Annotated in this window: 105 protein-coding genes and 1 tRNA gene (1 of these 106 only partly in view); 49 read left to right on the top strand and 57 right to left on the bottom strand. The window is 36.8% G+C overall.

Going from position 1 to position 115,343, the window contains the following annotated elements:
• Positions 1 to 93 precede the first annotated feature (93 nt).
• The 8 genes from M0D58_RS09500 (at position 94) to M0D58_RS09465 (ending at position 8,550) form a co-directional block, all read left to right on the top strand.
• Positions 94 to 345 (top strand): type B 50S ribosomal protein L31, encoded by a 252-nt coding sequence (locus M0D58_RS09500; protein WP_002976190.1) that lies wholly within the window; start codon positions 94 to 96, stop codon positions 343 to 345.
• Between the two features lie 157 nt (positions 346 to 502).
• Positions 503 to 1,663: a GlmU family protein gene (locus M0D58_RS09495; protein ID WP_248388701.1), complete on the top strand. Its 1,161-nt coding sequence runs from the start codon at positions 503 to 505 to the stop codon at positions 1,661 to 1,663.
• 99 nt (positions 1,664 to 1,762) lie between these two features.
• Positions 1,763 to 2,272 (top strand): RNA polymerase sigma factor, encoded by a 510-nt coding sequence (locus tag M0D58_RS09490; protein ID WP_248388698.1) that lies wholly within the window; start codon positions 1,763 to 1,765, stop codon positions 2,270 to 2,272.
• Complete coding sequence (locus M0D58_RS09485) at positions 2,247 to 2,924, top strand: hypothetical protein (RefSeq protein WP_248388696.1); 678 nt, start codon at positions 2,247 to 2,249, stop codon at positions 2,922 to 2,924. The genes M0D58_RS09490 and M0D58_RS09485 overlap by 26 nt, the downstream gene beginning before the upstream one ends.
• Before the next feature lie 64 nt (positions 2,925 to 2,988).
• On the top strand, positions 2,989 to 4,251 hold the full coding sequence (locus tag M0D58_RS09480) for a DUF4252 domain-containing protein (protein ID WP_248388694.1): 1,263 nt from the start codon (positions 2,989 to 2,991) through the stop codon (positions 4,249 to 4,251).
• A 12-nt stretch (positions 4,252 to 4,263) separates the two neighbouring features.
• Positions 4,264 to 4,764 carry a DUF4252 domain-containing protein gene (locus M0D58_RS09475; protein WP_248388692.1) on the top strand — a complete coding sequence of 167 codons (501 nt, stop codon included), beginning with the start codon at positions 4,264 to 4,266 and terminating at the stop codon, positions 4,762 to 4,764.
• Positions 4,765 to 4,923: 159 nt separating this feature from the next.
• Positions 4,924 to 6,384, top strand: a complete 1,461-nt coding sequence (gene guaB / locus M0D58_RS09470) for an IMP dehydrogenase (RefSeq protein WP_169232006.1) — start codon at positions 4,924 to 4,926, stop codon at positions 6,382 to 6,384.
• A gap of 291 nt (positions 6,385 to 6,675) precedes the next feature.
• A complete protein-coding gene (locus M0D58_RS09465) occupies positions 6,676 to 8,550 on the top strand; it encodes a GEVED domain-containing protein (protein ID WP_248388690.1) in 1,875 nt (624 codons plus the stop codon).
• Between the two features lie 50 nt (positions 8,551 to 8,600).
• Here M0D58_RS09465 and M0D58_RS09460 read toward each other — a convergent pair whose 3' ends face one another.
• Entirely contained in the window at positions 8,601 to 8,798 is a 198-nt protein-coding gene (locus M0D58_RS09460; RefSeq protein WP_248388688.1) for a KTSC domain-containing protein, read from the bottom strand.
• Positions 8,799 to 8,888: 90 nt separating this feature from the next.
• Positions 8,889 to 9,959 (bottom strand): DUF4407 domain-containing protein, encoded by a 1,071-nt coding sequence (locus M0D58_RS09455; RefSeq protein WP_248388686.1) that lies wholly within the window; start codon positions 9,957 to 9,959, stop codon positions 8,889 to 8,891.
• Positions 9,960 to 10,126: 167 nt separating this feature from the next.
• On the opposite strand from M0D58_RS09455, the gene M0D58_RS09450 reads away from it, so the two are divergent.
• Positions 10,127 to 10,537 (top strand): hypothetical protein, encoded by a 411-nt coding sequence (locus M0D58_RS09450; RefSeq protein WP_248388684.1) that lies wholly within the window; start codon positions 10,127 to 10,129, stop codon positions 10,535 to 10,537.
• A gap of 38 nt (positions 10,538 to 10,575) precedes the next feature.
• Here the strand turns inward: M0D58_RS09450 and ruvC are convergent, their stop codons facing one another.
• The 4 genes from ruvC to M0D58_RS09430 all read right to left on the bottom strand — a co-directional run bounded on the left by ruvC (position 10,576) and on the right by M0D58_RS09430 (position 16,164).
• Positions 10,576 to 11,130 carry a crossover junction endodeoxyribonuclease RuvC gene (gene ruvC / locus M0D58_RS09445; RefSeq protein WP_248388681.1) on the bottom strand — a complete coding sequence of 185 codons (555 nt, stop codon included), beginning with the start codon at positions 11,128 to 11,130 and terminating at the stop codon, positions 10,576 to 10,578.
• A 55-nt stretch (positions 11,131 to 11,185) separates the two neighbouring features.
• Positions 11,186 to 11,713, bottom strand: coding sequence for a 2'-5' RNA ligase family protein (locus M0D58_RS09440; protein WP_248388679.1), 528 nt, complete (start codon positions 11,711 to 11,713; stop codon positions 11,186 to 11,188).
• A 28-nt stretch (positions 11,714 to 11,741) separates the two neighbouring features.
• Positions 11,742 to 12,452, bottom strand: coding sequence for a Dph6-related ATP pyrophosphatase (locus M0D58_RS09435; RefSeq protein WP_248394971.1), 711 nt, complete (start codon positions 12,450 to 12,452; stop codon positions 11,742 to 11,744).
• Between the two features lie 364 nt (positions 12,453 to 12,816).
• Positions 12,817 to 16,164 (bottom strand): methylmalonyl-CoA mutase family protein, encoded by a 3,348-nt coding sequence (locus M0D58_RS09430; protein WP_248388677.1) that lies wholly within the window; start codon positions 16,162 to 16,164, stop codon positions 12,817 to 12,819.
• A 203-nt stretch (positions 16,165 to 16,367) separates the two neighbouring features.
• On the opposite strand from M0D58_RS09430, the gene M0D58_RS09425 reads away from it, so the two are divergent.
• Positions 16,368 to 16,700, top strand: a complete 333-nt coding sequence (locus M0D58_RS09425) for a hypothetical protein (protein ID WP_248388675.1) — start codon at positions 16,368 to 16,370, stop codon at positions 16,698 to 16,700.
• Here M0D58_RS09425 and M0D58_RS09420 read toward each other — a convergent pair.
• Positions 16,697 to 17,797: a DUF3667 domain-containing protein gene (locus M0D58_RS09420; RefSeq protein WP_248388673.1), complete on the bottom strand. Its 1,101-nt coding sequence runs from the start codon at positions 17,795 to 17,797 to the stop codon at positions 16,697 to 16,699. The genes M0D58_RS09425 and M0D58_RS09420 overlap by 4 nt on opposite strands.
• Before the next feature lie 163 nt (positions 17,798 to 17,960).
• Positions 17,961 to 19,214, bottom strand: coding sequence for a PKD domain-containing protein (locus M0D58_RS09415; RefSeq protein WP_248388671.1), 1,254 nt, complete (start codon positions 19,212 to 19,214; stop codon positions 17,961 to 17,963).
• Between the two features lie 214 nt (positions 19,215 to 19,428).
• Between M0D58_RS09415 and rplM the strand changes: the two genes are divergently transcribed.
• The 3 genes from rplM to rpsB all read left to right on the top strand — a co-directional run bounded on the left by rplM (position 19,429) and on the right by rpsB (position 21,246).
• On the top strand, positions 19,429 to 19,884 hold the full coding sequence (gene rplM, locus M0D58_RS09410; RefSeq protein ID WP_027381190.1) for a 50S ribosomal protein L13: 456 nt from the start codon (positions 19,429 to 19,431) through the stop codon (positions 19,882 to 19,884).
• A 5-nt stretch (positions 19,885 to 19,889) separates the two neighbouring features.
• On the top strand, positions 19,890 to 20,276 hold the full coding sequence (rpsI, locus tag M0D58_RS09405; RefSeq protein WP_072883409.1) for a 30S ribosomal protein S9: 387 nt from the start codon (positions 19,890 to 19,892) through the stop codon (positions 20,274 to 20,276).
• Positions 20,277 to 20,484: 208 nt separating this feature from the next.
• Positions 20,485 to 21,246 (top strand): 30S ribosomal protein S2, encoded by a 762-nt coding sequence (gene rpsB / locus M0D58_RS09400; protein ID WP_029295347.1) that lies wholly within the window; start codon positions 20,485 to 20,487, stop codon positions 21,244 to 21,246.
• Between the two features lie 70 nt (positions 21,247 to 21,316).
• Here the strand turns inward: rpsB and M0D58_RS09395 are convergent, their stop codons facing one another.
• The 11 genes from M0D58_RS09395 to tsf all read right to left on the bottom strand — a co-directional run bounded on the left by M0D58_RS09395 (position 21,317) and on the right by tsf (position 42,469).
• Positions 21,317 to 21,769, bottom strand: a complete 453-nt coding sequence (locus M0D58_RS09395) for a DUF6759 domain-containing protein (protein WP_248388669.1) — start codon at positions 21,767 to 21,769, stop codon at positions 21,317 to 21,319.
• 33 nt (positions 21,770 to 21,802) lie between these two features.
• Entirely contained in the window at positions 21,803 to 22,441 is a 639-nt protein-coding gene (locus M0D58_RS09390; protein ID WP_248388667.1) for a DUF6759 domain-containing protein, read from the bottom strand.
• A 137-nt stretch (positions 22,442 to 22,578) separates the two neighbouring features.
• Positions 22,579 to 23,256 (bottom strand): tRNA (guanosine(46)-N7)-methyltransferase TrmB, encoded by a 678-nt coding sequence (trmB, locus tag M0D58_RS09385; RefSeq protein WP_072883412.1) that lies wholly within the window; start codon positions 23,254 to 23,256, stop codon positions 22,579 to 22,581.
• 65 nt (positions 23,257 to 23,321) lie between these two features.
• On the bottom strand, positions 23,322 to 24,107 hold the full coding sequence (locus M0D58_RS09380; RefSeq protein ID WP_248388665.1) for a DUF6759 domain-containing protein: 786 nt from the start codon (positions 24,105 to 24,107) through the stop codon (positions 23,322 to 23,324).
• A gap of 158 nt (positions 24,108 to 24,265) precedes the next feature.
• Positions 24,266 to 25,054: a hypothetical protein gene (locus M0D58_RS09375; protein ID WP_248388664.1), complete on the bottom strand. Its 789-nt coding sequence runs from the start codon at positions 25,052 to 25,054 to the stop codon at positions 24,266 to 24,268.
• Positions 25,055 to 25,217: 163 nt separating this feature from the next.
• Positions 25,218 to 28,628, bottom strand: a complete 3,411-nt coding sequence (locus M0D58_RS09370) for a T9SS type B sorting domain-containing protein (RefSeq protein WP_248388662.1) — start codon at positions 28,626 to 28,628, stop codon at positions 25,218 to 25,220.
• 164 nt (positions 28,629 to 28,792) lie between these two features.
• Complete coding sequence (locus M0D58_RS09365; RefSeq protein WP_248388660.1) at positions 28,793 to 31,603, bottom strand: T9SS type B sorting domain-containing protein; 2,811 nt, start codon at positions 31,601 to 31,603, stop codon at positions 28,793 to 28,795.
• A gap of 169 nt (positions 31,604 to 31,772) precedes the next feature.
• Positions 31,773 to 34,583, bottom strand: coding sequence for a T9SS type B sorting domain-containing protein (locus tag M0D58_RS09360; protein ID WP_248388657.1), 2,811 nt, complete (start codon positions 34,581 to 34,583; stop codon positions 31,773 to 31,775).
• 285 nt (positions 34,584 to 34,868) lie between these two features.
• Positions 34,869 to 38,009 (bottom strand): T9SS type B sorting domain-containing protein, encoded by a 3,141-nt coding sequence (locus M0D58_RS09355; RefSeq protein WP_248388655.1) that lies wholly within the window; start codon positions 38,007 to 38,009, stop codon positions 34,869 to 34,871.
• Positions 38,010 to 38,084: 75 nt separating this feature from the next.
• Entirely contained in the window at positions 38,085 to 41,453 is a 3,369-nt protein-coding gene (locus M0D58_RS09350) for a T9SS type B sorting domain-containing protein (protein ID WP_248388653.1), read from the bottom strand.
• Between the two features lie 191 nt (positions 41,454 to 41,644).
• A complete protein-coding gene (gene tsf / locus M0D58_RS09345) occupies positions 41,645 to 42,469 on the bottom strand; it encodes a translation elongation factor Ts (protein WP_248388651.1) in 825 nt (274 codons plus the stop codon).
• A 144-nt stretch (positions 42,470 to 42,613) separates the two neighbouring features.
• On the opposite strand from tsf, the gene M0D58_RS09340 reads away from it, so the two are divergent.
• Positions 42,614 to 43,321 (top strand): DUF6759 domain-containing protein, encoded by a 708-nt coding sequence (locus tag M0D58_RS09340; protein WP_248388649.1) that lies wholly within the window; start codon positions 42,614 to 42,616, stop codon positions 43,319 to 43,321.
• 53 nt (positions 43,322 to 43,374) lie between these two features.
• Here M0D58_RS09340 and M0D58_RS09335 read toward each other — a convergent pair whose 3' ends face one another.
• Both M0D58_RS09335 and gltX read right to left on the bottom strand, forming a co-directional pair.
• Entirely contained in the window at positions 43,375 to 44,331 is a 957-nt protein-coding gene (locus tag M0D58_RS09335) for an acetyl-CoA carboxylase carboxyltransferase subunit alpha (protein WP_248388647.1), read from the bottom strand.
• 48 nt (positions 44,332 to 44,379) lie between these two features.
• Positions 44,380 to 45,894: a glutamate--tRNA ligase gene (gltX, locus tag M0D58_RS09330; RefSeq protein ID WP_248388645.1), complete on the bottom strand. Its 1,515-nt coding sequence runs from the start codon at positions 45,892 to 45,894 to the stop codon at positions 44,380 to 44,382.
• Positions 45,895 to 46,016: 122 nt separating this feature from the next.
• Between gltX and M0D58_RS09325 the strand changes: the two genes are divergently transcribed.
• A complete protein-coding gene (locus M0D58_RS09325) occupies positions 46,017 to 46,361 on the top strand; it encodes a phosphomannose isomerase type II C-terminal cupin domain (RefSeq protein WP_248388643.1) in 345 nt (114 codons plus the stop codon).
• A 47-nt stretch (positions 46,362 to 46,408) separates the two neighbouring features.
• Here M0D58_RS09325 and M0D58_RS09320 read toward each other — a convergent pair whose 3' ends face one another.
• Complete coding sequence (locus tag M0D58_RS09320; protein ID WP_248388641.1) at positions 46,409 to 47,293, bottom strand: hypothetical protein; 885 nt, start codon at positions 47,291 to 47,293, stop codon at positions 46,409 to 46,411.
• 55 nt (positions 47,294 to 47,348) lie between these two features.
• Between M0D58_RS09320 and M0D58_RS09315 the strand changes: the two genes are divergently transcribed.
• Entirely contained in the window at positions 47,349 to 49,412 is a 2,064-nt protein-coding gene (locus M0D58_RS09315) for a glycosyltransferase (RefSeq protein WP_248388639.1), read from the top strand.
• Positions 49,413 to 49,420: 8 nt separating this feature from the next.
• On the opposite strand, the gene M0D58_RS09310 is transcribed toward M0D58_RS09315, so the two are convergent.
• The 13 genes from M0D58_RS09310 to pdxA all read right to left on the bottom strand — a co-directional run bounded on the left by M0D58_RS09310 (position 49,421) and on the right by pdxA (position 61,519).
• Positions 49,421 to 50,398 (bottom strand): WaaS/CpsH family glycosyltransferase, encoded by a 978-nt coding sequence (locus tag M0D58_RS09310; RefSeq protein WP_486864953.1) that lies wholly within the window; start codon positions 50,396 to 50,398, stop codon positions 49,421 to 49,423.
• Positions 50,398 to 51,438, bottom strand: coding sequence for a glycosyltransferase family 2 protein (locus M0D58_RS09305; RefSeq protein ID WP_248388635.1), 1,041 nt, complete (start codon positions 51,436 to 51,438; stop codon positions 50,398 to 50,400). Before M0D58_RS09305 ends, M0D58_RS09310 begins: the two co-directional genes overlap by 1 nt.
• A 1-nt stretch (position 51,439) precedes the next feature.
• Positions 51,440 to 52,630 carry a glycosyltransferase gene (locus M0D58_RS09300; protein ID WP_248388633.1) on the bottom strand — a complete coding sequence of 397 codons (1,191 nt, stop codon included), beginning with the start codon at positions 52,628 to 52,630 and terminating at the stop codon, positions 51,440 to 51,442.
• 2 nt (positions 52,631 to 52,632) lie between these two features.
• Complete coding sequence (locus M0D58_RS09295) at positions 52,633 to 53,622, bottom strand: WaaS/CpsH family glycosyltransferase (RefSeq protein WP_248388631.1); 990 nt, start codon at positions 53,620 to 53,622, stop codon at positions 52,633 to 52,635.
• On the bottom strand, positions 53,623 to 54,390 hold the full coding sequence (locus tag M0D58_RS09290) for a glycosyltransferase family 2 protein (protein ID WP_248388629.1): 768 nt from the start codon (positions 54,388 to 54,390) through the stop codon (positions 53,623 to 53,625).
• 19 nt (positions 54,391 to 54,409) lie between these two features.
• On the bottom strand, positions 54,410 to 55,177 hold the full coding sequence (locus M0D58_RS09285) for a polysaccharide deacetylase family protein (protein ID WP_248388627.1): 768 nt from the start codon (positions 55,175 to 55,177) through the stop codon (positions 54,410 to 54,412).
• Complete coding sequence (locus tag M0D58_RS09280) at positions 55,174 to 55,956, bottom strand: glycosyltransferase family 2 protein (protein ID WP_248388625.1); 783 nt, start codon at positions 55,954 to 55,956, stop codon at positions 55,174 to 55,176. Before M0D58_RS09280 ends, M0D58_RS09285 begins: the two co-directional genes overlap by 4 nt.
• A 2-nt stretch (positions 55,957 to 55,958) precedes the next feature.
• Positions 55,959 to 57,206, bottom strand: a complete 1,248-nt coding sequence (rocD, locus tag M0D58_RS09275) for an ornithine--oxo-acid transaminase (protein ID WP_248388623.1) — start codon at positions 57,204 to 57,206, stop codon at positions 55,959 to 55,961.
• Positions 57,207 to 57,485: 279 nt separating this feature from the next.
• Positions 57,486 to 58,841: an acetyl-CoA carboxylase biotin carboxylase subunit gene (gene accC, locus M0D58_RS09270; RefSeq protein WP_066440746.1), complete on the bottom strand. Its 1,356-nt coding sequence runs from the start codon at positions 58,839 to 58,841 to the stop codon at positions 57,486 to 57,488.
• Between the two features lie 104 nt (positions 58,842 to 58,945).
• Positions 58,946 to 59,431, bottom strand: coding sequence for an acetyl-CoA carboxylase biotin carboxyl carrier protein (gene accB, locus M0D58_RS09265; protein ID WP_248388621.1), 486 nt, complete (start codon positions 59,429 to 59,431; stop codon positions 58,946 to 58,948).
• Positions 59,432 to 59,558: 127 nt separating this feature from the next.
• The gene (gene rpmF, locus M0D58_RS09260; protein ID WP_007843326.1) at positions 59,559 to 59,762 is read right to left on the bottom strand and encodes a 50S ribosomal protein L32; all 204 of its coding nucleotides are present in this window, start codon (positions 59,760 to 59,762) and stop codon (positions 59,559 to 59,561) included.
• 59 nt (positions 59,763 to 59,821) lie between these two features.
• Positions 59,822 to 60,343, bottom strand: a complete 522-nt coding sequence (locus M0D58_RS09255; RefSeq protein ID WP_248388619.1) for a YceD family protein — start codon at positions 60,341 to 60,343, stop codon at positions 59,822 to 59,824.
• Between the two features lie 84 nt (positions 60,344 to 60,427).
• Positions 60,428 to 61,519: a 4-hydroxythreonine-4-phosphate dehydrogenase PdxA gene (gene pdxA / locus M0D58_RS09250; RefSeq protein ID WP_248388618.1), complete on the bottom strand. Its 1,092-nt coding sequence runs from the start codon at positions 61,517 to 61,519 to the stop codon at positions 60,428 to 60,430.
• A 49-nt stretch (positions 61,520 to 61,568) separates the two neighbouring features.
• Here pdxA and M0D58_RS09245 point away from each other — a divergent pair, with 49 nt between their 5' ends.
• From M0D58_RS09245 to M0D58_RS09235, 3 genes are read left to right on the top strand one after another with little or no spacing between them, the layout of a single operon-like run.
• Positions 61,569 to 62,183 (top strand): riboflavin synthase, encoded by a 615-nt coding sequence (locus M0D58_RS09245; RefSeq protein WP_248388617.1) that lies wholly within the window; start codon positions 61,569 to 61,571, stop codon positions 62,181 to 62,183.
• A complete protein-coding gene (locus tag M0D58_RS09240) occupies positions 62,155 to 63,609 on the top strand; it encodes a sensor histidine kinase (protein ID WP_248388616.1) in 1,455 nt (484 codons plus the stop codon). The genes M0D58_RS09245 and M0D58_RS09240 overlap by 29 nt, the downstream gene beginning before the upstream one ends.
• Positions 63,609 to 64,313, top strand: a complete 705-nt coding sequence (locus tag M0D58_RS09235) for a tRNA1(Val) (adenine(37)-N6)-methyltransferase (protein WP_248388615.1) — start codon at positions 63,609 to 63,611, stop codon at positions 64,311 to 64,313. The genes M0D58_RS09240 and M0D58_RS09235 overlap by 1 nt, the downstream gene beginning before the upstream one ends.
• A gap of 28 nt (positions 64,314 to 64,341) precedes the next feature.
• On the opposite strand, the gene M0D58_RS09230 is transcribed toward M0D58_RS09235, so the two are convergent.
• Both M0D58_RS09230 and rpmH read right to left on the bottom strand, forming a co-directional pair.
• Positions 64,342 to 65,052, bottom strand: a complete 711-nt coding sequence (locus M0D58_RS09230) for a cell division ATP-binding protein FtsE (protein ID WP_089998417.1) — start codon at positions 65,050 to 65,052, stop codon at positions 64,342 to 64,344.
• 153 nt (positions 65,053 to 65,205) lie between these two features.
• A complete protein-coding gene (rpmH, locus tag M0D58_RS09225) occupies positions 65,206 to 65,364 on the bottom strand; it encodes a 50S ribosomal protein L34 (protein WP_007843334.1) in 159 nt (52 codons plus the stop codon).
• A gap of 236 nt (positions 65,365 to 65,600) precedes the next feature.
• On the opposite strand from rpmH, the gene M0D58_RS09220 reads away from it, so the two are divergent.
• Complete coding sequence (locus tag M0D58_RS09220; RefSeq protein WP_248388614.1) at positions 65,601 to 66,608, top strand: DHH family phosphoesterase; 1,008 nt, start codon at positions 65,601 to 65,603, stop codon at positions 66,606 to 66,608.
• A 151-nt stretch (positions 66,609 to 66,759) separates the two neighbouring features.
• Here the strand turns inward: M0D58_RS09220 and M0D58_RS09215 are convergent, their stop codons facing one another.
• The 6 genes from M0D58_RS09215 to tilS form a co-directional block, all read right to left on the bottom strand.
• A complete protein-coding gene (locus M0D58_RS09215; protein WP_248388612.1) occupies positions 66,760 to 67,557 on the bottom strand; it encodes a patatin-like phospholipase family protein in 798 nt (265 codons plus the stop codon).
• 1 nt (position 67,558) lies between these two features.
• Positions 67,559 to 68,341 (bottom strand): alpha/beta fold hydrolase, encoded by a 783-nt coding sequence (locus tag M0D58_RS09210; protein WP_248388610.1) that lies wholly within the window; start codon positions 68,339 to 68,341, stop codon positions 67,559 to 67,561.
• Positions 68,342 to 68,352: 11 nt separating this feature from the next.
• On the bottom strand, positions 68,353 to 68,862 hold the full coding sequence (locus M0D58_RS09205) for a hypothetical protein (protein ID WP_248388608.1): 510 nt from the start codon (positions 68,860 to 68,862) through the stop codon (positions 68,353 to 68,355).
• A gap of 61 nt (positions 68,863 to 68,923) precedes the next feature.
• Complete coding sequence (locus tag M0D58_RS09200) at positions 68,924 to 69,442, bottom strand: ExbD/TolR family protein (RefSeq protein WP_248388606.1); 519 nt, start codon at positions 69,440 to 69,442, stop codon at positions 68,924 to 68,926.
• 212 nt (positions 69,443 to 69,654) lie between these two features.
• Positions 69,655 to 71,718, bottom strand: a complete 2,064-nt coding sequence (locus tag M0D58_RS09195; protein WP_248388604.1) for a protein-disulfide reductase DsbD family protein — start codon at positions 71,716 to 71,718, stop codon at positions 69,655 to 69,657.
• A 1-nt stretch (position 71,719) separates the two neighbouring features.
• Positions 71,720 to 73,045 (bottom strand): tRNA lysidine(34) synthetase TilS, encoded by a 1,326-nt coding sequence (gene tilS, locus M0D58_RS09190; protein WP_428037173.1) that lies wholly within the window; start codon positions 73,043 to 73,045, stop codon positions 71,720 to 71,722.
• 85 nt (positions 73,046 to 73,130) lie between these two features.
• Between tilS and M0D58_RS09185 the strand changes: the two genes are divergently transcribed.
• The 5 genes from M0D58_RS09185 to M0D58_RS09165 all read left to right on the top strand — a co-directional run bounded on the left by M0D58_RS09185 (position 73,131) and on the right by M0D58_RS09165 (position 77,513).
• Entirely contained in the window at positions 73,131 to 73,964 is an 834-nt protein-coding gene (locus M0D58_RS09185; RefSeq protein WP_072883444.1) for an OmpA family protein, read from the top strand.
• Between the two features lie 384 nt (positions 73,965 to 74,348).
• Complete coding sequence (locus M0D58_RS09180; RefSeq protein WP_248388600.1) at positions 74,349 to 74,996, top strand: O-methyltransferase; 648 nt, start codon at positions 74,349 to 74,351, stop codon at positions 74,994 to 74,996.
• Positions 74,997 to 75,074: 78 nt separating this feature from the next.
• Positions 75,075 to 75,791, top strand: coding sequence for a C40 family peptidase (locus tag M0D58_RS09175; protein ID WP_248388599.1), 717 nt, complete (start codon positions 75,075 to 75,077; stop codon positions 75,789 to 75,791).
• 15 nt (positions 75,792 to 75,806) lie between these two features.
• Positions 75,807 to 76,271 carry a DUF1648 domain-containing protein gene (locus tag M0D58_RS09170; protein ID WP_248388598.1) on the top strand — a complete coding sequence of 155 codons (465 nt, stop codon included), beginning with the start codon at positions 75,807 to 75,809 and terminating at the stop codon, positions 76,269 to 76,271.
• Positions 76,272 to 76,283: 12 nt separating this feature from the next.
• Positions 76,284 to 77,513 (top strand): 3-deoxy-D-manno-octulosonic acid transferase, encoded by a 1,230-nt coding sequence (locus M0D58_RS09165; RefSeq protein WP_248388596.1) that lies wholly within the window; start codon positions 76,284 to 76,286, stop codon positions 77,511 to 77,513.
• Here the strand turns inward: M0D58_RS09165 and M0D58_RS09160 are convergent.
• From M0D58_RS09160 to M0D58_RS09150, 3 genes are read right to left on the bottom strand one after another with little or no spacing between them, the layout of a single operon-like run.
• Positions 77,505 to 78,131 (bottom strand): deoxyuridine 5'-triphosphate nucleotidohydrolase, encoded by a 627-nt coding sequence (locus M0D58_RS09160; protein ID WP_248388594.1) that lies wholly within the window; start codon positions 78,129 to 78,131, stop codon positions 77,505 to 77,507. The two genes, M0D58_RS09165 and M0D58_RS09160, sit on opposite strands and share 9 nt — an antisense overlap.
• An 8-nt stretch (positions 78,132 to 78,139) precedes the next feature.
• The gene (locus tag M0D58_RS09155; RefSeq protein ID WP_248388592.1) at positions 78,140 to 78,898 is read right to left on the bottom strand and encodes a glycosyltransferase family 2 protein; all 759 of its coding nucleotides are present in this window, start codon (positions 78,896 to 78,898) and stop codon (positions 78,140 to 78,142) included.
• A 12-nt stretch (positions 78,899 to 78,910) separates the two neighbouring features.
• Positions 78,911 to 79,882 carry an acyltransferase family protein gene (locus tag M0D58_RS09150; RefSeq protein WP_248388590.1) on the bottom strand — a complete coding sequence of 324 codons (972 nt, stop codon included), beginning with the start codon at positions 79,880 to 79,882 and terminating at the stop codon, positions 78,911 to 78,913.
• A 155-nt stretch (positions 79,883 to 80,037) separates the two neighbouring features.
• Here M0D58_RS09150 and M0D58_RS09145 point away from each other — a divergent pair, with 155 nt between their 5' ends.
• From M0D58_RS09145 to M0D58_RS09095, 11 genes are all read left to right on the top strand, one after another.
• Entirely contained in the window at positions 80,038 to 80,511 is a 474-nt protein-coding gene (locus M0D58_RS09145) for a lipocalin-like domain-containing protein (protein ID WP_248388588.1), read from the top strand.
• Between the two features lie 183 nt (positions 80,512 to 80,694).
• Positions 80,695 to 83,514 carry a leucine--tRNA ligase gene (gene leuS, locus M0D58_RS09140; RefSeq protein ID WP_248388585.1) on the top strand — a complete coding sequence of 940 codons (2,820 nt, stop codon included), beginning with the start codon at positions 80,695 to 80,697 and terminating at the stop codon, positions 83,512 to 83,514.
• 240 nt (positions 83,515 to 83,754) lie between these two features.
• Complete coding sequence (locus M0D58_RS09135) at positions 83,755 to 84,618, top strand: MotA/TolQ/ExbB proton channel family protein (RefSeq protein ID WP_248388582.1); 864 nt, start codon at positions 83,755 to 83,757, stop codon at positions 84,616 to 84,618.
• A gap of 62 nt (positions 84,619 to 84,680) precedes the next feature.
• Positions 84,681 to 85,289, top strand: coding sequence for an ExbD/TolR family protein (locus M0D58_RS09130; RefSeq protein WP_066440721.1), 609 nt, complete (start codon positions 84,681 to 84,683; stop codon positions 85,287 to 85,289).
• 12 nt (positions 85,290 to 85,301) lie between these two features.
• The gene (locus M0D58_RS09125) at positions 85,302 to 85,874 is read left to right on the top strand and encodes an ExbD/TolR family protein (RefSeq protein WP_248388579.1); all 573 of its coding nucleotides are present in this window, start codon (positions 85,302 to 85,304) and stop codon (positions 85,872 to 85,874) included.
• A gap of 24 nt (positions 85,875 to 85,898) precedes the next feature.
• Complete coding sequence (locus tag M0D58_RS09120; RefSeq protein ID WP_248388576.1) at positions 85,899 to 86,738, top strand: energy transducer TonB; 840 nt, start codon at positions 85,899 to 85,901, stop codon at positions 86,736 to 86,738.
• 72 nt (positions 86,739 to 86,810) lie between these two features.
• A complete protein-coding gene (locus M0D58_RS09115; protein ID WP_248388573.1) occupies positions 86,811 to 87,008 on the top strand; it encodes a DUF308 domain-containing protein in 198 nt (65 codons plus the stop codon).
• Entirely contained in the window at positions 86,998 to 87,870 is an 873-nt protein-coding gene (locus tag M0D58_RS09110) for a PstS family phosphate ABC transporter substrate-binding protein (protein WP_248388570.1), read from the top strand. The genes M0D58_RS09115 and M0D58_RS09110 overlap by 11 nt, the downstream gene beginning before the upstream one ends.
• A 93-nt stretch (positions 87,871 to 87,963) precedes the next feature.
• The gene (locus tag M0D58_RS09105; RefSeq protein WP_248388567.1) at positions 87,964 to 89,613 is read left to right on the top strand and encodes a tetratricopeptide repeat protein; all 1,650 of its coding nucleotides are present in this window, start codon (positions 87,964 to 87,966) and stop codon (positions 89,611 to 89,613) included.
• 75 nt (positions 89,614 to 89,688) lie between these two features.
• Entirely contained in the window at positions 89,689 to 90,408 is a 720-nt protein-coding gene (bshB1, locus tag M0D58_RS09100) for a bacillithiol biosynthesis deacetylase BshB1 (protein WP_248388564.1), read from the top strand.
• Between the two features lie 35 nt (positions 90,409 to 90,443).
• Positions 90,444 to 90,519: transfer RNA gene (locus tag M0D58_RS09095), tRNA-His, on the top strand.
• 68 nt (positions 90,520 to 90,587) lie between these two features.
• Here the strand turns inward: M0D58_RS09095 and M0D58_RS09090 are convergent.
• From M0D58_RS09090 to M0D58_RS09075, 4 genes are all read right to left on the bottom strand, one after another.
• A complete protein-coding gene (locus M0D58_RS09090) occupies positions 90,588 to 91,511 on the bottom strand; it encodes a hypothetical protein (RefSeq protein WP_248388561.1) in 924 nt (307 codons plus the stop codon).
• 257 nt (positions 91,512 to 91,768) lie between these two features.
• On the bottom strand, positions 91,769 to 93,148 hold the full coding sequence (locus tag M0D58_RS09085) for a T9SS type A sorting domain-containing protein (RefSeq protein WP_248388559.1): 1,380 nt from the start codon (positions 93,146 to 93,148) through the stop codon (positions 91,769 to 91,771).
• Positions 93,149 to 93,464: 316 nt separating this feature from the next.
• A complete protein-coding gene (locus M0D58_RS09080) occupies positions 93,465 to 93,800 on the bottom strand; it encodes a DUF3276 family protein (RefSeq protein WP_029295477.1) in 336 nt (111 codons plus the stop codon).
• A gap of 99 nt (positions 93,801 to 93,899) precedes the next feature.
• Positions 93,900 to 95,561, bottom strand: a complete 1,662-nt coding sequence (locus tag M0D58_RS09075) for an ABC transporter ATP-binding protein (RefSeq protein ID WP_248388557.1) — start codon at positions 95,559 to 95,561, stop codon at positions 93,900 to 93,902.
• A 90-nt stretch (positions 95,562 to 95,651) separates the two neighbouring features.
• Here M0D58_RS09075 and M0D58_RS09070 point away from each other — a divergent pair, with 90 nt between their 5' ends.
• From M0D58_RS09070 to M0D58_RS09050, 5 genes are all read left to right on the top strand, one after another.
• Positions 95,652 to 96,557: a transcription antitermination protein NusB gene (locus tag M0D58_RS09070; protein WP_248388555.1), complete on the top strand. Its 906-nt coding sequence runs from the start codon at positions 95,652 to 95,654 to the stop codon at positions 96,555 to 96,557.
• A gap of 10 nt (positions 96,558 to 96,567) precedes the next feature.
• A complete protein-coding gene (locus M0D58_RS09065) occupies positions 96,568 to 97,077 on the top strand; it encodes a DUF1573 domain-containing protein (protein WP_248388553.1) in 510 nt (169 codons plus the stop codon).
• 4 nt (positions 97,078 to 97,081) lie between these two features.
• Complete coding sequence (gene yajC, locus M0D58_RS09060; protein WP_248388551.1) at positions 97,082 to 97,453, top strand: preprotein translocase subunit YajC; 372 nt, start codon at positions 97,082 to 97,084, stop codon at positions 97,451 to 97,453.
• A gap of 144 nt (positions 97,454 to 97,597) precedes the next feature.
• Positions 97,598 to 97,795, top strand: a complete 198-nt coding sequence (locus M0D58_RS09055; protein WP_248388549.1) for a hypothetical protein — start codon at positions 97,598 to 97,600, stop codon at positions 97,793 to 97,795.
• Entirely contained in the window at positions 97,792 to 98,523 is a 732-nt protein-coding gene (locus M0D58_RS09050) for an SDR family NAD(P)-dependent oxidoreductase (RefSeq protein ID WP_248388547.1), read from the top strand. The genes M0D58_RS09055 and M0D58_RS09050 overlap by 4 nt, the downstream gene beginning before the upstream one ends.
• Here the strand turns inward: M0D58_RS09050 and M0D58_RS09045 are convergent, their stop codons facing one another.
• The 5 genes from M0D58_RS09045 to aspS form a co-directional block, all read right to left on the bottom strand.
• On the bottom strand, positions 98,524 to 99,054 hold the full coding sequence (locus M0D58_RS09045) for a hypothetical protein (protein ID WP_248388544.1): 531 nt from the start codon (positions 99,052 to 99,054) through the stop codon (positions 98,524 to 98,526).
• A 29-nt stretch (positions 99,055 to 99,083) separates the two neighbouring features.
• Positions 99,084 to 100,964, bottom strand: a complete 1,881-nt coding sequence (gene ligD, locus M0D58_RS09040; RefSeq protein WP_248388541.1) for a DNA ligase D — start codon at positions 100,962 to 100,964, stop codon at positions 99,084 to 99,086.
• 77 nt (positions 100,965 to 101,041) lie between these two features.
• Positions 101,042 to 101,644: a DNA polymerase ligase N-terminal domain-containing protein gene (locus tag M0D58_RS09035; protein ID WP_248388538.1), complete on the bottom strand. Its 603-nt coding sequence runs from the start codon at positions 101,642 to 101,644 to the stop codon at positions 101,042 to 101,044.
• Positions 101,644 to 102,429, bottom strand: coding sequence for a non-homologous end joining protein Ku (ku, locus tag M0D58_RS09030; protein ID WP_248388535.1), 786 nt, complete (start codon positions 102,427 to 102,429; stop codon positions 101,644 to 101,646). The genes M0D58_RS09035 and ku overlap by 1 nt, the downstream gene beginning before the upstream one ends.
• A gap of 527 nt (positions 102,430 to 102,956) precedes the next feature.
• Entirely contained in the window at positions 102,957 to 104,711 is a 1,755-nt protein-coding gene (aspS, locus tag M0D58_RS09025; protein WP_248388532.1) for an aspartate--tRNA ligase, read from the bottom strand.
• 247 nt (positions 104,712 to 104,958) lie between these two features.
• On the opposite strand from aspS, the gene M0D58_RS09020 reads away from it, so the two are divergent.
• Complete coding sequence (locus tag M0D58_RS09020; protein ID WP_248388530.1) at positions 104,959 to 106,353, top strand: MATE family efflux transporter; 1,395 nt, start codon at positions 104,959 to 104,961, stop codon at positions 106,351 to 106,353.
• A gap of 206 nt (positions 106,354 to 106,559) precedes the next feature.
• The gene (locus tag M0D58_RS09015) at positions 106,560 to 106,679 is read left to right on the top strand and encodes a 30S ribosomal protein THX (protein ID WP_248388528.1); all 120 of its coding nucleotides are present in this window, start codon (positions 106,560 to 106,562) and stop codon (positions 106,677 to 106,679) included.
• A gap of 47 nt (positions 106,680 to 106,726) precedes the next feature.
• Here M0D58_RS09015 and M0D58_RS09010 read toward each other — a convergent pair whose 3' ends face one another.
• Positions 106,727 to 107,386: a DUF937 domain-containing protein gene (locus tag M0D58_RS09010; protein WP_248388526.1), complete on the bottom strand. Its 660-nt coding sequence runs from the start codon at positions 107,384 to 107,386 to the stop codon at positions 106,727 to 106,729.
• A 93-nt stretch (positions 107,387 to 107,479) separates the two neighbouring features.
• Positions 107,480 to 107,989, bottom strand: a complete 510-nt coding sequence (locus M0D58_RS09005; RefSeq protein ID WP_248388524.1) for a DUF2480 family protein — start codon at positions 107,987 to 107,989, stop codon at positions 107,480 to 107,482.
• A gap of 152 nt (positions 107,990 to 108,141) precedes the next feature.
• Here M0D58_RS09005 and lpxB point away from each other — a divergent pair, with 152 nt between their 5' ends.
• From lpxB to M0D58_RS08975, 6 genes are all read left to right on the top strand, one after another.
• Entirely contained in the window at positions 108,142 to 109,245 is a 1,104-nt protein-coding gene (lpxB, locus tag M0D58_RS09000) for a lipid-A-disaccharide synthase (RefSeq protein ID WP_248388522.1), read from the top strand.
• Positions 109,246 to 109,388: 143 nt separating this feature from the next.
• A complete protein-coding gene (locus M0D58_RS08995; protein WP_248388520.1) occupies positions 109,389 to 111,155 on the top strand; it encodes a ComEC/Rec2 family competence protein in 1,767 nt (588 codons plus the stop codon).
• 141 nt (positions 111,156 to 111,296) lie between these two features.
• Positions 111,297 to 111,959 (top strand): succinate dehydrogenase cytochrome b subunit, encoded by a 663-nt coding sequence (locus M0D58_RS08990; protein WP_248388519.1) that lies wholly within the window; start codon positions 111,297 to 111,299, stop codon positions 111,957 to 111,959.
• Between the two features lie 15 nt (positions 111,960 to 111,974).
• Entirely contained in the window at positions 111,975 to 113,987 is a 2,013-nt protein-coding gene (locus M0D58_RS08985) for a fumarate reductase/succinate dehydrogenase flavoprotein subunit (protein ID WP_248388517.1), read from the top strand.
• A 5-nt stretch (positions 113,988 to 113,992) separates the two neighbouring features.
• A complete protein-coding gene (locus tag M0D58_RS08980) occupies positions 113,993 to 114,565 on the top strand; it encodes a hypothetical protein (protein ID WP_248388515.1) in 573 nt (190 codons plus the stop codon).
• Between the two features lie 24 nt (positions 114,566 to 114,589).
• Positions 114,590 to 115,343 carry the 5' portion of a succinate dehydrogenase/fumarate reductase iron-sulfur subunit gene (locus M0D58_RS08975; protein ID WP_072883500.1) on the top strand. Its footprint extends 14 nt past the window's final position, so the window shows 754 of its 768 coding nt (coding positions 1-754); its start codon is at positions 114,590 to 114,592; its stop codon lies beyond the right edge, outside the window.

The following is a 115,343-nucleotide window of genomic DNA, read 5'->3' as shown; positions in this document are numbered from 1 at the left end:
CCATTACTATTTCGAAAGCAAACTTTAATTTTTAACATTGTATTATGAAACCGCAAGGTTACATGTGACATTAACAAAAAAAGAAATTTACACATGAAAAACGGAATCCACCCAGAAAATTATAGACTTGTTGTTTTCAAAGATATGAGTAACGACGAAGTATTTCTTTGCAAGTCTACAGCAGAAACAAAAGACACGATCGAGTACGAAGGACAAGAGTATCCTTTGATCAAAATGGAAATCTCTTCAACTTCTCACCCTTTCTACACTGGTAAAGTGAAATTGGTTGACACTGCAGGTAGAGTTGATAAGTTCATGAACAAATACAAAAAATTCGCTAAGTAATTTTTTGACATTACAATATTTTAAAGTCTTTCGATTTTCGGGAGACTTTTTTTATTGTAATTTTGTTGGAACTAGAAATTAGGCGTTAGTTTAGATAATAAAATCTAAGAACTTCCGGCCTCTAACTTCTAGGTTCTAACCCCTAACTTCTATCAAAATGCAATTAGTATTTTCAGATGCGCAATACTGGGAAGATTTTCTTCCGCTTACTTTTACCCGTCCCATTGCAGAAATGCGGTGCGGAATTCTCAAGTTTTCCGAAAGATGGCAGAAAATTTTAGAAAATACTGAGATCTCCTTTTTTACGGAATCTTATTTACAAAAAAAATTTCCTGAACCTGAAAAGAAGGAAAGTCTTTTTCTGGTAACGAACTTCCTGCCGACTGAAAATGTCATCCAGCAAATCAAAGACCTTAAACAAGGAGAAGCTTTGGTGTATGAGGATGAATTAATTGCGGCTAAAATTAATATGGACGGTTTCTCTCTCAACCAGATTGAGAAAATGACGGATATTAAAGAAGAACTTGTGTTCTTTAAAAAGCCATCGGATCTTTTTACCTATAATCAGAAAGCGATAGATTTTGATTTCGAATTATTAACCCGAGGAAAAACCTCGCAGGAACTTTCTTCTACCAATGGATTTTTAGGAGATAAAAAAGATCTTTTCATTGAAGAGGGGGCACAGATTGAATTCTCAACTCTTAATACGAAAACAGGAAAGATTTATATAGGAAAGAATGCTGAAGTAATGGAAGGTTGTCATCTGCGTGGGCCGATTGCACTGTGTGAGGAATCCAAATTTAATTTAGGAGCAAAAATCTACGGAGCTACAACCATCGGTCCGTATTCCAAAGTGGGAGGTGAGGTCAGCAATATTATTATTTTCGGGTATTCCAATAAAGGGCATGATGGTTTTATCGGAAATTCGGTAATTGGTGAATGGTGTAATTTCGGGGCAGATTCCAATTCTTCCAATATGAAGAATAATTACGGAAATGTAAGATTATGGAATTACAGAAGAAAGGCTTTTGAAGATACGGGGCTTCAGTTTGCCGGTCTGATTATGGGAGATCATTCTAAAACTGCCATCAATACACAGCTCAATACAGGAACGGTTGTGGGTGTGGCATCCAATATTTTTAAAGAAGGCTTTCCGCCTAACCTTGTTGAAAATTTTTCTTGGGGCGGATTTAAAGATGATGAAAAATTTAAATTGGATAAAGCCTATGAAGTTGCAGAACGTGCCATGGCAAGAAGAAAAGTGGCCTTAAAAGATGAGGATAAGGCTATTTTAAAACATATTTTTGATCATTATTAGTATGATGAATAAAGGAAACTTCAAATTTTTTTGAAGTTTTTTTCTTTTAGATGTAATAAAATGTAAAATCTGACTGTCTTATCTATAGAAACAAAACTTATGACCCAAGAAACTTTTAGAAGTACGGTATTCATTCTCAAAAATGAGATGTATCGCTTTGCGAAGAGATTCGTCATGAGTAGTGATGAGGCAGAAGACGTGGTGCAGGATCTGATGATCAGATTCTGGCAGAAAAAAGATGAGCTGGAACAGTTCGGAAATTTAAAATCGTATGCATTAAAGGCAGTCCGAAACGAATGTCTGAACAGGCTAAAGCACCACGATGTAAAAACCGGATTTGCAGATATGCAACTTCACAGATCGGAGCTTTACAGTATGGAAGTGAATAATCTGAAAGAACATATCATTGGTTTCATTAATCAGCTTCCGGAAAAACAAAAGATGGTTATCCATTTGAAAGATGTTGAAGAGTATGAAGTATCGGAAATCGCAGAAATGCTGGAAATGGAGGAAAACGCAGTAAGAGTAAATCTTATGAGAGCAAGACAAAAAGTAAAAGAACAAATTTCACAATTGATGAGCTATGAGCAAAGACAAATTTCAAGATAAATACGATGAAGTCTTCCGGAATTTAAAGGAAGAAAAAATGGAGTGGGACTTTGAGGATTTCCTGAAACAGGCAGAAGGTAAAGAACATGCAAAAGACAATAGTGAAGCTCCTGTTATCCCGATCACCAGTAAAAATAAACCGGCTTTTCCGAAATGGTTCTGGATGGCAGCATGTACTGTGGTGTTGCTTAGTATAGGATTTATTTTTAATTATAATACTCATCAGAGTGTACAAGACCAGGCGCTGATGGTTGAAAATCAGATTAAAAGAGAGAAAAATAATTTCATCGAAGAAAATAATGAGCAGCAGGCACAGGTTGCTGTAAACCATGTATCGGATTCTGTTGCCGGGATCAAACAAGATTCGGTATTTCAGGGAAATACCTTAGCAGAAAAAGATTATTTAGATGAAATATTGCCGAAAAGAGGCAGGCTTAAAAAAGAAAGAAAGCCAAGGTATGTTGATAATTCCTCTTATCGTAAAGCGGCAAAAGATTCTACAGGCTATAAAGATTCTTACGTTATTGTAAACGGTAAAAGAATTGAAAATGTAGAAGAAGCCATTAATGTGACTAAGTATTCATTCCAAATATTTGCAAATAACGTCAGTGAAAAATTAGCAAAACCAACAGTCGTAGACGACGATTATTAATTAACCCTTAAAAAGATTATGCTCCTGATCAGGCACTAATAATCAAAAAAAATAAAATTGACTCATGAAAAAAATATTCATCATATTCGCATTCGCCTTTTCACAGTTCTTTAATGTGTACGGGCAGGATAAGCTGGACCAGCTTTTTGATAAATACCAGGAAGTGGAAGGTGTAACTTCCATAAAAATCGCAAAACCGATGTTCGGAATGCTCAGCAATCTGAATTTGGGCGATGCCGAACTCGATCAGATCAAACCTTTATTATCAAAAATAAATGGATTGAAGGTTTTCATAGCTGAAAAACCTGAAAATGCAGGTTCTGTGAACGGACAAAAACTGTCGCAGATTAACAGGGATATCAAATCTTATTTAAGCAATCTCAATTATAGTGAGATCATGACCATGAACAGCAACGGAGCAAAAATAAAATTTCTGTCTGCTGAAGAGAAAAATGGAATTCTTGATGATCTGCTGTTGAGTATTGACAGCGGAGGTGAAGAAAGCATCCTTATAAAACTGGACGGAAGGCTTTCAATGGATGATATCAATAAAATCATCAATTCTACCGAAACCAAAACAAACCCCGTAACGAATACCAAAAACAGTTTTGTTTCCCAAAATACAGCGTCTTATCTGAACGGAGAATCCAGAAATGTGGGAGATTTCTCAGGCGTGCAGGTGAGTACAGGCGTGATTGTTAATTTTAAACAGGAAAATCCTACCTCTGTAAAGGTCATAGCAGATGCTGATAAGCTTCAGTATATTGTAACAAAAGTTGATAACGGGGTCCTGAAAGTGTATGTAGATAACAAAGGACAAAAGAATCTGAAATTCAAAAATATCAGCGTAAATGTTTCTTCGCCCAGGATAGATAATATTAAAACTTCTTCGGGAGCAATATTCAATGCTATCAATACAATAAATGAAAAGACCGTTTCAGTTGATCTTTCATCAGGATCTGTAATCAATGGTGATTTTAATTCGGATAATACAAAAATGGAGCTGAGTTCCGGAGCTGTTATCAATTCTACCATCAATACAAAACAAATTGCTATTAAAGCATCGAGCGGATCGGTTGCCAATCTTAACGGAAGAGTAAATGCGGGTTCAATAGACGTAAGTAGTGGTGCGGTTTGCAATTCGGAGAAATTTCAGTTCAATGAACTTGAGGCTGAAGCAACATCGGGAGGCGTTGTTACCGGTAATGTAGCGGAGCGTTTAAAAGCAACGGCATCTTCGGGAGGAAGTATTAAATATAAAGGAAATCCAAGAGTAGATGCCAATATCAGCAAAACATCCGGAGGAAGCTTAAAACAAATCAACTAAAAAATACCAGCCATGAAAATATTTAAAACCATTTTTCTGATTATTTCCGTCATGTTTGTAATGCAGTCCTGTGTCGTTTCAGAAAAACCGAATATTGCGTATTTTTCAGATTCGGGAAGGGAATTTAAAGGAGCTAAATTTGTAAGCATCAATGTTCCGCTGTTTTTGGCTAAGCCTTATATCAAAAAAGCATTAAGAGAAGACGGAGAAGATGAAGATCTTATCAGGCTCGTAAAAAAGGTTTCGAAAATAAAAGTATTAACTGTTGAAAACGGAGACCGTAATATGCTGAGAGATTTCGCAAATTATCTGAATAATAATAATTATGAAGAATGGGCTATGATAAAACATAATGGCGACAATGTCAACATTCGGGTGAAACAAAAAGGTGACGCAATTAAAAATATGATGATCACTGTAAATTCAGATAAAGAACTTGTTTTTGTTGATATTAAAGGAAACTTTACAGCAGATGATATTTCAAGACTTATTGCTTCTGCAAAAGATAAGTAGACATTCATATTCAATCATATATTAAATTTCATTTGTACAAACCATTTCTTATCGGAGATGGTTTTTTAATTTAAGTTATTGATTATTAAGTTTTATTTAAACTATTAAAATCGATTTTCGTATTTCATCAAAATACCTTAATTTTGCAAGAAAGTAAAGATGTCTATTCATAACAAAATTGTAGAGACAGCCATCACTTTCGATGACGTGCTTCTAGTTCCTTCTTATTCTGAAGTTTTACCTAATCAGGTTTCATTAAAATCAAGACTTACCGACAAAATTACGCTGAATGTTCCAATCGTTTCTGCTGCAATGGATACAGTAACCGAAGCTGAATTGGCAATTGCATTGGCAAGAGTGGGCGGTTTGGGTTTTATTCATAAAAATATGACGATTGCAGAACAGGCCGCTCAGGTAAACCGTGTAAAACGTTCCGAAAACGGAATGATTTCCGATCCTGTTACGCTTTCAAAAGACCATACGTTGGCTCAGGCTAAAGATACAATGGCGAAATATAAAATCTCCGGGCTTCCGGTGGTAGATGCCGAAAACACATTAATAGGAATTATCACCAACAGAGATGTAAAATATCAGGAAAATCTTGATATGAAAGTGGAGGAGATTATGACAAAAAATAATCTGATCACCTCCGATAAAAATACCAATCTTGAAAAAGCTAAAGAAATCCTTCTTAAAAACAGGGTAGAAAAGCTTCCGATCGTTGATGCTGAAAATAAACTGGTTGGTTTAATCACCATTAAAGATATTGATAATCAACTCGAATATCCGAATGCGAATAAAGATCAGAACGGCAGGTTAATCGTTGGAGCAGGTGTAGGCGTAGGAGAAGATACGCTGGAAAGAATTGAAGCATTGGTGAAAGCCGGTGTTGATATCATTGGTATTGATTCTGCACACGGACATTCTAAGGGTGTTCTGGATAAAATTTCGGAAATCAGAAAGGCATATCCGGACCTTGATATCGTTGGTGGAAATATTGTAACGGCTGAAGCAGCCGAGGATTTGATCAAAGCTGGAGCAAATGTTCTTAAAGTAGGAGTAGGTCCTGGTTCTATCTGTACAACGAGAGTAGTTGCAGGTGTTGGAGTTCCTCAGTTGTCCGCTATTTACAACGTTTACGAATATGCGAAGACTAAGAATGTTGCCGTTATTGCAGATGGGGGAATCAAACTTTCCGGAGATATTGTAAAAGCAATCGCAAGCGGGGCAGGAGCTGTAATGTTAGGATCACTTCTGGCAGGAACAGATGAAGCACCGGGTGAAGAAATTATCTTCCAGGGAAGAAAATTCAAAACGTATCAGGGAATGGGAAGTCTTTCTGCTATGAAGAGAGGCGGAAAGGAAAGATATTTCCAGAGTGAAGCTAAAAAATTCGTTCCGGAAGGAATTGAAGGAAGGGTTCCAAGCAAAGGGAAGCTGGAAGACGTTATTTTCCAGTTAACAGGAGGCTTAAGAGCCGGAATGGGATATTGCGGTGCAAAAGATATTGAAGCACTACAAACAGAAACCAAAATGGTAATGATCACAGGAAGTGGATTGAAAGAATCGCATCCTCATGATGTAATTATTACTCAGGAAGCTCCGAATTATTCACTTTAAAAAATAATTTTAAATTATATTAGAAAGCCATGCAACTGTGTATGGCTTTCGTTTTTTTATGTGATGAGGTTAAATTAAAATTTAATCAATGAAATGACTAATAAATTATTTTAGGTAAAACTTTCTTTTTACAGAGAATTTTCAAGGATAAACACAATATGAGAGAAAAAAAAATAATTATTTAATATTTGTTAATTAATTTAATTTTTGTTGTGTAATTATGGGTATTTTAATTGTTTTTATTGATTTATTCGTAATAAAATATTAAATTTACGACGAAAATAATATGCGATGAAAAAATTAATTTTATTAGGCTTATGTTGGTTTAGTGTTAGTTTATATGCTCAACAAAGACAATGGGTATGTGGTTTTGACGATACTCAAAAGCAGTTTAGCAAAGAAAATAAGGAAATTGGGGATATAATTCGCGGTAAAATTCGCAACCAGATCATCAGTCAGCAAAAAAATTCAGGCAAGCAGGGGGCTGCTTTCAAAACGGTGAATGGAGTTTATGAAATTCCTGTAGTTGTTCATGTAATCGTTCCTACCGGCTCTGCTCTGGGTTCTGCTTATAACAAAACGGATGCCCAGATCCAGGCCTGGCTGGATAACTGTAACCAAATGTACGCAGGAACCTACCAGTGGTCACAGGGAGTTCCCGCTGATTTTGGCAATGCAGCTGTAATGCCTATAAAACTGGTGCTGGCAAAAAGAGATCCTAGCTGTAATGCAACTACCGGGATCATACGATACAATGGCGGCACTATTACCGGATACGATACAAATGGCGTAAGAAAGGCTACTAATACGGGTGTTACTACAGCGCAGGTTAAAGCAATTGCACCCCACTGGCCGGAATCTTCATATTTTAATATTTATATTATTAATAAAGTTGATGGAGGTGGGCAATATGGAATTATGGGTTGGGCAGGTCTACCAACAAACCCTGACTCCTCATTTGAATCTTTTATGAAATCATTTGTAGTCACCTTACAGGATGATATTACACTGGCTCATGAATTCGGTCACAGTATGGGGCTTCTGCATACTTTTGGAAGCGCAAATTCCAATCCGCCGGCAGGAACCACCTCTACAAGTTTTTGTCCTAGTCAGGCTTCTAACGACTGTACTGTAGATGATGACGGAATCTGTGACACAGAATGGTCAAGAAGTTTATTAAATGACTTTCCGGCTCCAACAAATAGTGATATGAATTACTGTACAGGAACCAATTACCAAGGTGTTCAATATAATATGATGAACTATACAAATCCTACGGCATTCAAATTTACTGATGGACAGCACGACAGATCCGCGCTTTACTTTTTTGCATTTCGGGCATCGCTAAGTACTTCACTCGGGGCAACTGTTCCTGCATCGGCATCTTCCATAGGAATTCCTGTTGCAGCTTGTTCGCCAAGTGGTTTAACCAATGCAGCGACAAACAATTATCTGATAGGGCCGACATTAGTAAAGCTTGGAACGATCAATAATGGTTCTTCCGGCGTTTGGACATATGCTCCTAATTATTACGAAGATTATACTTCCTCAAGTTGTCTTAAAGCAACATCTACGGATTTGCAAGTGGGTCAGCTTCAAAACCTTCAGGTGAATGTGACTGATTCCGGGAACTCAATGCGCACATGGATTGATTACAACAATAATGGTACTTTTGAAGCTTCGGAATTGGTAGCTTCGCAAGATAATATTTCTGCCGATCCGGTTACTCTTATTGGTATTTCTAATACAACATTTACTCCCCCGGCTACAGCAGTCCTAAACACTCCGTTGAGAATGAGAGTTATAGTAGATTACCAGAATTCGAATATTACGCCATGTGGTCAATTAGTCTGGGGACAGGCTGAAGATTATACAGTTAGATTACTTAATACTTTAGCAACAAATGACGTGAAAACGGAAGGTGATGATTGGGTAATCTATCCTAACCCAATTACACAAGGAGGTGATGTTTTCGTTAGAGTTAAAAATGATAAAAATCTTAAAGTTACCATTTCTGATATGTCAGGAAGACTGGTGGCAACACCATCTTTAATAAAAGAAAGTAATGATACTTACAGAGTAAAACACAATCTTGAAAAAGGAGTATATGTGGTTCAGGTTTCTAATGGAATGGATACAAAGACTTCTAAGCTTATTGTTAAATAATTATGTTTGATTAGAACATATATATTGCCTCTGCTGAATGCAGAGGCATTTTATTTTACTTTTTTATATTTAAATTTTGGCTTAATCACGTAATTTAAAAACCTTCCTTTCGACTGTACTGTTTTAAATCGTTCAAAAATTTCTGCGGGAACATCAATATAATCATATACGGCACCGGACTGGTAGATTATTCTCAAAACCTCAGTCTCCTGAAAATAGTGGTATTTGTTGATTACTGAAGAAGGCATGCGAAATACCGAACAAAAAATGTTCCTTTGGAAACGGTTAAGGTCAAAAAAAGCCTCCCGGAACCCGAAAGGCAATGATGGTTTATATTTTTATTGGTTTAATTTGTCTTTAAAATCATCAATTCTGAAATCCGTTAATGCATTTCCTTTTTCAATTTTTTCTTTTGAATAAAGCCGGAAATCATTTTCAGTTTTTTCCAATAGATAATCGTAAGGGCCAACATGAGATATTAATTTAACCAAAACCGGGGAAATTTCAAGGCAGATAAAAAGTCCCATGATAAAGGCGGCTGCGAGTCCGATGACGGCCGAATTTTTTCCCAATTCATCCAAAGCCTGAAGCCTTGCCGCAAAACCGTTGAATTTGTCTTCAAAAGTTTCTGTAGATTTTCTTTCCGTTTCAAGATTGGTGTAGACTTTGGAGATTTCCTTATCAAGATATTCAAGTCGGGGAGCAACCTGTTTCTGGTAATTTTCCAGATCCTGGCGTCTTTGTTCCTTGAGTTCCTGTTTACGTTTGGCATTTGGCCCGAATCCTTCTTTCCCGCTGGTTAATCCGGACTGTTTTCCGAGGATTTCTTTTTCCAGTTCTACAGAAGCAGAATCATAGGATTTTTGATAACTGGCAATTTTTTCGGTAATCTGTTTTTTTTCAGTTTCAAAAGGTCCGCTTTGCTGAAGAATTCTACCGTTCATCTCGCCCTGAAGCTGTTTTTTATTTCTTTGAATGATGGTGTTCAGCTGTTTGTTGACTTCTTTTTCAAAAATTTTAAGTTCCAGGGGTTTTGAAATGATAATTCCCAGAAATGTTGCTAAGATTAATCTCGGAACAGCCATTAAAACCTGATTCCACCAGGTTCCGGTTTTTTTAATCGAAGAAACAATGTACCGGTCCAGATTGAAAATCATTAATCCCCACAAAACACCGAACCCAATAGATGCCCAGATATTATCAAATACAGTATACATGGCATATCCTGCAGAAAGTGTCGCGAAAACAGCGGTAAATAAAACGATTCCGCCGATTCCGGCAAATTTGTTCCATTCGCTGGGGGTTTTTCTTAAAATATGAATGTTTCCTCCGGAGCAGACCATCAGAAACTTCTGGAACCAATTTATTTTATGATTCGCCTGATTTATAGTTTGTTGGTTATTTTTCATAACAGAAAATTTATACAAATGTACTACTAAAAACTATACCAATGTAAAAGATAGTATTATGTTTTACCAAGTATAACGGTTTCATTGTTTATTTTATTGCAAATCATTGAATTAAATTTATTCGTAAAAAATTCTTATCTTTAATTATCAATCACAAAACAACTATTATGAAAAATGTAATCAATCTTTCAGCAGTATGCCTTGCAATGGTCTTTACTTCATGCAGTAAAGAAAAAACCATTGACGATGACCTGAAAGAAGTTGCAGAAAATATCAACAAGACAACCCCGCAAAATTTAGCAGATGGTGTACGTCTTGACAGTGTTTCTGCCCAACCGGGAAAAATTTTCAGATATAATTATACATTGCTGGATGATGTAAAAGAAAGTGTAACACCGGAACAGATCGAAATGTTTAAAACAAGTGCTAAAGAAGGAGCTTTGCGCGTTGTAAAAGCTTCCCCGGACATTAAGCAATTTCGTGATAATGATGTGACCATGGTATATACTTATTACGATAAAAACGGAAAGCTGACGGCAGATTTTAAAATTACCCCTGCAGAATACAAGTCAAAATAAAAAATATCCCACAGATTGATAAGAGCTGTGGGATATTTTTATTTTAAACGATCGGGATTTTGTTTAAGAAAACTTTCCCAGCCGGTGTAAGATTTTGTATCGGTAATGGTGCCGGAATTGAAATGGTGGCAAACGGCTACGGCCAGACCATCTGAAGCGTCAAGATATTTTGTGGGAAATTCTTTTAAATTCAGTAAACTTTTTAGCATTCCTGCAACCTGCTCTTTACTCGCATTTCCGTTTCCCGTGATCGCCATTTTTATTTTTTTCGGGGAATATTCTGTGATGGGAATATTCCGGTGAAGGCTTGCTGCCATGGCAACCCCCTGCGCGCGGCCCAACTTCAGCATACTCTGTACATTTTTTCCGTAAAAAGGTGCTTCAAGTGCGACTTCATCCGGATGAAATTCATCAATAAGCGCCAATGTTTTATCAAAAATATATTTTAGTTTGGTTTCGTGGTTGGGATATTTCTTGAGCAGCAATTCATGAATGGATATCATTTCCATTTTACCTTTTTTTACGGAAATAATACCAAAACCCATTACGGTAGTTCCCGGGTCAATTCCTAAAATTATTTTCTCTGCAATCATCGGTTCAAAGATATGATTTTATATGATGTTATCTTGTAAATCATCAAACATCCTGTCAGAATATCAGCTTTTTTTCTGCTATCGGAACCCACTGTTGATCATGTCGAAGTAAAATTATTTTATCAACTAAGAAATTAGTTTTATATGGTTTTTCGTTGTAAACTTCCCAGGCCTTGAGATAATTTTCCCATGTCAGATCTCTATAGGCTACCGTCATATGAGGATTGAAAGAATAATTATTAAAATTAAATTTTGCTTTTACTCTTTGGTAGAGTATCCGTAATGGCTCACTGTCTTCCGGTTGTATGTATATCACCGGATTTTTAGGATTTGCAAAACTTCCGAAACCATTAAGCACGATTTCGAAAGGAGCAATATGCGTGTCAATATCATAGAATGCCCTAAAGATATCTTCTTCCCAATCTGCTTCTCTTGAAAAAGGCGGGCAAAGGGTAATATGGGCCTCGTTTTTTAATGCTTTTGAGTTTTCATAATGGAGGGCCAGATCTCTTTTGAAAATTTGTACCTCATCGATAATTTCTTGAGGTGGAAATATTGCAATAAAGTAAAGCTTTTTTGTCATTAAACTAAAGGCATATATTTAAAAAGTACTATTTTGAAATCAGGTCGCAGAACCAGAAAACATATTCGCCGCTATGAGTGTTTTCATCAGTTTTTGGTTTTGGATAGCCTTTCTTTATTGTTTCTCCGATATCAAATGAAATAGGATTTTTAAAAATCGGGCCATCAAAAGTAAAGGTGTGGAATTCTCCGTTTTCACCACAAGGATCTACATTTTCAGGTAAATCCTTTATGAAATCTTTATCAATGATTCTTCCAGCAAAACTTTTATCAAGATACATTTCATTGACACAGGTTACAATGGTTTTAAAGCCTAAATCAAGGAATTCATGGATGAGGTTCGCAGTATTCTCTTTCCATAACGGGAAAACAGCTTTCATTCCGATTTCCGACAATTGTTCTTCCCGGTATTTTTTTAGGTCTTCCAGAAAAATATCTCCGAAAATCGAATGGGTAACACCAACGGATTTAATTTCGTTCATGGTTTTTGCCATCATTTTGCGGTATTCTTCCATGGTTGGCTCTTTCGGAAGTTCCATTTTAATCAACGGAAATCCCAAACTTTCAGACTGTTTTTCCAATAGAGAAACAGGAACACCATGCATGGAGATTCTCTGGAATTCTTTATTAATGCTTGTCAGTAAAGAAGAGATTTCATATTGGTCTTCTTTTAAAATCTTATACAGAGCCAAAGCAGAATCTTTTCCGCTGCTCCAGTTGAAGATGGCTTTGGGTTTCATTGCTGATATGAACTTCAGGATTAAGACTATCAATAATAATTTTATTTATTATCTGGTCTTCCGAAATTATTTAGTTCGTTAGGTTCGATTTTACTTTTTTCGGCTTCTTGCCTTTTCTGTAATTCTTCAGTATTTTTAGTCATGTTACTTTTATGCGTGTTGTCCATCGGATATGAGTTACAGCTTTTTAAAAATATTAAAGCAGAAATTATTATTGTGATTGAGAAAAATCTTTTCATAAAATTTTTTAAAGATGTTAAAAATAAAGAAATTCAAAAATACAAAACCTCAAAGAATTTCCTTGAGGTTTTAATTTATAATTATTAATAAGTTTAGTTGTCAAAATTGCCTGTCCGGCTACGGACTACATATTTCTTCGGTACTTCCCGCCCACTTCAAACAAAGCATTGGTAATTTGTCCCAAAGAACAGTACTTCACGGCATCCATCATTACTTCAAATAAATTTTGCTGATTGATTGCTGCGTGTTGTAAAGTTTTTAAGGCTTCTTCGGACTTTTCGTCATTAGACTTTTGGAAATTATGAAGCATTTCGATCTGGAACTGCTTTTCTTCCTCCGTTGAACGAATAACTTCTCCCGGACGCACCGTTGGCGAACCGTCTTTACCTAAGAACGTATTTACTCCGATAATCGGATATTCTCCGGTATGTTTCAGCCACTCATAATGCATTGATTCCTCCTGGATTTTTGAACGCTGATACATGGTTTCCATTGCGCCAAGAACACCTCCTCTTTCCGTAATTCTGTCAAATTCCGCATAAACGGCTTCTTCCACCAAATCCGTTAATTCTTCAATAATAAATGAACCCTGAAGCGGATTTTCATTTTTTGCTAAACCTAATTCTTTGTTGATAATCAGCTGAATCGCCATTGCTCTTCTTACCGATTGCTCAGTCGGAGTAGTAATTGCTTCATCATAAGCATTCGTGTGCAGTGAATTACAGTTATCATAAATTGCATACAACGCCTGTAAAGTAGTTCTGATATCGTTAAAATCAATTTCCTGAGCGTGCAGCGAACGTCCCGAAGTCTGAATGTGGTATTTCAGCATTTGGCTTCTTTCGTCGGCACCATATTTTAATTTCATTGCTTTTGCCCAGATTCTTCTGGCGACACGTCCGATTACTGAATATTCAGGATCGATCCCGTTGGAGAAGAAGAATGATAAGTTCGGTGCAAAATCGTTGATATCCATTCCTCTCGACAGATAATATTCCACATAGGTGAAACCGTTTGCCAAAGTAAATGCCAGCTGAGAAACCGGATTTGCTCCCGCTTCTGCAATGTGATACCCTGAAATGGAAACCGAATAGAAGTTTCTTACTTTTTCTTTAATGAAGTATTCCTGAACGTCACCCATTAATCTCAATGCAAACTCTGTAGAGAAAATACACGTATTCTGAGCCTGGTCTTCTTTTAAGATATCTGCCTGAACGGTTCCACGAACAGTTGCAATGGTTTTAGCCTTAATTTCAGCATAAATTTCAGCAGGAATGACTTCATCACCGGTGATTCCTAATAATTTCAGTCCTAAGCCATTATTGGAAGGTGGCAGTTCTCCGTTGTATTTTGGTCTTGCCAAACCTTTATCGTCAAATTTTGCTTTTAAAACTTCCTCAACCTTAGCCTCAAGCTTATTTTCAATAATATATTTTTCTACATTCTGATCGATGGCTGCATTCATAAAGAAAGCCAACAGCATAGGAGCCGGTCCGTTGATCGTCATTGAAACTGAAGTCAATGCATTCACCAGATCAAAACCTGAGTATAGTTTTTTGGCATCATCTAAAGTCGCAATAGAAACTCCCGCATTTCCGATTTTTCCATAAATGTCTGGCGGTAAAGCTGGATCTTGCCCATAAAGAGTTACCGAGTCGAAAGCTGTAGACAAACGTTTTGCAGGCATTTCTGCAGAAACATAATGGAATCTTCTGTTGGTTCTTTCAGGACCTCCTTCTCCTGCGAACATTCTCGTCGGATCTTCTCCTGTTCTTTTGAAAGGATAAATTCCCGCAGTATAAGGAAAGCTTCCCGGTAGATTTTCCTGGCCTTTCCATTTGATCAGATCACCCCAGTCGTTGTACTTTGGTAAAGCAATTTTCGGAATTCTTAAATGAGATAAAGATTCTGTTGAGGTTTCAACTTTAATTTCTTTCCCTCTTACATAATATGAATAAAACTCTGCATGGAAAGCTTTTTTCGTATCATCCCAGGTTTTCAGGAAATCGATATTTTCCTGTTGGAGCTCTTTTTCAGCCTTCTGATATTCAGTGTCTAAAGTTTCATTTGAAAGGAAATTTTTAACACCTTCAATATGATACATTTTTCTTGCTAGTTCAGCCTGTTTTTCAACATTGGCGTCGTATTGCCTGTTGTTTTCAACGATTTCAGATAGATAACGAACTCTTTTTGGAGGAATAATCGTTACTTCATCTGTAATTTCCTGTTCAACAAAGGCCTGTAATTTTAAATCAGCAAATTTGTTATTTACTTTAGAAACCAATCTGTTGTATAATTCTGTCGTTCCGTGATCATTGAACTGAGACGCTTTTGTTGCGTAAACCGGCATTTCATCCAAAGGCTGTTCCCAAAGCAAATGGTTTCTCTGAAATTGTTTTCTAACCGCCTGAAGCGCATCTAAAGCACCTCTTTTATCGGATTTGTTTAAAGCAACCAGATCCGCATAATCAAGCATGTCTATTTTTTCCAACTGGGTTGACGCTCCATATTCAGGAGTCATTACATACATGGAAACATCTGCAAAATCAGATACTTCCGAACCGGATTGCCCGATTCCTGATGTTTCGAGAATAATTACATCTGGATGAGCCAGCTTTAATACATTCAAGGCAGACTGGATAAACGGGGAAACGGAAACATTGTTTTCCCGAGTAGCCATTGAACGCATGTAAACTCTCGGATCGTTGATCGCGTTCATACGGATTCTGTCACCCAAAAGTGCCCCGCCGGTTTTCTTTTTGGAAGGGTCAATGGAGATAATGGCTATTTTTTTATCGGTATTGGAACGTAAGAAACGTCTTACTAACTCATCTGTTAACGAAGATTTTCCGGCGCCACCGGTTCCTGTAATCCCGATGATCGGAATGTGGAGATCTTTTGACTTCTCGTCGATGGCTTTTACAAGATCGGGTTTTTCCTCTGAAAAGTTTTCAACGGCAGAGATCACCTTTGCAATGCTCGTAGGATTTTCAAATTGAATTGAATCTAAATCATGAACATCAACCTCTTTTCCGGTGGCAAAGTCGGATTTTTGTACCAGATCATCAATCATTCCCTGAAGTCCAAGCTCACGGCCGTCATCCGGAGAATAAATCCTGTCGATTCCGTAATCCATTAAATCTTTAATTTCCTCAGGCAGGATAACACCGCCGCCGCCGCCGAAAATTTTAATCTGCGGTGAGTTTTTTTCTCTTAAAAGATCGTAGATATATTTAAAATATTCGTTGTGTCCGCCCTGATAAGACGTTAGCGCAATGGCATTGGCATCTTCCTGAATAGCCGTGTTTACGACTTCCTCTGCAGATTTGTCATGTCCAAGGTGAATGACTTCGCATCCTGTTCCCTGAATGACACGGCGCATGATATTAATTGCAGCATCGTGGCCGTCAAATAATGAAGCAGCCGTTACAATTCTTACTTTGTTTTTAGGAGTATATTTTTGGGTTTCCATAAAAAATCTAGAAAATTTCTGAATTTCCAAATATAATAATAAAATAACAACCTTTTGTTTGACGGTAATATTTTGATTTTTAAATATTTAGGTTATGGTGCTGTTTTTTTTACTTCCTTATACCAAACATTTGTTAGTCTGTGGAGGCGGGTTTTTAGAATCTCAGATTAATTTCTCTACTTTTGCATATTATTATATATAGTATGAAAAAGGCATTGCTTTATTTTTTATTAGGAACGGTTTTAAGTTTTTTAATTAATTATTTTTTTTACAGCTCGGAAAACATCGGACTTGATGTTTACTATGCTGTTGCTTTTGGTTTCGCTTGGGGAATTGCTTATTATTTAGATACACCGGATTTTACTTTAGCCCAAAAATTAGGACTGTCTTTTGTAGCTATGGGAATTTTAGTTCTTGTTGGAACTTTAATTTTTAATCTTGAGCTGGCGATTCCTTCCATATTGAAATTCTCTACGGTTTTTGTGGCATATTACCTGATTGCCAGTTTCAGGGCCAATAAAACACTTCGTAATTAATGCATCATTCGGAAGCTTATATATACAAGTAAAAGGAGCATGCACAGCAGCGCAAAGAAATTGATGATAAATAAAGACATTCCTTTTACCACGCTTATACTTCTGGAATTTTCGTAGACTCTGTGATGGGCTATGAAAAAATAGATCAGCATATAAACGATAACAATGGTGTATACAAGAAAACTAATCACATTAAAAATGGTATAATCCGGAAGTAAGGATAAGAGTTCAGATAAAGAAATGAGGATAAGGATGCCCAGCAGTAAGAAGGAGAAATAGTGAAGTGTAAAAATTCCATTATCAAAAAACCACCATTTCTTTTTATTATGGAAAAGCCATAGGAAAAAAGCAAAAACAGGAAGATAAATAAATAGCGCTTTAGGTAATGTATGCACAACTGTTTCACTAAACTTATCAAAAATCTGTTCTTTATTAAGTCCCTGTTCCTGTAAATGAAATACTTTTTTTGCAAAAGGCCTCATGAAATCAAAAACAGATCGGTTATTGGCGTCTTTTGCGTATAACGAATCAAACTGCTTCATATTTGCAGCACCCAAAATACTTAGTTTGCCGTCTTTAGTTTCTCCTAAAGCATCTGTTTCAATATTATTTCCGTTGACTTCTGTTACTTTAAGATCATTAATTGCTCCCTGTGGGATCAACATGTTTTTATTTTCTTTGTTGACGCTGTCCAGTATTTTTGCAATTCTTTCCTTATTTGCTTTTTGCCTTTGAATTGTATTTATATTGTATACATTTTTTTCTTCCTGTTGCTCACCTGAAGAAGAAAATAGCGATGGCACAAAAAAAGTAATAAAACTTACAAAAATATACAGTTTTACAGGGGCAACATAGGCCTGTCTTTTTCCGGCAAGATATTCTTTGGTAAGTTTTCCGGGACGAAACAGCAGGTACTTAATTGTTTTCCAGAACTGCCCGTCGTAATGCGTAAAATCTTCAATAAAATGGGTGAAAAGATAATGAAACGGTTGTTTTGTCTCCGTATTTTCCTGTCCGCAGTGAGGGCAGAATCTTTCCCCAACAATGTGTCCGCAGTTCAGGCAGGTTTTATCTTCCCGGATTTTTCCGTGGCTCATAGTTTATTATGTTTATCGCAAATATAAATATTTCGTTAATATTATTTTTATATTGATAAGTTTTAAAGCAAATGTTTAAATAAAATTTAATAAATACAAATTAAATAAATAAGGAATTTATTCGGTTGTGTTCTGTTTTATATCTCAATAAAAATTATAATCATTATTCTTTGATGAACTTTTCTGACGATAGCCGATCATCATCTTGATAAGTAATAATATAGTTTCCCTGGCTTAAATTCTGTACAAAAACTTTATATTCATCACCGGTTGATAATATTTTGCAGCTCATTTTTCTTCCACTGGCATCTTTAATTTCCAGGTTCGATATTTTTTTAAATGTTTTAATGACCAGGATGTCTTTTACAGGATTAGGATAAATTTTAAGAACGGATTTCTGAGTTTCTAAGGTTGCCAGCGTAGTAATGCTGATTTTTTCTGTTTTTGTAGTCAGTCTTCCACATGCGTCGGTAGTAAGTTTTACATTGTAATCACCGGTATTTCCATATGTATGGGAAGGGTTTTCCATATTGGAAGTGCTGCCGTCTCCAAAATCCCATTGAAACATGGTAGCGTTACCGGATTGGTTATTAAACTGTACTGTATTTGAATTTAATAACTGGTAATCGAACCTTGAATTTGTGTCATGGAGATTAATATACCAGGTATCCATATGGTCAAAAACAATAGTCTTTACAGCATTTCTTACAATATTTGCCTCTGTTTGCAACAGATTACCGTCATAAGTTGATAAAGTAGGATCTTTTTTAAATATTGTTGTATAAAAAGTGTACGCAGCAATCATAGAACCGAGATAATTGGGATGAGACCCGTCGGCTTCATATAATTCTAGCGTAGGATGTTGCGTGCGGATATATCTCCAAACGCGGCCTACCGGTGATACAAGGCTCTCGGTTTCCAGCGCAGCCTGCATGTAGCGCTCGTAAATCTTGTCATCCATGCCTTCGTAAGTGCAAAGGTAAGAGATTGCGGTACAGTTTGGTGTATCTCCGTTTTTTCGTCCCCATGTCATATAGAAGATGGGATTGCCACAGGCATTTCTGCTCTTTATATTATTGGCAAGCTGAGTAGCAAACGGGAAAAATTCTGTCTGGACAAATGAAGTGGAAAATGCAGGTATTTGACTTTGCTCCTGTAATACCACGTAGTCCCAGTTTCCCTGGTTTATCGTATTTAAAACAGCATTGTCATTGGCGTGATCCTGTAAAGTAGATCCACCCGGAGTATAGCTTTGGTAATTAAGATAATCACCTGTGCTTCCTGCAATTTCACTAATGAGCTGGGGTAAATTATTTTGGGCGGTGTAACTGTTGCCGATAAAAAAAACATTTTTATTTATTTGGGCACAATAGGGTATAGTAATAAACAGAAAAAGGCATAATAATTTTTTCATCATGTAATCATTTGTTCTGTAAATATATTAAGTTTCATTTAATTTCAAAAAAAAATAACTTTAAGAATTTTCCCAGTTGATAATCTAATTCATTAAGAGCCTATAATTTATGGTTAAATGTTAAGTAATTTGGTTATATGTTTTTTGGATAAAAAAATAATTTGTACCTTTGCACACCCTTTTAGGGGAAATTATGTTTAATCTTTAACTAAAACGTGTGAATACATTAAGTTACAAAACTGTTTCAGCGAATAAAGCTACTGCTAATAAAGAATGGGTTGTGGTAGACGCTGAAGGACAGCCGTTAGGAAGACTAGCTTCTACGGTTGCAAAGATTTTGAGAGGTAAGCACAAAACAAATTATACACCTCACGTAGATTGTGGTGATAACGTAATTGTTTTGAACGCTGGGAAAGTAACTCTTTCCGGAAACAAGTGGAACGACAAGACTTATATCTGGCATACAGGTTATCCTGGTGGACAGAAGTCTATGACTGCGGCTGAACTTCAAAAGAAAGATTCTTTAAAAGTATTGGAAAAATCAGTAAAAGGGATGTTACCTAAAAACAGACTTGGAGCTGCAATTCTTAAGAACCTTTACTTATATGAAGGAACTGAGCACAAGCATGAAGCTCAACAGCCTAAAACAATTAATGTTAACGAATTTAAATAATTAATATGTCTACAGTTCACAAAATCGGAAGAAGAAAAACTTCTGTAGCAAGAGTTTACGTAAAGCCAGGAACTGGTAACATTACGGTAAACGGTAAAGATGCTAAAGAATACTTCTCTACAGATGTAATGGTTTACAAATTAAACCAACCATTTATCCTTTCTGAAACTGTTGGTCAGTACGACGTTACCGTAAACGTATTCGGTGGTGGAAATACAGGACAGGCAGAGGCTATCAGATTAGGTATTTCAAGAGCTTTATGCGAAATCAATGCTGAGTTCAGATTAGCTTTGAAACCAGCTGGTTTACTTACAAGAGACGCAAGAATGGTGGAAAGAAAGAAGCCAGGTCAGAAAAAAGCAAGAAAGAGATTCCAATTCTCAAAACGTTAAAAAAGCGTATGGCTATTGGCTTATGGCGGATAGCTTTAGAAAAATTTTTAAAAAATTATTTTTTAACCCAAAGCTGGGAAGCCAGTTGCCACAAGCAATAAGCCAACAGCAACTTTGCCCGTTACGTTTAGCATCCAAACGCTTCTCCCATCTAAAGAAGTTGTTGATTGTTTAAAAGACGGAAAGTAAACTAACAAAAACAGAAAACATGGCAAAAGCAAATGTAAAAGACCTTCTAGAGGCTGGCGTACACTTTGGTCACATGACCAGAAAGTGGAACCCAAATATGGCTCCATACATTTTTATGGAGAAAAATGGTATTCACATTGTAGACTTACATAAAACAGCAGTTAAATTGGATGAAGCTTGTAGTGCTTTGGAAAAATTAACTTCTGCAGGTAAAAAAGTTCTTTTCGTAGCTACTAAAAAGCAAGCGAAAGAAGTTGTTGCAAAACACGCTTCTGAACTTAATATGCCTTATATTACAGAAAGATGGCCGGGAGGTATGTTAACGAACTTCGTTACGATCAGAAAGGCTGTTAAAAAAATGAACTCCATCGACAAAATGAAAAAAGATGGTACGTTCGAAACTTTATCTAAAAAAGAAAGATTACAGGTAGACAGACAAAGAGCTAACCTTGAGAAGAACTTAGGTTCTATCGCTGACATGGTGAGACTTCCATCTGCTGTATTTGTAGTTGATATCTTGAGAGAGCATATCGCTGTAACTGAAGCTAAAAAATTAGGTATCCCAGTTTTCGGTATCGTTGATACCAACTCTGATCCTAGAAAAGTAGACTTCGTAATCCCAGGAAACGATGATGCTTCTAAATCTATCGACATGATCCTTAGCGTAGTTTCTGAAGCTATCAAAGAAGGTCAGTCTCAGAGAAAAGCTGATAAAGAAAAATCTAAAGAAGAAGGAGAAGTGGTATCTGCTGATAAAGATGCTGACTTTGACGGAGAATAATTAAGATTTTCTTACCATACAAAACCGCTGAATTCAAAGAATTCAGCGGTTTTTATTTTCAGCGTTTTCATTAGTTTGAAAGCTTTACTTCATAAGGGCCTGTTATAAATTTTGTTTTCTGGTAAACGGCATCACAGATCATCCCTGAAAGATTGTAATTCTGATTTTTAGGAACCAATACGGCTCCAATTTTATTTGCAGCTATAGGAACTTTTTTAAAGTAATTGTTTCCGCTTATTGTAAGAACCATATTGCAGCGGGAGTTATTTTCTACGGTAATAGCTGTTCTGGAATCATTGGAGGAATCATTAAGTAAATAAGTGAGTACTTCCGAGGTTTCAGATTTGTATGTTTTAATCAGAGCCTGGTATTCTCTTTCGGCCTGTGCCGCAGAAGTTGTGCTGCTTCCGGTAACGGATGGCTTTAAAACAGGTTTTCTTACTGGATAATTTGTATTTCCGCTACTTCCACAACTGTTCACCAGTAAAATGACCGCTGCTGAAACTGAAACGTACTTCTTCATAAAAATAAGGTTTGTAAGTACAAATGTAATCTTTTACTTTTTTTTATTATTTCCTCCGGCAGGTTCAGGGTTACTGATGGTTAAAAATATACTCTTGTTCAGGTCTTTTTGAGAGGAATAGACTACGTCACAGACATTTCCTTTTAATGTATAAAACCCTTTGTTGATTACAATAAAATTTTCACCTTTTGCGGGAACAGCCAGGTTATAAAAATCTTTTCCCTGAATTTTCAGAACCAGGTTACAATCTGATAGATTTTTAAACAACAGAATCACTTCTTTGCTGTTCACGTCTTCATTGAACATTGCATCAAGCAGCTTTACCGTCTTTTCTTTATGTTCTTTTGAAGTGGCGGAAATAAGGCGTTTAAACTCTTCAGCTTCTTCAGAATTAGGATTCTTGAGTGCAGCACTCGGTATTTCGCTGATAACAGGCCTTGCTTCCATGGGTTTGGCGTCCTTTTTTCCTTTAGTCCATTCAGCGTTTTTCAGTGCAATAAGTTTGGGTTTCAGAACACTTCTCTTAGGATCGTCCGGATGCGTTGTGGCCAGATAATTTTCAATTTCTTTGATATCGTTACTTTCTAAAATATTTTGTGAAGGTTTTGCGATACCGGTACTCTTACAGGATAGCAGGATACATAGCACAATGTAAATAATATTTTTTTTCATAACAGTTTTTGTGTTTTAAATACAAGTAAATATAAGGATATAAAATATATATCCTTAAAGCAGACCGTAAAAAATTTCAGCTATAGTCTTAGATTTCGATTGTTTTGTACGTCATTCTTTTCATCATCCTTTTGCTTTTAATTAATTTTAAATTTAATATATGTAATGGTTTTTCCTTTAGCAGAAAAAAGCTCTTCATAATAGGTTCTGATGTCTCTAAGGTGTAGAGTGCCAGGATCATACTCGGGAGCTCCATAAATATCATGATGAGCCGTAATGATTTCATATCCTGCCCCCTGCAAAAAGCCGAGTGTGTAGCCGTGAAGAAATTCGGAGTCTGTTTTTAAATGGATAATGCCACCGGGCTTCAGGAACTTTTTATATCTGTTTAAAAAATCCGGGTGGGTAAGCCTGTGCTTGGTACGCTTGTATTTAATCTGTGGATCCGGGAATGTAATCCATATTTCATCTACTTCATTTTCAGCGAAAAAATAATCTACAAGTTCAATCTGAGTTCTCAGAAATGCAACATTCTGCATGCCGTTTTCGTGTGCTTCTTTAGCACCAAACCAGAATCTTGCTCCTTTCACATCAATACCGATGAAGTTTTTTTCAGGAAATGCTTTTGCCAGTCCTACGGTATATTCTCCTTTACCACAGCCTAATTCAAGAACAATGGGATTTTCATTCTTGAAAAATTCTGTTCTCCACTTTCCTTTAAGGTTAAAGCCGTTCAGCGCTTCTTCTCTTGTCGGCTGAACGACATTCGGTAATATTTTGTTTTCCGCGAATCTTGCTAATTTATTCTTACCCATGAAATATTTATAAAATCCTGCAAAAATAGCAAAATTTATAAAAGCTTTCTTTAAATCCCATGAAATTATTTCTTGGCAGAACTTCCAAGAGCCACCATTAAAGGCTTCTGTATGGTTTTTTGTGATGCATACTGCGCTCCGCAGACGATACTTGTAAAAAGATAATCTCCTTTCTGTACAACAATGGAATTGTCTCCATGAGCAGGAACCGGAAGCCTGTATTTGGTAATACCTACTCCTTCCATTCTTACAATGATATTACAGTCGGATTTATTTTCAATCATAACAATGCATTCTTTAGCATTAGGATCATTATCAAAAAGTGAATTTAAAATTTTCACGGTTTTATTTTTATGTTCCACGGGATTTTCTCCCATCAGCATATTAAATTCCGAAGCTTCTGTATCGGGGATTGCAGCGGCAGATGGTGCAGAAGTAACGGAAGGCGCAATATAAACATTTTGAGGATTGCTAGGAGTGTATACAACCGCAGCCTGGCCTACCTGCAATTCTTTCTGGTATTTTGCAATCTGTTTTTTCTTTATATTGGCATTCATCTCTTCAAAAGATATTTTGGTAGAAGGCCGTCTTTTCAGCATTGCCAGCCAGTCCTGCATTTGCTTTACTTTAGTATCTCCGGGTTTTGCATTCTTAATGTAATCTTTCATCATTTCCATGACCCGCGGCTTGAGTACTGATCTTCTGGGATCATCAGGATGGGCATCTCGCAGAAAAGCATTGATTTCATAAATATTTTTGCTCTTTAAAATTTCACTGTAATCTTTTCCTTTCTTCTGAGCAGAAAAATTCACAAAAAAAATAGCGGCGAAAATTAAAAAAATCTTTTTCATTCATTAATATTAAAATTATTATTTGATATAGTGTCAGTTCATATAACGTAAAAAATTGTATTTTATATATAGCACTTACAGGTGATAAAATTAGAAAATAATCTGGCTAACACAAAAAAATGCATACTGAATCACAATATGCATTAGAATGTTGTATGTTATTTTACAATTTCCTGGAGATGCGAATTTCTGAGTCTTCGCTGGTAGATTGGCAGGTATTTTTCAATAGGGATTTTTATAGCCTCGAAATTTCCGGCCATAATATATGGTTCGATATTTTCTGAAGTATAGACGAACTGAAGGAAATTATCAATAAGATTTTCAGGAATTTTGAACTTTACAAAATAATCTTTCCCAAGGTAATTTTTAATTTGTGTTACAGAATTATTCATTCTTTCATATGCCAGATAGCGTTGCTTTTTCTTTCGCTCTCCGGAAAGGATATCGTATATACTTTCCAGGCTGAAGGTAAGTCCGCCATCTCTCAGCCCGGCAACCGGAAGCTGTGGAGGCGTACCGTCTCCTTTAGGTTCCGGAAGCCCAATTACTTTCTTTATAGCAAGCGCTTTGTCCTCTTTTCTTAAAGCATTTACATCATATCTGAGATTACCGGTTGGTTTGAATCTGTTGATTACCACTTCCTGAATGTCATAGTAAGCAATTCGTAACTCGATCAGGTTTTTCTGGGCAATCATTTGTGGTGTTAATCTGATGTCTTTTCTTTCCGTAACAATGGATGTAAAACGAATAACATCTCCTGCATTTGCTGAAATGATGAAATCCCCGTTATAATTACTGAGGACGGTTTTCTGAGTAGTAAGGTTGGTTACATATACCTGGTTGAGATATAGAACGGAGTTGTCTCTAAGAAAAACTTCGCCTGAAAACGACTGGGCGTTAATTTTTACCAGAAAAACCAACAGCAATAAGGTAAATAAATTCTTCATATAACTGAAGCAAAATTACGCAGAATTGTATCAATTTATACCTATTTTAGTAGTGAAACTGGTTAAAATTATATTAAACTTTAATGTGAAACTGTTAATAAATGTTATAAATAATTCTTATTTAGCTAAAATCAAATAAAAGTATTCTTTATTACTTCTAAAATTAATAATTTTTGACCAATAGCCAGCTTGTATATTTTACCGTGGTTGCACCTTTAGATTCGGTCCAGCTTAACAGATACCAGTAAGTTGCTGTGTTTATAGGTCTTCCGCCCTGAATTTTGCCATCCCAAATGAATCTGTTGGATTTGTCTCCCCTGAAAATTTCAGCACCATACCGGTCGAATATTCTGAAAACAATGTTTTCTTTATCCATTAATGCTGAATAATCAATAGAGTCATTATAACCATCCAGGTTTGGCGTAATGGTATTGATAAGATTAATCATGACAAAGGATTTTATCACGTCATCGCATCGGTTGGAATCACGAACATGGACAATCTGATTTCCACGCGGTACATTGGTAAAAACATTAGAGCTCTGCCAGTTTATTCCGTCTAAGGAATATTCATAAGGGGGAGTTCCTCCGCTCACACCGATGGTGACGGTGCTTCCATTTATCTCAATGCTGCCGATTACCGGAAGAACAGATTCTGTTACGGTTACATTCTGTCTGTAAGTACAGCCGTCAAAAGTAAGATCCACCCAATAATTACCCGGTCCTACATTGCTGATAGAAGGTGTTGTAGCGCCGGTACTCCATACATAACTGGTAAAGCCCGGTCCGGCATCCAAGATGGTTTTTGTTTGCGGACAAATCTCTTTACTCACTAAAATATCGGAATGCTTCGGTGTTTTTAGATTAATAGTAATTGAGGCTATGTTAGGACATATCCCAGGTTTTTCAAAACGTATATAGATGGTTTGTACCCCGGTAATATTAACCGGATTTGCAAGCGGCGAAGTATTATTCTGTGCATTCAATTGTGTTGCAAAAAAAGTAGGCGTTACTGCAGGATCTGGGGTAAATTGGCTAATGTAAGGCAATAAATCAATTAATTTGGAACCATCCAGATTATCATCACATATAGTTTCCAATAGAGTTGCATTTGTCAACGGGATTTTAGGTCCGATAATAAAATTAAGGGGTTTTACTACGGGTGCGCATCCGTCTGGTGAGTCTACTCTTATGTAAATCGTTGTTGGAGCTGTGTAAGACCAGTTATTCGGGAGGGTATTATTATTTCCGATATTGGCATCTGTTATATTTGCATAATATCTTACTAATGGAAAATAGGTAGGATTTGATAAAACAATAGGAGTGATGTTGGATAAAATAACCTCAACCGTACCATCAAGATTGCCATCACAGAATGTTCCTGTATAATTGTTAATGATGGTGGCATAAGTATATAGATTAAGGGTAATCTGCGCAATGTTTTTACATCCGAGATTATTTTTTACTACAGCATATATAACGGTTCCGTTTGCAGCAGTATAATTGGTTGGTGCTGTTATCTGAGCTGCCGGTGTTTCATTTTGGGCATCCGTCAGTGATGGATAGTATGTAATTGTTACCGGCGAATTACTGGTGACATTGGCAGATGTTAAATTAAATATTCCCTGTCCCGAGCCATTATTACAAGCAGTGATCGTAGCATTATTTACAATCACGGACTGAATATTCATCGTAACGGTTACGGTTTCACAGTCGGTGAATACCGGATCATTTCCGCAGAAAGTATAGGTAAAAGTATCTGTTGCTGCGGTTCCGGGATTCGTTGCCGTGTAGGTTATGACTCCGGTCGCCGGGTTTACGGTTGCTGTTCCCAGCGTTGGTGCGGTAAGGATAGATACGGTGGAAGCAACAGGTGCTTGGGATGAACTTGTGAAGGCGGGAGTAATTGTTTTGGAAGTACAAAGATCATAGGCTGCTGATGAAAGTTTTGTACAGTTTAATACCTTGAATTGTTCTGTTATCAGCGGAGCACAGCTTCCCATTGTAACGGAGCAGGTGTAGTATCCCGATTGGGTGGGAGATATTGACGGGCCAGTAGCGCCAGGGATTATATTTCCGTTGTTATACCATTGGTACGTATCATAAATAACAGGGTCCACCGTAAGAACAATACCGGGCGCACAGTCTCCTCCTGTTTTTAGGATAACCGGCTGTGTAGGGAATCCTGCAAAGAAACCACCGTACCCTACGGCATCACTCCCGGCGGTAATTCCTGCCGTAATCGCTTTGGAAGATACAATTGTTATAGTTCCTGTGGTGTTGGGAATTCCGTACGTAACCCAGTTATTGGTTCCCGTCATATTAAAAGGGCCTGTTGTAGCAGGCGGCGTAGCACCATTTACAGTAACTACGGCACCGCGTTCCGTGATAAGATTCAGCTTTGTGGGAACATTTAGAATTCCGGCTGGATTTCCGTTTGAAAACACAAAGTTTTCATCAATAAGACCAAGCTCGTTGATTTGTTTAGGTAAGTAGCAGTTGAGCGCGGGAATAAAGTTGAACCCTCCTGTTGCAACCTCGTTCCCTGCATTGCTTGCCCCGGCAAGAACCTGGTAGATATATGCATTCTTTGAAGTTCTGATGTAGAGATTATAATGTCCGTTTCCCTGTAGCTGATATTTTGAACCGGGAATCATGAAATACTGTCCGATGTTTAATGTAGCAATCGGGACTGTTTCATCATTAACGCGTACTTCAGTATTATCTTCAGTAGCAATTACAAGGGCTCCCTCCATATTCGAAGTAAGGCTTCCGTTACCCTTTACCAAAGCAAATTCGTTTCCGAGTCTTTCTACAGGAACAGCCTGATCCATAAGTATATCAGAGCTGGTGTCAAAATTTCCGGCATATTGTCCGTTAAAGTTACCGTTTGTAACATTTACAGGCTTGTTGGATACAATTTTAGCACCAATGAAACCATCAGAATTTCCATTTCCGGGAACATTTGCTATTCCATCGATAATGTATGATTGCCCTTTATTTAAAGTAAAACTTATTGTAGGATTGGTAATGCCGGTAGTTACATTAGAAAACTGTACACCGGGCTTATATCCTGATACGGTAACCGTTGTATTATCTTCTGTTGCAAGAATACTCGCCATGAAATTCAGGATGTTGTTATTTACCGTAATGGGAGCGCTCGCTGCATAAAATAGTTTCCCGGTAGAAGGTATGCCTTTAGAGGTTATAATTTCGGCATGATTAAACACCGAAAATCTGAGGTTGGCATAAAAGGGAAATTCTGCTTTTACATATAGGCCTTTTGTAGTAGTTGTAAAAAGATCAGTCTGTTGAGTCGTAATAATCATATCCCTCGGAATGTCAATTTTCTGGGGATTCCCTTTGCTGATTGTTACAGTGGCAATTATTGTATTGTTATTATATATATTTACGGGGAAAGGTGTGGTGCGGTTAGTGGAAAGATAAAGCCTCTGGAAAGGATTGGGATTTGCAGTTCTATCTACCATAGGGGCAAACCAGTGCTCTCTGTCCAATTGACCAAACAAAGAGCTTAAGAAATAAAATATAAATAAAATAGATAAAACTTTTTTCATTAAGTTGTTGCTTTTATTACAAATTTAATAATAAAATATAATTGTTTTATTTAAAATAGCAAAATAAACTGCTCAGGATCATGTTTTTTTAGTTATACATATATATTAAACAAAAGAGACCATCTCGAAAGACGGTCTCTTATTGAATTGTAATTGATAAATATCTATTCTCTGTTTTTTACCATAATCCATCCGGAATACTTAATTGGCGTATTCTTGCTATTAGGTTCATTCCAGCTTATATCAAACCAATAATTGCCTGTTGATACTTTTTTGCCTCCGATTGCACCATCCCATTGATAGCTGTTTGCTTTATTTCCTTCATGGATTTTACTTCCGTAACGGTCAAAAATATTAAACTTAAAATTCGGTTTGTAAGCCAGTGCCGAATAATCAAGAATATCATTTATCCCGTCTCCGTTAGGCGTGATGACGTTAATTAAATTCGGAACGGTAACTTCCACTGTAATGGGATCACAGCCATAATCATCCTTTACATAAAATACGGTATTACCTCGCGGAACATTTGTAAATACATTAGAATCCTGCCAGTTGATATTGTCTGATGAATAGCTGTAAGGTGCCGTTCCACCGATTGTGTTTACAGTAACAGTATTATTTGAAATTTCAATATTCGAAATAACCGGCTGTTCAGAAGGATATATTTTTACCTGTTGTCTTGTTACGCAGTCTCCGGTCTTCAGATCTACCCAATAGGTACCTACTGTCATATTATTGATTGACTGTGTTGTCGCTCCGTTGCTCCATTGATATCCGTCAAAGCCTGCTCCTGCATCTAATGTTGTCGTATCTTCCATACAAATGATTTTATCTTCAAGTACAGCTGAGTAGACAGGCGGAAGTACAACCAAGGTAACTTTCGCGATTCTGAAACATCCGTTAACATTGCTGACTTTTATGAAAACAACTCCGTTTGGCGCAATATAGTTATCTGGATTGAGGATTTCATTGGTTCCGTTCTGTGCATCGGTAGGGGATGGATAGTATTGTTTTACAACACCGGTAGTTCCTGTTACGGGAGCGGTTGTAAGGTTGAATAAGGCTGTTGCAGGATTTGATTCTATAAAGCACGATCTTAAAGTAGCATCGTTTACCGTCGGACTTTCAGAAACCGTTAAAGTTAAAGTAACTTGCTCGCAGTCTGTAAATTCGGGATCATTGCCACAGAATTTATAGACAATGGTATCTGTACCTGCAAATCCGAAATTCGGAGTATAGATAATCACTCCGTTCGGATCAATAACAGCTGTTCCGTTTGCCGGAGGTGTTACAATTGTTACCGTGCTGGCGACATATGTCTGTGCAGAGCTTGTGAATTCAGGAATAATAGCCTGGAATCCTTCACAAACAGTAATGCTTTTATTAGTTTCCTGAAGGCAGGTAAATACTTTATATATCGGTGTAGTAGCAGGCGCACAAGATCCCACCGTAATTCTTACGGTATAGTTTCCGGCGACTGTTGGTGTATAGCTGTTAGAGTTAGCACCTGGAATAGGGTTTCCGTTTAAAAACCACTGGTATGTTTCGTAGCTGTCATCAACTTCAAGAACAAGCCCTGGAATACAGTCTCCCGTTTGTTTTGCAATTAAAGGAATGGAAGAGAAGCCTGCAAAATAGCCCCCATATCCTGCTGTGCTGTATCCTCCGTTTACTCCTGCAGTTACTGCTTTTGTTGAGGTAACGGTTACGTTTCCTGTAATCCCGGTAATGGCGTAGGTAACCCATTGAGAGTTTCCAGTAAGGGAATAAGGTCCCTGCGCGGCAGTAGGAGTTACACCATTCACTGTTACGGCAGCTCCTGCTTCTGTTAAAATATTAAGTTTTAAATTGATGGCAGAAGTGATACCCGGCATCAGATTGATATTTCCGATTTCATCAATTTTTCTTGGAAGGAAACAGTTTAACGGCGGGATATAATTATATCCTCCGGTATTATTGGCAGAGCCTGCTCCTACCAACTGATACAGGTATACATTTTTTGTTGTTCTTACATACAGGTTAGAATGGCCTCCTCCCTGATCTTTATATTGATTGGCAAGAATCCTGTAATATTCTCCTTCATCAATCGTGGCAACAGGTGTTGTGGAATCATTCAAATAGATATCTGTGTCATTTTCGGTACCGATTATAATTCCGCCTTCCATATTGTTTGGGCTGGTAGAAATACTTTTTACCATCGCAAATTCATTGCCTAGACGATCTGTTGGAACAGACTGGTCCATAATAAGATCGGAGCCATCATTGCTACCTGTTGCATAGAAGCCATTCGAATTTCCGTTTGTTACGGAAATAGGTTTTGTTGCTTCTATTTTTGCTCCGATAAATCCTTCTCTGTTGGCTACTACGCCGCCGTTTCCGGTAAGAATATAAGACTGCCCTTTATTTAATGTAACGGTGAGTGTAAGTGGTGTAGGCGTCGGAATGTTGGCAAACTGTACATTCGGATCATATCCGGATATGGTAACGGTTGTGTTGTCTTCTGTTGCCATGATCCCTGTGGTGAAATTATACTGCGAGCCGGTAGTTGTAATAGGAGTGGCGGCAGCATAAAATTTTGTTCCGATTCCGGCCTTCCCTTTAGAGGTAATGATTTCTCCATGCGAACTTACTGCAGCCCTCAGGGAAACAAAATACGGACGGTCTCCCTTTGTATATACTCCCATATTATTAGGAACGCCTGCAGCAGAAATACTGGTGGTTCTTATGGTATTGGTATTGAGATTAAAAACCTGAGGTGCGCCTTTACTGATGGTAACAGTCCCGATAACAGCATTGTTATTGTAAATTTTAACTTCAAATGGAGTCGTGGAATCTGTTGACAAATATAACCCGTGGTTATAGGTGGAACTTGATACATCAAAATAAGGGGCAAACCAATGGTCTGTGTCTCTTTGCGCAAAAATTGTATTAATGCCAAAAAACATTAATACGAAAGATAATAGAAATCTTTTCATAGATAGGAATTAGGATTATTGCAAAAATAACAGAATATTTTAAAAATTAATTATATTATATTGAAAAACACTTTTAAAATCAATATTTATAAGCTGTAAAAAGCAGCTGGTATTTAAATAAAAAAGGACTGTCTTAAGACGGTCCCTTTTTTAATTATAATCATTTATATTAATCAATGTTTTTTACAAGTATCCAACCTGTATATTTTATCGGAGTTTTTTCTTTATTAGGTTCATTCCAGCTGATGTCAAACCAATAACTTCCAGTAGGTACTTTTCGGCCTACCATGGTTCCGTCCCATTTGTAGCTGTTTGTTTTATTTCCTTCATGGATCTTACTTCCGTAACGGTCAAAAATACTGAATTTAAAATCCGGTTTGTAAGCCAGTGCCGAATAATCAAGAATATCATTTATCCCATCTCCGTTAGGCGTGATGACATTCACTAAATTCGGAATGGTAACTTCTGTGGAAATAGGCGTGCATCCGTAATCGTCTTTTATATAAAAAACCAGACCTCCCCTCGGTATATTTGTGAATACATTAGAATCCTGCCAGTTGATGTTGTCGGTTGAGTATTTGTATGGTTCCGTTCCTCCGATGGCGTGTATGGTAACGGTATTATTTGATAGTTCGATATTTGAGATAACCGGCTGTTCGGACGGGTATACTTTTACGTTTTGTCTTGTGACGCATTCTCCGGTCTTCAGGTCTACCCAATACGTACCCACTGTCACATTATTGATCGATTGCGTTGTCGCTCCTGTGCTCCATTGATACCCGTCAAATCCTGGTCCTGCGTCGAGTGTTGTAGTCTTTTCCATGCAAATAATTTTGTCTTTCAAAATATCAGAATGCGCAGGAGGAAGTACAACCAGCGTTATTTTCGCAATTCTGAAACATAAGCTCGTTATACTTACTTTTACAAAGACAACTCCGTTTGGAGCAATGTATGCAGCGGGATTAAGAATTTCATTCGTTCCGTTTTGTGCATCGGTAATAGATGGGTAATATTTTTTTGTAACTCCCTGGCTTGAAGTTACAGGAGCCGTCGCCAGGTTGAATGAAGCCGTCGAAGGATTGGAGATTAATGAACATGATCTTAAAATAACATCGTTTGCCGTTGGACTTGCTGAAACTGTTAAGTTTAGAGTTACCTGTTCACAGTCTGGAAATTCCGGATCATTTCCGCAGAATTTATAAACAATGGTGTCGTTTCCTAAAAATCCTGGGTTTGGTGTATAAATAATTGCTCCGTTAGGATTAATCACTGCCGTTCCGTTTACAGGCGGTGTTATAATGATTACCGTATTGGGAACATAAGTCTGTGTAGAATTGGTAAATTCAGGGATAATGGTGTGGAAGGCTTCACACAGGATCATGCTTTTTGTTGTTTGCTGTAAGCACTTATACGCCTTATATACCGGTGTTATTGCCGGAGTACAAGAGCCCATCGTAACTTTTACGGTATAGTTTCCGGAAACTGTAGGTGTATAGCTGTAGGAATTGGCTCCCGAAACAGGAACTCCGTTTCGGTACCACTGATAGGTGTTATAGCTGTCCGCAACTTCCAGTATTAGTCCGGGAATACAGTCTCCCGTTTTTTTTGTAATTAACGGAATAGAAGAGAAGCCTGCAAAATATCCTCCATATCCTGCGGTACTATATCCCCCGTTTACTCCTGCAGTTACGGCTTTTGTTGAGGTAACGGTTACGTTTCCTGTAATTCCTGGAATGGCGTAGGTGACCCATTGAGAATTTCCGGTAAGGGGATAAGGTCCCTGTGCGGCAGTAGGTGTCACACCGTTTACAGTAACAGCAGCTCCTGCTTCTGTCAAAATATTAAGTTTCAGATTGATGGCAGATGTGATATATGGCATCTGATTGATATTTCCAATTTCATCAATTTTTCTTGGAAGAAAACAGTTCAACGGTGGTATATAATTATATCCGCCGGTATTATTAGCTGCTCCTGCTCCCACCAACTGATACAGATACACATTCTTTGTCGTTCTTACATACAGATTAAAATGTCCTCCTCCCTGATTTTTATATTGATTGGCAAGAATCCTGTAATAGTCTCCTTCATTAATGGTAGCAACAGGTGTCGTAGAATCATTCAGATAGATATCGGTGCCATTTTCGGTGCCAATTATAATTCCTCCTTCCATGTTTGCAGTGCTGGTAGAAATACTTTTTACCATGGCAAATTCATTGCCGAGGCGTTCTGTAGGAACGGACTGATCCATAATAAGATCAGAGCCGTCAACGGTTCCCGTGGCATAGAAACCATTCGCATTTCCATTTGTTACACATACTGGTTTGGTTGATTCTATCTTCGCTCCGATAAATCCTTCTTTATTAGCGGGCACATCGGTATTCCCGGTAAGAATATAAGATTGTCCTTTATTTAATGTAACAGTGAGTGTAGAGGGTGTGGGAGTAGGGATGTTTGTAAATTGTACGTTAGGATCGTACCCGGATACGGTAACAACCGTGTTGTTCTCTGTAGCCATGATCCCTGTTGTAAAATTATATAAGCTACCAGTTGCTGTAAGAGGAGCGGCTGCTGCATAGAATTTAGTGCCAATCCCTGCCTTGCCCTTAGAGGTAATGATTTCGCCATGCGAAATTATAGCGACTCTTAATGATACAAAATAGGGTTTGTCGCCTTTTGTGTAAAGTCCCACATTAATAGGAACTCCGGCATTGGATGTTCCTACGACTCTTATTTTACTAAAATGTAAATTGAAAACCTGTGGCGACCCTTTGCTGATCGTTACTGTGCCGATAATGTCATTATGACTATAAATCTTTACTTCGAATGGAACTACGGAGTCTGTAGAGAAATATAATGCATGTTTATAGCTCGAACCTGTTTTATCAAAATACGGTGCAAACCAATGCTCAGTATCTTTTTGAGCAAAGGTAATATTAATGCCAAAGAGCAATAATAAAAAGGCAAATAAATTTTTTTTCATAACAAGTAAATTAAGACTAATGCAAAAATAAAACATTATTTTAATATAATCCTTATAAAAAATAGAAAAAAACTATATAATTGATACCACAATATTGATATAATTGTTAAATTCGTTATTGCAATTGATTGATAATAAATAGTACTACATCAAAGTCATTAATATTTTTGTATATTGCAAAATTTTTTTGGAAATAAGTGGGATCTTTCACCGTTAATTAGCAGTTAATTTTAAATAAAAAAGGCTGTCTCAAGGACAGCCAATAATATATGTATTTGGTATTTATCAGTCTATATTTTTCACTAATATCCAACCTGTATATTTAACTGGAGTTTTTTCTTTATTAGGTTCATTCCAATTAATATGATACCAGTATGTTCCGGTTATCAATTTTTTATCATAATGCTTCCCGTCCCATTTGTAATTATTGAATTTATCTCCTGTGAATATCTTATTTCCATATCTGTCGTAAACAACAAATGAAAGATTGTCTTTGTAAGAAAGTTCGCTATAATCGATAAAGTCATTTTTATTATCGCCGTTAGGGGTAATGGCATTAATAAGGTTTGGTACGGTTATCTCAACAGAAACCGGTGTACAGTTGTATGCATCTTTTACATAGAACACATGCTGTCCTCTTGTAAGTCCGGTGAATACATTGGAATCCTGCCAGTTGGTTGGCGAATCCACGGCATATTGATAAGGCCCTTTACCTCCTGTTACATGAACAGTTACCGTATTATTTGATATTTCAATTTCACTAATAACCGGAGTATCTGCTTTTTTCACGTATACCATCTGTTTTACAAAGCATCCGTTATCTTCAAGGATTACCCAGTATTCACCTACGGAAACACCTTCCAGTACCTGTGTGGTTGCTCCGGTATTCCATTCATAAGAAGCATATCCCGGTCCGGCGTCAAGATTGGTTCTTCCGTCGATACAAATAATTTTATCAGTAAGAATCGCAGATCTTTTCGGAGGAATAACTTTCAGATTAACCTTAGCAATAGAATAACACTGATTACTATTGTAAACTCTCACATAGGCAGTCCCGTTTCCGGAGATATAAGTGTCTGCGTTCAGGATTTCGTTGGTTCCGTTACTTGCATCCACAAATGTAGGATAATACTTTTTCGTAACCGGACTTTCTGTTGTTACGCTGGCAATAGTAAGATCAAATTTTGCCTTACCTTCATCAGTTTCAAGGAAACACTCACTTAAAGTTGCTTCTGTTACTACAGGCGAAGGGAAGAATGCTAGTGTTATTTTGGCATTTCCAACACAACCTTCATTAGTAGTTACCTGTACGTATACAAATCCTTCCGCCGAAAAATAATTGGTTGGATTAGTGATCAGGTTGGTTCCTGCATTAAGATCTGCCAGCGTAGGGTAGAATTTCTTGGTGACAGGATTGTATAATGTTACAATAGCTGTTGTCAGATCAAAGAATCCTTTTCCGTTATATTGGCATGCTTTAATGGTGGTATCGGTTAAAATGAAAGGAACAACATTTAGATTTAAAGTTACATGTTCACAATCAATAAATTCAGTAGCGTTACCGCAGAACTGATAAACAATAGTGTCCGCACCTAAATAGCCTGGATTCGGAATGTAGGTGATTTGCCCTGTTGAAGGGTTCAGTGTTGCTGTTCCGTGTGAAGGATAAGTAAGAATAGTTACAGTGCTTGCCACAGGAGTCTGTGTTGTGTTGAATGAAAATGCAGGTGTAATTACTTTAGTAGCACATACATTGAGGCTGGTTGTCGTATTGGTTACACATGAGAACACCTTGTAAATAGGAGTGGTTACGGGAGGACAAGTTCCCATTGTCACTTTTACCGTATAATTTCCTGCCTGAGTCGGAGTATATACATTTTGCGTAGCACCCGGAATTGCGACATCATTTAAAAACCACTGATAGGTCTCAAAACTATCATCAACTTCAAGAACAATTCCCGGAACACAGTCTCCGGTTTGTTTGGCAATTACCGGAACAGATGAAAACCCTGCAAAATATCCTCCATATCCAACAACTCCGCTTCCTCCTGCAATACCTGCTGTTACTGCTTTTGTAGAGTTTACCGTAATATTACCGGATAGTCCTGCAATGGAGTAGGATACCCATGCTGAAGTTCCCTGCACAGGATATGGACCCTGTGCCGCAGTTGGTGTAACCGGAGCTCCGGCTCCGACGGTATAGGTAACAGTAGCTCCTGCTTCTGTAAGTATATTTAATTTAATATCATTTGAAACGCCATTCAGGTCATTGATTAAAGCAATCTCATCAATCTTTCGCGGTAAGAAGCAGTTCAAAGGCGGAATATAATTATATCCTAAAGTTGCAATACTGGTTGCTAAACCTGCAAGAAGCTGGTAAACATATACATTTTTAGAAGTTTTAATGTACATGTTATAATGTTCGTTACCCTGATTGATATAATTAACGTTGTTGGCGGGAGCTCCGGCATTGGGACCGTTTACTCTGTAAAATTGTCCCTCATTAAGGGTTGCTACTACCGGGCCGCCGTTGATGCGTACTTCTGTGTTGTTTTCAGTAGCAATGATCAGGGCGTCTTCCATCTGGGCGGAAACGTTACCATTTCCCTTTACCAAAACAAATTCATTTCCTAATCGTTCTACCGGAACGGATTGGTCCATAATGATATCCGAGCTTCCTCCTACAGCTCCCCATGCAAACTGGCCGTTAAAGTTACCATTGGTTACGGATACAGGCTTGTCGGCTTCAATTTTTGCCCCAATGAATCCGGTGGCATTTCCGGACTGGTTTCCTACTCCTTCGATAATATAAGATTGTCCTTTATTAAGGGTAAAAGACATAGATGGAGTGGTAGCTCCCGTAGTGCCGTTTGAAAATACAACACTTGGAGAATATCCTGAAACGGTAACAACCGTATTGTTTTCTGTTGCAAGGATTCCCGTCGTGAAGTTGTAAATACCTCCTCCGCTGATATCCGTGATCGGTGCAGCTGCTGCATAAAACTTTTTACCGATTCCGGCTTTTCCTTTAGAGGTTATAACTTCGCCGTGACTTGGAACCGAAATTCTAAAATTGGCATAATAAGGTTTGGAGCCTTTTGTGTAAATGCCCTTAGTGATCGGTGTGAAGGCATCGGCCTGGAGTGATGTAACGATATTCGAGTTTCCGGCGGTTATAGGAAGATTGTATATTACAGGACTTCCTTTAACAATATTCACGGTAGCAATTACGGTGTTGTTATTGTAAATATCCACATCAAAAGGAACCGTGGAATCGGTAGAGAAATAAATGGATTGGCTGTTTGCACCACCGGTTAAACCTGTTTTGTTTTTCATCGGTGCAAACCAATGTTCCGTATCTCTCTGTGCAAAAAAAGTATTAACTGCAAAAAGCATTAATACGAAAGATAATAGAAATCTTTTCATATGGTATGGATTATGATTTCTACAAAAATAAACTATTATTCAATATATTGTTAAAAAAACATTAAAAAGTTGTTTTTATTCACGATTTTTAATTAAAAGCCATCCGGAATAGGAAACCGGTAATTTTGTGTCAGGCTCCGTCCATTTCAGCACGTACCAATAAGTTCCCGTAGACAATGGTCTCCCGTTCACCTTTCCATCCCAGATATAATTTTTATCAGAAGACTTGTAGACAGGAGCTCCATAGCGGTCTACAACTTCTATGGAAACATTTTGTTTAATTTTAAGATCTGAATAATTCAGAACATCATTAATCCCGTCTCCATTTGGGGTAATTGCATTGATCAGGTTTAAAACTAAAAACTCTTTTATAACGGGAGAGCATTGGTCTGCACCCAGAACATAAGCGGTGTGTAAGCCTCTTGATAAGCCTGTAAATATATTAGAAGTCTGATAATCAATTCCGTTTAAAGAATATTCATAGGGAGGTGTTCCGCCGGAAACGGAAACTGTTGCATTGTAACCTGATACTTCAATTTTAGTAATTGTTGGAGAGGCTGAAGTGGTCACATTTACCGTCTGACGGTATATACACCCGTTGAATTCGAGATCTACATAGTAGCTTCCCGTGCCCACATTTACGGTTTGTGTTGTTGCACCTGTACTCCATTTGTAAGAGGTAAAGCCGGGACCCGCATCTAAGATAACTTTTTCTCCATCACAGACAATTTGATCTTTCAGAACATCAGATTTTTTCGGAGCTTTTAAAAGTATTGTTAAAACACCTGTGATTGGGCACTCTGTTGCGCTCGTAAATCTTATATAAAAGATAGTTGAAGATGCGGTAATAACCTGTGCTGGAGATATAGAATTAGTTCCGGCCTGTGCATTGGCTAACGTAGTGTGGAATGTTAGGGTTACACCTGCATTATTGGTAAACAGGTTTTTATAATCATTTAAATTTACACTTTCGGAGCCATTAATGTCATTATCACAGATGTCTGTGTTTGCTGAAGTAGCCAGTAATGTAATTCTGTTGCCTATTTTAAAATTTATCTGTCCGAAAGCAGGCGGGCAGTTTCCTGTAACTGCATCTACACGAACATATACTGTTGTATTGGCCGTATAACTCCAGTTGGCTGGTAAATTATTGGTATTTCCTGCATTGGCGTCTGTCTGCTGAAGATAATATCTTACGTTAATGACAGCAGGATTGGTTACAATTGCGGAGGTAACTGTTGTAAAATTTACATTCACAATTCCGTCAAAATTATCATCACATAGTGTTGCATTGAAATTTCCAGTATTTACAGAAGGTGAAGGATTAGTTGTTAACGTGATTTGTGCAGTTTTTGTGCATCCGTACTGAGAGGTAACGTTGGCATAAACTGTTCCTGCGGGGCTGTTATAATTTGCAGGATTAGCTATCGGGGTGCCGGTTAATGCTGCATTGGTAAAATACTGAACTGTAGTTCCGGAATCCGGAGTAACGTTTACTGAGGTAAGATCAAATATTCCGTTTCCGTTTGAATCAGTACACGATGTTAATAATCCGTTTGACGTTTGTAAAACATCTATATTGATAATAATTTTAAAATATTCAAAATCAGCAGGATTTCCGTTGCCTTCAGCATAGTAAATAAAGCTATCTGTGGTGTCTGCCGTAAGACCTGGATTAGGTGTATAGGTGATTTGCCCTGTTACAGGATTTACGGTTGCTGTTCCTGAAGTTGGTGCCAGAATAATACTTGTATTGGCAGGCACTATCGTCTGAGCCGATGTTGTAAAAGCAGGAGAAATAACTTTGGTATTGCATGAACCGATATTATAGGTTGTTGTCGTAATGGGTGGACACAGCGTGTAATTGTAGCCGGTAGTTAATTTTGACTCACAGTTATTTTTAGTAACGAGGCAGGTGTATGTTCCTGCTCCATATAATTCTGGGTTAATAGAATATGAGGTTGCACCCGGAATAGGATTTCCGTTGAGGTACCATTGATAAGCATCATAGGTGTTGTCTACCTGCAAAAGAATTCCCAGATAGCAGTCGCCGGTTTTTGAAATAACGGGCACTGAAGAAAATCCGGCAAAATAACCACCATATCCTACGGCGCCACTACCGGCAGCAATTCCTGCTGTAACAGATTTAGTGGAATTTACCGTAATGGTTCCTGAAACGCTTGGAATAGAATAGGTTACCCAGTTTGGGTTACCGTTCACAGGAACAGGACCGTATATCGCATTGATGGCGTTTCCGTTTAAAGTGACATTGGCGCCGGTTTGGGTAATGATGTTGAGCCTTGTGCTGTATGCCTGGTTTCCGATTTTATTAATAAAACCGATCTCATCAATTTTATTGGGAAGGAAACAGCTTAAAGGCGGAATAAAATTCATTCCTCCGGTAGGAAACTCGTTTCCGCCGGAAACTCCTGCCAAAAATTGATATACATAAGCATTTTTACTGGTGGAAATTCCCATATTATATATTCCGTTTCCCTGATTGATGTAATTGCTGCTCGGGATCATGTAATATTGTCCTTCATTTAGAGTGATCCCTAAATTGACTCCATTAACCGTAATTTGGGTGTTGTTTTCTGTGGCAATTACCATTGCCGACTCCATTGGTGAGTTTCCGGAGCCGTTACCTTTTACTACTACGAAATCTTTTCCAAGCCTGTCTACCGGCACTGCCTGGTCCATCAGGATGTCATTATTGGTAAGGCCGTTCGCGGGATAATGCATTCCGTTAAAATTTCCATTCGTCACGGAAATTGGTTTTGTGGCTACTATTTTGGCACCAATCAGTCCGTCAAGATTAAAAGGGCTGTCTGCGGCACGTACATCCATAATATAGGATTGTCCCTTATTTAGTGTGAAAGTCTTTGTGGGGGTGGAAGAACCATCGGAAAAAATAACGTTTGGATTATATCCGGAAACGATTACTGCTGTATTGTCTTCGGTGGCTGTAATACCTATTGTCGAACTGATGATGGGCACGCTTATATTCGGAGAATCACTGTTATTCGGAGCCATCCCTGCATAAAAAGTAGTTCCCAGTCCAGCCAATCCTTTGGATGTGATAATTTCTGCGTGATTCTGAAGAGAAAATCTGTAATTCGCAAAAAACTTTTTAGGTCCTTTCACATACATTCCCATAGAGTTAGGGATGAAAAGGTCCTGCTGATCAGTGGTGATGAGAAAAGAATCCGGAATTGTTACTTCCACAGGGTTACCTTTGCTTACCTGTACTGTTGTATATAATGTATTGTCATTGAAAATCTGAACATTAAAGGGAGTTGTCTCGTTTGTAGAAAGATATAGGTAACCTTGCAGTGCGCTGTTTCCGACTTTTGATGCCATAGGAGCAAACCAGTGGTCCGTATCAAGCTGTGCATTGCATAATAAACAAAAAAAAGTACAAATAGTTAGTAGAAGTTTTTTCATTTTTGTCAATAAGGGATGCAAATGTAAGTATTAAAAATCAATTATTTATATAAATTTAGCGGGTGTGATGTATAAAATGCAAGATTGCTGAATATTTAATATATTTTTAATGTATCAAAAGATCTTATAATTGGGAAATAAAAAATCCCGGTGACCAGCACCGGGATTATATGTTCTAAATCTGGATAGAATTATAAGCTTACTCTTACGAATCCTGTTACTTTAAGATCTGCATTTACAGATTTTACATAATCAGCAACAGTGATGCTTCCATCTTTAATGAAAGCCTGGTGTACTAATGTGTTGTCTTTGTAAAATCTCTGCATTTTACCTTTAAGGATGTTTTCGATAATGTTTTCCGGTTTCCCTTCTTTAATAAGAAGTTCTCTTTCGATTTCCAATTCCTTATCGATAGTTGCCTGAGAAACAGAAGTTTCGTCAAGAGCGATTGGGTTCATAGCAGCTACCTGCATAGAAACAGCTTTAGCCGCTTCGGAAGCTCCTTCTACATTAGCAGAAAGAGAAGTGATAGCAGCGATTTTGTTTCCAGCGTGGATGTAAGCTCCTAAGAAAGGCCCTTCAATTCTTTCGAATGCACCGATTTCGATTTTTTCACCGATTACACCTGTCTGCTCAACTAATTTTTCAGCAACAGTAATTCCGTGGAAATCTGTAGCCAAAAGTTCTTCTTTTGTAGCAGCAAAGATCGCCATTTCAGCAAGTTCGTAAGCCAGTTCAATAAAAGCTTCGTTTTTACCAACGAAGTCAGTTTCGCAGTTTAAAGAAATAACAGCACCTAGCGTGTTGTCTTCGTTCACTCTTGCGATCACTGCCCCTTCAGTAGATTCTCTGTCTGCTCTGTTTGCAGCTACTTTCTGTCCTTTTTTTCTAAGGATATCTACTGCTTTTTCGAAATCTCCTTCAGCTTCTACTAAAGCTTTTTTGCAGTCCATCATACCTGCACCTGTTTGGTTTCTCAATTTTGCTACGTCTGCAGCAGCTGGTGTATAAGACATAATATCTATTTTTTTTTATTTAAGATTCGTATTAATTTTTAGCTTACTTTTAAAGCTGCGCAAAGATAATGATTTTAATGATAAACTAAAAAATGACTTTTTGCGTTATTTATATTATTTAATAAATTTTTAAATGTCTCTTTAATGAAAAAAATATTTCTCCTCATATTTTTATGCATATTTACCTTCGGTTTTTCACAGAAAAAGAAAAAGGCAAAATCGAAAGCCATTGTTGAAAAGGAAACGGTTATCATTTATACTGAAAGTGATGCGGAAAGTACTGCTGAAGCCAGAGTTGTTGCAGGATTCCTGAAGCAGAATCCCGGACACGCCAAAACGGATTATTTCAAAAGAAAACTTATGCAGATCGTCATGGCAAATAATTCTCCGGAGGCTAAGCCAACGATAAAAACGTTAAGTGAAGATAAGATCAAGCAGATGGTGATTGATAACAATAATCTTAACAAAGGGAAAGCCATAGCTGCTAATACGGGTGCGGCAACGCCTGAAAGAACCGTGAATTATGCCAGTGTTACGGGAGCTACCAGTAAAAAATCGGGGGCAAGTGAGCAGCACAAAAAAACGGCAGCAATGCTTACCCATATGTTTAATAATGATCCCATGGATAAAGAAGCATACATCAATATAAAAAATAGATCGAAGTGCAATCTTATCGTAAAAATCAACGGAAAAAAATATTATAATCTTGATGTTCCGGCAAACGGGCAGAATTTTCTGCTGGTTGAAAAAGGAGAATACATTCTTACAACAATGGTTTGCGATGCAAAGTACTCATCCTTAAAAAAGATCAATAAAGATATTGAAATCGAGTTGAACCTCAGAGAAGATTAAAAGCATATCATAAAAAAAGCCGGTTAAGAAATTTCTTAGCCGGCTTTTTTATGTTATCCTTTAAATTGCCCCATGGCAATGAATTTATCCTGTCTTTGGGTTTCAAGTTCCTGTCCTGTGAATTTTGAGAAGGCTTTGATATTCTGTAAAATCGAAGTCTTCAGATTCTGGAAAGTGCCTGCCGGATCATAATGTGCTCCTCCAAGAGGTTCTTCAATAATACCGTCAATGAATTTTTCTCTTAAAGCATCTTTCGGGGTAAGGTTCAAAGCATTGGCTGCATCTTCCTTGTGATCCCAGTTTCTCCAAAGGATGGATGAACAGCTTTCCGGTGCAATTACCGTATACCAGGTGTTTTCCAGCATGTATACTTTATTTCCTACACCAATTCCTAGTGCTCCGCCACTGGCACCTTCGCCGATGATATAAGTAAAGATTGGCGTTTTAAGCTGAACCATTTCAAAAATGTTTCTTGCAATGGCTTCACCCTGGCCTCTTTCTTCAGCTTCCAGTCCGGGATAAGCTCCCGGTGTGTCTACCAAAGTTACCACCGGAATCTGAAACTTTTCAGCAAGTTTCATCAGTCGAAGCGCTTTTCTGTATCCTTCAGGATTCGGCATTCCGAACCTTCTGTGTTGTCTTTCTTTTGTAGTTCTTCCTTTCTGAGTACCGATGACCATCACTTTCTGTCCGTCCAGTGTAAGTAAGCCACCTACCATTGCCGGGTCATCAGCGAAATTTCTGTCTCCGTGAAGTTCAAGGAAGCTGCCTTTATCCGCCATTCCGTTGATATAATCTAATGCGTAAGGACGATCCGGGTGACGGGACAGTTGTACTCTCTGCCAAGGCGTAAGATTACTGTAGATTTCTTTTTTCTTTTCTAAAATCTTATCCTCGATTTGGCTACATGCTAATTTTACATCAACACCACTTTCTTCTCCTACTAAAGAACAGGTCTGAAGTTGATCCATTAGCTCTTTTATAGGAAGTTCGAAACTTAAATATTCCATTTCTTGAAGTAAATTAAATCTTTCAAATTTATGAAAAATTATATGAATCTATTTAAAATTATTAATTGCATTGTTTATTCTGGAGATAGTTTCCTCTTTTCCAAGAAGTTCCATGATATCCGGAACGTCCGGGCCTTTTAGTTCTCCTACTAAAGACAGACGCAGAGGCATCATCACTTTACCCATTCCCAGACCTTTGTTTTCCGCGAAATCATGCATGGCCTGCTTCAGGTTTTCAGCATTAAATTCCGTGCTTTCCAAATGAGAAGCCAATTCCCCTAAAATAGCAGAAGTTTGATCATTCCATGCTTTTTTTGAGGCTTTTTCATCATAAGAAACAGGTGCTTCAAAGAAAAATTTTCCTTTTTCGTTATCAAGGGTAAGATCTTCTGCAAAAGTTAACCTTTCTTTCATTAAGGAAATTATTTTCAGTAATTTTTCATCTGAAAGCGTTGTACTAAAACCTGATTTTTTTAAAATTTCAAGCAATTCCTGATCAGATTTTTGCTGAATATACTGATGGTTGAACCATTCCGCTTTTTCTTTGCTGAATCTCGCACCGGCTTTATGAACTTTATTTAAATCAAATTCTTTTGCCATTTCGTCCAGGGATAAAATTTCTTTATCATCTGCAGGCGACCACCCTAAAAGAGCCACCATATTGATAAATGCTTCCGGAAGATATCCGCTTTCCCGGTATCCTTTAGAAATATGCCCTGTAACAGGATCCGTAAAATTTAACGGAAATACGGGAAACCCGAATTTATCGCCGTCTCTTTTGCTCAGTTTACCCTTGCCTTCAGGTTTTAATATCAAAGAAAGGTGTGCGAACTGTGGAGCTTCCCAACCCATTGCTTCATATAATAAAGTATGCAGACCTAAAGATGGCAGCCATTCTTCACCACGGATCACATGGGAAATTTCCATTTCGTGGTCATCGATGATGTTGGCAAAATGATAGGTTGGCATTCCGTCATTTTTTACCAGAACTTTATCATCTAAAGTATTGGTATTAACAGAGAACTTTCCACGGATAATGTCTTCAAGGTTCAGCGTTCTGTCTACCGGCATTTTGAATCTTACCACATACGGTGTTTTTTCGTCGAGCAGCCTCTTTACTTCTTCTTCAGAAAGAGCCAGGCTGTTTCTTAGCTGGTTTCTTGTTCTGTTGTCATAAGAGAAGACATCACCTCTGGTTTCGTATTCTGCACGGATGGCATCCAGTTCTTCCGCAGTGTCGAAAGCGATATAGGCATAATCCGTTTTCAGGATCTGTTCCGTATACCGGTCATAAATATCTCTTCTTTCAGACTGTCGGTACGGAGCAAATTTTCCTCCTTTTTTAGGGCTTTCATCGGCTATAATCCCGCACCATTCCAAAGCTTCTTCGATATATTCTTCTGCACCTTCAACATATCTGGCGGTGTCGGTATCTTCAATTCTCAATACAAATTCACCACCCTGGTTTTTAGCAAAAAGATAATCATATAATGCGGTTCTTACGCCCCCCAAATGTAATGGTCCCGTAGGACTTGGAGCAAAACGTACTCTTACTTTCTCCATTTTCAATTTAATTTTATGCAAATTTACTTAAAAATATACGGTTTTAAGAATGTTTAATAGATGGTTTGCTTGCTTTTTTGATCCGAATATTTACTTTTGTATAATAAAAAAAGCCTTAAATTATGTTAGAAATAGGGGAGAGACCTTGGGGAAAATATTATGTATTGGCAGATGAACCGAATTACAAACTGAAAAGAATTGAAGTGAATCCGGGGCAGAAGCTTTCTTACCAGTACCATCATAAAAGACAGGAGCAGTGGACCATTATCGAAGGTGATGCTACGGTGGTTCTGGATGATAAAGAGATCAGTTTAAAATATGGAGAAAGTATTTTCATCCCTCTTGGTGCAAAACACAGAATGATGAATCTGTCCGATAAGCCTGTTGTATTTATTGAAGTGCAGACCGGGACTTATTTCGGGGAAGATGATATTGTGAGGATTGAGGATGAATATGACAGAAATTAATCTTTAGTAAATAAAAAATGGCTGTCCGGAATTGTGACAGCCTTTTTTTAAAACAGACTTTTCAGCCAAAGTTTCATTTTCTTGGTAGCTGAAAGGTTAAGCTTAATTTCCGGTTGCGGAAACTTCTTTTCAAATGCTTTTATAAAATCATCAATATTTTCTGCAGGAAAAAAGGAAAGCTGATGCCAGTCTGAAGGAGAAAGCGGATGGAAATCAATGAATTCAGTATGGTTTTCTGAACGGATGCTTTTCCAGAATTCAAAAAAATTCATAGTGTCAAAATCATTTTTGTGTCCCCAGTTCATTATTTTTTCAAGGATTTCATTTTCATCTCTTGCCCATGACTGATGAATGAGACGATATTCGAGTGACAATGTTCGTCCGGTATTGGTTCTTCTGGCATAATTGTATTTTGGATAGTTGGTGATAAGAAAGCATTTTTCTTCAAATGGTTCAATAATATAAAAACCACTTTCATCATGCCGGAATAAGGTTACCCAATCTACCTGAAAATTGATAGGATTTTTTTCCGGATGTGCTAAAAGATATTGGTGTTTTCTTAAAAATTGAGAGAGTTTTTTAAAGTCATAAGCATATTCATCACCGTCAATTTGCATATGCCATCCGCCATTACCCATTTTTTCGGCCATCATATTTCTTTGCCTTGTTTCGAGATCCATCGGAGCAGTACCTTCAATGTAGAATTTATCTTTGTACAATATGATTTTATGCTGCGTATCGAGACTTTTTATTTCTGAAAAAAAGCTTTCCGGAATATATACATCATTGCCTGCCCATGTTTTATTGTTTTCGTCATAGCTGATAACAATACGGTCTACGTGATCATAAATTTGTTTTACAGAAGTAAAAATATAAGAGTAATCATAAGATAGGAGATAGCCTGCTTTGATAATGTTTTTTTTGTCTCTCATAATAAATGCTTATTTTCGTTAGCCGGAAAAGGCGGGACAAAATAATAAATTAAAAATGGGAATTAAAAGATTTTTTAAAAATAAAATCAAGGATCGTAATTTTATTAAGAATAAGAGAAAACTTAAGATTAATCATTATGATTTAGATTTTTTTGAGAACTATGTTTTTAATTTTACCAAATGCGAAAATCCTGAAGTTTCCATTATTATCCCCGTTTACAACCAGATAAGATACACCTTAAACTGCCTTTACACCATCGATCAGTTTGACCGTGATATTCAAAAGGAAATTATCATCATCAATGATAAAAGTACAGATCATACTTTAGAATATTTAAAAAAGATTAACGGAATAACCGTTATTGATAACCCGGAAAACCTTGGTTTCCTCAGAAATGTTAATAAGGGCATTCATGCGGCAAAAGGAGAATATGTCTACCTTCTGAACAACGACGTTGAAGTTCAGGAAAATTATTTGTCCAGCCTTCTGAATGTTTTCAGTAATAAAGATAACGTTGGAGCCGTAGGTTCTAAAATGATTTTCGCGGATAATACGCTGCAGGAAGCAGGCTGTCTTATTTTTGAAAATACAGAAATTGTAAACCTGGGAAGATGTGAGGCGATTGATACTCCAAAATATAATTTTTTAAGAAAGGTAGATTATTGTTCCGGATGCAGTTTATTGTTTAAAAGAGTAGACGGTAGCGGAAATCTTAATCTTCTGGATGAGGCTTTTCTGCCTGCTTATTATGAAGAAACCGATCTTTGCCAGCGTTTGAAGTATGAGCAGGGTCTGGATATTTATTATCAGCCGGGTTCCGAAATTATTCATTTTGAAAATATATCTTACACAGGCAAAGACAATGGTAAAGAACTGCTGCTTCAGAAGAACAGGGAAATCTTTATGAGCAGATGGAATCAATATTTTACCAATACAAGATTTCTTGATAAAGGAAATACCAATAATCTCAATGCTTTTTATAAAAAGCCAAACGTTCTGATTCTTGAAGAACTTATTCCGAAGCCGGATAAAGATTCCGGTTCCAGGAGATTTTTGGAAATCATAAAAATTCTTCAGAAAAATCAACACAGAATAATTTTAGCGGTAAAACAGCTTAACGAAGAAGATGATGTATATGTGGATTTTTTCAGAGGCATCGGTGTTGAAGTCTGTAAAGATTTTGTCAATGCACAGGATAGAATAGTAAAAGTTAAAGATCAGGTGCAGGAAGCGCTTCAATTTGTAGATATTGTATGGATCTTCAGACCGACGGGTTTTGACTTTTGGTATAAAATGATTCAGGAAAAACTTGCCGGACAGAAAATAATTTATGATATGGTAGACCTTCATTATCTGAGAATGGAGAGGGAAAATGAATATATCGCCATCACAAAAGACCGTAAAAAAGAAATGAAATTCTTTCGGGAAACTGAATATGCTGCCATGAAGACAGCAGATGTTGTCGTTTCCATCAGTGATGAGGAAAAGAGAATTGTTTCCGGCCAGGGTATTCAGAATGAGAAAATATTTACTGTAAGTAATATTCATGAGCCGGTGAAGACTCAGGAAGTAGCATATTCTCAAAGAGAAGGCCTTTTATTTATAGGCGGTTTTTACCATATGCCTAATATGGATGCCGTAAAATTCTTATATGAAAACATAATGCCTTTAGTTTGGGCTAAAGATGCTTCAATTAAAATTAATATACTCGGACCGGATTTTCCTGAGGAAATAAAACAACAATATAATTCAGACCGCTTCTGTATTCTGGGATATCAGAAAAGTGTTGATTACTGGTTTGAAAACTCAAGAATTTTTGTAGCACCGCTGAGGTACGGAGCTGGTGTTAAAGGTAAAATAGGCCAGGCTCTGGAATTTTCCCTGCCCGTAGTAACAACGGAGATAGGTGCAGAAGGAATGGGTCTTGTGGATGGAGTGAGCGCTTTGGTATCGGGAAATAATGCAGAACATTTTGCAGATAAAATCCTGGAACTTTACCACAATGAAAAACTCTGGAATGCGCTTCACCAAAACAGCACCCAGCCTCTCGAAAAATTTTCTGTAAAACAGCAGGAGCAAAATATTAAAAGTATGTTCGAATATTTAGGATTCAAATAAAGCTGTGATTATTTTATAATTTCCCGGATCCAATTGCTAAAGCCATACTTTTCCACAATTTCCTCAGGGAGTTTATGATAAGGTTTTTTCAAAAACAGCTCAATGTTTTTATAATTGTTGTTTTCAACGATAAAGATATTATCAGGATGATAAAAGTCGTAGTTTTTTACCATAACATTATCGGTAATTACCTTTTTTTGATAATAAAGCCCTTCGAAAAACCTTATGGAAAGCCCGTTATGTAAAGGATCAACAAAATCCAGGAGAATGTCTGAATTTTTCACATGCTCCAGGTTTTTCTCAAAAGTGATCCTGTCTTTAATGTAAGTGATTTTGCTGTTTTTACGTTCAGGTTCTTTAAAATACTGAATGAATATTGAAAGATGTACGTTAGAACCGGAAACCTCATCAATAAATCTGTCGATTTTTTCTTCCCTGCTTTTCCAATACAGTCCAACGAAATAAAGATTGGGATTTTCAGTATTGTATGGTTTGTAAAACGGAGGAAGATGATCAAAGTAAAAATTAGTGATCTGCTTGATATTGTGCTGGTTTTTTACTTCTTCAAAACAGAAGAAAGTATCAAATAAATTGAAATATTTTTTTACCTCAGGAAACTTTTCAATCCCGTCCCACTGGTAGGCGATCAGTTTCGACGTTCTTTCTTTCAGTTTTTTTATGAATGAAACCGGAAAATTATCAGGACGTATCACCAGAATATAATCCAGTTTTCCTTCTATTGCGGAAAGCTGGTGACCCAGTTCTTCCTTAAAATGACGATTGATGAGGTTTTGCTTATAGCTCTTATCCCTGAAAATATTTTTGATAAAAAAGTTTTTAATACTTTCGAGTCCTCTGTATTTAAATTCCGAAACCTTATCTGTAATAAGAAAAGGTTCAAAGCCTGCTTTTTTAAGATTATCAACAAAAAGCTGTGGAAAATCTGAATAATCAGGCATTATCAAAAGAAATTTTTCCTTTTTTATCATTTTAAATTTGAATTGAAAAGACGGAACATGATGATTCTGAAATGTTTTCTAAGGCTGTTGACCGGACTGTTGAAATATTCTTTTTTTATCGTGTCAGGATCTTTTAAACTGATTGTATTCAGATATTTAAAATAAAATTTCTCAATGTTTTTCAGGTTAATTGTATCATTGAACTCGGGATTTACTTCCTTAAATGTCTTTTCCATTTCCCGCACTGCAGCATCGGAATAGTTGGAATCATTTTTAAAGTTTCCGATAATTATTTTTTTCAGATAAGCAATATAATAGGCACTGATATTATTATTCGGATATTTAATATAGTAATTATTATAAATGGTCTTAATAACACTCAGATAGCCCAGGAGGTTTTTATCGCTTTTCTTTTTGGTGATCGACTGCGCATTGTCAACGGTATACAGATAAGTGATTTCAGGAATGAATGTTATGTTTTTTGCCCTGAACATGGTTTCGAAAAACCACAATTCATCTTCATGATAGATCCCGCTCAAAAACTTCAGATGATTTTCCCGGATAAATGATTTTCTGTATAGCTTGTTCTGTGCGATAGGGCTTAAACCTTCGGTCATATTTTTGATAAGAACTTCAGAGTGCTCATTAGCAATCAATTGCTTTTCGGATGGATGGGGCAACGATGAGATGTTTTCTTTTCTGTCCCATGAATAGGTTGCTGTTTTTCCAACGATAATATCTTCTTTACCGGTATAAACCGAAACGAGGGTTTCGATAGCTTTTGGAGGAAGGAGATCGTCACTGTCACAGAAAAAAATAAAATCCCCTTTAGCTTTTTCCAGCCCGAAATTCCTTGTATCAGAAAGCCCTTTATTCTGCTGATCATATATTTCAAATCTTTCATCAGGAAAATTTTTAATAATTTCCAGCGTATTGTCCGTGCTTCCGTCATTGATCAGAATGCACTGAATGTTTTTATAAGTCTGATTCTGAATGCTTAAAAGTACTTCATGCATGTAATGCGAAGCATTGTAACAAGGAACAATAATGCTTACTGAAAGGTTCATGTTAAATAATTTTTTTCAGGGTTTCGTTTACCGCTTCGGTTGAAAAAGGACGAAGGCTGTCCACCGAGTTTTCACTAAGGGTATTCCACAGGGTTTCATCATTATTCAGTTGGATGATGGCTTCTGCAAATGATTTTTCGTCATTGGCTATCAGAACATTTTTTTTGTTGACCAGCTGCATGCCTTCAGCACCGATATCAGTAGTTACAACAGGTAAAAAATATTCAAAGGCCTGGCCTATTTTGCCCTTAACACCTGCCCCGAATCTTAGTGGTGCTACCATCAATTTAGATGTCATGAAATGCTGCTCAATACTTTCCACAAATCCTAAGAATTTGAATTTCGGGTATAGCTTCAGATCAAGCTTATCTGCCACATTTCCGATAACGTTTACTTCAAGCTCCGGATTTTCTTTCCAGACCAGAGGCATTATTTTTTCATATAAAAATTTTACCGAATCAATATTGGGTTCGTGAATCGAACCGATGAATACAATCCCTTTGCTTGACGCAAAATTATTCCTTTCCGAAACATCAATTTTAGGATAATGTATATTTGAAATGGTAAGGATTTTCCTTTCATCAGCATACTTTCGCATGATCTCTTTTTCTTTATCGGAAATAGCAATTATGTAATCCAGCTGCGGCGCAACAACCGTTTCCAGACGATAAAAGTGCTTGTAATTTTTCTTTAATGAAATACGGTTCGGTTCAATCTCGATCGCTCTCTTATATCGTAAAAAATGAATATCCACCATATCATAAATGAATTTTGCAGCAGGCAGGATATTTTTTATTTTCCAGTAAAACAGATTCAGTGCCAATGGCCCGTTGAACCATATAAAGTCTACTTTTTTAAAGTCATTAAGAAATTCATAGAGGGTTTTGTATTTGTTGTTTTCCGTGAATACAATCACACCATGCTCCTTATAAAATTTCACATAAGGATCGTCTTCAAAAATGTGAGGTGAGAAAAGAATACAATTGAAACCGATCTTTTTATAAATCAGGATAATTTCTTTGAGCCTGTTGGATCCGGAATCCTTATCATGGGAAGGAATATCTCTGGATGCAAATAAAATGGTTTTTTTTGAGGGGTCAAAAGAGGTTATGTTAATAATCTCCTGTGTATTTAGAATTTTGAGTTTTTCTTTTCTTTTAAAGTGTTTTTTAATTCTCTTTATAATTCCCATGATTAAGTTTTTTTGTTGAGCCCGAACACTTTATCCGTCCAATGTTCCAGGGTGTAGCTGTAATAAATTTCTTCCGGAACTTTTTCGTAAGGTGTCTCAAAAAAAGATTTTTCCAGATTACTGCATGTTTCGTTTAAAACCAGAATATTCTGAGGGTTATAAAAATCATACCTTTTGATCAGTTCATTATCCGTAATGATTTTCTTTTCTAAAGCCAATGCTTCAAACACCCTGAAACTCAGTCCATATTGATTTTCACGGGTAAGATCAAGCAAAGCTCGCGAATTTTTATAATATTCGGGAAGTTTTTTATGACTTATTTTTTTAATGCTGAATAGGATGTGCAGATTTTCCGGTATTTTAATGAATGCGTTTTTCAGCTGATGTTTCCAGCCCTTTTTCCCGATAACAATAATCTGAAATTTAGATTGCAGCTGAAACAGCCTTTTGGTAAGCTGTTTAATGAATTCTACTCTTTTATTATCGTAAGAAGTGATGTAAAAAAGATCCATCTCAGGATGCTGGTTTTCACAGGGACAAAATGGAAGGTATATATAATTGGTGAGTTTTTCAAAGCCATATTTTTCCACATCGGCAATATCAAATGAAAAAATTTTATCGAAAAGATCCAATTTTTCCTTATCAACGACTACGCGGTCCAGGCTGTCATAAAGATAGGTAATAAGGCGGCTGGTATATTTTCTGATTTCCTGAAGAGTAGACAGATCAAAAGTATCCGGATTCATTACAAGGATCTGGTCCTGATGCCCCAGCTGCTGAAGAGAATCGGTGACAAACCGTTGTCTTTTTTCCGTTTTCAGATTTTTGTTGAGAAAAATTTTGCTTACGGCATTCTTCGCCCGCTCACTAAAATTAGAATGGGTTACATCGGCAATTTTAATGTGATGGGCATCTATATTTTTAGAACGTAAAGCATCAACTATATAGTGGTCATATCCCCAGAAATCGAAACTAATTACACAGATTTTCATTCAGTCAGTTTGCTCCTTTTTTAATGATTCATAAGTTTCAAAAACACTTAAGGACTGTAGATAGGAAAGCTGGTAGCCTTCTTTTCCGTCAAGAATACCTAAACGCAAAATGTATGCCTTAAAAAATTTAAAAGCTGTTTTTGAATACTGTGCTGCGAGACTGTATTTTCTTCCCTTTGCTGCCAGTTCCTGTCCTTTCAGAATTCCGTAATGAATCATTTTTGATTTATAGGATTCATAATCACTAACGGAAAAGTGGAGAAGTTTATTCTTCATTGTTCCTGTCGTTCCGTTAACGTGCAGTGTTTCATGAACTTTTTTTCCGCTTATATATCGGGCTTTTGACTTTCTGAAAAGCCTGAAATTCTTATCGGTTTGTGTTCCTGAATAATGGATGGGTTTGCCTGCAAAATAGAATTTTCTGTAAAAATAATAGGCATCCTTCTGCACCGGTTTTTTTAATTCCTTCAAAATTTCTTTTTTTAAAGGCGCAGTGATTCTCTCATCTCCGTCCAGAAACAATACCCAATCATTTTTTGCGGCATCCAAAGCAATATTTCTTTGCTTTGTAAAATCCTCAAACGCATTTTGAATTATTTTTACTTTAGAAAATTGCTGTGCGATTTCTATCGTTTTGTCTGTGCTGAAAGAATCTACTACAATAATTTCATCACAGAAATCAAAGCACTCCAGCACTTCCTGAATGTTTTTTTCTTCGTTATACGTTATGATTAAACCGCTTACATTCATCATAACCTGTTCTGCCATTCCAATTAATTTATCTTTCCTAAAACATTTTTAATCTTCCAAAGATAAGTTTTAATTTGAAATGTATCAGTGTGTCTGTTCCCTTTATGTCTATTCTGCACAATTCATAAGGTTTCTGGGTGGGGAAGTAATTGATTTTGTTACCGATTCTTACGGCATAAAGAATGTTCAGATGTTTCAAAACTGAAAATAGAGCCTGTTTTCCGGGATTTTTCTTAGGATATTTTCCGTATGGGTACGCCAGAACTTTTGAATATTCTATTTTTTCTTCGTCGAGAATCTGCATGTTTTTTTCAAGATCTTTTTCTATGAAATCGGCAGAAATATTTCTGAAGTTTTGATGAGAATGGCTGTGAAGAGCTATATCAAAATACTTGCTGTTCAGTTGGCGGATCTCTTCAAAAGTCATCATCACATTATTTTTATACCCTTTCTGAATAAATTCTGTAGGAATAAATATGGTTGCTTTCAGCTTATATTTTTCTAACAAAGAAGGAAGGTATATTTCATTGTTTTTGTAACCGTCATCAAAAGTAATAATGATGCTTTTTGGCGAAGGGATGTTCAGCTCACTGAAAAATTTTGAGGTGTATTTTTTCCTGTTTAGATATTCAAATTGTTTCTCAAGGTTTTTCAGGCTTACTATCAGATCTTCAGTGCTTTCTTCCGCGATCTGGTGATACATCAGAATGATCAGGCGGTTTTTAGGAAAAAGAAAAAGATACAACCGAAAATAAAATACGACACAAAGAAGTACTGGAAAAATCAAATACAGAATCTTCATCATTCGCCATATTTTTTTCTGATTTCAATGAGCCTGATTTTCTCACGCAGTTTTATGTATTTTAAAAATGTATAATATGACATTGTTTTGGCTACATAGAAACCTGCAAAGCCGTCCAAAAAACCAAATTTAAATAGATAAACTTTTATAAATTCGTAAACAGGACTGACGATAATTTTAAAGTTCTGATACTTTTTACCACGTTCAAACATCTTTTCTGCCATCATATCAGAGTAGATATTGATTTTAGAAATGTGATGATGAATACTTTTGTAAGTGTAATGATTTAATTTTCCTTCTAAAATTCCCGCTTTTTTAGCGGTAATCAGAAATTCATGTACTTTATCGTCAGAATATTTTGCACAATCTCTTTTGAATAACCTTTCCTTACATACATTTCCCCAGCCTCCGAATCTGATCAGATTAATGCTTATATAATTTAAAAATTTAGCCTTATAAACACAATATTCCGTATTTCCGGAAGAGACAATGTTTCGTATAGATTGGAGCATCTTTTCATCAGGGACTTCATCTGCATCCAGAAAAAGTACCCATGGTTTAGAACAAAGACTGAGGGCATAATTTTTCTGTTCCCCATATCCGCTAAATTTTCTTTCATGAAATTTGATATCCGGATAATCATGAAGACAAATTTCTTTTGTTCTGTCCGTTGAATAGCTGTCTACGATAACAATTTCGTCAACTGTATCTTTAACGGCATTAAGCAATCTTACAATATTATCTTCTTCATTGTAAGTAATGACTGCAAGGGTAAGTGCCATTTCTACTGAAATGAAAGGATGGTTTTTTCAATGATTTTCACACAGTCTAAAAGTTGTTCTTCAGTAATGACTAAAGGTGGCGCAAGCCTGATGATATTTCCGTGGGTCGGCTTGGCGAGTAATCCGTTTTCTTTCAATTGTAAACAGATATTCCAGGCTGTAGAACTTTCCGGAGTATCGTTGATTAAAATAGCATTCAGAAGACCTTTTCCTCTTACTTTGGTAATGAGACCGGTTTTTTCTATTAGTTTTTCAATTTCAGAACGGAATAATTTACCAAGCTCTTCCGCTCTCTCGGAGAGTTTTTCTTCCTGTACAACGTCCAGTGCCGCGACTGCTACTGCACAGGCAATAGGATTTCCGCCAAATGTAGAACCGTGCTGGCCGGGTTTGATGACATTCATAATTTCATTATTAGCCAATACCGCTGAAACAGGATACATTCCGCCGGAAAGAGCCTTGCCTAAAATAAGAATGTCCGGCTGAACATCTTCATGATGGCATGCAATCAATTTTCCTGTTCTTGCAATTCCCGTCTGAACTTCATCTGCAATAAAGAGAACATTATATTTTTTACACAATTCAGAGGCGTCTTTCAGAAAACCGCTATCCGGAACATAAACCCCCGCTTCCCCCTGGATAGGCTCTACAAGAAATGCCGCAATCGTATCTGATTCTCGGCTGAGAACTTCTTCTAATGCAGAAAGATCATTATATGGAATTTTAATAAAGCCTGGTGTAAAAGGTCCATAATTCTGATTGGCATCCGGATCATTTGAAAAAGAAACAATGGTAGTGGTTCTTCCGTGAAAATTATTTTCGCAAACAATAATTTTTGCAGCGTTTTCAGCAATGCCTTTTATTTCATAACTCCATTTTCTGGCTAATTTTACTGCCGTTTCCACAGCTTCTGCCCCGGAGTTCATGGGTAATACTTTATCAAAACCAAAAAGATCAGTAATCTTCTGTTCGTATTCTCCCAATCTGGAATTATAAAATGCTCTTGATGTTAAAGCCAGTTTTTTAGCCTGCTCTACTAAAGCTTCTACAATTTTTGGATGAGAATGTCCTTGATTGACAGCAGAATAAGCGGATAAGAAATCATAATACTTTTTACCGTCCACATCCCAGACAAAAACACCTTCTCCGTTTTCCAGTACCACGGGAAGAGGGTGGTAGTTGTGAGCGCCGTGTTTGTCTTCAAGGTCGATAAAATATTGGGAATCTTTTACAATTTCTGCTGTTGACATATATTTGATTTTGCGCAAATGTAAACATTATTAATGAGATGACTAAACAGAAATCTCATGCTGAAAAAGAAAGGATTTTAAGAACTTTTAATCCTCTAAGAAAACCGAATCAGAAAATATTGCTACTGCAAATAATCCGTTACAGTTATTCTATCTTTAAAAATATGAATTTTAATATTTGTTAATTTAAAAGATTGTGGTGACAACTTTGACAAAGTTTTTTTAATGCTGAAAAAAAACCGCCTTCATGAGGCGGTTACAAATTATATACAAATCAGATTAATGATTGTCGTATTTTTTATCCATTACAAAATCTTCCATGAATTTTGTAGTGTAATTTCCTGAAAGATAATCTTCATTATCCATCAGCTGTCTGTGGAAAGGAATCGTTGTTTTCACTCCTTCAATATAAAATTCTTCCAGAGCTCTTCTCATTTTGGCAATAGCTTCCTCACGGGTCTGTGCCGTAGTGATCAGTTTCGCGATCATGGAATCATAATTGGAAGGAATGGTATATCCCGAATATACATGCGTGTCTACTCTTACCCCGTGTCCGCCAGGAATATTTAATCCTGTAATTTTCCCCGGAGAAGGTCTGAAATCAGCATAAGGATCTTCCGCATTGATTCTACATTCGATGGAATGTAATTTTGGATAATAATTAATTCCTGAAATCGGAGTTCCCGCAGCCAGAAGAATCTGTTCTCTGATCAGGTCATAGTCAATAACCTGTTCAGTGATCGGGTGTTCTACCTGGATTCTTGTGTTCATTTCCATGAAATAGAAATTTCTGTGTTTGTCCACAAGGAATTCAATAGTTCCCACTCCTTCATAGCCGATGAATTCCGCAGCCTTTACAGCAGCTTCACCCATTTTCTCACGAAGTTCGTCTGTCATAAAAGGAGAAGGTGTTTCTTCAGTAAGTTTTTGGTTTCTTCTCTGAACAGAACAGTCTCTCTCAGAAAGATGACAGGCTTTACCAAATTGGTCACCAGCAACCTGGATTTCAATATGTCTGGGCTCTTCGATCAGCTTTTCCATGTACATGCCTCCGTTTCCAAATGCTGCTACAGCTTCCTGAATCGCAGATTCCCAGTGGTCTTTCAGATCTTCAGCTTTCCATACTGCTCTCATTCCTTTTCCACCACCACCGGCAGTTGCTTTGATCATTACAGGATAACCTGTTTCTTCAGCAATCTTTACAGCATGTTCATAAGATTCGATCAGGCCGTCAGAACCCGGTACACAAGGTACACCGGCAGCTTTCATGGTTGCCTTAGCATTTGCTTTATCTCCCATTTTCTCAATCTGTTCAGGAGTGGCACCAATAAATTTAATACCGTTTTTCTGGCAGATTCTGGAGAAGTTGGCGTTTTCGGATAAGAAACCGTAACCCGGGTGAATGGCGTCTGCATTGGTAATTTCAGCAGCAGCAATAATATTAGGAATTTTAAGGTATGAGTCTTTGCTCATTGCGGGGCCGATACAAACCGCTTCGTCTGCAAATCTTACGTGAAGACTGTCTTTGTCTGCAGTTGAATAAACCGCTACCGTTTTAATCCCCATTTCTTTACAAGTACGTAAAATACGCATTGCAATTTCGCCACGATTGGCTATTAATATTTTTTTGAACATCTTCTTTAATTTGAAAATTAGATAATTTGAAAATTAGACATGAGTACGAAACTTAAAAGTTAGTTATCTAACTTCTATCTTCTAACTTCTAACTTCTAACTAAATTATGATGGATCTACTAAGAATAAAGGTTGATCATATTCTACAGGAGAAGAATCATCTACCAAAATCTTAACGATTTTTCCGCTTACTTCAGATTCAATCTGGTTGAATAATTTCATTGCTTCGATTACACAAACCGTTTTACCAATAGAAACTTCGTCGCCAACGTTCACAAATACATCTTTATCCGGAGATGGTTTTCTGTAGAAAGTTCCGATCATTGGAGACTTGATAGTCACATATTTACTTTCATCAGATGATGCTTCGGCTTTTTCGGCCGGTGCAGCTGCAGGAGTAGCAGCCGGTGCAGGTGCAGCAGCTACCTGTTGAGGAGCAGTGTGATACACTGCAGGTTGAGCATAAGCAACTTCGCTACCCGCTAATGGAGTTTTAATAGTGATTTCGAAATCTTTGGTTTTGTATTTTACTTCAGAAACTTCTGCTTTAGACACAAACTTAATAAGATTTTGTATGTCTTTAATGTCCATAAAATTGATATTTGATTTTGAGCCAAAGATACCAAAAAATAGTAAAAAACAACAAAAAACCGCCAAATTTTATAAAAATCGGGCGGTTTTTGTATTAAATCGAGTGTTTTCCGGAGGAAAGCGACTCTTAGTTTTCTTCAGTAGTTGCTACTTCTTTTTCCAATACTACTTTACCTCTGTAGTATAATTTTCCTTCATGCCAGTGAGCTCTGTGGTATAAATGAAGCTCTCCTGTTGTTGCATCTTTAGCTAATTGAGGAACTACAGCTTTGTAGTGAGTTCTTCTCTTATCTCTTCTTGTAGACGATTGTCTTCTCTTTGGATGTGCCATTTTCTAATAACTTTTTTAATTGATGAGCGATGAGATTCATCATCTCATCATTAAACTATTTAATTTTTATTCTTCAAATTTTTTAATGCGTCCCATCTCGGGTCGCTTTCATGTTCTTCTTCTTCACTTTCTTTGGGACTGAACTTCTCAAGGATTGCGAGATCTTCATCACTTACATTCGGTGATATTTTTTTCATAGGAATGGAAAGCGCAACGTTTTCATAAATTAATTGTGCCACGTTAAACGCATGATCACTGGAAGGAATTGTAATAACATCTTCCTCGCTGTCATCATATTCTTCCCCGAATTTTACCAATACCTTGATCTCATTTTCAATAGGATGATCGAAATTCTCGTTTGTAATGTCGCAAACAAGCTCTACCGTACCATTTACTTTGATCTCAAACTCCAGAAACGTAGAATGTTTGTCGAGTAGAACATCTACTGAAATCCTGGGATTTGTAAATTCCTGTTCAGTATCAAATAATTGAAAGAACTCTTTATTTATCTCAAACCTGAACTCGTGCTTGCCGGTTTTTAGTCCGGAAAAGCTTACGTCATAGTTTCTTAACTTGTCCATAAAATGAGTGTGCAAAAATATGCAATTTTTTTATAATAACAAATAAATTCTAAAACAAATTAACTTAAAATTCCAATTGAAGATTTACGCTTCGGTTTCATCAGGTAAATCTTCATCTATTCCGTTATCTACAACCATTTTTCTCGGCTGCAGTCGGTTACTCATCAGATCATTGTATTCGCTTCTGTTCCTAAAAATTTTAATAGCAGTAAAGATGGCTTCGCTAAAACTACGCTCATCCGCAATGTTTTTTCCTGCAATATCGTAGGCTGTGCCATGGTCCGGTGATGTTCTGATAAAAGGAAGCCCGGCAGTATAATTTACACCTTCTTCGTAAGCTAAGGTTTTAAATGGAGCTAAACCCTGATCGTGATACATCGCTAAAACCGCGTCAAAACTTTTATATTTTTCCGGTTGAAAAAAGCTGTCGGCAGGGAAGGGTCCAAATGCAAGAACTCCATTATCTGAAAGCTCTTTGATAGCCGGAGCAATGATTTCAATTTCTTCTTTTCCAATCACACCGCCGTCACCTGCATGTGGATTTAAGCCTAAAACAGCAATTTTTGGTTTTGAAATATTAAAATCTTCAATTAAAGTCTGGTTTAAAACCCGGATCTGTTTTTTAATTTTTTCCTTGGAAATATTTTCAGCCACCTGTGCAATTGGAATATGGTGTGTCAGTACAGCTACCTTTAAGTCTTCCGTTACCAGGAACATTAAGCCTTTCTTATTGAATTTCTCTTCAAAATATCCGGTATGTCCGGCATGTTTAAAGCCCATTTTTACCATTTCATCCTTGTTGATCGGTGCGGTTACCAGAACATCAATCTCTCCTTTTAGTAAGGCTTCAGTTGCTGCCTCAAGAGAATCAATAGCCATTTTGGTGGATTCTTCTGTTGGTGTGCCTAGTTCTACCACAGAGTTTTCCTTCACAAGATTCACCATATTCAGTTTTCCTGCCTGCGCCTGAGATGCTTCATTGATATAGTTGAAATTCAGATTCAGCTTGAAAATGTTTTTCTGAAAAGTGAATAATTTTCCCGAGCCAAAAATCACAGGGGTGAAAAAATCCGTAATGGTTTTGTCTGCTAGGGACTTCATGATGATTTCCGGACCGATGCCATTGAAATCTCCTATTGAAATTCCTACTCGTACTTTATGGTTTTTTGGGCTCATTTTGATTATCTTTGAAGATTAATAAACTACAAATTTAGCAAAAAATAATATGTTTACAGGAATAATTGAAGCGGTAGGGGTAATTGAGAAGATAGAAGAAAACGGAAGCAATATTGATTTTACATTAACCTGTCCTTTTACGAGTGAACTGAAAATCGATCAGAGCTTAGCGCATAACGGTTGTTGTCTTACGGTTGTAAAGATCGAAGGAGATCAATATGTGGTAACGGCAATCCATGAAACCTTAGAAAAAACAAATCTGGGGAAATGGGAGCAAGGCACTGTAGTAAATCTTGAACGGTGCATGAAAATGGACGAACGTCTGGACGGTCACATCGTACAGGGCCACGTTGATAAAACCGGAGAAGTTGTAAATATCGAAAATAAAGACGGAAGTTATTTTATTACCATTTCGTATGATAATACCGGCGGTTTTGTAACGGTTCCTCAGGGTTCTATTACGGTAAACGGAATCAGTCTTACCGTTGCTAAAAGTGAAGATCATCAATTTTCCGTTGCTATTATTCCTTATACCTGGGAATTTACCAATATGCAGTATTTAAGAAAAGGAGATAAAGTTAATTTAGAATTCGACATAATTGGTAAGTATATTGCTAGGTTAATTAATAAACAGAATGTCAATGGGTATGTACAAAGGATATAGCCTTAGGAACCGTGTCTTTTTCGGATTCTTATTGGTGTGTCTTTTAAGTGTAGTTGCTTCTTCGCTGGTCCCTTATTTCGTTTTAAGGGAAAATTCAATTACGAAAAGCAGAATTGACATGCAGGAAAAAACGGGAGCGGTGATCCGGTATCTGGATTATGCCGTAAGCATGAAACATACGGAGACACAAGATCTTCCAAGTCTTCTCGAAAACAAAATCTTCGAGATTGCAGACATCAATCAGCACGACATTATTTTATACGACTTAAAGGGAAATTATTTACTTTCAAATAAAGAAGAGAGCCTGGTAGAACAGAAAAAGATTCCGATCAATATTGTTAACAGGATTCTTTCAACCAAAACCAGAGTGGATATCAAAGGATATGATGCCTCTAAAGATGCTGTGCTTACTTCATCTTATCTTTTGTTGAAAAATAATGATCTTGAACCGATCGCTATTGTGTATATTCCTCTGTATCACAATGAATCAGCTTATCTTGATGTTCTTAATATCTACGTAAAATACATTATTCTTGTTGATGTCTTTTTAATCCTTTTCAGTGTATGGTTCAGCTGGGTGATGTCTAACAATTTAGCTAAAAATATTACCAAATTTTCAGATATGATTACAAGGATCACCCTGTTTGAAAATGAAATGCGGCCGATCCGATATTATAAAAACGATGAGCTAAATGCTTTGGCTAGAGCTTATAACAGAATGATTCTTCAGATTCAGGATCAGAAAGAAAGACTTCGTTTTAAAGCATCTGAAGAAGCCTGGAGGGAAATGGCAAAACAAGTAGCGCACGAAGTGAAAAATCCACTGACGCCAATGAAACTGACCATTCAGAATTTTGAAAGAAAATTTGACCCGGAAGATCCGAATATCAGGGAAAAGGTAAAACAAATGAGCAAGACCATGGTTGATCAGATTGATCTTATTGCTACGGTTGCCTCTGCGTTTTCCGAATTTGCCAAACTTCCGGAGAAAAACAATGAAATCATCAACCTGAATAATGAAGTAGAAGATATTCTCCGGGTTTTTAATGATGACAGCATATTTATGCATTCCAATAAAAGTAATATTATGATCAATATGGACAGGATTTATCTGTCCAGAATTATTACCAATCTTGTTACTAATGCAAAGCAGGCAGAAAGCGATGAGAGAAAATTAATTATTAATGTTGATGTAGAACAGCATCAGAGGAGAGTCATGATTTCTGTTCAGGATAACGGAATCGGAATTCCCGAAAATATTTACGAAAGAATCTTTGAACCGAATTTTACTTCTAAAAATAGCGGGATGGGCTTAGGTTTGTCCATGGTCAGAAAAATGGTTGAAGATTATAAAGGAGAAATTATCGTAAAATCCGAGGTAGGAAAAGGTTCTACGTTCACCATTACTTTGCCTACGAATTTATAGTGAAATCATTTACGTTTAAACAATTTGTTATTCAGCAGTCAAAAGAGGTCTTCCGGGTAGGAACAGACGGTGTTTTGCTTGGCGCTTTGGCAAATAGTAACCATGCGCTCAATGTTCTCGAAATCGGAACAGGAACGGGCCTGATTTCCTTAATGCTGGCCCAGAGGAATCCTGAAGCCAAGTTCTTTGGGATTGATATTAATAAACAAGCGGCAGATCTTACTAAAATTAATTTTGAAAACTCACCATTTTCTTCCAGATTGGAAAATGTGCATCAGGATTTTAAAGAATTTGAAACGCATGAAAGGTTTGATTTAATTGTTTCTAATCCGCCTTATTTTGAAGCATCAGATTCTGAAAAAGATAAAATCGCAAGACAAACTGTAGAATTAAACTTTCGTCAGCTAATTTCAAAATCTTCAACACTTCTTTCAAAAAATGGAATTTTTTCAGTCATCATCCCTGTTGAAGCGGGGCGCGACTTTGTGGCTATAGCTGAAGAAAATCATTTGTTTTTAGTGCGTAAAATTAATATTTTAGGTATTGTAAATTCAAATGTTAAAAGGATTATTCTCGAGTTTTCTTTAACGGAAAAATCACTGGAAGAATCAGAGTTTATTATAGAAAAAAGTCCGAGACAATACTCGGACCAATATCTTGAACTCACCCAAGAGTTTCATGTTTTTAAAGAGGTTAAAAAGTGAAAATAATAACTTATTCGCTAAATTATCTTTATTCAAACAATTCCGCTGTATCCAGTACAGAAACTTTCCCATCTTCACATCTAATCGCTTCTCCGGGGAAATTCTGAATCATGTGATAATCATGGGTTGCCATTACCACGGCAGCTCCGTTTTCCAAAGCTACTTGCTTTAAAAGCGTCATAATTTCGTTGGATGTTTCGGGGTCCAGGTTTCCTGTAGGCTCATCTGCAAGAATAAGATCCGGATGGTTAAGAAGAGCTCTCGCAATGGCAACACGCTGCTGTTCTCCACCGGAAAGCTCATGAGGCATTTTGTGTTTTTTGCTCTTCATGTTTACACTTCCCAAAACCTCATTGATGCGGTCTTCCATTTTTACTTTGTCGCTCCATCCTGTTGCTTCCAGTACAAATTTCAGGTTTTTTTCGACCGTTCTGTCAGAAAGCAGCTGAAAATCCTGGAAAACAATTCCCAGTTTTCTTCTCAGATTCGGAACATCGGAAGCTCTCAGCTTCGCCAGGTCAAAGCCTACTACGGCTCCATGCCCTGAAGCTAAAGGAATATGCCCGTACAATGTTTTCAGCAGTGAACTTTTTCCTGAGCCTGTCTTTCCGATAAGATAGCAGAAACGTCCTTTCTTAATGTTCAGATTCACATCAGAAAGCACTGTGAAATTTTTCTGTGCAATCTTGGCGTGCTGCAGGCTGATGATGTTGTCTCCGGCAATATGTGTATGTGGCATAATTCAGTTTTAAAAATACTTTTTCTAAAATTTTTTCAGATTTTAAAAATAGGAAAAAGAAGGGTAAAAAACCTAAATTTTAGGAAATTTTAACAACAAAAAATGCCTGAAAAACTTCTTTTCAAGCATGATTTGTATATGATAATAAAAAGATTATCTCTTAGCGCGTGATGCACTTACAGTTAAACTCTTTCTGCCTTTAGCTCTTCTCGCAGCCAAAACTCTTCTTCCATTTGGCGTAGACATTCTTTCTCTGAAACCGTGTTTGTTTCTTCTTTTTCTTTCTGATGGCTGGAATGTTCTTTTACTCATTACTATATGTTTAAATCGTAATTATCTATTAATTTTCAGGTTGCAAAGATATGTAATTTTTTAAAAGTTACAAACTTTACCAATCTTTTTTTTAAAATTTTGCATTCATTTTTTATTGAATTATTTTGAAGCCTTGCCATGTGCGAATTTGTGGAAGAAAAAATAATCCTTATGATTTATTTAAAAGCTCTATCTTTGGAAACTTAAATTTAAAGAAAAAAAATAAAAAACATCTCATGTTTACACCCGCGGAACTTTTAGAAATCAATACGTTACTCACTCCGGAAAATAAAATCGTAATTCTTACCCATTATAATCCTGATGGAGATGCTATTGGTTCCAGCCTGGGTTTAAAACATTATCTTAAAGCTAAAGGGATTTTCGCGGAAGTAATTGTTCCCAACGATTTTCCTAAGTTCCTGAAGTGGATGCCGGAAGCCAAAAAAGTTCTGATAGGGGAATATAAAAGGAAGGTAGCATCTGATCTTATCAGTGAAGCAGATGTTATTTTTTGTCTTGATTTCAATGCGCCTTCCAGAATTGGGATTCTGGGAGACTGGCTTACCAATTCCAGGGCAAAAAAAATTCTTATCGATCATCATCAGCAGCCTGAAAAATTTGATTTTGTTTATTCGGATACGGTCATTCCTGCAACCTGCCAGATGGTTTATCATTTTATTGAAGCACTTGATGACGAAAATCTGGTTAATAAAGATATTGCTGAATGCCTATATACGGGAATCATGACGGATACTGGAGGTTTTCGTTTCCGCTCTACCAGCGCAACAACGCACAGAATTATCGCAAATCTTATTGAGCATGGCGCAGATCCTGCTTTAATTACATCAAATACCTGGGATACCAATACCGTTTCGCGTCTTCATTTATTGGCTTTAATTTTAGGACGAATTGAAGTGGTAAAAGACGGAAAAGTTGCCGTTCTTAATTTAACAAGAGAAGAATTAAAAACGTATGGCTTCCAGAAAGGCGATACGGAAGGTTTTGTTAATTACGGGCTAAGTATTATGGGGGTAAAAATGGCGGCTTTCTTTATGGAAGATTTATATGAAGATTTTATAAAGATTTCTTTCAGAAGCAAGGATGATATGGATGTTAATCAGTTTTCCCGAAAATATTTCAACGGAGGAGGCCATATCAACGCTGCCGGAGGAAAATCTTACGAATCTCTTCATGATACCATTGAAACGTTCAAAAGTAAAATTGAGGCTGAGGAAAGTTTGTAATTGAGATTTAGGTTAAAATTTAATCTAAGGAAATTTTGTTTAATGATTATTCGAATCTGAATAATTATTAGATTTTAGAGATTGCTTTGTCATTCACTTCTCGCAATGACATGCTCGAACTCTAATACACTAAAACGCTCAAATGTTCAGTTTAACTCTGAAACCGTGAATATCCTTTTTCCTCAAACTCTTTACAGGTGTATTCATATACTTCCTTAAACATAATATCGAGGAATTTCTTGTTAAACAGACTGAATTTTGTCATCTTAGGCGGATCCAGAAAAATATCACAGGATTTTGCTTTTGAGTAAACTGATTTTGCAATGGCTAAATGTAAAATTCTGTCGAATTCCTTCATCAGACTCATTTTTTCAAGGCTGTCATAGCTGATGGAATTAACATGTGAGGCAATCAGAAAATCACATTTGTCAATAATAGGTTCAATGGGAAGGTTGTCCAGAACACCGCCGTCTACATAGATTTTTTCACCGATTTTAACTGGCGGCAAAATAAATGGTACACTTGATGAAGCAAGAAGAGGCCCGAAAAGTTCACCTTCAGAAAAAAAATCTACAATTCCATGAGTCATTTCGGTTGCAGCAACATACACCGGAATTTTTAAAATTTTGAAATCATCTTCCGGAAAATGATCCATGAATAATTTAAGGATAAACTTTGAGCTGAAAATCCCGTTCTTGGAAAGCTTTAAATAAGACCTCGAAAAAAAAGTAGTCTGTTTTACAATCTCCATCATTTCATCCGGTGATTTTCCGAGAGCATAAAAGGCTCCTACAATAGATCCGGCACTGGTTCCTGAGATAATATCCGGCTTAAGATTATATTCTTCCAGTGCTTTCAGCACAGCGATGTGTGCAATGCCGCGCATTCCTCCTCCGGAAAGAGTAAGTCCGATGACCGGTTTCTTTTTTTTGAATAAGAAATCCAGCATATTAAAAAACTAAATGTTTCGGTAAATGATGGAGAAGTTCCGTATTGATGATTGCTGCACATATTTCAGGTTTCTCCCAATGTCCGTTGTGGCCACAGTCAAGGATATACGATTTGATATTCGTTCTGTCGGGAAGGTTTTTAATCATAGCTTCCGTTTTTACCGCATTGTCATGTTTTCCGGCCAAAACTAAAATTTTACAGTCGAGATTTTCAAGAACATGAGTTTTATCGGTTCTTTCTACCATTCCTTTTACGGATGCCAAGGCACCCAGATTGTTTGTGGAAAGAGCAACTTCCAGGGCCGTTTCTATTTTGCCCTCGAGGACATCTCTTTCATTAGGGTTGAAAAGATTGGGAACTCCGGCTCTGGCGTAGTGCGCAAAAGCATCTTCTATGATCCGGTAGCTCTTTATACGCTGTTCTTTTTTTTCGGGATCATCCGGAAGATAAGATGAAAAGAACAAGGTTAAACTTTTTAGATATTCAGGGTATTTTTCGGCAAAGCCTAACGAGATATAGCCGCCCATTGAATGTCCTAACAAGTGAACTTTTTCCAGGTTTTGATCATCCAGTACTTTTTTTACTTCTTCGGCCATAAGCTCCATCGTCTGAACTTCAGCAATGATTTCGGATTGCCCATGTCCCGGAAGATCGATTTTCAATAATGAAAAATTTTCGGAGAGATAAGGCTCCATATCGCTCCATATAGAAATATTCTCCATAAACCCATGAAGCAAAACTAACATTTCTTTTCCGTTTCCTTTTCTTTCAAAGTTCAGCATAATTTCAGGCATTAAAAATGGATATCAATATAATCAACAAATCCCGAACCATTTACCATATTCTGAAGACGATATGTTTTCCCGCCGTCTTTGGACATAAAAGTTTTAGTACCTTTTCTAAGGTCGGTCTTTCCATTTTCGTTTCCGGAAATGCTTTGTGAAATCGTTCCTGTAAAATTCATATGTTTATCTGAAACAACGGCCATAAAACCTTTAATTTTAAGAAAATTTTTCCCGGACTTCAGCTCGCCGGAGATATTATAATGGTCTCTTTCGCCATCAATTTTTTCGAATGAAATGGTTCCGGAGCCTTTTATGGAATTGTGGGTAAGTTTGTGAGGTCCGCTGAAATCTTTAAAATGGTTGGTAGATCTGATGCTGTCATTGATCTTCGTTCTCGCAGCATTAATGGAATCCACGATTTTTGTACTGTCGGTTGCTCCTGAAACAGAAGTTGCTTCTTTTTTAGAGCAGGAAATAATTAAAGCGGTTACAGCAAAAGCGGTTAAAAAGTTTTTCATTAAATAAAATTAGATCCAAAAATAAACAAAAAAGAGCATCCTGAAAATGCCCTTTAGTTTTTTATTTGGTTAATTCGTCATAAACTTTCTTTTCCCAAGGTTTAATATCGGTAACGCCGTAACGTTCTTTTTTGGAGATCGCGATATTGTCCAGAATATCTACAAAGTTTTTGTAATTGGCATCATCGGTAGGTTCAATGATAATGGTAAAATTTTCTTTTTTAGGAGCGTTATTATAAGCTTTGGAAATGATTTTAGTGATATTGATTCCGCTGAAATCGGTTTCCTTTAAATTGCTTTTGTCTAAATCTTCCTTCGTTTTCTGATGATAAAATACCCGGTTGTCTTTACCCAAAATAAATGTAATTTGATTATTAACATCTACAACATTTGTAGGGGGATTTGGTGATTTCCCAGGCAGTCCCAGATCCATCACATTAGGTTTTGTAAAATTAGTGGTAAACATAAAGAAGGTAATTAAGAGAAATCCTAAATCTACCATTGGAGTCATATCCACGCGGATCATTTTTTTTCTCTGTTTGCTGCCTCCCTGCTTTTCTTGTGCGATTACTTCAGCCATAGTTAATAGTTTTTAAATGTTAAACGGTTTTCAAATAAGCGTGTCGATTTTATAATTATTTTTAAATTTTAATACAAATTATGTACCTAAAAAATAGGTTTAATAATAATTTTATATTCTATAAATAGGATGTTTTTTATTTCTCTAAAAATCAATACAATAAAAAAGCCTTTCCGGATGAAGGAAAGGCTTTACTTATGTAATCGTAGTGATTATTTATTGTTTTTATAATAATTAACTCCGCATTCCAGGAACTTTTTAAAATCCTCTTTAGGCATATATCCGGAAACAGGAGTATTGATAACTTTTCCGTCCGGAGTGAGTAAAACATAGTGCGGCTGCGAATTATTATTAAAATTCACCTGTTGAAACAGGCTCCATCGGTCACCGATTGTCTTTACTTTTTTTACCTGTCCGTCACCCAGATCAATTTTTGTTTTCTGATCTTCAGGCAATTCTTCTTTATCATCTACATACAGAGAAGCCAGTACAACATCGTTCTGAAGGATCGGTAGAATATAACTTTCACTCCACACGAATTCTTCCATTTTCCGGCAGTTCTCACAGCCATAGCCTGTGAAGTCAATTAAAATCGGTTTGCCTTCTTTCTTCGCTAATTCTACGGCGTTGAAGAAATCGTGTTCAGGATGCATTCCTAAAATTCCGTCTTTTTCATCATGGAAGTAACTTACATTTAACGGGGGTAAAATTCCACTTAATAATTGAAGCTTAGGGCGTTCTGAAGTAATTAATCCCTGAACCAGATAAATCACAAATCCCAGTCCAAGAACCCCAAGGATTTTTCGGGTAATGGAGATTTTCGGTTTTTTATCATCATGAGGAAATCTTATCAGCCCAAATAAATAGAGAGCTAATCCAAGTGCCACAAGAATCCAGATCACAATGAAAAGTTCTCTTTTTAATAGGAAGGTCTTGGAAACCAAATCAGCTTTTGATAAAAATTTCAATGCTAAAGCCAATTCTACGAAACCTAAAACAACTTTTACGGTATTCATCCACCCTCCGGATTTAGGCAGACTTTGCAATGCCTGCGGAAATAAGGCCAGCAATCCGAAAATAATTGCCCAGGCCAGTCCGAAGCCTGCCAGAGCAAATGTCAACAGCATAGGTACGTTTGCAGAACCGGTTACTGCACTTCCTAATAAGCTTCCTAAAATAGGACCGGTACAAGAGAAAGAAACGATCACTAAAGTTAACGCCATAAAGAAAATTCCTACAATTCCGCCTGCTTCTTCCGCTTTTGAGGATTTGTTGGCAATAGCACTTGGTAAAGTGATGTCATAATATCCGAAGAAACTTCCTGCAAAGAAAATGAATATGATAAAAAATGCGATATTCAGCCATACGCTGGTAGATATTTCATTGAAAATATTTCCCGCAATTCCGTCGATAATATGAAAAGGAACACTGAGCAGGACAAAAATCAGGAAAATGAAAAATCCATAAATGAAAGCATCTCTTTTTCCTTTGGCTTTATTCAGGCTTCCTTTGGTAAAGAATGAAACCGTAAGCGGAATCATCGGGAAGACACATGGAGTAAGCAATGCAATAAGTCCACCGATAAATCCGAGAAGAAGGTATGTCCAGTAATTTTCGGCTACTTTTTCAGATGCGACTCCACAATCAGTAAGCGGTTTCTCAAAATTGATTGATTCTATTTTTAACTGTTTAGGATCCAGTTTTGATGTTTCTGTATTGGCAACAGGACCTTTCGCCGGATTTACTATTGCAGTTTCTGTTTTCGCAGAATCTTTTGAAGGTTCGGCAGTTGCAGGTTCGGTTTCTTCTACAGAGCCTTTTGGTGTTACCTGTTTGTTGAATTCCAGAGTGTTCGGTGCGAGACAAACTCTGTCGTCACAGGTCTGATACGTGATTTCAGCAACAACATCTCCCGGTTTTGTACCGTCTTTAAGCCTGAACTTTTGTTTAAAGCCCGCAGAATTGGAATAGTAGACAATGTTCCCCCCGAAAGCTTCTGAAAATTCTTCATGTTTTTTTCCGACTTCGGTAAATTTGCCGATCAGTTCAATGTTTTTTCCCGAAACTTTATATTCAGTCGGGATTCCCGTATCTTCCGGAATGTCTTTGGAATAAATATGCCAGCCGCTTTCCATTGTGGCGTTCAGCACGGCTTCATATTGGTTGTCTCCTAATTCGTTGATTGTAAATTTAAATTTTACAGGATTTTTGATTTGTGCATTAATTCCTGTTACCAAAAACAGCATAACTAATAAAAACCAGCTTTTAAATTTCATTTTACTTCGTATTAAAAATTCTGAGAATGTATCCGGACTTCTCACTCCCTGCATATCTCCGGTCCTGTCTGTAGGGGATGACCCCGAGTACAGTATTTTCACTGTCCGTCAGAATCCAGATTTTTTGCCTCGCTAAATTAGATATTTTTTCGTCCCTAAAAAACTTAGAAACTTTCTTTTTCCCTGAAAATCCCGAAGGATAAAATTCGTCTCCGGTTTTTTGCCTTCTCAATTGCAGTGGAAACCGGATTTTTTCGGCATCGAAGTGCCAGTTGAACTCAATATCGATTTCTTCAATGCTTTCCATTATATTTTCGAGATTAATTGCTTTTTGGTTTTCGGAAAAGTCAAATTTTTCAAGTAAAACAATTTCTTCTTCAGTACTGTTTAAATGAAACTTTTCATCAAGCTTTTGTAAAACCAATTCTCCATAATTAACGAGCAACTGATAATCTTTTGAAAAAAACACACTTCCGTTTTCCGCCGTAAAAATTTTTGCAATTTCTCCTTCCTGATTAAAACCGTATTTTTTTAAAATCTCAAATTTTACAAAAGTACTTTCTCTGGCAAGCTGTTCTTTTGATAAGACTTTGTGGTACTTGTTAAAAATGCTTATGCGGTTTTCGATTTCCTGAATCTGTTGCTGGACAAAATCTTTTGTCTGGTTGAGGTATACCGAACTTTTTTTAAAATTTTCCAGGAAATGTGAATTGGTTTCCCGTAACTTCGGCACAATCTCATGGCGTATCTTGTTTCTCAGGTAATCATTTTTCTGATTGGAAAGATCTTCACGGTATTCAATATGATGTTCTTTTGCGAAAGCATAAATTTCTTCTTTGCTAAAAGGTAAAAGCGGCCGTAAAATATTATTATCATTGGCTGGGATTCCTGCCAATCCGTTTATTCCTGCTGCTTTAGAAAGATTAATAATGAACGTTTCAAGCTGGTCATTAAGATGGTGGGCAGTCACTAGAAAATCAAGGTTTTCTTTTTCACGGATTTCTTTAAAAAAATCATACCTGAGTTCCCGTGCCCATAGCTGAATGGAGTTGACCGGTTTATTATCCTTCTGGGAAACCTCGTATACATTAAATTTAATATTCTTTTTTTTACAAAAATCCTGCACTACTTTTTGATCAAGATCAGAGTCTTCGCCGCGGAGTTTATAATTGATATGTGCTACCTGAAACTGGAATCCCAAATCATTAAAAATGTGTGCTAAAACCATAGAATCTGCACCACCGCTTACCGCCAGAAGATAGGTGCTTGTTTCGGGATTCGGGACAAGATTTTGCAATTGATTTTTAAGGTCTGGCGTTTTCAAGATGTATGCTGAGAATTTCTTTGTGCAAAGATAATCCATATTATTAAAATGAATTTTGTTACCTTTGATCGTCTAAAAATGATTATTTATGAAAATTTTTAAAATCTTAGCAGTATCTGCAATGGTGTTGGGAATGACATCTTGTATCAGCAAAAAACAGTATGATGCACTGAGCTCAAATTACAAACAATGTATTGAAAACGTGGGAGAAAGACAGAGAGAAATTCAGGATCTGAAGTCTCAGAACTCTGCTTTGACAAGCGAAAACAACCTGTTGAAAAGTCAGCATGATGCTTTGAAATCATCATTGGATGCGTGTCTTTCCAATACAGGAAAAAGCTCTGCCAATATCGACAAGCTGGTAGGAGAAATCAATTCTTCAAATTCTTACATCAAACAGCTGATCTCAAGCAATGCTAAAAATGACAGCTTAAATTTAGCATTATCAAACAAACTGAAAAGATCTTTGGATAATGTAGCTGACAGTGATGTTCAGGTAAAAGTATTAAAAGGAGTAGTAATGATCTCTCTTTCTGATAAAATGCTTTATAAAACAGGAGATTACAATGTATTGCCTGCAGCACAGGAAGTGTTAGGAAAAGTAGCCAAAGTAATCAATGATTATGACAAATATTCTGTATTAATCGAAGGAAACACGGATAATGCTCCGTTAAACTCTCCGAATTTACCGAGAGACAACTGGGATCTTTCTGCTTTGAGAGGTACTGCTGTAGCTAAAGTATTACAGACTCAGTTTGGAGTAGATCCTGCAAGAATCACTGCGGGTGGTAGATCAGAATACAATCCTAAGGCAACCAACATGAGCGTTTCCGGAAGAGCTGAAAACAGAAGAACGGAAATTATCATCATGCCGAAGCTTGATGAATTCATGAAACTAATGGACATAGCGCCGAAGAAATAACAAGAACAGACATTCAATCAATAAAAAATAAATCCCGAAGCAATTCGGGATTTATTTTTTTAATCAAATTAATTCTTCTTTTTTCAATAATGAAATAATTCGCTGTAAAAATGAAGTGGATATTTCCGGCTTAGTTTTCTTCAGAGAATCAGTCCTGCTTTTTTGCAGTTGATTGCTCTTTTTCTCTTGGTTAATTTGTTTGATTCCCGCATCCATTTTGGTTAGTGTTTTTACCCTGAACCAAAGGTATGGCGATTATAAAAAATAGGGTATCCGTATTTTCACGGTAATTTTTATGTGCATTTACCCGCGATACCGAATATTCGGGCTTTTTTTGTGCTTTTGCTTATATTTAAGTAAATTTGAATCAACAAAATTTGTAGAATGAGCTTTTTTGAAGAAAAGAATCCGGAAATGGACAGGTATCTGGAAACCCATGCTTCGTCTGAACCTGAAATCCTGAAAAAGCTGAGGAGAGAAACTTACCAGAAAACAACTCAGCCCCACATGATCTCAGGATATCAGCAGGGAAGACTGCTGACAATCATTTCCCAAATGATGCAGCCGGAAAATATCCTTGAAATAGGAACTTTTACAGGATACGCAACACTCTGTCTTACAGCCGGACTTTCAGAAAACGGCCGGATTACTACACTGGATGTGAATGAAGACCTGGCCTATTTGCCTAAAAAGTATTTTGCAGAAAGCGAATATTCCTCCCAAATTGACTTCAGGCTTCAGGATGCAAAAGAATTTTTAAAAGAGACTGACCAATTCTTCGATCTTGTTTTTATCGATGCAGACAAAGAAAATTATGCTGAATATTTCAGACTGATAAAACCGCGCACAAAATCGGGATCAGTAATAATGTTCGACAATGTACTCTGGTACGGGAAAGTGCTGGAAGAAAACCCGAAGCAGAGGTCTACACAGGCTATTAAAGAACTCAATGATCTGATCGCAAAAGATGATGATTTTGAAAATCTTATTTTACCTTTGCGCGATGGTGTAAACTTTTTACGCAGAAAATAGAATAAGGCAGAGTATAAGGTTAAGATTTCTTTGGATTTCTCAACTATTATCCTCAATCTAAACCTTTAATATTAAAATATGAATAAAGGAATTTGTATTGTGACGGTGGCACCTGTACGTGCGGAAAATTCAGACAAAGCTGAAATTGTGACGGAAATCCTGTTTGGCGAAAGTGCTGATATCCTTGAAGTGAATAAAAACTGGACCCGGATAAAAATGCATTATGATAACTATGAAGGATGGATGGATACTAAACAGCTGAAACCTGTAACCGATGAAGAGCTGGCTGCCCGCAAAGTAACAATTGTAACCGAAGATTTCGCTTCCGTTATGATGAATGACGGAAAAACGCTGCTTTCTATGGGTTCTGAAGTAGAATTTCCGGTAGTGGCATCCAGAAGAAGTCATAATATGCGGGAAAGTATAGCATTAACGGCAAAAGAATTTCTTAATGTCCCATATTTGTGGGGTGGCAAAAGTTTTTTTGCAGTAGACTGTTCGGGATTTACGCAGCTCGTGTATAAAGTTCACAATATAAAATTACCAAGAGATACCTCGCAACAGGTGGATGTGGGAGAGTCTTTAACCTTTGTGGAAGAAAGTCAGCCGGGAGATCTTGCTTTTTTTGAAAATCCTGAAGGAAAAATTATTCATGTGGGAATCATGCTGGATAATCAGAAAATTATTCATGCTTCCGGAAAAGTAAGAATCGATACATTAGATTCTACCGGGATTTTTAATAAAGAAATGAATAAACACACCCATAAATTGAGAGTGATCAAAAGCATACTGTAATTTTAAAGAATTAAAATGGAAAATATTCTCCTGATTTTTGATATGTTAAACTTTGGACTGCTTGCTTTTCTATGGTGGTTCAGCATTAAAAATTATAGAGTATTATCAGAGACTATACCTATTCATTTTGATCTTGACGGAAAGGCAGATCGTTTTGGAAATAAAAAATATTTTTACCTGATGCCTGCTGTGCTCACGATTATCTATTTTTTATTTATGTTTCTTATCAGAAGCCCGGAGTCAGCCAATTATCCTGTACCGATTACTGAAGAAAATGAAAATGCCCAGTTTCTCATCATGGGAATTTTCATGCGATGGCTGTTTGTTTTGATATCATTGATATTTTTAAACAGCCAGGATTATATGCTGAGGTATTCATTCAGCGATACTGCAAAACCGCGGGTAGCATTTTCTACATTGTTGTTTTCAATCATCGGAAGCTTGGTTGTTCTGTTTATTTTTGTGGGTATTTTTAAATGATATTTAAATTCAATGGGTTTTTTTTATAACATATTTATCAGCTTAATGATTTTCGGGATGAAGATCTTTTCATTATTTAATGATAAAGCGAAAAAAGGCGTTCTCGGAAGAAAAGAATCTTTACAAAAAATACAATCAGGATTTTCTGCAGGCGATCAAGTGATCTGGATGCATGCAGCCAGTCTGGGAGAATATGAGCAGGGACTTCCGGTTTTGGAAAAGCTGAAAGAAAAATTTCCGGCTCATAAAATCCTTATCACATTCTTTTCGCCTTCAGGATATGAAAATGTTGTAAAAAAGAAAAATATTGCGGACGTAATCTGCTATCTCCCTTTTGATGAAAAAAACAAGGTAAAAGAATTTGTATCTCACCTCAATATTACTTTGTTCTTTACCGTAAAATATGATTACTGGTACAATCTTTTGGAAGAGCTTAGACAAAAGGGTACAAAAATTTATGTAATTTCTGCACTTTTTTATGATACACAGTCATTTTTTACTTCTCATGGAAAATGGTTTGTAAAACAGTTGCAGAAAAATATTGACTGGTTCTTTCATCAAACGGAAATGTCTTATGCTTTGGCTAAAAATATAGGCCTTACACAATCTTCCGTAACAGGCGATACACGTTTTGACCGTGTAAAGCAGCTGCAAAGCCGGAACAATCATGTGGAATTTATTAAAGATTTCATCGGGCAGGATAAAGCGGTTGTTTTTGGCAGTTCCTGGCAGGCTGAAGAAAAGGTAGCCGAAGAAGTGTTGCTGGGAAGTCCTTATGCAAAACTGATTATTGCGCCTCATGATCTTAAAAGAGTTCAGCATCTGAAACAGACTTTTCCGGATGCTATTCTGTACAGTACGATTAAAGAAAATAAGATGGATTTTAAATCACGGGTTTTGATCATTGACAGTATTGGCCTGCTTTCGAAATTATATTCTTATGCAGATATTGCCGTGGTGGGAGGCGGCTTTCATAATGCCGGATTGCATAATATTCTTGAAGCTGCAACTTTCGGAGTGCCTGTCATTTTCGGGAACCATTACCGGAAAAACCCGGAAGCAGATGAACTAATCTCCGCAGATGGCGGAAAATCTTTTGAAAATGCCGGCTTAGCCGCAGATTTTGTAATGTTCCTCATCAATAATGAAGAAATACTCGGCAGAATGTCTGAAAATGCAAAAAAATTCGTTGCTGAAAAACCGGAGTCCACAACATTGATTATGCAAAAAATCTTATCGTAAAAAGCCCTGGCTCTTAATTTCTTTAATAATCTGGTCGAAATTTTCAGGAATTTTATCGCTCGTAAGCCAGTTTAAATCTATTCCGTTGTTAATAAAAAGCTTTGAAAGATAATGGTTCTTGATGATTTTACTTTTCAATTCGTCCAGATGTTCATCAATTTCCATCCAGTAGTCCACATCAAGTTTTCTGGTAAGAGTCAATGCTTTTACGGTTTTATTAATGATATAAAGGTAAAGTTTATACACATTATCAAATCTTTGCCTGCCAAGATCTTCATTGTAATCAAGAATTTTATTAATCAGCAAAAGATTGAGACTTACTTCTCCGAATTTATCGGTAGTAATTTTTACATGTTCCGTGATTTCGGCGCTTATTTTACGGATGATGCCCATAAAGTATTTTTGATTGCTGATATATTTGGACGCGAGTACTACTTTTTCTTCCACAATTTCTTCCATGGCATCTCTCTTATTGTCAGTAGTTTCAGGGTCAATCAGTTCAAAATATAATTTTTTAGACAGAAGTTTATCTTTTTTTAATAATCTGAAAATAAGCTTGTCTTTTTCTGCTGGAGAAAAATTACTGAGAGCAGCCTTGAATTCTTTTGAATATTCCATTTTTAAATTTAATTAAAAATTTTCGAATATTTTAAAAATCCGTTCAATGCCCAGTTTGCAGTATAGTATAAAGACCTTATCGTAGAAAACCCCATGAAATCTTTGTAAACCAGGTATTGATCTTTAATTATATTCTTTTTCTTTCGGGAAACACTGTTCTGGCGCATTCTGTATTTGGCAAGTGTTTTCTGTAGAGGATAGCCTTTCGGAATTTCTTTCAGCAGATTCAGCCACATGACATGATCTTCGCGTTTACTTTTTACCGGGAAGAAAAATTTACCCACTCTTTTAGTGTCATACATGGTAGAAACCGGGGCTAGCCTGCAGGTTTTCAGTAAATTTGAAAATGTTACAATTTTATCTGCTTCAAAATCTTTGAGAACAGGCTGCATGGTATGTTCGTCACATCTCGAATAATTACAGTAGACGAGTTCTGCGTTGTAAGTTGTCATATAATCAACCATGGTTTCAAGATATTCGGGATGCCAAAGATCATCGGAATCAAGGAATGCGATATACCTTCCGCAGGCTCTCTCAAGACTTTTATTTCTTGCATTGCCGGCTCCGCCATTTTGCTCCAGAACCTGAAGTTTTATTCGGGGATCGTAATATTTTTGTACAATTGTAACAGTATTGTCCCCGGAGAGATCATCAGTAATCAGCCATTCCCAGTTTTCGTAAGTCTGGCCAAGTACACATTGTATTGTTTCCTCAATGAATTCTTCCGAATTGTATGAGGGTGTGATAATGGAAACAAGTTCTTTCATCTGTGTAGATAATTATAAAAATTTTTTTTCAAAAAAGTGCCATGAACATATCCCTACTGCAACAACAAGCAGCATACAAACTACTGCCATCATATAAGGGTTGTAATCCTGAAAAAATCCAAGTGTGGTAAAAACCCGGATGATAGGAAAATGGAAAATGTAAATTCCGTAAGTGAAGTCTCCGTACTTGCCGAAATTATTTAAAAATGAAAAAGAGTAAGCAATATACAATACGATAATGCCGATCATCATTGGTGAAAATAATTTAATGCTGAAAACAAGATCAATCCATACTGTGAAGATGGCAATACTAAAAAGCATGTTTTTATATTGAATGAACCGGTCGAAATTAAAATAGATCAGCATTCCCGGAATGAAATAGGAGAGCGATCCCGGAAGCTGTTTTGCGGCAGACATTTTATCTAATGATTCGAAATAATTAAGATAAATAAGAGACAGAAAATACATAATCACGAGGCTGAGGTTTCTGTACTTGTTTTTCTTTCCGAACAATAAAAAAAGTAAAGGAACGCAGAAGTAATAGGACATTTCAACTTTCAGGGTCCATAATGCTCCGTTTACCGCCTGATTCCCAAAGACTCCGGGCAGCCATGGTGCTTTAAAATTCAGAAATAAAGAATTCCAGAAAAGATATTTATAAACCTGGGGATTGCTGAAGTATTCAGCGAAAGAATAAGTGCTTACAAGGCTTAATAAAATGGCACACAGAAAAACCACCAGCAGATAAGCAGGAACAATTCTCCTGATTCTTTTATTCAGGTAACTTTTTAATCCTGAAGAGCGCTCGTAGCTTCTCGCAATAAGAAATCCGCTTACTACAAAAAAACCGAAAACCGCTATTTCAATGGGACTGTAATGGAGAATCTCCAGCTCTTTGGAAGCGCTTAATGTTCCAAGATGCCCCACAAAGACAATGAAGGCCAGGAGAACGCGGATAAAGTCGAAATTATTTTTCGTTATCATTTGTGTTGTTTTATACAAAAATAACTTTTTCCTGCAATATAGATCGCTTTAAGCCTCAATATTTTTAAAAATAACTAAGTTTACAATTATTTTTTGCAAAATATTATTAAATAAATCAAAAAAATTATAATTTTAGCACTTGAAAAATTTGATACATGAAGAAATTAGCATTACTATTTGCAGGTCTATCTTTATTCGTAGCGACAGGATGTAATAACGACGACGATAACACAATAGAATATCCGATTGTGGGAACATGGCAGCCCATGAAAGTGGTTGTTACCAGTGTCCCTATAGGAGATGATCCTGTTTCAGATGCCATTACTTTTGATTCTGACTGCCAAAAGACATCAAGATGGGTTTTTGCAGCGGCGGGCACGGGGAAAAGAACCGAAAACGGAGATGGAGCTACACCGGGAACCTGTCAGCCTACTTTCGATAGAACTTTTACCTATACCTATGATAAAGACAGTAAAGCTATTCAGGTAAAATACCAGGGAATCGTGGAGCCGGATAAAGGAAGTGTGGTTACCCTTAATGAAACGACCATGAATATTAAATTTGAAGATACTTCAGATCCTACTGAATACCAGTCCATGACCTATACTTTAAAGAGAATTCCTCAATAATAAAAGTTTTTACTTCATTAAAGCTTAAGATCTCATCTTCGGATGAGATTTTGTTTTTTTATATTTAATTCAAAATTAATTCTATTTCTCCTAAAATCATTATTTTTGTGATTCTTGATTTTTTAGAGTTAAAACAATTAACCTAATGTATCTAAGTCTAACATCTAACATCTAATTATAAAAGTGTTTTACGATCATCAGCAGATAGAAAAAAAGTGGCAGAAATACTGGGAAGAAAATCAAACCTATAAAACTTCCGACAGCACTGATAAACCTAAATTTTATGTTCTCGATATGTTTCCTTATCCATCGGGCGCCGGACTACATGTGGGGCATCCTCTCGGATATATTGCATCGGATATTTATGCCAGATATAAAAGACATCAGGGATTCAATGTGCTGCATCCGGTAGGCTACGACAGCTTCGGGCTTCCTGCTGAGCAGTATGCAATCCAGACCGGGCAACATCCTGCCATAACTACAGAACAGAATATTACCAGGTATGAAGAGCAGCTTAGAAAAATTGGCTTTTCTTTTGACTGGAGCAGGGAAGTAAGAACATCAGATCCTTCTTATTATAAATGGACGCAATGGATTTTTATTGAATTGTTTCATTCATGGTACAATAAAAATACGGACAAAGCGGAGCCGATTTCCACTTTAATTAAACATTTTGAAAGCAAAGGAACACAGGATCTAAATGCCAATGAAACCGAAGAACTTCATTTTACGGCAGAAGAGTGGAATACTGCTTCCGAAATGGATAAAGAAGATATTCTTTTAAATTACCGTTTAGCCTACAGAGCGGAAACTACCGTAAACTGGTGCCCTGCTCTGGGAACCGTATTGGCAAACGATGAGGTGAAGGACGGAAAATCCGAAAGAGGAGGTTTTCCGGTGTTTCAAAAGAAAATGATGCAGTGGAGCATGAGAATTTCCGCATACTCTGAGAGATTATTGCAGGGTCTGAAAGGCCTTGACTGGCCACAGCCATTAAAAGATTCTCAGGAATACTGGATCGGAAAATCCCAGGGAGCTCAGGTGAAATTTGAAATTGAAAGTCATCCTGATGAAGTTATTGAAGTATTTACAACAAGACCGGACACTATTTTCGGGGCAACTTTTATGGTGCTGGCTCCGGAAAATCCTTTGGTAGAAGCCATCACCACACCGGAACAGAAAGCTGAGATTGATAGCTATATCGAAGAAACTTCCAAAAAAACGGAAAGAGACCGTATGGCGGATGTGAAAAATGTTTCGGGAGCTTTCACGGGTAGTTATGCTCTCAACCCTTTCAGCAATGAAAGAATGCCGGTCTATATTTCAGATTACGTATTAATAGGATATGGAACAGGAGCTGTAATGGCCGTTCCGGCTCACGATGAGCGTGATCACAGATTTGCAAAGAAATTTAATTTAGAAATTAAAAAGGTTGTAGAAACCGATGAAGATATTCAGGAGAAATCTTTCGATTCTAAAGATTCCGTATGTGTAAACTCGGATTTTTTAAATGGTTTAAAATATGACGAAGCAAAAGCACTGATTATTTCTGCGATCGAAAAAAGAGGAATCGGTCATGGAACAACCAACTACAGACAGCGTGATGCCATTTTCTCCAGACAAAGATATTGGGGTGAGCCGGTTCCTATATATTATAAGGATGGAATGCCTTACACTTTGCCAACTTCAGCATTACCATTGGAACTTCCTGAAGTTGAAAAATATTTACCGACAGAAGACGGAGATCCGCCATTGGGAAATGCAAAAACTTTTGCGTGGGATGAAGTCAATCAAAAAGTGGTTGATACGGATCTGATTGATGAAAAAACAATTTTTCCTTTAGAACTATCGACAATGCCGGGTTGGGCAGGAAGCTCATGGTATTTCTTACGATACATGGATCCGCATGACGAAAATGTTTTTGTTAAAAAAGACCTTGCCGATTATTGGGGACAGGTTGATCTGTATATTGGAGGAAGCGAGCACGCAACCGGGCATTTGTTGTATTCAAGATTCTGGAATATGTTTTTAAAGGACAGAGGATATATTAATCATAATGAACCTTTCCAGAAGCTGATTAATCAGGGAATGATTTTGGGGATGAGTGCATTTGTTTATAGAATTGAAGGAACGAACAAATATGTATCTAAAAATTTAGCCAAAGAATATGAAACTCAGCAAATCCACGTTGATGTATCTTTATTAAAGGGAACATCAGACGAATTGGATACGGAAGCATTTAAAGCTTGGCGGCCGGATTTTGCAGATGCAGAATTTATTTTTGAAGAGGATGGAAAATTTATCACTGAACGCGAAGTAGAAAAAATGTCCAAGTCAAAATACAATGTCGTAAACCCGGATGATATCTGTGAAGAATACGGTGCAGACGGTTTAAGATTGTATGAAATGTTCCTAGGACCATTGGAACAATCCAAGCCCTGGAACACGCAGGGACTGAGCGGAGTTTACGGTTTCCTTAAAAAATTCTGGAATTTATATTTTAATGGCGAAGTTTTTGAAGTGTCAGATGAAGAGCCGACAAAAGCGGAATACAAAGTTTTGCATACCTTAATAAAGAAAGTGGTATACGATATTGAAAATTTTTCTTTCAATACGTCTGTTTCTTCATTTATGATTGCGGTAAACGAATTGCAAAAAATAAAATGCAACAAACGCAATATTTTGGAACCTTTGTCCGTTATCATTTCTCCGTATGCGCCACACATATGTGAGGAACTTTGGAGTCTGCTCGGCCATACAACTTCAATTGAGTTTGAAAAATTCCCTGTATTGAACGAGGATTACCTGGTAGAAGACGAAATTGAATATCCGATTAGTATTAACGGGAAAACAAAACATAAACTGGCATTATCTGCACAGCTTTCAGCTAAAGAAGTGGAAGATTCTGTAATGAAAGATGAGAAAGTTCAGCAGTTTCTGGAAGGTAAGACACCAAAGAAAATTATTGTGGTGCCGGGAAGAATTGTGAACATTGTAATTTAAATAAAAATTAACATTGGCAAATTAAAAAAAATGAAGGCTTATATTTTTTAAATTTTTAATGTAATGATTAAATTTAAAGATTATTGCCAAAAAAAGAGAAAATAATTATAATATCGAAATCGTATTAAATTTTTATTATCAAAAAAAACAGAAATGTTTATTTGAGACTCTTGCATTTTAATTAATTTTGCCTTTAATTTACACCTTGTAAAATTTTAAAACAATATAATTTAGTTAAATATGGAAATGAATGTTTCAAAAAATGATGAGCAAGTAGTTGCTAGAAAAGCGGGAGGTTTAAACCCAGCTGTTATTATTCCTATTATCTTAGCTATAGGAATTTGTATTTATTTATTCGTTTTGGGTAGCCCTGGAAATTTTAAAGATGCTGACAAATTAGGTGCAGGATCTGTAGCGTTTTCAGATGTTGAAGGAAAAGACATTCACCCAGATTCTTTCTTAGGTATTATCTACAAAGGAGGAGTTATCGTACCAATCTTGATTACTTTCATGCTAACCGTAATCGTATTCTCAATTGAAAGAGCTTTAGTTCTAGGGAGAGCAGCTGGAAAAGGGAACTTAGATAACTTCGTAATTCAGGTAAGAAGCTTATTGAATCAAAACAAAATTGATGAAGCTTTAGAAGAGTGTGACAGACAACAAGGTTCTGTTGGAAACGTAGTGAAAGAAGGTCTTACTACTTACAAAGCTTTATCTCACGATACTACGCTTAACAAAGAGCAAAAAATGGTAGCGCTTAACAAAGCAATCGAAGAAGCTACTACTCTTGAGATGCCAATGCTTGAGAAAAACATGATGATCCTTTCTACTTTAGGTACTGTTGCAACGTTAGTAGCACTTTTAGGTACGGTAATCGGGATGATCAAGGCATTCTTCGCATTAGGTTCTGGAGGAGGTACTCCGGATGCTGCTGCACTTTCAACAGGTATCTCTGAAGCTTTGATTAACACAGCTTTAGGTATTGGTACTTCAGCAATCGCTATCATCCTTTATAACTTCTTTACTTCTAAAATTGACGGATTAACTTATAAGATCGATGAGATTGCTATGAGTATCCAGCAGTCTTTCGCTGAATTCAACTAAGAATTCAAGCAAAGAATTGTACACTAAGTAAAAAGAAGTCTAATTAAAAATTATTAATAATAATGGCGAGAGTCAAACCAAAAAGACATGGAGTAGTGACGGATATGACGGCAATGTGTGACGTTGCATTCCTACTGCTTACATTCTTTATCTTGACCACTCAGTTTAAAAAACCTGACGTGGAGCAGATCAAACCGCCATCTTCAATATCAGAGAAGTTACTTCCTGATGCAAGTTTGATGACTATCAACGCTACACCGGACGGAAAATTCTATTTCCAGCCTGTAGAAAATGCAACAGAGAGATTAAAGCTTTTGGACAACATGGGTAAAAAGTACGGTGTTACTTTTGACAACAAAGAAAAAGCTGCATTCCAGAAAGTACAGGCTATCGGGGTTCCTATGAACCAACTGAAAAGCTATCTTGATTTGCCAGATGACGCGCAGAAAAATTTCAAGAGTCCAACAGGGATTCCTATGGATAGTACAAATAAGCAATTGGTAGACTGGGTAAAAGAAAGTCTTGCTGTTAATCCTGATTATAAATTGGCGATTAAAGGAGACGTTACTACAGAATATCCTAAAGTTAAAAGCTTATTTGAGGGTTTAAGAGATATCGATTTTCTTAAATTTTGGTTGATTACATCACAAGAAGGTAAACCTAACGAATAATATCGATTAGAAATGGCAGAAGTACAAGTACAGGAAAAAGGCGCCAAAGGCGGCAAGGTACGTTCCAAGAAACAGAGTACCAGAGTCGATATGACTCCGATGGTGGACTTGGGTTTTCTATTGATTACCTTCTTTATGTTCACAACCACATTCTCTAAACCGAATGTAATGGATTTGGGTCTTCCGGCAAAACCGAAGGATGAAACAAAAAAACCACCTCCAACAGAAATCAAACTTTCAAATTCTATCTCTTTATTATTAGGGAAGGACAATAAGGTTTTCTGGCATCAGCAGGATAATACATCCTTAACAGACCAGAACCTTAATGAAACCACTTTTGATAGAGAAGGAATCAGAAAGGTTATCAAGCAAGCAGAAGCAAATGCGGCAGATAAATCCAAATTTACCGTGATTATCAAGCCTACTGACGATGCTGTATATAAAAACTTTGTAGATATTCTTGACGAAATGGCAATTACTAAGATTGAGCGATACGGGGTTACCGATCTTAAGCCTTGGGAAGAAGCCATTTACAACAAAAAGGTTGGGAATTCCGGAGCTGCAGCAGCACCGGCTACTAAGTAATTTAAACCATAAAATTGTAAATCTATGGCAAATGAAAATGTATACGATCCAAATCTTACTTTAGATGAGATTGTATTTGAAAATAGAAACAAAGAATATGGTGCATACGATCTAAGACATCAGTATCCTAGGCTTCTGACAAAATCTTTTATCGTTGGAACAGCAATATTCCTTGTATTGGCATTGTCTCCTTTTATTTATCTTACCATTAAAAGATTAACTGAACCACCTAAGCAGGAAGTAAAGGCGGATTTAGTGGAAATCCTTCAGGAAGATAAAATTATTGAGCAGCCGAAAGAAGAAGAACCACCACCACCTCCGCCACCACCAAAAGAGGAAGAGAAAATTGAAATTATTCAGAACGTGGTTCCGGAGCCTGTAAAAGCTCCAAAAATTGAAACTCCACCGCCGCCAATTTCTAAACAGTTAGAAACAACGACAGGTCTGGTAAATCAGGAGGGGGTAAAAGCTCCGGCTTACACGCCACCGCCACCACCGCCATCAACAGGTACAAAAGCTTCAACAGCTGAGGTTAAGCCTCAGGTATCTAATGATGTTTACGAGTCCGTTGATCAACCGGCAGATTTTAGTGCAGGAGGACTTAACGGGTTCAGATCTAAGTTTACGAATAATTTTGATAGTTCTTCATTGGAAGGTGAAGGTACTTTGAATACGGAAATTACTTTTGTTGTTGAAAGAGACGGAACATTAAGCCAGGTTAAGGCGACAGGTCCTAATTCAGATTTCAACAGAGAAGCTGAAAGAACGGTTAAAAGTATAAAAATCAAGTGGAATCCAGGTAAAGTGAATGGACAGCCAGTTCGTTCTCGTTTCAGATTCCCTGTTAAGATGAATTTTGAATAATTCTATCTTTAAATAATAATTAAAAAGAGAAGCACATGCTTCTCTTTTTATTTTTTTTGGTATTTTTGTTATATGATGTTCAATTGGTTATCCCTCGTTACGGGATTGTTTTATATCGTTTTAGGAATTGTAGTTATTCTTTACAAATTCTTTTTCACTGTTTTGGAACCCGGTGTGGCGTATGCATTAGGAATATTGCTTATCCTGTACGGTATTTTCAGAATTTACAGAGCGATTACAAAAATTAAAAGTTCAGGAAATGAAGAATAGTATTAAACTTATAATGCTGCTTTTCATTAGCATAATAGCGATAAGTTGTAAAAAAGAAGAAAAATCCCCATCTTATAATAAAGGGGAAATGACGATTCTTACCGATGAGTCATTTAGAAGTGTTACGGAAGCTTTGGCAGAAGGATATATGATTAACTATCCTGAAACAAAAATAAAAGTTGTTACAAAAAAAGAAGATCTTGGTTTCCTTGATCTCTTACATGATAAAGCAAGAATTGTAGTCATGTCAAGAGATTTGTCTCCCGAAGAGATTAAAACCTACGAAGAACAGGTTGAGCTTAAATTTTTACCTTCAAAATTTGCAGCAGATGCTGTTGTTTTTGTTGTTCCCAAAGATTCTCCGAAAGAAAGTATTTCCATGAAAGAAATTGAAAAGGGGATGCAGTCTGAGGACAAAAAATTTATATTCGACGGAACAAATTCCAGTAATTTGAATTTCGTTGCCCAAAAGATCAGGAAAGAGCCTAAAAATTTAAAATTCTCTGTAATTCCGGGGAATAAAAATATTATTGAAGAACTAAGTAAATATCCTGATAAAATTGGTGTGATTGGCCTCAATACTTTTAGTCGTCCCTATGATAAAGAATCGGAGGAGCTTAGAAGCATGGTCAAAATACTTCCTGTTGAATATCAGGGTAAACAATACAATACAGACTTTGAAAACCTTCGCAAAATGAATTATCCTTTCACCAGAATTTTGTATTTCTTAACAAATGAGGGTAATTTTAATATTGCTAATGGTTTTATAAGGTATTCCTGTACACAGCTCGGGCAGATGATTGTTCAGAAGGAAGGTTTACAGCCTTATAATCTGTATAGAAGGGAAGTACAGATGCGTTAAAATATATTAAATTAACTTCTTACCCAAAAATAAATCCTTATTTTGGTCTGAAAATTGTGTACAATATAAATTGAATTAGATTAGAAATTTAAAATGAGAGATATAATGAATATGAATGTAAAGAAGATTGCTTTTGGAGCAGCAGTGGTATTTTTCACTAATTTTGCTTTTGCGCAAACCGTACAGGATGGTATCAATAGTATGGATAGTGATAAATATGCTCAGGCAAAAGCTAATTTCACAAGCATGATTACATCGGCACCTACTGCTGAAAACTATTTTTACCTTGGAAATACATATCTAAAACAGGGAGAGCCTGATTTTGCAGCAGCTACAGACAATTTCAACAAAGGTCTTGCTGCTGATAAAAAAAGTTATTTAAACAAAATCGGTTTAGCAGCCATTAAACTCGGTAAAGGCGACAAAAATGCAATTGCAGAAATTCAGAGTATTGTTTCTGATTCTAGAGAAAAAGATGCAGAAGTGTTATTCAGAGCTGCAGAAGCATTAACTTTATTTGAAAAAAATAACTCTCCGGATTTAGCAATTCAATACCTAAACAAAGCGATTGAAAGAGCGTCTAAAAAAGATGTTCCCGCACACTATTATTATACTTTAGGTGACGCCTACAGATTAAAAAGAATGCCGGGTGATGCGATGACAGCCTATGATAAAGCGCTTCCTTTAGCTAAAAATAAGGCTTCCGTTTATACGAGAATGGGAACATTATGGATGGCCGCACAACAATGGCAACAGGCTAAGACAAGCATCGATAAAGCTATCGCAACAGATCCTACATATGCTCCGGCTTATAAAGCTTTAGCAGCCTATGATATCAGATATCAGCAAAATGCAAAAGCAACACAAGATCTTATCAATTATACCAAATATGCGGATGAAGATCCATATACACAACTGGAAATTGCAAAACTTTATTTTACAAATGAAGATTATGCAAACTCAAAACAGGTTTTAGATAAGATTTTCGATAAAATTAATGATCCTATTAAATTTAAATTAAGAGCGTATCAATTATATGCAGATGGGAAATATGCAGAAGCAAAACAAAATATGGATAATTTTGTTTCTCAGGCTGATAAATCAAGAGTACAGCCTGCAGATCAGGGACTGATGGGATTAATTGCTGCCGGATTAGCTAAAACCGAAACGGATGCTGCTAAAAAAACAGCTTTAACAACAGAAGCACAACAAAAAATTGCTATCGCAAAAGCAGCGAAAGACGAAACAATGAAGTGGGATATGGAGCTTGTTAAAATTGCAGGCGGAGGAGCTTCACAGTCTGATGTTGATGCAGGACCAACAAACCCTGTTATTGAAGGATTGAAGCAAAAAGTTGCAGCAAATGCACAGGATTCAGATTCTTTGTTTAAGTTAGCAACCGCTTATCAGGATGCAAAAAACTGGAATGGAGCTATTCAAACTTGGCAGAAAATGAATGCACTTCTCCCTGATTGGGCACCTGGTTATTACAGCTTGGGATATTCATACCAACAGGCTGGAAATAATGACGCAGCAAAAATCGCTTATGAAAAATTCATTAATACAGTGAAGCCTGCAGATCAGGAAGCTAATAAGCAGACGCTTGCTTATGCTTACTTTGCTGTAGCCTATATGAGTAAAGATTCTGATCTTGCGAAAGCTAAAGATTACGTTTCAAAATCTGTTCAATTGGATCCTACGTATCAGGATGCTATAAAATTGAATGCAGAAATCAATAAATAATTATTCTTAAATAATTATAGGACTTCCCAATCGTAATGTTTGGGAAGTTTTTATTTAAATCATATCTTTGAATATATGAAAACAGATATATTAGCTTTTGGTGCACATCCTGATGACGTAGAACTTGGCTGCGGCGGAACAATCGTTAAAATGGTCTCCGAAGGTAAAAAATGCGTTATCGTAGATCTTACCCGCGGGGAGCTTGGTACGAGAGGTACTGAAGAAACCCGAAAAGCGGAAGCCTCTGATTCAGCAAAGATCCTGGGGGTGGTTGCAAGAGAAAATCTGGGCATGAAAGACGGTTTTCTGGAAAACTCTGAAGACTATCAGATGAGAATTGTAAAAATGATTCGCAAATACAGGCCTGAAATCGTTTTAGCAAATGCAATTGATGACAGACACCCGGATCATGCAAAAGGAGCGAAATTAGTCTCGGATGCATGCTTTTTAGCAGGATTAAGAAAGATCGAAACTGTTCTTGAAGGAGAAAATCAAGAGATCTGGAGGCCAAAACATATATTTCACTACATACAATGGAAAAATATTGAGCCTGAGTTTGTAATTGATATTTCAGATCATCTGGAAAAAAAGATTCAAGCTTGTATGGCTTTTAAAACTCAGTTTTATGACCCGGCTTCCAAGGAACCGGAGACGCCAATTACTTCAAAAGACTTTTATGAAAGCTTAACATATCGTGCTCAGGATCTTGGGCGGTTATCGGGAGTGACTTATGCTGAGGGATTTACGTCTGAGAAGCTTATTGCAATGAAAAATTTTGACGGAATTGTTTGGTAATTAAAAAATCTTCCCTATATTTGCACTCACAAAACGGTGATTGTAGCTCAGTTGGTTAGAGCGTCGGATTGTGGTTCCGAAGGTCGTGGGTTCGAGACCCATCATTCACCCAAAATTCAGCATCCTGCTTACATTAAGCAGGATGTTTTTTTATTGTACATTTAATATTTATTGGGCAATTATTTTTCATTTAACTTTATGTTTATCTTCTTAGCAATCTGCTTATTGTAAGATTTTTTTACAACAGTGGCTTCAAATGGCTTATTAAGACTATTTCCTGAAGGATCGGAAATGTATTTATTAAGAATTAGTGTATATTTTTTTTCTGTCCATGGTTGATCAGGCATAAAGTACCATTCAGTGTCGTCAGATCCGGCAATAATCTTTCCTTCAACTATTTTATCAGATTTATAATCATATACTAAAATTCCGATTTGTGCAGAAAAAATGTCAATGGGTCTGTCGAAAACAATTTTCAGTTTATCCGAAGTATTTTTTTTAGGAATTTGTAATTTATCCTCTAGAAATTTTGGACATATATTAATAGGATTGGTGATTTCGAATTCTTTTGTAAAAGATATTAATTTGGATTTGCTATTCAGTGGTTTGATTTTATCGGTAATTTCCAGGTAATATTTTTTACCTACTGTAAATATTTCACCAAGATTGTCATAATATGAGATGTCTTTTTTTACTCTTCCGGGATGGATCATTAGCATCATAACTTTATCACTAATCCATCTGGCTTTATTATACCAAACATGCGGTATTACTTTCTTGTTTTCGTCAAGTAAATTAACGTATCTGTAAGCAGACTCATCCTCTGTCATCGGTGCAGAAAACTCAACATAAAAAATCAGAATATTTTTTGGAATTTTATTATTACGTGGATATATTTCTTGTATATCGGTTTTTTGGTTTATCGAATTGTCAACAGATTTAGTTTTATATGTTTTTTTTATGGTATTATTCTTATAGGAAAAGTTGACATTAAACGTTAGTCCTTCGCCCAGCTCAAACTGTGGCTCAAAGAAGATTGTATCTTTTACATAAGAATATGAGCCTAATAAAGGCGTTTGTGATTCAATACTATCCTGGATCATGAAAATTTTAAAAATAGCTGAAAGCTGCTCAATATTTTCTTCAATGGGAAAAACTTTGAATACCGGCTTGTTCGGATTGCTTGAGGTAATAGATATTTCTTGGGAAAAACAGAAATTGCATAAAAACAGAAAAAGAAGAATATAAAAATTCTTTATTTTTTTTGTCTGAGTTATTTTTTTCATATAATCTAATGAATTTAAAAAAGAATAATGTGCGGACTTTCGATCCGCACATATCACATAGAATTTATTGCTTTTTATTTCTTTATGAAAGATTTAGAGTGTAAATAAACTCCTTTATGAAAGACTTTCAGAATATAGTTTCCTGTATGCAGATCTGAGATTGAAATTTTCTTATTTTGAGAATTGATCATTTGTTTTTTGATAAGCTTTCCATCGTAACTGTAAATTTCCGCTTCCATGTTTTTATAAAGATTTTCATTATAAGAAATATGTAACAGGTCTGAAGAGGGGTTAGGAGATAGCTCAAAATTAATGTCTTTTTGATTCTGCTCAGCAGTACTTAAAATTGCATCACAAACGCTCAATTTTGCAAGAGTTTGGTGGTCTGATGATAATGTAAGTAGTTCACAGTTAGAATAGTAAGCCATTGATGAAAAATTTCCCGGGAACATTTTAAATTCTTCTTCAGTAAGATTAGTGTTTGGATTTCCGGAAAAGTTTCTCAGTTCTACGGCATTATTATTATAAGTATTGTTTGTAAAAGGTGTACCATCAAGGTATTTTTTTCCAATTCTATAAATATTATTACCGCTAGGAAAGTTTTGATGTAAATCTAATAAGTAGGCATTGCTTCCGTTATTGATGGCGATCGTTTTTACAGGCTCGTCAAAGTTAACATTAAAAGCTTCTCTCACAGTGAACAGTCCTGAATTGCTCGTCAGAGAAGATACGGTTTCAGAAAATCCCGGAGCACAGGTAGTTAATCCGCAAAGATATTCGGTATTGCCAATCTTTACATAATTTAATTTTTCTAATGGAGCACTTGTTATATACATATTTCCCCAGTTAGATTTGAACATGGTGGTAGATCTTTTGCTAATTGTCGTATTGTTGGTAAACGGAGCCGAAATATAACCCAATTCTCCATTTAATGTATTATGGTTACTGGAAACAAACAATCGGTTGCCACCCCATGCAATATCCTGGAAAGTGCAATTTGCATTGGTGAAATTTAAAGTGCAGTATGGCATTGTGTTGAAATCTAATGCGGTAATAGTATTTCCGGCATTCGTTAATTTCAGGAAGTAAGGTGTTGCGCTTACCATGGCCATTACATAGACGGCATTTGTAATAGGATTTACCTCGATGTTTTTAATGGAAGTAACGGTTTGTCCTAATGCAGCAGAGATTCTTGTTTTTACATTGGTAGAAGTTGTTGCGATTGTATTTGCAGCTTTATCTGCGGGATTACTGTCATTAATATCAACAATAAAAACTTTACCTGAAGCATTATGTGTAGCAACCAGCGCAGCGCTGCTGCCATCACTTATTAGTTTGAAATTTGAAATGGTTCCCGAAGTGATCATTGTTCCGGTTTGGGGAGATACCATTAAAGAGTTTTGGGCAAAACATAGTGCAGATGCCAAAAGAAAAACGAGTAAATTTTTTTTCATTCTTTTATATTTAAGGTTAAAATTATTTCATACAAACTATTTTTAATTCAAATTTATCAATGATAACTAAATGGATTATTTAATTTTTTAACGGTAAAATTATTAAATAATCGCAATTTTACATTAATTAGCGTTAAATTAATAAAAAAATAGATGATGATTTTAATTTAAAACAAAGAATATCGTTAATAATTATGCGTTGCATATTAATGAGCGTCGCTGTCTAATTAATTTAACTTAAATACAAAAGATTAGAAAAGAAAATAAAAAAAGCATCTTTTTCCAGATGCTTGTGTTTTTAAATGTTATAAATATTTTAAACCTCGTCGTCAGAATCTATAGTATATGTTCTGCTTTTGAAGTCTTTATCATGCTTTTCTGATATTACATCCTCACCCTTTTCGTTAATGATGAAATCTGTGGACTCATTAAACATCTCCTGAAAACTTTTAAAATCTTCTTTATAAAGATAAATTTTATGCTTCTCGAATGTAGCTTCTCCATTCTCCCCGAAGTTCTTTTTACTTTCGGTAATCGTAAGATAATAATCTCCTGCTTTCGTCTCGCGCACATCAAAGAAATAAGTTCTTCTCCCTGCTTTTAACACCTTAGTGAAAATTTCATTTTCATGGCGTTCCTTGTATTCACTCATTGTTAGATATTTTTTAATCTTGTTAAGAACAAATATAAAAGTTTTCTTTTAATCACAAAATTTTTTTTATGATTTATTTAACATTTGTGAATGAATGCGCTATGCAGTTACGGAATTGTTAATTTCAGTCAGGTTAAGGATTTTATCTGCACGTTGGGCGCTAGACTCTCTGTGTGTGATGATTATAGAAGTTGCGTGATGAATTTTTCTTTCAATATTTTCGAGGATGTTCTGCTCGGTTTCAGTATCCAGGGCAGACAGAGAATCGTCAAAAATGATAATGCTGGGGTCTTTAATCAGTGCTCTGGCAATGCAGATTCTTTGTTTCTGACCTCCCGAAAGCATCACTCCGCGTTCGCCTACCATAGTTTTATACTGATCTTTAAACTCTACGATGTTTTTATCAACGTCTGCAATTTTTGCATATTCCACTACTTTTTCATGAGTTGGATGGTCTATGGCAAAACCGATGTTATTTTCAATCGAATCAGAAAAAAGATAACTCTCCTGGGGGATATAGCCGATGAAGTTTCTGTAGTTATCTAAATTATGCTCTTTTAAGTTTTTTCCGTCAACTAAAATTTCTCCTTCTGTGGGGTCAATAAGCCTGCAGAGTAATAACGCAATGGTTGATTTTCCACTTCCTGTTTTGCCCATAATGGCAAGTGACTCACCGGATTTTACTGTAAAACTTAGATTTTCTAATGCTGTAATTCCTGTATTAGGATAAACATAGGATACATTTCTGAATTCAATATCTCCTTTAATGGAATAATTTTCAAAGTTTTGGTTAACGATTTCCGATTTCTTATCCATAAATTCATTAATCCTCTGCATGGATGCTTCAGCCCTCTGGTTTACAGAAGTTACCCAGCCTACCATAGAGAAAGGAAATATCAGGGTATTGATGTACATAAAGAAATCTGCAATTTTACCGATGCTAAGCTCTCCGGCAATATATTTCTGTCCGCCGATCCAGATAATGGCAACATTCAGAAGACCGATTACAAAAAGGATGATGGTGAAGAAGTAAGCTTCCGTTTTGGCAAGGTCCAGCGCTTTGTCCTGATAGTCCGTAACTTTTACTCCGTAGTTTTTTTCAATGTATTTTTCACGGGCGAAAAATTTCACAACGCGTATCCCCGAAAAGCTGTCCTGCACGAAAGTAGAAATGGCCGACTGGCTTTTCTGCATGATCTTCGATTTTTTATTGATAATGGAACTTACCTTATAAATAGCATACGAAAGAAGCGGTAAAGGAAGCAAGGTCCAAAGCGTCATGGAAACATCCGTCTTCAGCATATAAATTGCGGTGATAATAACAAGCACCAATAAGTTGGCGACATACATTACGCCGGGGCCAAGATACATCCTTACTGCAACAACATCTTCACTCAGTCTGTTCATGAGATCTCCAATGGTGGTTTGCTTATAATCCGTTAAAGACAAATCCTGATAGTGCCTGTAGATTTTGTTTTTAAGTTCATATTCAATCCTTCTGGAAGCAACAATAATCGTCTGCCGCATCATAAAAGTAAAGAAACCTGTAAGAAGGGAGCATCCTACAATAATGGCAACATAAATCAACACCTGTCTGTTGAAACCGAGATTTCCGTTGCGTGTAAGTTCGTCCACAGATTTTCCCACGAACTGAACTTTATAGATATTGAAGAAATTACTGGCAATGATAAATAATACCCCCCAAAATAATAATATTTTGTGTTTCCAGAAGTAGGGGTTTAGGGTTTTTAAAGCTTTCATAAACTTTTACAAATTTACGAAAATGTCATCATACTACGAATCCCATAAATTTTAAATTTCGTATCTTTGCGCCCATAAAAAGCTCTTTGAATGTTAGGAAGACGACAAATCCGTGAAAAAGTAGTACAGACTGTGTATTCATATTACCAGAATCCTGTTAAGTTTGATGTATTAGAGAAAAACATGTTTACCGGAATAGAGAAGATTTACGATCTCTATATCTATGAATTGAATTTTCTGGTTGCACTGAAAGAACTGGCAGAAAACCAGATCGAAATTGGAAAGAATAAATATATTAAAACCGATGCAGATATTAATCCTAACCAAAAATTCATCAACAATAAGGTTTTGATTAAGCTGGAGGAAAACCCGGAACGGTTATTCTTTACAGGCCAGCACAAGCAGCTTAAGTGGGATTTGCATGACGACCTTCTCGTAAAAACATTCCAGAGAATTACTGCCGGAAAAAGATACCAGGATTTTATGAAGGAAGAATCTTATTCTTTTGAAGAGGATCAGAAGTTTATCGGTAAGTTATTTTTAAGATATATTGCTGAAAACGATGATTTTCATGATTATCTGGGAGACAAGGAGCTTTCATGGTATGATGATATTCATATTGCCAATTCTATGGTTCAGAAAACAATCGGTTTTTTAAAGGAAGATGAAGAAAGCAGAACCTTGATCAAAATGATTAAAGATGATGAAGATAAAACTTTTTCCATCAAGCTTTTAAGAAATACGCTGGACAGCTGGGAAAACAATGAGAAGAAACTGGAAGAAAGACTGGAAAACTGGGATCTGGAAAGGGTTTCACTAATGGATAAAGTAATCCTGTCTACTGCACTTACGGAACTGGATAATTTTCCTTTTACACCTTCAAGGGTGATCATTAATGAATATATTGAGATTGCCAAAGTATTTGCCACGGATCGCTCCAATATTTTCATTAACGGAATTTTGGATAAATACTGTAAAGATTTAAATAGAATATAAATATTTCAATATGAAAAAGACGTTATCAATTATCGCTTTATCAGTAATAGGTTTTGGATTTGTTTCTTGTAAAAAGGAAAACAAAGAAAACCAGGAAAAACTTCTTACCGAAAGACCGGAAATTCACAGAAATGGTCCGGCAGATTCTGCAGGTGCTGCTGCAGCAACTCCTGAAACGGCAGCTCCGGCGCCTGTATCCAACCAGCCTTTAACTACTATTGCTCTTTCTGAAAGCAACTTCGATTTCGGAAAAGTAAAAAAAGGAGATAAAGTGCAGCACGTATATGAAATTACAAATACAGGAAGCAATCCTCTGGTGATTTCAGAAGTAAAACCGGGATGTGGATGTACTGTTCCTGACTTTACTAAAGAGCCGATTATGCCGGGTAAAAAAGGGAAAATTACCCTCCACTTTGATTCTACAAACTTTGATGGAAACGTAAACAAATATGCAGACGTTTTCGCCAATGTAGAAAAAGCTCCTATCAAATTAACATTCACCGCGAATATTCAACCATAATATCATGAATTTATTATCAATTTTTTTACAGGCACCTGCTCAGGGAGGTAACTCTTCCATGATGCTGATTATGATGGGGGTGATGTTTGTAGGTTTTTATTTTTTAATGATAAGACCGCAAATGAGAAAGCAGAAGCAGGAGAAGAATTTCCAGGAAACCCTTAAGGTAGGAACCAGAGTGGTTCTTACTTCAGGACTTCACGGAAGGATTGCTCAGGTTCAGGATGATGGTTTTGTAATCGAAACATTATCGGGAAAGCTAAAGTTTGAAAAAGCGGCTGTTTCCAGAGAATTTACGGAGGCCCGTTTTGGAGATAAAGCCAAAGCTGCTGAAAAAGCAGAAGACAAAAAGGAAATTGAAACGGATAAGAAATAAATCTTTCCGATTTTAAAAGATACTTCGTTTCGGCGGGGTGAGCGAAGCTCACCCCGCCGAAACTTTTTATATCATCAGTCCAAATCAGTAAGAATACGGTTCCCTTATTACCATAGGAGCCAACGAGTGGTTTTAACTGTGCTTATGGATTGTATGAATTGCTTCGGGTATAATACACAGACTGTGACGGGCGGTGCAGATACCCTGCATGGTGCGATGCAGACACCCTGCACCGTACGATGCATACCCTCTGCATGGTACGATGCAGTCATCCTGTGGCGATTGAGTATAACTTCCTTCGTTGTTTTAGAATACGCATTAAAAATTATCTTTGCATTATGAATAAAAACACAAACAAAACGGTTCTTATCTTAGGAGGCAATTCTGATGTTGCAAAGGAAAGTATTAAACAATACCTTCAAAAAGGATTTTTCGTAATGGCGGCATCCCGAAATACAAAGTCACTGGAAGAATTTGTCTCAAAAAATGCTTTCCATGCGAAGGTTACAGTCTTATATTTCGATGCGGTGGATTTTGATTCTCATCAGAAATTTTATGATGACCTTTCTGCGAAGCCTCATATTGTTGTTTATGCTGCCGGCTTTTTAGCAGAAAATGAAAAAGCCCTGCATGATTTTGGAAGTGCAAGACAAATGATGCAGGTAAACTACATGGGCGCTGTTTCCATATTGAATATTATTGCAATGGATAAGAGGAATAAAAGTTTAGAAAGGATTATCGGATTATCTTCTCTGTCGGGAGTTCGCGGGCGGAAAAGTAATTTTGTGTACGGCAGTACCAAAGCAGCTTTTACCACTTATCTTGCCGGCTTAAGACAGGAGCTAAGGCAAAGAAACATTGTTGTCAATGTTTTGGTGATCGGTTATATAAGAACAAAAATCAATGAAGGCTTACAATTAAATGAATCTTTAATAATGGAACCGAATTACGTCGCAAAGTTCATTGTCAATGCCGGAAACTCGTTTGCCATTGTTACGAACTTTAAATGGAAAATGATTTATTGGATATTAAAAGTGCTGCCGGAATCTTTGGTCGCTAAACTACCTTAATTACTTTTTCAATTTAGATTTCATTTTAAAAATATCTAAAATAGCAGGATACTGTTCTGTTTCCTCTTCATTAAGAAGAAAAGTGAATGGAGTTCCTAGGTCAATGAAAATTAAAAGCGTTTTCCCGGAAATACTATAAGTTACTTTTTTCCAAACACTTCTTATATCAAATTGCTCACATTTAATGTAAAATGATTGTTCATCTAAAACAAATTCTATTGTAGGGTCAAATTTTTTAAGCTCAGCAATATGTTGATTTATTTTAGAGTTATAATTTATTTTGTTATAGAAGAATATAATAATGTATAATAGGATGTAGGCTGCAAAAAAATAGGCGATAAATTTCAAATCAATTTTACTTCTGCCGATCTTAAAAACACCATCGATTATAAGCAAAAATACAGTAGCAAATACGAAGTTCTTAAAGAGGTAGGGGAGTTTTTTCTTCCAGGAGTAGTAGAAGTATTTGTCTAACTGTTTTCTTGTGGTTTTTTCATTAAAATTTATGAAAGCTTTGAGGGGCATTTCCATGGTTGAATAATTTGCCCAAAAATAACCAATTACTCCAAGTCCTGCAAGCTCTCCAAAGCCTTCATCATATCAATTCCCTTACCCAGAACCGGTTTAAACAAATCTCCTTTTTCTTTAATTCTTTCCAGAGCATTATGAATATTAAAGTCAGTAGGTTTCATTCCTTTTTTTACCTCGCTCCAGTCCAGCGGCATGGAAACGGAAGCCCCTTCTTTAGGTCTGATGCTGTAAGCACTGGCTAAAGTCTGCCCGGTTCTGTTTTGCAGATAATCAAGGTAAATTTTACTGTTATCTCTTTTCTGAAGGCTTCTTTCCAAAGTTGTGATTTCCGGAAGCTTTTCATGAACCTGTTTCATCAGAATATGTGCAAAATCTTTTACCTGGTCAAAATCGTACTTTCCGCCCATCGGAATATAGACATGAATACCGGTGCTTCCTGAAGTTTTACAGTAGCCTTTAATTTTAATGGCATTTAAAACCTCATTCACCTGTAAGGCTGTTTCGATAACATCGTCAAAAGTATTCTTTTTGGATGGGTCCAGGTCTAACACAAGAAAGTCAGGATGATCCAGGTCGGGCAGGGAAGAATTCCAGGGGTTCATATCAATGCACCCTAAATTATTCAGATAAGCAAGAGTAGCCTTGTCGTTACAGTAAATATAATCAATGTATTTATCGTTGGATTCAGAATAAACCTGCGTTGTTTTTACCCAGTCCGGAATATTGTCACTGGCATCTTTCTGATAGAAACTCTGCTCTTCAATACCATTCGGGAAACGGTTCAGAGAAAGCGGCCGGTTTTTAAGGTGTGGTAAAATATAGTCTGCAACCGACTGGTAATATTCTATGACATCGCCTTTGGTTACGTCATCTTTAGGGAAATAAACTTTATCCTGATTGGTAAGCTTTACCTTATGCCTGTTTAATGTTATTTCCTTTTCGTTTTCGGAAGGACGTGTTTTTTTAGGGGCTGTAGCTTTCATAACTTTTGTATTTTGGGTTGCTTCATCTTTTTCTCCGGCGGTGTTTTTTACTTCTTCAGGTTCTTTATCTTCACGCAGTGCCACGAAAACCGGATGCCGGAAAATGCCGTCTTTTGTGATTTCGGAATATTTAATCTCGCATACCAGCTCCGGCTGGGTCCAGGTTACGGGCATATTGGTTTTAGGCTTAGTTTCAAAAGGGGAATTTTTCACGATGATTTTCTTTAATCTTTCATGAAGTTCTATAATTGATTCGCGGTTGAATCCTGTCCCGGTATGCCCTGAATAAATCAGTTGGCCGTCAATGTATTTTCCCAGGATCAGGGCACCGAAACCTTCCCTTGATCCACGGGGTTCCGTAAATCCGCAGATAATGGCTTCTTCCGTGTTGGTGAATTTTATCTTAAGCCAGTCGGAAGTACGGTGGTTTTCGGTGTAAACGCTGTCTGCCTTTTTGGCGATCATTCCTTCCAGCTTCATTTTTTTCATCTGGTTAAAAAAGGAAATGCCTTTCTCCTGGATATGATCACAATATTTGATAACATCTGTCTCAACCAATGCTTCTTTGAGGAGTTCTTTACGCTGAATCAGCGGAAGCTCTTCCGTAGAATGACCGTTCAGCCAAAGAATATCAAAAACCTGATATACCAGTGCAAGATCCGGATTGTCACCTATTTGCTGAAGCAGCTGGAAATTCGGTCTTCCGTTCTCATCATACGCTACAATTTCACCGTCCAGAATCATCTTATGTTTCTGTACACTGAAATCATTGGCAACTTTTTCAAATTTTGATAAAAAGGAGATCCCGTTTCGGGAATAGAAGAGAGGTTCATCGCTTAGATCGGCAATAGCGCGGTAACCGTCCCATTTTATTTCGAAAACCCAGTCTTCATCGTCAAAGGCTTCAGGATGCGGTTTTGCAAGCATGGGCTTAATGAAATTCTCAAGTTTTTTTTCATCGACTAAAGAATTGAACCGCTGAAACCGTGGTTTTACTTCTTCCTTTACGACTTTTTTTTGCTGACGTTTGGGCTTTTTTTTTCCTCTAAGAATTTAGTGACTTGGGAATTCTTTGAGGTGTTTTCTTCCGCATCGTAATCACTTTCTGCAAAATCATCTTTATGTTTGATGAGCAGCCATGAATTTTCTTCAGTATTTTTCATTTTAACCAAAGCAAATTCGCCTTTCAGTTTTTTACCGTGAAGGATAAATTTTAAAGATCCGGCGTGAAGTTCTTTCAGCAATTCCTTTTCATCAGAAAGCTTTGAGTTATTGTCAAGAGGTTCATATGTTCCGCTGTCCCATATTTCTACCTGTCCTGCGCCGTAGTTACCTTCAGGAATGTTTCCCTCAAAATCTTTGTAATCATAAGGATGATCCTCCACCATCATTGCGAGCCGCTTATCTTTAGGATCTAAAGAAGGACCTTTCGGAACGGCCCAGCTTTTCAACACACCCTCCATTTCCAACCTGAAATCATAGTGAAGCCGCGAGGCGGCATGTCGCTGGATTACAAAAATCAGTTTGTCTTTACTTTTTTTTGTTTTTCCTTCCGGTTCAGTGGTTTCATTAAACCTTCTTTTTGCATTGTAATCTTTTAAGGCCATTATGATGCATTTTTAGATTTTGGACTTTGTAAACTGGCTTTGAGCTGAGCCATAAGGTCAATAACTTTACCTTCTTTTGCGGGTTCAGCTTTTTTCACTTTGATATTTTTACCTTTTGCTTTCTGCTTGATAATTTTCATTAACGATTCAGAATACGTGTCTTTATACATTTCAGGATCGAATTCCTGTGAAAGTTGTTCTATAAGGCTGACAGCCATTTTGAGCTCTGCCGGTTTCGGCGGTTTTTTGGCGGGAATTTTCAGATCGCTGTAATCCCTGATTTCCTGTGCAAATCTGAGACGGTTAAGGACAAGAACATCATCTTTATAGGGCCGTATCATTCCAATCGCTTCACTTTCACGAAGCACAAAGGTTCCTATTCCTACCATTTCTGTTTTAGCCAATGCTTTTAAAAGAAGTCTGTAAGCATTTTCACCATTCTTCTGAGGCTCCAGGTAATAGGGATTTTCAAAATACACGGAATCTACTTCAGATTCTTTTACAAACTGGTCTATTGATAATATTTTGGATTTTTCAGGACTTGCCGCTTCATAGTCTTCTTCATCAAGAATGATGTATTTATCTTCCATGAGATAACCTTTTACAATGTTTTCCCATTTTACTTCCTTTCCTGTGGTTTCATTGACCCTTTTAAAACGGATATTTGAAAAATCTGATTTATCAAGCATATCCAGATCCAGTTTGGTGGTTTCTGTTGCCGAATAAATTTTAACAGGAATATTTACTAAGCCAAAGCCAATGGCGCCGTTCCAGATTGCTTTCATTGTAATTTGATTTAACAAAAATCTACAATGATTGTGCCGTGAGGAAAATATTTACTGAATGTGGTATTTAATTGAAGTTAGCAAGTTAGCTGATAACATACATCCTATTGACTTTGATAGATTGTTCTCGGAAAGTTTGCAGATAAAGTAAAAGCAATTTTTGTAAAACCTAAATCATTAGCTGATATTGATTTTAATTTTGATATACCTGCTGAATCAAATATAGAAGAAGCTAAATTTTAAACGCTTTATTTTATTTACACTCTGAAGGATTAATTGTTTTCAAACCTTACCCTGAAAATACCTCATATTTGACATTTAAAGGAATACTTAAAATATCGAATGGAGGTTTTGTAAAAGAATATAAAAGAAATCTATTGAAAGATAATCTTCAAAAATATGCTTGGATTGTAGCAATTTGACTTTTGTTTTGGGTTGGATATCAAAACCTTTAGTCGATTATATTTTAGCTAATTTTTATAAGTACATATAATAAAAAAGCGGAGAAATAAACCCCCGCTTCTAACTTATGCTTTTAAATTTAGTTTAAGTTCCAGTTCATCCAGCTGTTCATCTGCAATGGCAGCCGGTGCGTCAATCATCACATCACGTCCTGAATTATTTTTAGGGAATGCAATATAATCCCTGATTACTTCATTTCCATCGAGGATGGCTACCAAACGGTCAAAACCGAAAGCCAACCCACCGTGAGGCGGAGCGCCATATTTAAAGGCATTCATTAAGAAACCAAACTGAGCTTCCGCTTCTTCTCTGGTGAAACCAAGCAGATCAAACATTTTAGACTGAAGATCTTTATCAAATATTCTGATGGAACCTCCTCCGATTTCGTTCCCGTTCAACACCATATCGTAAGCGTTTGCTCTTGCTTTTCCCGGATCCGTTTCCAGCAAATGAATATCTTCCGGTTTCGGAGAGGTGAAAGGGTGGTGCATTGCGTGGTAACGTCCGCTTTCTTCTTCAAATTCAAGCAGTGGGAAATCTACCACCCAAAGCGGTGCGAATTCGTTTCCTTTTCTTAATCCTAAACGGTTACCCAGCTCCATTCTTAAAGCGGAAAGCTGTGTTCTTACCTTATTTTCGTTTCCGGAAAGAATCAACATTAAGTCTCCTTCTTTTGCTCCGAACTGTTCAATGATTTTTGCTAAATCTTCCTCGTTGTAGAATTTATTTACCGAAGAAGTCTTCACACCATCATTCTGGAATTTCACCCATACCATTCCTGAAGCACCGATCTGAGGTCTTTTAACCCAGTCAACAAGCTCATCAATCTGCTTTCTGGTATAATCTGCACAGCCTTCTACATTAATTCCGACAACCAGTTCGGCATCATCAAATATCTTAAACTCTTTTCCTTTTACCAAATCATTCAGTTCCACGAATTCCATTCCGAAACGGATATCCGGTTTGTCGTTTCCGTATTTCTGCATCGCATCTGCGAAAGTCATTCTCGGGAAGTCTCCGAATTCCTGACCGGTGATGTCTTTTAGTAAAGTTTTGGTCATTCCTTCAAAAACATTCATTACGTCTTCCTGTTCCACGAAAGCCATTTCACAATCGATCTGTGTAAATTCCGGCTGTCTGTCGGCTCTTAAATCTTCATCACGGAAACATTTTACAATCTGGAAATATTTATCCATTCCGCCAACCATCAATAACTGTTTGAAAGTCTGTGGAGATTGTGGCAACGCATAAAACTGTCCCGGATTCATTCTGCTCGGAACCACGAAATCCCTTGCGCCTTCCGGAGTGGATTTAATTAAAACCGGCGTTTCAACCTCGATAAAGCCGTTATCTGACAGGTAGTTTCTTACTTTCTGAGCCATTTTGTGACGGAAGATCAACTTGTCTTTCACAGGATTTCTTCTGATATCAAGGTAACGGTACTTCATTCGTAATTCTTCACCACCGTCCGTTTCATCTTCAATGGTGAAAGGGGGAAGCTGGGATTCATTAAGAACCGTTAATTTTTCAACAAGAATTTCAATTTCTCCTGTCGGGATGTTTGGGTTTTTACTTACTCTTTCAATAACTTTTCCTGTAACCTGAATTACAAACTCACGGCCCAGTTTTTTTGCATTTTCCATCAGTTCGGCGGTAGAACGCTCCTGATCAAAAACCAATTGGGTAATTCCGTAACGATCACGAAGATCTATCCAAATCATAAATCCTTTATCACGAATGGTCTGTACCCATCCTGAAAGTGTAACTTCTTCATTAAGATTTTTAAGAGATAATTCTCCGTTGTTGTGCGATCGAAACATAATTATTTGTTTAAAGTTCAAGATTTAAAGTTCAGGGTTCTGTGTTCAGTGTTTAAAGTTTTGAAGATCAAGCTTAAAACACCAACAGCAGAAGTTTGAATTTTCCGTGTGCAAAGATATGATTTTTGAAGGTTTTTAAAAGAAATTAATTAATAGTACTGCAAGAATAATTTTTATAAAACCTTTCATATGCCAAGAAATAATCATTTCTGAATATCTATTTTTGCCGGATACAAAATCAAAATCAATGTCAAAATATTTCAAATTTCTGAAGAAAGCGTTAAGCGGTGAAGAAGTAGACTATACAAAAGCGACGATAAGGAGCGCTGTTCTTCTTCTGGCAATTCCGATGATGCTGGAGATGGCCATGGAATCTGTATTTGCATTGGTAGATCTGTATTTTGTAGGACATCTGAAAGAAAGTGGTTTTGCTATACAGACAGTCGGTCTGACAGAATCCGTGCTTTCCGTCATGTATTCTATTGCCATAGGGATGAGTATGGCGGCAACGGCAATGGTTGCAAGGAGGATCGGGGAGAAAAATCAGGAGCAGGCTTCCAGAAGTGCAGCTCAGGTTTTATTGGTTTCCTTTGCGGTCACTTTTATTTTAAGTTTGTTCGGAGTGATTTATGCTGAAGAAATTTTAATTATGATGGGTTCAAAACCTGAAGCTGCATCTTACGGTAAAGAATTTACAAGAATTATGATGGGAAGCAGTGTTATTATCATGTTGTTATTCCTGATTAACGGAATTTTCAGAGGAGCGGGAAATGCTGCCATTGCCATGAAATCCCTTTGGATAGCCAATATTGCGAATATTATTTTGTGCCCGGTTTTAATTAAAGGTTTCGGACCGGTCCCGGCAATGGGATTAACGGGAGCAGCTCTTGCTACAACGATCGGGAGGAGCATTGGTGTCCTTTATCAGCTTTATCATCTTTTAATTGCAGATTCACAAATCAGAATTGAGTCGAAATATTTTAAACCTGATTTTAATATTATTAAATCAGTCATAAAAATTGCCACTCCCGGAATCTTTCAGTTTGTGATTGCTTCGTGCAGCTGGATCTTTCTGGCTCAGCTTGTGGCGACAACCGGTGGTGAAAATGCTTCTGCGGGATATCAAACCGCTTTACGTCTGATGATGTTTTTTATGCTTCCTGCCTGGGGATTAAGTAATGCCGCATCAACACTTGTCGGACAAAACATGGGAGCCGGCGAAATGCTTCGGGCAGAGCAATCTGTTATGAAAACCGTTAAATATAATGTGATTTTTATGATAGTCGTTAGTGTTATTTTCTTTTTTATGGGTGATTTTTTAGCCGGATTTTTCACCAATGAAACTGAAATTAGAAATATTGCCACCAATGCATTGCATATTATGGCTGTTGGATTTATTTTTTACGGAATCGGGATGGTAATGATTAACGCTTTTAACGGAGCTGGTGATACCTGGACGCCAACCTGGGTGAATCTTTGCGGTTTCTGGCTGTTTCAGATTCCATTTGCTTATCTTCTTTCAAAATATTTTGCATTGGGACCAAAAGGAGTATTTATCTCAATTCCTGTTGCCGAAGCTTTAATTACAATAGTTGCTTTTATGTTATTTAAGAAAGGAAAATGGAAAACGGTTAAAGTTTAGGAGTAAGAGGTGGGAGGTGAGAAGTAAAATGTAAGAAGTAAGATGTAAGAAGTAAGAAGAAAGAAGTTAAGTGATGATGAAGATTTTATGATTATCCGCATCGGGCTTTCATCTTTTGATAAAGAATTATAAAAATTTTAACAGCTGATCTTTTTGATTTTAAAGTGGTATTCTCTAATTTCGTAATACAACTAAATTATATTACTATGGGAAAAGGAGATAAAAAATCAAAAAGAGGAAAGATTAACAACGGAAGTTACGGAAAAAGAAGACCAAGAAAATCTTCAAAAACTGTGGCCGCTGCCGAAGAAAAAGCTAAAAGCTAAAAAGACCGGAAACTACTTCCGGTCTTTTTTATGAAGAGGTGTAAAAATTATTTTCCTCCAAAAATATTTCCCAGAATACTTCCGATTCCGCCGCTGTCGCCATCGTTCTTCTGGTTGTTATTATTTCCTAAAACACTGCCGATAATATCATTAAGTGGGTTTGATGAAGAGTTGGACTGTCCGCCCAACACATTTCCTATAATATCATTCAAAGGATTAGACTGCCCATTTTGTGTCTGTCCCGAAGCATTGCCTAGAATACCATCGAGCAAGCCTCCTAAACCGCCGGCTCCCACATTATTCTGTTGTTTCTCTTTTCCGATATATCCCATAATGATCGGTGCGAGCATTGATAACACAGGTCCGATTTTATCGATGGAAATTCCTGTTTTCTGAGATAACTGACTTTCCACGGTCTGCTTTTCTTCTCCAAAAATATGGTTAAGGATAGAGTTTCCTTCGGATTGTCTTGCTTCGGCCTGGCTGACATCATTAAGAATACTTCCGTCATGATCTTTATCCAGCGCAGTATTTAAGGATTCTGCTTCGTTAGGAGACTGCGATTTTTTGCTGAGATAAGAAATAATAAGCGGGGCAGCTACCGCAAGCAATGCAAGTACCTGATTCCTGCTTATTCCGAATTTGTTTTCAGCTCTTTCTGCTACCTGATTGCCGGTGTTTCCGGTGAGTAAATCAATTAAGCCCATAGTTGATGATTTTTATTGTTACTATTCAGATCATCAAAAAATATTCCTAATAATTATATGGATATTAAACCAGGCGTAAATGTCATTTTGCTGTTAATTCTTAACAATGGGTACATTTGAGCAGGCTTCGCCGAACATTAATGATTTTACGATAGGTTTCAGTTGTTCAACAAGCTCAATATAGGCGTTTTCAGGGATTTCTTTGTCCGAACATCCTTTTACCAGGACTCTTTTGCCGCGCATCTCCTCAAAATCATAATTTTTAACTGCGTTATGCATCAGAATTACTTCCAGATCTTCCCGATTTCCAAAGACAATTTTTTTAGCAACATCCGTTAATCTGGCAGTGATTAAAAAGTACGCCCAAAGCGGAACAATAGCATCTGCCGAATTGTAGATGTATATATAAGCATCACGGTATTCTTCAACATCAATCGCTGCAACTTTTTCACGGAAATCTTTCTCTTTTAGAATCATTTCCATAAAAAGAAAATCTTTAAGGTCAAGACCTTTCCTTACTCCTTTCGGTACGAGATCGGTTAGATCAAAATTGATCAGTCCGCTCTCTGCAACTTTATTCCGGATTTCAAATTCTTCTGACATTTTTATCATTATCTTTGAACAAATTTACAAATTAAGATGCAATGAAGTCCTAATTTGTTTTCTATAGCTGTTATAGAAACCTCCCATAATTTCATTTAAAGAATTAAAAAGAGATTCATAATGGCAATTTAAAATTAAAGATTTCACAAGAAATGAAATATTATATCATTGCCGGAGAAGCATCCGGAGACTTGCACGGAAGTAATTTAATGAAAGCGCTGAAACAGAAGGATCCCAATGCGGAGTTCAGGTTCTGGGGAGGCGATCTTATGGCAAAACAGGGCGGGACCCTGGTTAAACATTATCGTGATCTTGCTTTTATGGGCTTTCTTGAAGTTGCCATGAACCTTCGCACTATTCTGAATAATATTAAATTTTGTAAAGAAGATATTCAAAACAATAAACCGGATGTTCTTATTCTGGTAGATTATCCTGGTTTTAATTTAAGGATTGCAAAATTTGCGAAAGAGCAGGGCATAAAGGTTGTCTATTATATTTCACCCCAACTCTGGGCATGGAAGGAGGGCAGGGTAGAGATCATCAGAAAATATGTGGATGAGATGATGGTAATTCTTCCTTTTGAAAAAGATTTTTATAGTAAACACGGTGTTTATTCCCATTTTGTAGGTCACCCTTTACTGGATGCCATCTCTACATTAGAAGAGATTAATACTGAGGATTTTAAAATACAGAACGGGTTAAACGAAAAAGAAATTATTGCATTACTGCCGGGCTCAAGAAAACAGGAAGTAGAAAAAATGCTGCAAATCATGCTTTCAGTACGTCCTTATTTTAAAGAATATCAGTTCGTCATAGCCGGTGCGCCAAGTCTTCCCAAAGAGTTTTACGAAAAATATGTAGATGATAATGTGCATTTTGTGTCCAATAAAACGTACGATCTGCTGAGGTGTTCAAAAGCGGCTTTGGTAACCTCCGGAACAGCGACTCTTGAAACCGCTTTACTGAATATACCTGAAGTAGTCTGCTACCGCGGAAGTAAAGTCTCTTATGCTATTGCCAAAAGGCTGGTGAAGAATATAAAATACATTTCCTTGGTAAATCTCATTATGGATCGTGAAGTAGTGAAGGAATTGATTCAGAATGATTTAAATACCAATAATCTTGTAGAAGAACTGAAAAAAATACTAGCGACCGAAAAAAGATTTGAAGTATTCAGGGATTATGAGCTGTTACGGGAAAAGCTTGGCGGGAAAGGAGCTAGTGAAAATGCTGCAGACGTCATTTTAAACATGTAAAATTTAAATAAATACTCATTAATCGTGGAAAATTTTTCTGCGATTTTTCTTTTACTAAAAGAATTTTGGAAATTTTTTGAAGTTTTTAAATATTGCTGTGCGAATTTTCCATGAAATAAATATTTTTGGGAAAACACAAACTGTTGAAAAAGCAGCCTCTTCTTATTCTTGTTATCTTTTTTATTCTTGGAATTTTCTTTCAGGATACATTTTCTCTTAATGAAACTTATATTTTAACGATTGCAGGAATAATCCTGCTGATTTTAGCTTCAATATTTTTTAAAAACTATTTTCTGCACAGGCTAAAGCCTTATATATTGTGCTCAATGTTCTTTGGAGTCGGAATAATCCTGCATTTTTTAAATACTGATGAAAATCCGGTTTCTGTTGCCGGAAATCACGTCATCACATTCAAAATTTCCGGAAAGTTGAATTCAACCGAAAAGAGCAGGAAATATGAAGCTGTAGTACAAGCCGAAAACAAAATCTTTAAGGCCATTGTTTACCGCCCTAAAATTGAAAAAACACTGGACTTTAATCATTATTACCAGGCAAAAGCTTTTATTTCCAAACCCAAAGCTCCGCAATATGATTTTCAGTTTGATTATTCGAAATATTTAAAACGTAAAAACATTGATTTTCAATGTTATATCAATGATGAGGTCCATGCTGCGGGAAGAAATGATTTAAGTTTGAAAGAAAAGTTTTATCAGAAACGATGGGAAGTTCTCAAGAATATTGACCATACCCATATGTCTTCAAAGGCTAAAGAATTCTTAAAAGGAATTATTCTTGCTGACCGTACGGAAATTGATGTGCAGACGGCTCAGGATTTCAGCAGATCCGGACTGGTGCATTTTCTGGCTATCTCGGGAACACATATTGTTGCGATTTTCGGGTTGTTTTATTTCTTATTGATTAAAATTTTACCGGTAAAGCATAAAAAATATGCGATTGTTTCAAGTCTTATTTTTATTTGGCTTTTTACTGCTTTTATTGGCTTTGGCAGTTCAGTGGTGCGTTCAAGCCTGATGCTGAGCAATTATTTTATTTATGTCCTGCTTCAGCGGAAGTCAGATCTTCTTCATTCTTTGGCGTTGTCCGCATTTGTCATTTTGCTCTCGGATACACAGCAAATATTCGATGTGGGATTCCAGTTGAGTTTCCTTGCGGTTTTAGGAATATTCTGGCTCAATCAACCGATTCTGAATATGCTTCCAAAACAGGACAACTGGCTGAAAAAGGTTATTTTTAATACGGTTTCCGTTTCCATTTCGGCTCAGCTGGCAACGCTTCCTCTTGTGCTGTATTACTTTCATCAGTTTTCATTCATTTCTATTATTGCAAATTTCTTTATTGTTCCTTTTTCTGAGATGATCATTATGTTTTCATTTTTAATGACCACTTTAATAGCTTTCAACATAAATTTCGAATATTTGAATAGATTGTATGAATTTATCATTGACATATTGCTCACGATAATCCATTGGTTTGCCGGATTTAATCATGTTTTTTTTGAAAATATTCCATTGAATTTGCCTGAGGTCTTTTCCCTGTTTTTAATAGTCATGTTGCTAAGACCTGTTATTTTAAAATGTAATCTTAAAAACTTCGTGAGATGTATGATGGCTGTTATTGCTTTTTTTATATTGCGATGGGGTTTTGATCTGTATGAAATGAATAAATCTGAAGTTCTTGTTCATGATTTCTCTAAAAATAAAGTATTATCCATTAAGAAAAATAATGATGCCTGTTTCTGGATTGAAGAAAATTCGGATAAATCTAAAATTGTAAAGTTTGTCATAAACCCTTACTGTGCCTCACGGCGTATAAAAAGAACGGAGATAAGAAGGCTTCCTAATGCAGTTCGAAAAATTGTTTATAAACATAAAATTTATGAAATAAATTAATTTTGATGGGTAATATTTTCCTTTATTTATAATATTTTAAGACTTATTTAGAAAGATTACAAACTGGCTATATGTGAGATTTCTCACTTTTTGTTGTAATTAACATTTCTTAATTTTGTGGAAAATCAAATTTAAACTTATATGGCAGGTTTAACGAGTTCTACAATAGGTAGAAAATATGCTATGGCATTGTCGGCTATCTTTTTGCTGATATTTCTGGTAATGCACCTTTCTGTAAACCTTTTGTCGGTTTTTGGAGCAGATGCTTACAATAATGCTTCGCAGTTTATGGGGTATAATCCTCTTATTCAATTTGTAATGCAGCCGGTATTGATATTTGCTGTTGTTTTCCACTTTGTAATGGGATTTGTTTTGGAAATTAAAAATCAGAAAGCACGTCCTGTTAAATATGAAGCTAATAATCCTTCTCACAATTCTACATGGATGTCGAGAAATATGATTATTTCAGGTGCCGTGGTCTTGGCTTTTATTTTTCTTCACATGTATGATTTCTGGTTTCACGAAATGAACTACAAGTATCTTGACGGGTTGCCAATTGAAGAATCACGCTTCTGGGGAGATCTGCATGCTAAATTTGCAGATGCATGGAGAGTAATTATTTACATAATATCTTTCATTTTGCTGGGATTACACCTGGGACACGGTTTCCAGTCTTCATTCCAGTCTATCGGTGCAAGACACCCTAAATATACTCCTGTAATCATGGCATTTGGAAAATGGTATTCCATCCTGATTCCTGCAGGTTTTATCTTTATCGCAATTTATCACTTTGTAACTCAATAATATCAATATACTAATATGAGTAAATTAGATTCAAAAATTCCGGCGGGTCCTTTAAAGGATAAGTGGAAAAATCATAAGGACCATATGAACCTTGTTGCACCAAACAACAGAGACAAGATTGATATTATTGTTGTTGGAACAGGTTTGGCAGGAGGTTCTGCTGCTGCTACACTAGCAGAACAGGGATACAATGTAAAAGCATTCTGTTATCAGGATTCTCCAAGAAGAGCGCACTCTATTGCCGCTCAGGGAGGTATCAACGCAGCTAAAAATTATCAGGGAGACGGTGACTCTACCTACAGATTATTCTACGATACCATCAAAGGTGGTGACTATAGAGCAAGAGAAGCAAACGTATACCGATTGGCAGAAGTTTCTGCAAATATTATCGACCAGTGTGTTGCTCAGGGTGTTCCTTTCGGACGTGAGTACGGAGGCCAGCTTGATAACCGTTCATTTGGCGGGGTTCAGGTAAAAAGAACATTCTATGCTAAAGGACAGACGGGACAGCAGTTATTATTAGGAGCTTATTCAGCCATGAGCCGTCAGATCGGTAAAGGAAGAATTAAGATGTACAACCGTCATGAAATGATGGATCTTGTGATTGTTGACGGAAAGGCAAGAGGGATTATCGCCAGAAACCTTGTAACAGGTGAAATCGAAAGACATTCTGCACACGCCGTAGTAATTGCATCCGGAGGATACGGAAATGTATATTTCCTTTCTACCAACGCAATGGGCTCCAACGTTTCTGCGGCCTGGAAAATCCACAAAAAAGGAGCGTACTTCGCAAACCCTTGTTATGTGCAGATTCACCCTACATGTATTCCGGTTCACGGAACACAGCAGTCTAAACTGACTTTGATGTCTGAATCTTTAAGAAACTCAGGAAGAATCTGGGTTCCTAAAAACATTGCCGACGCAGAAGCCATCAGAGCAGGAAAGCTTAGACCTGAAAATATTAAAGAAGAAGACAGAGATTATTATCTTGAAAGAAGATATCCTGCTTTCGGTAATCTTGTACCGAGAGACGTTGCTTCGAGAGCCGCTAAAGAAAGATGCGACGCCGGATACGGAATCGAAAACAATGATACTCAGGAAGGCGTTTACCTGGATTTCTCTACAGAGATCATGAAAAAAGGTAGAGAAGCCGCTATTGAAAAGCATATTCATAATCCTACTGATCAGCAGATTTATGATTTAGGAAAAAGCTGGGTTGAAGAAAAATATGGTAATCTATTCGTAATGTATGAAAAAATTACGGCTGATGATCCTTATAAAACCCCAATGAAGATTTATCCTGCCGTTCACTACACCATGGGTGGAGTTTGGGTAGATTACAACCTTCAGTCTACCATTCCGGGATGTTTCGTAATTGGAGAAGCAAATTTCTCTGATCACGGAGCCAACAGATTGGGAGCTTCTGCTCTAATGCAGGGACTTGCAGACGGATATTTCGTGCTTCCTTACACGATTGCAGATTATCTTTCTGCAGACATCAGAACAGGATCTATTCCTACCAATTCTTCATCTTTCGATGAAGCAGAAAAAGGAATCAAAGAAAAAATAGATTTCTTCCTTAATAATAACGGAACACATTCTGTTGACCACTTCCACAAAAGGTTAGGAAACATTATGTGGAATAAAGTAGGTATGGGAAGAACACCTGAAGGTTTAAGAGAAGCCATCAGAGAAATTGAAGAAGTAAGAAATGATTTCTGGAAAAATGTAAAAGTTCCCGGAGATAATGATGGTATGAATACCGAGCTGGAAAAAGCATTCAGAGTCGCAGATTTCTTAGAGCTTGGACAATTGATGGCTATCGATGCATTGCATAGAAATGAATCTTGTGGAGGACATTTCCGTGAAGATCACTCAACTCCGGACGGAGAAGCTGAAAGAGATGACGTAAACTTCAAATATGTAGGAGCATGGGAATATCAGGGAGAAGATATCAATACAGAAGTATTGCACAAAGAAGAGCTGATCTACGAAAATATTGAGGTGAAAACTAGAAGTTACAAATAACAGATATGAAGAGTTTAAAAAAAGTACTTTTGTTTTTTGTAATCCTCTCCGGATGTTCTGTTTTTGCTCAGAAAGTAACAACACAGGCTATTGATAAACCTGCTGAAGGAAAATCTCTGGTGTATATTTTAAAAACAGGAGCGGGTATGCTGCTTAACTTCAGGGTTTATGATAAAGATAAATTCCTGGGAGCTATTCCTAGCGGGAAATATTTAGTTTATGAATGTGAGCCTGGTGAACACGTATTTTGGGCTACGTCAGAAAACAGAGATTATGTTGAAGCCAACCTCGAACCCAATATGGTATATGTGATTAATGCGGAAGGCCAAATGGGAGCTTTCATCGCAAGTGTTAACCTTAGACCTTTGAAACCTACAGAATTCAGAGATAAAAAGCTTTTTTATCAGGTGGTAAAAAATGATACTAAGACAATATATCAGCCATCACAGGACGACAAAGCTGAGAATATCGCCAAAGCAATGGAAAAATATCAGGAGCTGAAAAGCAGAAATTCTAATAAAATTGCAGTTTTAAGTTCAGATATGAAATTTGAAAATGCAGACAAACCAACAAAATAATCTCCAACCTATAAATATAAAATTATGAGTGCAAAAAAAGGCTTACATCTTACGCTGAAAATTTGGAGACAAAAAAATAATAAATCTAAAGGTCAGTTTGAGACTTATAAAATATCGGATGTTTCTACAGATTCTTCATTTCTGGAAATGTTGGACATCCTTAATGAAAATCTTATTAACGAAGGAAAAGAGCCTATCGCTTTCGATCACGACTGTCGTGAAGGGATCTGCGGAATGTGTTCTCTTTACATCAATGGTAGAGCGCACGGTCCGGACACAGGTATTACAACCTGTCAGCTTCACATGAGAATGTTCAAAGACGGTGAGACCATCGTTATTGAACCTTGGAGAAGTGCTGCATTTCCGGTAATTAAAGATTTAATTGTAGACCGAAGCGCATTCGACAGAGTAATGGCTGCTGGTGGTTTTATTTCAGTAAACACTTCAGGAAATACATTGGATGCCAATGCGATTCCGGTTCCAAAAGAAGATGCTGATAAGGCAATGGATGCTGCAGCATGTATCTCTTGCGGTGCCTGTGTAGCTTCTTGTAAAAACGGATCTGCAATGCTGTTCGTGGGTGCAAAAGTTTCTCAGTATGCACTTTTACCTCAAGGTAGAGTAGAAGCCAAGCGAAGAGTGCTGAATATGGTAAAAGCCATGGATGAAGAAGGATTCGGAAACTGTTCCAATACCGGTGCGTGTGAAGTAGAATGTCCGAAAGGAATTTCTCTTGAGAACATCGCCAGAATGAACAGGGAATATATGGCAGCATTTG

Origin of the sequence: Chryseobacterium nepalense, assembly GCF_023195755.1 — a bacterium.
Taxonomy (GTDB): Bacteria; Bacteroidota; Bacteroidia; order Flavobacteriales; family Weeksellaceae; genus Chryseobacterium; species Chryseobacterium nepalense.
The sequence above is the reverse complement of the archived record's forward strand: the minus strand, read 5'-3'. Positions and strand labels throughout refer to the sequence as shown.

What these genes read in the sequence shown, in the direction of transcription:
- M0D58_RS09450 (WP_248388684.1), top strand. Translation starts at nt 10,127, where the DNA reads ATGAAAAATGTAATCAATCTTTCAGCAGTATGCCTTGCAATGGTCTTT.
- M0D58_RS09460 (WP_248388688.1), bottom strand. Translation starts at nt 8,798, where the DNA reads ATGCCTTCTTCAGTAATCAACAAATACCACTATTTTCAGGAGACTGAG.
- M0D58_RS09070 (WP_248388555.1), top strand. Translation starts at nt 95,652, where the DNA reads ATGTTAGGAAGACGACAAATCCGTGAAAAAGTAGTACAGACTGTGTAT.
- M0D58_RS09165 (WP_248388596.1), top strand. Translation starts at nt 76,284, where the DNA reads ATGGGTTTTTTTTATAACATATTTATCAGCTTAATGATTTTCGGGATG.
- M0D58_RS09285 (WP_248388627.1), bottom strand. Translation starts at nt 55,177, where the DNA reads ATGATGAAGATTCTGTATTTGATTTTTCCAGTACTTCTTTGTGTCGTA.
- M0D58_RS09290 (WP_248388629.1), bottom strand. Translation starts at nt 54,390, where the DNA reads ATGGCAGAACAGGTTATGATGAATGTAAGCGGTTTAATCATAACGTAT.
- M0D58_RS09340 (WP_248388649.1), top strand. Translation starts at nt 42,614, where the DNA reads ATGAAAAAAATATTTCTCCTCATATTTTTATGCATATTTACCTTCGGT.
- M0D58_RS09495 (WP_248388701.1), top strand. Translation starts at nt 503, where the DNA reads ATGCAATTAGTATTTTCAGATGCGCAATACTGGGAAGATTTTCTTCCG.
- M0D58_RS09110 (WP_248388570.1), top strand. Translation starts at nt 86,998, where the DNA reads ATGAAGAATAGTATTAAACTTATAATGCTGCTTTTCATTAGCATAATA.
- M0D58_RS09440 (WP_248388679.1), bottom strand. Translation starts at nt 11,713, where the DNA reads ATGACAAAAAAGCTTTACTTTATTGCAATATTTCCACCTCAAGAAATT.
- M0D58_RS09325 (WP_248388643.1), top strand. Translation starts at nt 46,017, where the DNA reads ATGTTAGAAATAGGGGAGAGACCTTGGGGAAAATATTATGTATTGGCA.
- M0D58_RS09395 (WP_248388669.1), bottom strand. Translation starts at nt 21,769, where the DNA reads ATGAAGAAGTACGTTTCAGTTTCAGCAGCGGTCATTTTACTGGTGAAC.
- M0D58_RS09055 (WP_248388549.1), top strand. Translation starts at nt 97,598, where the DNA reads ATGGATTGTATGAATTGCTTCGGGTATAATACACAGACTGTGACGGGC.
- bshB1 (WP_248388564.1), top strand. Translation starts at nt 89,689, where the DNA reads ATGAAAACAGATATATTAGCTTTTGGTGCACATCCTGATGACGTAGAA.
- M0D58_RS09280 (WP_248388625.1), bottom strand. Translation starts at nt 55,956, where the DNA reads ATGGCACTTACCCTTGCAGTCATTACTTACAATGAAGAAGATAATATT.
- rpsI (WP_072883409.1), top strand. Translation starts at nt 19,890, where the DNA reads ATGTCTACAGTTCACAAAATCGGAAGAAGAAAAACTTCTGTAGCAAGA.
- M0D58_RS09005 (WP_248388524.1), bottom strand. Translation starts at nt 107,989, where the DNA reads ATGTCAGAAGAATTTGAAATCCGGAATAAAGTTGCAGAGAGCGGACTG.
- M0D58_RS09255 (WP_248388619.1), bottom strand. Translation starts at nt 60,343, where the DNA reads ATGGACAAGTTAAGAAACTATGACGTAAGCTTTTCCGGACTAAAAACC.
- rocD (WP_248388623.1), bottom strand. Translation starts at nt 57,206, where the DNA reads ATGTCAACAGCAGAAATTGTAAAAGATTCCCAATATTTTATCGACCTT.
- rpmH (WP_007843334.1), bottom strand. Translation starts at nt 65,364, where the DNA reads ATGAGTAAAAGAACATTCCAGCCATCAGAAAGAAAAAGAAGAAACAAA.
- M0D58_RS09480 (WP_248388694.1), top strand. Translation starts at nt 2,989, where the DNA reads ATGAAAAAAATATTCATCATATTCGCATTCGCCTTTTCACAGTTCTTT.
- M0D58_RS09155 (WP_248388592.1), bottom strand. Translation starts at nt 78,898, where the DNA reads ATGAAAGAACTTGTTTCCATTATCACACCCTCATACAATTCGGAAGAA.
- M0D58_RS09015 (WP_248388528.1), top strand. Translation starts at nt 106,560, where the DNA reads ATGGGAAAAGGAGATAAAAAATCAAAAAGAGGAAAGATTAACAACGGA.
- M0D58_RS09175 (WP_248388599.1), top strand. Translation starts at nt 75,075, where the DNA reads ATGAATAAAGGAATTTGTATTGTGACGGTGGCACCTGTACGTGCGGAA.
- M0D58_RS09020 (WP_248388530.1), top strand. Translation starts at nt 104,959, where the DNA reads ATGTCAAAATATTTCAAATTTCTGAAGAAAGCGTTAAGCGGTGAAGAA.
- M0D58_RS09120 (WP_248388576.1), top strand. Translation starts at nt 85,899, where the DNA reads ATGGCAAATGAAAATGTATACGATCCAAATCTTACTTTAGATGAGATT.
- M0D58_RS09415 (WP_248388671.1), bottom strand. Translation starts at nt 19,214, where the DNA reads ATGATGAAAAAATTATTATGCCTTTTTCTGTTTATTACTATACCCTAT.
- M0D58_RS09490 (WP_248388698.1), top strand. Translation starts at nt 1,763, where the DNA reads ATGACCCAAGAAACTTTTAGAAGTACGGTATTCATTCTCAAAAATGAG.
- M0D58_RS09010 (WP_248388526.1), bottom strand. Translation starts at nt 107,386, where the DNA reads ATGGGCTTAATTGATTTACTCACCGGAAACACCGGCAATCAGGTAGCA.
- M0D58_RS09300 (WP_248388633.1), bottom strand. Translation starts at nt 52,630, where the DNA reads ATGGGAATTATAAAGAGAATTAAAAAACACTTTAAAAGAAAAGAAAAA.
- trmB (WP_072883412.1), bottom strand. Translation starts at nt 23,256, where the DNA reads ATGGGTAAGAATAAATTAGCAAGATTCGCGGAAAACAAAATATTACCG.
- M0D58_RS09455 (WP_248388686.1), bottom strand. Translation starts at nt 9,959, where the DNA reads ATGAAAAATAACCAACAAACTATAAATCAGGCGAATCATAAAATAAAT.
- M0D58_RS09295 (WP_248388631.1), bottom strand. Translation starts at nt 53,622, where the DNA reads ATGAAAATCTGTGTAATTAGTTTCGATTTCTGGGGATATGACCACTAT.
- tsf (WP_248388651.1), bottom strand. Translation starts at nt 42,469, where the DNA reads ATGTCTTATACACCAGCTGCTGCAGACGTAGCAAAATTGAGAAACCAA.
- M0D58_RS09315 (WP_248388639.1), top strand. Translation starts at nt 47,349, where the DNA reads ATGGGAATTAAAAGATTTTTTAAAAATAAAATCAAGGATCGTAATTTT.
- M0D58_RS09205 (WP_248388608.1), bottom strand. Translation starts at nt 68,862, where the DNA reads ATGAAAAACTTTTTAACCGCTTTTGCTGTAACCGCTTTAATTATTTCC.
- ruvC (WP_248388681.1), bottom strand. Translation starts at nt 11,130, where the DNA reads ATGATTGCAGAGAAAATAATTTTAGGAATTGACCCGGGAACTACCGTA.
- M0D58_RS09335 (WP_248388647.1), bottom strand. Translation starts at nt 44,331, where the DNA reads ATGGAATATTTAAGTTTCGAACTTCCTATAAAAGAGCTAATGGATCAA.
- M0D58_RS09355 (WP_248388655.1), bottom strand. Translation starts at nt 38,009, where the DNA reads ATGAAAAGATTTCTATTATCTTTCGTATTAATGCTTTTTGCAGTTAAT.
- M0D58_RS09475 (WP_248388692.1), top strand. Translation starts at nt 4,264, where the DNA reads ATGAAAATATTTAAAACCATTTTTCTGATTATTTCCGTCATGTTTGTA.
- M0D58_RS09220 (WP_248388614.1), top strand. Translation starts at nt 65,601, where the DNA reads ATGTTTACACCCGCGGAACTTTTAGAAATCAATACGTTACTCACTCCG.
- accB (WP_248388621.1), bottom strand. Translation starts at nt 59,431, where the DNA reads ATGGACATTAAAGACATACAAAATCTTATTAAGTTTGTGTCTAAAGCA.
- M0D58_RS09350 (WP_248388653.1), bottom strand. Translation starts at nt 41,453, where the DNA reads ATGAAAAAACTTCTACTAACTATTTGTACTTTTTTTTGTTTATTATGC.
- M0D58_RS09160 (WP_248388594.1), bottom strand. Translation starts at nt 78,131, where the DNA reads ATGGAATATTCAAAAGAATTCAAGGCTGCTCTCAGTAATTTTTCTCCA.
- M0D58_RS09305 (WP_248388635.1), bottom strand. Translation starts at nt 51,438, where the DNA reads ATGAACCTTTCAGTAAGCATTATTGTTCCTTGTTACAATGCTTCGCAT.
- M0D58_RS09180 (WP_248388600.1), top strand. Translation starts at nt 74,349, where the DNA reads ATGAGCTTTTTTGAAGAAAAGAATCCGGAAATGGACAGGTATCTGGAA.
- aspS (WP_248388532.1), bottom strand. Translation starts at nt 104,711, where the DNA reads ATGTTTCGATCGCACAACAACGGAGAATTATCTCTTAAAAATCTTAAT.
- M0D58_RS09170 (WP_248388598.1), top strand. Translation starts at nt 75,807, where the DNA reads ATGGAAAATATTCTCCTGATTTTTGATATGTTAAACTTTGGACTGCTT.
- guaB (WP_169232006.1), top strand. Translation starts at nt 4,924, where the DNA reads ATGTCTATTCATAACAAAATTGTAGAGACAGCCATCACTTTCGATGAC.
- M0D58_RS09465 (WP_248388690.1), top strand. Translation starts at nt 6,676, where the DNA reads ATGAAAAAATTAATTTTATTAGGCTTATGTTGGTTTAGTGTTAGTTTA.
- rpsB (WP_029295347.1), top strand. Translation starts at nt 20,485, where the DNA reads ATGGCAAAAGCAAATGTAAAAGACCTTCTAGAGGCTGGCGTACACTTT.
- M0D58_RS09150 (WP_248388590.1), bottom strand. Translation starts at nt 79,882, where the DNA reads ATGATAACGAAAAATAATTTCGACTTTATCCGCGTTCTCCTGGCCTTC.
- M0D58_RS09240 (WP_248388616.1), top strand. Translation starts at nt 62,155, where the DNA reads ATGTCAATGGGTATGTACAAAGGATATAGCCTTAGGAACCGTGTCTTT.
- M0D58_RS09135 (WP_248388582.1), top strand. Translation starts at nt 83,755, where the DNA reads ATGGAAATGAATGTTTCAAAAAATGATGAGCAAGTAGTTGCTAGAAAA.
- M0D58_RS09500 (WP_002976190.1), top strand. Translation starts at nt 94, where the DNA reads ATGAAAAACGGAATCCACCCAGAAAATTATAGACTTGTTGTTTTCAAA.
- M0D58_RS09360 (WP_248388657.1), bottom strand. Translation starts at nt 34,583, where the DNA reads ATGAAAAAAAATTTATTTGCCTTTTTATTATTGCTCTTTGGCATTAAT.
- M0D58_RS09210 (WP_248388610.1), bottom strand. Translation starts at nt 68,341, where the DNA reads ATGCTGAACTTTGAAAGAAAAGGAAACGGAAAAGAAATGTTAGTTTTG.
- M0D58_RS09365 (WP_248388660.1), bottom strand. Translation starts at nt 31,603, where the DNA reads ATGAAAAGATTTCTATTATCTTTCGTATTAATGTTTTTTGGCATTAAT.
- M0D58_RS08980 (WP_248388515.1), top strand. Translation starts at nt 113,993, where the DNA reads ATGAAGAGTTTAAAAAAAGTACTTTTGTTTTTTGTAATCCTCTCCGGA.
- M0D58_RS09185 (WP_072883444.1), top strand. Translation starts at nt 73,131, where the DNA reads ATGAAAATTTTTAAAATCTTAGCAGTATCTGCAATGGTGTTGGGAATG.
- lpxB (WP_248388522.1), top strand. Translation starts at nt 108,142, where the DNA reads ATGAAATATTATATCATTGCCGGAGAAGCATCCGGAGACTTGCACGGA.
- yajC (WP_248388551.1), top strand. Translation starts at nt 97,082, where the DNA reads ATGAATTTATTATCAATTTTTTTACAGGCACCTGCTCAGGGAGGTAAC.
- M0D58_RS09130 (WP_066440721.1), top strand. Translation starts at nt 84,681, where the DNA reads ATGGCGAGAGTCAAACCAAAAAGACATGGAGTAGTGACGGATATGACG.
- M0D58_RS09370 (WP_248388662.1), bottom strand. Translation starts at nt 28,628, where the DNA reads ATGAAAAAAGTTTTATCTATTTTATTTATATTTTATTTCTTAAGCTCT.
- M0D58_RS09105 (WP_248388567.1), top strand. Translation starts at nt 87,964, where the DNA reads ATGAGAGATATAATGAATATGAATGTAAAGAAGATTGCTTTTGGAGCA.
- M0D58_RS09050 (WP_248388547.1), top strand. Translation starts at nt 97,792, where the DNA reads ATGAATAAAAACACAAACAAAACGGTTCTTATCTTAGGAGGCAATTCT.
- M0D58_RS09080 (WP_029295477.1), bottom strand. Translation starts at nt 93,800, where the DNA reads ATGAGTGAATACAAGGAACGCCATGAAAATGAAATTTTCACTAAGGTG.
- M0D58_RS09125 (WP_248388579.1), top strand. Translation starts at nt 85,302, where the DNA reads ATGGCAGAAGTACAAGTACAGGAAAAAGGCGCCAAAGGCGGCAAGGTA.
- M0D58_RS09390 (WP_248388667.1), bottom strand. Translation starts at nt 22,441, where the DNA reads ATGAAAAAAAATATTATTTACATTGTGCTATGTATCCTGCTATCCTGT.
- M0D58_RS09245 (WP_248388617.1), top strand. Translation starts at nt 61,569, where the DNA reads ATGTTTACAGGAATAATTGAAGCGGTAGGGGTAATTGAGAAGATAGAA.
- M0D58_RS09115 (WP_248388573.1), top strand. Translation starts at nt 86,811, where the DNA reads ATGATGTTCAATTGGTTATCCCTCGTTACGGGATTGTTTTATATCGTT.
- M0D58_RS09485 (WP_248388696.1), top strand. Translation starts at nt 2,247, where the DNA reads ATGAGCAAAGACAAATTTCAAGATAAATACGATGAAGTCTTCCGGAAT.
- M0D58_RS09320 (WP_248388641.1), bottom strand. Translation starts at nt 47,293, where the DNA reads ATGAGAGACAAAAAAAACATTATCAAAGCAGGCTATCTCCTATCTTAT.
- M0D58_RS09375 (WP_248388664.1), bottom strand. Translation starts at nt 25,054, where the DNA reads ATGAAGAATTTATTTACCTTATTGCTGTTGGTTTTTCTGGTAAAAATT.
- accC (WP_066440746.1), bottom strand. Translation starts at nt 58,841, where the DNA reads ATGTTCAAAAAAATATTAATAGCCAATCGTGGCGAAATTGCAATGCGT.
- M0D58_RS09075 (WP_248388557.1), bottom strand. Translation starts at nt 95,561, where the DNA reads ATGAAAGCTTTAAAAACCCTAAACCCCTACTTCTGGAAACACAAAATA.
- M0D58_RS09065 (WP_248388553.1), top strand. Translation starts at nt 96,568, where the DNA reads ATGAAAAAGACGTTATCAATTATCGCTTTATCAGTAATAGGTTTTGGA.
- M0D58_RS09435 (WP_248394971.1), bottom strand. Translation starts at nt 12,452, where the DNA reads ATGAAACCCAAAGCCATCTTCAACTGGAGCAGCGGAAAAGATTCTGCT.
- ligD (WP_248388541.1), bottom strand. Translation starts at nt 100,964, where the DNA reads ATGCTTGCAAAACCGCATCCTGAAGCCTTTGACGATGAAGACTGGGTT.
- ku (WP_248388535.1), bottom strand. Translation starts at nt 102,429, where the DNA reads ATGAAAGCAATCTGGAACGGCGCCATTGGCTTTGGCTTAGTAAATATT.
- M0D58_RS09430 (WP_248388677.1), bottom strand. Translation starts at nt 16,164, where the DNA reads ATGGAAACCCAAAAATATACTCCTAAAAACAAAGTAAGAATTGTAACG.
- M0D58_RS09425 (WP_248388675.1), top strand. Translation starts at nt 16,368, where the DNA reads ATGAAAAAGGCATTGCTTTATTTTTTATTAGGAACGGTTTTAAGTTTT.
- M0D58_RS09045 (WP_248388544.1), bottom strand. Translation starts at nt 99,054, where the DNA reads ATGGAAATGCCCCTCAAAGCTTTCATAAATTTTAATGAAAAAACCACA.
- M0D58_RS09380 (WP_248388665.1), bottom strand. Translation starts at nt 24,107, where the DNA reads ATGAAAAAGATTTTTTTAATTTTCGCCGCTATTTTTTTTGTGAATTTT.
- gltX (WP_248388645.1), bottom strand. Translation starts at nt 45,894, where the DNA reads ATGGAGAAAGTAAGAGTACGTTTTGCTCCAAGTCCTACGGGACCATTA.
- M0D58_RS09195 (WP_248388604.1), bottom strand. Translation starts at nt 71,718, where the DNA reads ATGAAATTTAAAAGCTGGTTTTTATTAGTTATGCTGTTTTTGGTAACA.
- M0D58_RS09215 (WP_248388612.1), bottom strand. Translation starts at nt 67,557, where the DNA reads ATGCTGGATTTCTTATTCAAAAAAAAGAAACCGGTCATCGGACTTACT.
- M0D58_RS08985 (WP_248388517.1), top strand. Translation starts at nt 111,975, where the DNA reads ATGAGTAAATTAGATTCAAAAATTCCGGCGGGTCCTTTAAAGGATAAG.
- M0D58_RS09200 (WP_248388606.1), bottom strand. Translation starts at nt 69,442, where the DNA reads ATGGCTGAAGTAATCGCACAAGAAAAGCAGGGAGGCAGCAAACAGAGA.
- M0D58_RS09090 (WP_248388561.1), bottom strand. Translation starts at nt 91,511, where the DNA reads ATGATCCAGGATAGTATTGAATCACAAACGCCTTTATTAGGCTCATAT.
- M0D58_RS08990 (WP_248388519.1), top strand. Translation starts at nt 111,297, where the DNA reads ATGGCAGGTTTAACGAGTTCTACAATAGGTAGAAAATATGCTATGGCA.
- M0D58_RS09230 (WP_089998417.1), bottom strand. Translation starts at nt 65,052, where the DNA reads ATGCCACATACACATATTGCCGGAGACAACATCATCAGCCTGCAGCAC.
- rpmF (WP_007843326.1), bottom strand. Translation starts at nt 59,762, where the DNA reads ATGGCACATCCAAAGAGAAGACAATCGTCTACAAGAAGAGATAAGAGA.
- M0D58_RS09145 (WP_248388588.1), top strand. Translation starts at nt 80,038, where the DNA reads ATGAAGAAATTAGCATTACTATTTGCAGGTCTATCTTTATTCGTAGCG.
- M0D58_RS09420 (WP_248388673.1), bottom strand. Translation starts at nt 17,797, where the DNA reads ATGAGCCACGGAAAAATCCGGGAAGATAAAACCTGCCTGAACTGCGGA.
- M0D58_RS09035 (WP_248388538.1), bottom strand. Translation starts at nt 101,644, where the DNA reads ATGGCCTTAAAAGATTACAATGCAAAAAGAAGGTTTAATGAAACCACT.
- M0D58_RS09085 (WP_248388559.1), bottom strand. Translation starts at nt 93,148, where the DNA reads ATGAAAAAAAATTTACTCGTTTTTCTTTTGGCATCTGCACTATGTTTT.
- pdxA (WP_248388618.1), bottom strand. Translation starts at nt 61,519, where the DNA reads ATGAGCCCAAAAAACCATAAAGTACGAGTAGGAATTTCAATAGGAGAT.